100 protein-coding genes (2 of these 100 running past the window's edge) are annotated in these 112,322 nt (G+C 71.9%); 39 read left to right on the top strand and 61 right to left on the bottom strand.

Translation table 11 applies throughout. From position 1 onward, the window contains the following. The 4 genes in view from J2847_RS10170 to J2847_RS10155 are tightly spaced (at most 39 nt apart) and all read left to right on the top strand, a layout consistent with a single transcriptional unit that may run on beyond the window. On the top strand, positions 1 to 851 hold the 3' portion of the coding sequence (locus J2847_RS10170; RefSeq protein WP_209778865.1) for an IclR family transcriptional regulator. Its footprint begins 61 nt before the window's first position; 851 of the gene's 912 nt are visible here — the last part of the coding sequence; the start codon falls outside the window, past its left edge; the stop codon is at positions 849 to 851. Further along, entirely contained in the window at positions 848 to 2,611 is a 1,764-nt protein-coding gene (locus J2847_RS10165) for an FAD-dependent oxidoreductase (protein ID WP_209778864.1), read from the top strand. The genes J2847_RS10170 and J2847_RS10165 overlap by 4 nt, the downstream gene beginning before the upstream one ends. A 39-nt stretch (positions 2,612 to 2,650) precedes the next feature. Next, positions 2,651 to 3,265 carry an NIPSNAP family protein gene (locus tag J2847_RS10160; protein ID WP_209778863.1) on the top strand — a complete coding sequence of 205 codons (615 nt, stop codon included), beginning with the start codon at positions 2,651 to 2,653 and terminating at the stop codon, positions 3,263 to 3,265. Positions 3,266 to 3,295: 30 nt separating this feature from the next. Next, on the top strand, positions 3,296 to 4,171 hold the full coding sequence (locus J2847_RS10155; protein ID WP_209778862.1) for a sugar phosphate isomerase/epimerase family protein: 876 nt from the start codon (positions 3,296 to 3,298) through the stop codon (positions 4,169 to 4,171). A 15-nt stretch (positions 4,172 to 4,186) separates the two neighbouring features. Here the strand turns inward: J2847_RS10155 and J2847_RS10150 are convergent, their stop codons facing one another. From J2847_RS10150 to J2847_RS10125, 6 genes are all read right to left on the bottom strand, one after another. Continuing rightward, on the bottom strand, positions 4,187 to 7,042 hold the full coding sequence (locus tag J2847_RS10150; RefSeq protein WP_209778861.1) for a bifunctional diguanylate cyclase/phosphodiesterase: 2,856 nt from the start codon (positions 7,040 to 7,042) through the stop codon (positions 4,187 to 4,189). Then, positions 7,042 to 7,548 carry a hypothetical protein gene (locus J2847_RS10145; RefSeq protein WP_085553316.1) on the bottom strand — a complete coding sequence of 169 codons (507 nt, stop codon included), beginning with the start codon at positions 7,546 to 7,548 and terminating at the stop codon, positions 7,042 to 7,044. The genes J2847_RS10150 and J2847_RS10145 overlap by 1 nt, the downstream gene beginning before the upstream one ends. A gap of 195 nt (positions 7,549 to 7,743) precedes the next feature. Continuing rightward, a complete protein-coding gene (prs, locus tag J2847_RS10140; RefSeq protein WP_209778860.1) occupies positions 7,744 to 8,649 on the bottom strand; it encodes a ribose-phosphate diphosphokinase in 906 nt (301 codons plus the stop codon). A gap of 171 nt (positions 8,650 to 8,820) precedes the next feature. Further along, positions 8,821 to 11,331 carry a TonB-dependent siderophore receptor gene (locus J2847_RS10135; RefSeq protein WP_233474405.1) on the bottom strand — a complete coding sequence of 837 codons (2,511 nt, stop codon included), beginning with the start codon at positions 11,329 to 11,331 and terminating at the stop codon, positions 8,821 to 8,823. A 113-nt stretch (positions 11,332 to 11,444) separates the two neighbouring features. Further along, positions 11,445 to 12,404, bottom strand: coding sequence for a FecR family protein (locus J2847_RS10130; RefSeq protein ID WP_209778859.1), 960 nt, complete (start codon positions 12,402 to 12,404; stop codon positions 11,445 to 11,447). Further along, the gene (locus J2847_RS10125) at positions 12,404 to 12,910 is read right to left on the bottom strand and encodes a sigma-70 family RNA polymerase sigma factor (RefSeq protein ID WP_209778858.1); all 507 of its coding nucleotides are present in this window, start codon (positions 12,908 to 12,910) and stop codon (positions 12,404 to 12,406) included. The genes J2847_RS10130 and J2847_RS10125 overlap by 1 nt, the downstream gene beginning before the upstream one ends. Positions 12,911 to 13,204: 294 nt before the next feature. Here J2847_RS10125 and J2847_RS10120 point away from each other — a divergent pair, with 294 nt between their 5' ends. From J2847_RS10120 to J2847_RS10075, 10 genes are all read left to right on the top strand, one after another. Further along, on the top strand, positions 13,205 to 14,413 hold the full coding sequence (locus J2847_RS10120) for an efflux RND transporter periplasmic adaptor subunit (protein WP_209778857.1): 1,209 nt from the start codon (positions 13,205 to 13,207) through the stop codon (positions 14,411 to 14,413). Between the two features lie 11 nt (positions 14,414 to 14,424). Beyond that, a complete protein-coding gene (locus tag J2847_RS10115) occupies positions 14,425 to 16,356 on the top strand; it encodes a MacB family efflux pump subunit (RefSeq protein WP_209778856.1) in 1,932 nt (643 codons plus the stop codon). 134 nt (positions 16,357 to 16,490) lie between these two features. Beyond that, positions 16,491 to 17,444, top strand: coding sequence for a ChuX/HutX family heme-like substrate-binding protein (locus tag J2847_RS10110; protein ID WP_209778855.1), 954 nt, complete (start codon positions 16,491 to 16,493; stop codon positions 17,442 to 17,444). A gap of 43 nt (positions 17,445 to 17,487) precedes the next feature. After that, the gene (locus tag J2847_RS10105) at positions 17,488 to 18,345 is read left to right on the top strand and encodes a heme/hemin ABC transporter substrate-binding protein (protein WP_233474404.1); all 858 of its coding nucleotides are present in this window, start codon (positions 17,488 to 17,490) and stop codon (positions 18,343 to 18,345) included. Further along, positions 18,342 to 19,427, top strand: a complete 1,086-nt coding sequence (locus J2847_RS10100; protein WP_209778853.1) for a FecCD family ABC transporter permease — start codon at positions 18,342 to 18,344, stop codon at positions 19,425 to 19,427. The genes J2847_RS10105 and J2847_RS10100 overlap by 4 nt, the downstream gene beginning before the upstream one ends. An 11-nt stretch (positions 19,428 to 19,438) precedes the next feature. Beyond that, positions 19,439 to 20,242, top strand: coding sequence for an ATP-binding cassette domain-containing protein (locus J2847_RS10095; RefSeq protein ID WP_233474403.1), 804 nt, complete (start codon positions 19,439 to 19,441; stop codon positions 20,240 to 20,242). 102 nt (positions 20,243 to 20,344) lie between these two features. Next, a complete protein-coding gene (locus tag J2847_RS10090; RefSeq protein ID WP_209778851.1) occupies positions 20,345 to 21,013 on the top strand; it encodes a response regulator transcription factor in 669 nt (222 codons plus the stop codon). Next, entirely contained in the window at positions 21,000 to 22,499 is a 1,500-nt protein-coding gene (locus tag J2847_RS10085) for an ATP-binding protein (protein WP_209778850.1), read from the top strand. The genes J2847_RS10090 and J2847_RS10085 overlap by 14 nt, the downstream gene beginning before the upstream one ends. Before the next feature lie 116 nt (positions 22,500 to 22,615). Continuing rightward, positions 22,616 to 23,182 (top strand): heme utilization cystosolic carrier protein HutX, encoded by a 567-nt coding sequence (hutX, locus tag J2847_RS10080; protein ID WP_209778849.1) that lies wholly within the window; start codon positions 22,616 to 22,618, stop codon positions 23,180 to 23,182. 160 nt (positions 23,183 to 23,342) lie between these two features. After that, on the top strand, positions 23,343 to 25,673 hold the full coding sequence (locus J2847_RS10075; protein ID WP_209778848.1) for a TonB-dependent hemoglobin/transferrin/lactoferrin family receptor: 2,331 nt from the start codon (positions 23,343 to 23,345) through the stop codon (positions 25,671 to 25,673). A gap of 60 nt (positions 25,674 to 25,733) precedes the next feature. On the opposite strand, the gene J2847_RS10070 is transcribed toward J2847_RS10075, so the two are convergent. After that, a complete protein-coding gene (locus J2847_RS10070) occupies positions 25,734 to 26,573 on the bottom strand; it encodes a 2-keto-4-pentenoate hydratase (protein WP_209778847.1) in 840 nt (279 codons plus the stop codon). A gap of 172 nt (positions 26,574 to 26,745) precedes the next feature. On the opposite strand from J2847_RS10070, the gene J2847_RS10065 reads away from it, so the two are divergent. Further along, positions 26,746 to 28,035, top strand: a complete 1,290-nt coding sequence (locus J2847_RS10065; RefSeq protein ID WP_209778846.1) for an acetylornithine deacetylase/succinyl-diaminopimelate desuccinylase family protein — start codon at positions 26,746 to 26,748, stop codon at positions 28,033 to 28,035. A 34-nt stretch (positions 28,036 to 28,069) separates the two neighbouring features. Here J2847_RS10065 and J2847_RS10060 read toward each other — a convergent pair whose 3' ends face one another. The 11 genes from J2847_RS10060 to J2847_RS10010 form a co-directional block, all read right to left on the bottom strand. Beyond that, positions 28,070 to 28,753: a response regulator gene (locus J2847_RS10060; RefSeq protein ID WP_209778900.1), complete on the bottom strand. Its 684-nt coding sequence runs from the start codon at positions 28,751 to 28,753 to the stop codon at positions 28,070 to 28,072. An 11-nt stretch (positions 28,754 to 28,764) separates the two neighbouring features. Then, positions 28,765 to 31,566 (bottom strand): sensor histidine kinase, encoded by a 2,802-nt coding sequence (locus tag J2847_RS10055; protein ID WP_209778845.1) that lies wholly within the window; start codon positions 31,564 to 31,566, stop codon positions 28,765 to 28,767. Between the two features lie 57 nt (positions 31,567 to 31,623). After that, the gene (gene kdpC, locus J2847_RS10050) at positions 31,624 to 32,232 is read right to left on the bottom strand and encodes a potassium-transporting ATPase subunit KdpC (protein ID WP_209778844.1); all 609 of its coding nucleotides are present in this window, start codon (positions 32,230 to 32,232) and stop codon (positions 31,624 to 31,626) included. Between the two features lie 14 nt (positions 32,233 to 32,246). Further along, a complete protein-coding gene (gene kdpB / locus J2847_RS10045; RefSeq protein WP_209778843.1) occupies positions 32,247 to 34,397 on the bottom strand; it encodes a potassium-transporting ATPase subunit KdpB in 2,151 nt (716 codons plus the stop codon). A 14-nt stretch (positions 34,398 to 34,411) separates the two neighbouring features. Beyond that, positions 34,412 to 36,121, bottom strand: coding sequence for a potassium-transporting ATPase subunit KdpA (gene kdpA, locus J2847_RS10040; RefSeq protein WP_209778842.1), 1,710 nt, complete (start codon positions 36,119 to 36,121; stop codon positions 34,412 to 34,414). 12 nt (positions 36,122 to 36,133) lie between these two features. Continuing rightward, the gene (locus J2847_RS10035; protein ID WP_085553336.1) at positions 36,134 to 36,223 is read right to left on the bottom strand and encodes a K(+)-transporting ATPase subunit F; all 90 of its coding nucleotides are present in this window, start codon (positions 36,221 to 36,223) and stop codon (positions 36,134 to 36,136) included. 10 nt (positions 36,224 to 36,233) lie between these two features. Next, on the bottom strand, positions 36,234 to 36,404 hold the full coding sequence (locus tag J2847_RS10030) for a hypothetical protein (protein WP_209778841.1): 171 nt from the start codon (positions 36,402 to 36,404) through the stop codon (positions 36,234 to 36,236). Positions 36,405 to 36,622: 218 nt separating this feature from the next. Beyond that, positions 36,623 to 37,834 carry an ABC transporter substrate-binding protein gene (locus tag J2847_RS10025; protein ID WP_209778840.1) on the bottom strand — a complete coding sequence of 404 codons (1,212 nt, stop codon included), beginning with the start codon at positions 37,832 to 37,834 and terminating at the stop codon, positions 36,623 to 36,625. A 62-nt stretch (positions 37,835 to 37,896) separates the two neighbouring features. Then, the gene (locus tag J2847_RS10020) at positions 37,897 to 38,676 is read right to left on the bottom strand and encodes a 3-hydroxybutyrate dehydrogenase (protein WP_209778839.1); all 780 of its coding nucleotides are present in this window, start codon (positions 38,674 to 38,676) and stop codon (positions 37,897 to 37,899) included. Between the two features lie 49 nt (positions 38,677 to 38,725). Beyond that, the gene (locus J2847_RS10015; RefSeq protein WP_209778838.1) at positions 38,726 to 39,664 is read right to left on the bottom strand and encodes a beta-keto acid cleavage family enzyme; all 939 of its coding nucleotides are present in this window, start codon (positions 39,662 to 39,664) and stop codon (positions 38,726 to 38,728) included. 69 nt (positions 39,665 to 39,733) lie between these two features. Beyond that, on the bottom strand, positions 39,734 to 40,645 hold the full coding sequence (locus J2847_RS10010) for a 3-hydroxyacyl-CoA dehydrogenase family protein (protein ID WP_209778837.1): 912 nt from the start codon (positions 40,643 to 40,645) through the stop codon (positions 39,734 to 39,736). 240 nt (positions 40,646 to 40,885) lie between these two features. On the opposite strand from J2847_RS10010, the gene J2847_RS10005 reads away from it, so the two are divergent. Beyond that, positions 40,886 to 42,388: a sigma-54 interaction domain-containing protein gene (locus J2847_RS10005; RefSeq protein WP_209778836.1), complete on the top strand. Its 1,503-nt coding sequence runs from the start codon at positions 40,886 to 40,888 to the stop codon at positions 42,386 to 42,388. A 12-nt stretch (positions 42,389 to 42,400) separates the two neighbouring features. On the opposite strand, the gene J2847_RS10000 is transcribed toward J2847_RS10005, so the two are convergent. Genes J2847_RS10000 through J2847_RS09980 form a run of 5 tightly spaced genes read right to left on the bottom strand, consistent with a single transcriptional unit; the run spans position 42,401 to position 48,726 of the window. Then, positions 42,401 to 43,354, bottom strand: a complete 954-nt coding sequence (locus tag J2847_RS10000; RefSeq protein WP_209778835.1) for a phosphatidate cytidylyltransferase — start codon at positions 43,352 to 43,354, stop codon at positions 42,401 to 42,403. Continuing rightward, the gene (locus J2847_RS09995) at positions 43,351 to 44,007 is read right to left on the bottom strand and encodes a lysophospholipid acyltransferase family protein (RefSeq protein WP_209778834.1); all 657 of its coding nucleotides are present in this window, start codon (positions 44,005 to 44,007) and stop codon (positions 43,351 to 43,353) included. Before J2847_RS09995 ends, J2847_RS10000 begins: the two co-directional genes overlap by 4 nt. Beyond that, positions 44,004 to 44,666 carry a CDP-alcohol phosphatidyltransferase family protein gene (locus tag J2847_RS09990; RefSeq protein ID WP_209778833.1) on the bottom strand — a complete coding sequence of 221 codons (663 nt, stop codon included), beginning with the start codon at positions 44,664 to 44,666 and terminating at the stop codon, positions 44,004 to 44,006. Before J2847_RS09990 ends, J2847_RS09995 begins: the two co-directional genes overlap by 4 nt. 26 nt (positions 44,667 to 44,692) lie before the next feature. Beyond that, complete coding sequence (locus J2847_RS09985; protein WP_209778832.1) at positions 44,693 to 48,115, bottom strand: acyl-[ACP]--phospholipid O-acyltransferase; 3,423 nt, start codon at positions 48,113 to 48,115, stop codon at positions 44,693 to 44,695. Beyond that, the gene (locus J2847_RS09980) at positions 48,112 to 48,726 is read right to left on the bottom strand and encodes a TetR/AcrR family transcriptional regulator (RefSeq protein ID WP_209778831.1); all 615 of its coding nucleotides are present in this window, start codon (positions 48,724 to 48,726) and stop codon (positions 48,112 to 48,114) included. The genes J2847_RS09985 and J2847_RS09980 overlap by 4 nt, the downstream gene beginning before the upstream one ends. A gap of 219 nt (positions 48,727 to 48,945) precedes the next feature. Here J2847_RS09980 and J2847_RS09975 point away from each other — a divergent pair, with 219 nt between their 5' ends. Both J2847_RS09975 and J2847_RS09970 read left to right on the top strand, forming a co-directional pair. Further along, positions 48,946 to 49,371 (top strand): NUDIX hydrolase, encoded by a 426-nt coding sequence (locus tag J2847_RS09975; RefSeq protein ID WP_085553346.1) that lies wholly within the window; start codon positions 48,946 to 48,948, stop codon positions 49,369 to 49,371. Between the two features lie 111 nt (positions 49,372 to 49,482). Continuing rightward, entirely contained in the window at positions 49,483 to 50,496 is a 1,014-nt protein-coding gene (locus J2847_RS09970) for an aldo/keto reductase (RefSeq protein ID WP_209778830.1), read from the top strand. A 50-nt stretch (positions 50,497 to 50,546) separates the two neighbouring features. On the opposite strand, the gene J2847_RS09965 is transcribed toward J2847_RS09970, so the two are convergent. The 11 genes from J2847_RS09965 to J2847_RS09915 form a co-directional block, all read right to left on the bottom strand. Further along, entirely contained in the window at positions 50,547 to 51,431 is an 885-nt protein-coding gene (locus tag J2847_RS09965; protein WP_209778829.1) for a metal ABC transporter substrate-binding protein, read from the bottom strand. Further along, positions 51,428 to 52,318, bottom strand: a complete 891-nt coding sequence (locus J2847_RS09960) for a metal ABC transporter permease (RefSeq protein WP_209778828.1) — start codon at positions 52,316 to 52,318, stop codon at positions 51,428 to 51,430. Before J2847_RS09960 ends, J2847_RS09965 begins: the two co-directional genes overlap by 4 nt. Then, on the bottom strand, positions 52,315 to 53,082 hold the full coding sequence (locus J2847_RS09955) for a metal ABC transporter ATP-binding protein (protein WP_209778827.1): 768 nt from the start codon (positions 53,080 to 53,082) through the stop codon (positions 52,315 to 52,317). The genes J2847_RS09960 and J2847_RS09955 overlap by 4 nt, the downstream gene beginning before the upstream one ends. Beyond that, on the bottom strand, positions 53,079 to 54,017 hold the full coding sequence (locus tag J2847_RS09950) for a metal ABC transporter solute-binding protein, Zn/Mn family (RefSeq protein WP_209778826.1): 939 nt from the start codon (positions 54,015 to 54,017) through the stop codon (positions 53,079 to 53,081). Before J2847_RS09950 ends, J2847_RS09955 begins: the two co-directional genes overlap by 4 nt. Continuing rightward, a complete protein-coding gene (locus J2847_RS09945) occupies positions 54,014 to 54,565 on the bottom strand; it encodes a DUF6162 family protein (protein WP_209778825.1) in 552 nt (183 codons plus the stop codon). The genes J2847_RS09950 and J2847_RS09945 overlap by 4 nt, the downstream gene beginning before the upstream one ends. Positions 54,566 to 54,578: 13 nt before the next feature. Continuing rightward, the gene (locus J2847_RS09940; protein ID WP_233474402.1) at positions 54,579 to 54,917 is read right to left on the bottom strand and encodes a hypothetical protein; all 339 of its coding nucleotides are present in this window, start codon (positions 54,915 to 54,917) and stop codon (positions 54,579 to 54,581) included. After that, positions 54,914 to 55,369, bottom strand: coding sequence for a hypothetical protein (locus J2847_RS09935; RefSeq protein WP_209778824.1), 456 nt, complete (start codon positions 55,367 to 55,369; stop codon positions 54,914 to 54,916). The genes J2847_RS09940 and J2847_RS09935 overlap by 4 nt, the downstream gene beginning before the upstream one ends. Continuing rightward, the gene (locus tag J2847_RS09930; protein ID WP_209778823.1) at positions 55,362 to 56,498 is read right to left on the bottom strand and encodes a PepSY-associated TM helix domain-containing protein; all 1,137 of its coding nucleotides are present in this window, start codon (positions 56,496 to 56,498) and stop codon (positions 55,362 to 55,364) included. Before J2847_RS09930 ends, J2847_RS09935 begins: the two co-directional genes overlap by 8 nt. Positions 56,499 to 56,748: 250 nt before the next feature. After that, entirely contained in the window at positions 56,749 to 58,374 is a 1,626-nt protein-coding gene (locus J2847_RS09925; RefSeq protein WP_325169362.1) for a 3-(methylthio)propionyl-CoA ligase, read from the bottom strand. A gap of 70 nt (positions 58,375 to 58,444) precedes the next feature. After that, positions 58,445 to 58,846 carry a MerR family transcriptional regulator gene (locus J2847_RS09920; protein ID WP_209778822.1) on the bottom strand — a complete coding sequence of 134 codons (402 nt, stop codon included), beginning with the start codon at positions 58,844 to 58,846 and terminating at the stop codon, positions 58,445 to 58,447. 105 nt (positions 58,847 to 58,951) lie between these two features. After that, positions 58,952 to 59,257, bottom strand: coding sequence for a PsiF family protein (locus J2847_RS09915; protein WP_209778821.1), 306 nt, complete (start codon positions 59,255 to 59,257; stop codon positions 58,952 to 58,954). A gap of 404 nt (positions 59,258 to 59,661) precedes the next feature. Between J2847_RS09915 and J2847_RS09910 the strand changes: the two genes are divergently transcribed. From J2847_RS09910 to J2847_RS09900, 3 genes are all read left to right on the top strand, one after another. Further along, entirely contained in the window at positions 59,662 to 60,288 is a 627-nt protein-coding gene (locus J2847_RS09910) for a class I SAM-dependent methyltransferase (protein WP_085553359.1), read from the top strand. Between the two features lie 127 nt (positions 60,289 to 60,415). After that, positions 60,416 to 61,261, top strand: coding sequence for a uroporphyrinogen-III synthase (locus J2847_RS09905; protein WP_325169361.1), 846 nt, complete (start codon positions 60,416 to 60,418; stop codon positions 61,259 to 61,261). Between the two features lie 136 nt (positions 61,262 to 61,397). Then, a complete protein-coding gene (locus tag J2847_RS09900) occupies positions 61,398 to 62,561 on the top strand; it encodes a cytochrome-c peroxidase (protein WP_209778820.1) in 1,164 nt (387 codons plus the stop codon). 70 nt (positions 62,562 to 62,631) lie between these two features. Here J2847_RS09900 and J2847_RS09895 read toward each other — a convergent pair whose 3' ends face one another. The 4 genes from J2847_RS09895 to J2847_RS09880 form a co-directional block, all read right to left on the bottom strand. Continuing rightward, the gene (locus J2847_RS09895) at positions 62,632 to 62,796 is read right to left on the bottom strand and encodes a hypothetical protein (RefSeq protein WP_209778819.1); all 165 of its coding nucleotides are present in this window, start codon (positions 62,794 to 62,796) and stop codon (positions 62,632 to 62,634) included. 158 nt (positions 62,797 to 62,954) lie between these two features. Then, positions 62,955 to 63,512: a hypothetical protein gene (locus tag J2847_RS09890; RefSeq protein ID WP_209778818.1), complete on the bottom strand. Its 558-nt coding sequence runs from the start codon at positions 63,510 to 63,512 to the stop codon at positions 62,955 to 62,957. A gap of 244 nt (positions 63,513 to 63,756) precedes the next feature. Beyond that, complete coding sequence (gene ccoG / locus J2847_RS09885; protein ID WP_209778817.1) at positions 63,757 to 65,226, bottom strand: cytochrome c oxidase accessory protein CcoG; 1,470 nt, start codon at positions 65,224 to 65,226, stop codon at positions 63,757 to 63,759. Positions 65,227 to 65,451: 225 nt separating this feature from the next. Then, a complete protein-coding gene (locus J2847_RS09880) occupies positions 65,452 to 65,877 on the bottom strand; it encodes a YqaA family protein (protein WP_209778816.1) in 426 nt (141 codons plus the stop codon). A 253-nt stretch (positions 65,878 to 66,130) separates the two neighbouring features. Between J2847_RS09880 and J2847_RS09875 the strand changes: the two genes are divergently transcribed. After that, the gene (locus J2847_RS09875; RefSeq protein WP_209778815.1) at positions 66,131 to 68,020 is read left to right on the top strand and encodes a PAS-domain containing protein; all 1,890 of its coding nucleotides are present in this window, start codon (positions 66,131 to 66,133) and stop codon (positions 68,018 to 68,020) included. 144 nt (positions 68,021 to 68,164) lie between these two features. Here the strand turns inward: J2847_RS09875 and J2847_RS09870 are convergent, their stop codons facing one another. Then, positions 68,165 to 69,061, bottom strand: a complete 897-nt coding sequence (locus J2847_RS09870) for a helix-turn-helix domain-containing protein (RefSeq protein WP_209778814.1) — start codon at positions 69,059 to 69,061, stop codon at positions 68,165 to 68,167. Positions 69,062 to 69,475: 414 nt separating this feature from the next. Between J2847_RS09870 and J2847_RS09865 the strand changes: the two genes are divergently transcribed. From J2847_RS09865 to J2847_RS09845, 5 genes are all read left to right on the top strand, one after another. Continuing rightward, entirely contained in the window at positions 69,476 to 71,071 is a 1,596-nt protein-coding gene (locus tag J2847_RS09865; protein WP_209778813.1) for a Do family serine endopeptidase, read from the top strand. A 153-nt stretch (positions 71,072 to 71,224) separates the two neighbouring features. Then, on the top strand, positions 71,225 to 71,986 hold the full coding sequence (locus tag J2847_RS09860) for a glycosyltransferase family 2 protein (RefSeq protein WP_209778812.1): 762 nt from the start codon (positions 71,225 to 71,227) through the stop codon (positions 71,984 to 71,986). A 27-nt stretch (positions 71,987 to 72,013) separates the two neighbouring features. Then, positions 72,014 to 72,328 (top strand): lipid-A-disaccharide synthase N-terminal domain-containing protein, encoded by a 315-nt coding sequence (locus J2847_RS09855; RefSeq protein ID WP_085553369.1) that lies wholly within the window; start codon positions 72,014 to 72,016, stop codon positions 72,326 to 72,328. Beyond that, complete coding sequence (locus J2847_RS09850) at positions 72,325 to 73,986, top strand: ArnT family glycosyltransferase (RefSeq protein WP_209778811.1); 1,662 nt, start codon at positions 72,325 to 72,327, stop codon at positions 73,984 to 73,986. The genes J2847_RS09855 and J2847_RS09850 overlap by 4 nt, the downstream gene beginning before the upstream one ends. Positions 73,987 to 74,178: 192 nt before the next feature. Further along, positions 74,179 to 74,568 (top strand): hypothetical protein, encoded by a 390-nt coding sequence (locus J2847_RS09845; RefSeq protein ID WP_085553371.1) that lies wholly within the window; start codon positions 74,179 to 74,181, stop codon positions 74,566 to 74,568. A gap of 36 nt (positions 74,569 to 74,604) precedes the next feature. On the opposite strand, the gene J2847_RS09840 is transcribed toward J2847_RS09845, so the two are convergent. Then, on the bottom strand, positions 74,605 to 75,525 hold the full coding sequence (locus J2847_RS09840; protein ID WP_209778810.1) for an ROK family protein: 921 nt from the start codon (positions 75,523 to 75,525) through the stop codon (positions 74,605 to 74,607). Positions 75,526 to 75,742: 217 nt separating this feature from the next. Here J2847_RS09840 and J2847_RS09835 point away from each other — a divergent pair, with 217 nt between their 5' ends. The 7 genes from J2847_RS09835 to J2847_RS09805 all read left to right on the top strand — a co-directional run bounded on the left by J2847_RS09835 (position 75,743) and on the right by J2847_RS09805 (position 82,576). Next, positions 75,743 to 76,546 (top strand): hypothetical protein, encoded by an 804-nt coding sequence (locus J2847_RS09835; protein WP_233474401.1) that lies wholly within the window; start codon positions 75,743 to 75,745, stop codon positions 76,544 to 76,546. A gap of 354 nt (positions 76,547 to 76,900) precedes the next feature. Further along, positions 76,901 to 77,806 (top strand): ABC transporter permease subunit, encoded by a 906-nt coding sequence (locus J2847_RS09830; protein WP_085552558.1) that lies wholly within the window; start codon positions 76,901 to 76,903, stop codon positions 77,804 to 77,806. A 5-nt stretch (positions 77,807 to 77,811) separates the two neighbouring features. Beyond that, on the top strand, positions 77,812 to 79,299 hold the full coding sequence (gene livM, locus J2847_RS09825; protein ID WP_209778809.1) for a high-affinity branched-chain amino acid ABC transporter permease LivM: 1,488 nt from the start codon (positions 77,812 to 77,814) through the stop codon (positions 79,297 to 79,299). Beyond that, positions 79,296 to 80,198, top strand: coding sequence for an ABC transporter ATP-binding protein (locus tag J2847_RS09820; protein WP_209778808.1), 903 nt, complete (start codon positions 79,296 to 79,298; stop codon positions 80,196 to 80,198). Before livM ends, J2847_RS09820 begins: the two co-directional genes overlap by 4 nt. Before the next feature lie 10 nt (positions 80,199 to 80,208). Continuing rightward, positions 80,209 to 80,919 (top strand): ABC transporter ATP-binding protein, encoded by a 711-nt coding sequence (locus J2847_RS09815; protein WP_209778895.1) that lies wholly within the window; start codon positions 80,209 to 80,211, stop codon positions 80,917 to 80,919. 1 nt (position 80,920) lies between these two features. Next, entirely contained in the window at positions 80,921 to 81,280 is a 360-nt protein-coding gene (locus J2847_RS09810; RefSeq protein ID WP_209778807.1) for a DUF6867 family protein, read from the top strand. A 195-nt stretch (positions 81,281 to 81,475) separates the two neighbouring features. Beyond that, positions 81,476 to 82,576 (top strand): branched-chain amino acid ABC transporter substrate-binding protein, encoded by a 1,101-nt coding sequence (locus tag J2847_RS09805; protein ID WP_209778806.1) that lies wholly within the window; start codon positions 81,476 to 81,478, stop codon positions 82,574 to 82,576. A 91-nt stretch (positions 82,577 to 82,667) separates the two neighbouring features. On the opposite strand, the gene J2847_RS09800 is transcribed toward J2847_RS09805, so the two are convergent. Further along, positions 82,668 to 82,919: a hypothetical protein gene (locus tag J2847_RS09800; protein WP_209778805.1), complete on the bottom strand. Its 252-nt coding sequence runs from the start codon at positions 82,917 to 82,919 to the stop codon at positions 82,668 to 82,670. A 274-nt stretch (positions 82,920 to 83,193) separates the two neighbouring features. Here J2847_RS09800 and J2847_RS09795 point away from each other — a divergent pair, with 274 nt between their 5' ends. Continuing rightward, positions 83,194 to 83,403 (top strand): hypothetical protein, encoded by a 210-nt coding sequence (locus tag J2847_RS09795; protein WP_085553376.1) that lies wholly within the window; start codon positions 83,194 to 83,196, stop codon positions 83,401 to 83,403. A gap of 7 nt (positions 83,404 to 83,410) precedes the next feature. On the opposite strand, the gene J2847_RS09790 is transcribed toward J2847_RS09795, so the two are convergent. Next, complete coding sequence (locus J2847_RS09790; protein WP_209778804.1) at positions 83,411 to 84,451, bottom strand: MBL fold metallo-hydrolase; 1,041 nt, start codon at positions 84,449 to 84,451, stop codon at positions 83,411 to 83,413. A 242-nt stretch (positions 84,452 to 84,693) separates the two neighbouring features. On the opposite strand from J2847_RS09790, the gene J2847_RS09785 reads away from it, so the two are divergent. Together J2847_RS09785 and J2847_RS09780 are read left to right on the top strand one after the other, a co-directional pair. Then, positions 84,694 to 85,722 (top strand): OmpA family protein, encoded by a 1,029-nt coding sequence (locus tag J2847_RS09785; RefSeq protein ID WP_209778803.1) that lies wholly within the window; start codon positions 84,694 to 84,696, stop codon positions 85,720 to 85,722. A gap of 157 nt (positions 85,723 to 85,879) precedes the next feature. Further along, a complete protein-coding gene (locus J2847_RS09780; RefSeq protein ID WP_085553378.1) occupies positions 85,880 to 86,530 on the top strand; it encodes a response regulator transcription factor in 651 nt (216 codons plus the stop codon). Between the two features lie 183 nt (positions 86,531 to 86,713). On the opposite strand, the gene J2847_RS09775 is transcribed toward J2847_RS09780, so the two are convergent. The 7 genes from J2847_RS09775 to J2847_RS09745 form a co-directional block, all read right to left on the bottom strand. Further along, positions 86,714 to 87,835 carry a DUF2336 domain-containing protein gene (locus tag J2847_RS09775; protein ID WP_209778802.1) on the bottom strand — a complete coding sequence of 374 codons (1,122 nt, stop codon included), beginning with the start codon at positions 87,833 to 87,835 and terminating at the stop codon, positions 86,714 to 86,716. 147 nt (positions 87,836 to 87,982) lie between these two features. After that, positions 87,983 to 89,764, bottom strand: a complete 1,782-nt coding sequence (locus tag J2847_RS09770) for a serine aminopeptidase domain-containing protein (protein ID WP_209778801.1) — start codon at positions 89,762 to 89,764, stop codon at positions 87,983 to 87,985. Further along, positions 89,761 to 92,295, bottom strand: a complete 2,535-nt coding sequence (locus J2847_RS09765; protein WP_209778800.1) for a glycoside hydrolase family 2 protein — start codon at positions 92,293 to 92,295, stop codon at positions 89,761 to 89,763. The genes J2847_RS09770 and J2847_RS09765 overlap by 4 nt, the downstream gene beginning before the upstream one ends. Positions 92,296 to 92,301: 6 nt before the next feature. Next, positions 92,302 to 93,264, bottom strand: coding sequence for a DUF1839 family protein (locus J2847_RS09760; protein WP_209778799.1), 963 nt, complete (start codon positions 93,262 to 93,264; stop codon positions 92,302 to 92,304). A gap of 5 nt (positions 93,265 to 93,269) precedes the next feature. Further along, entirely contained in the window at positions 93,270 to 94,217 is a 948-nt protein-coding gene (locus tag J2847_RS09755; protein WP_209778798.1) for an amino acid--[acyl-carrier-protein] ligase, read from the bottom strand. Positions 94,218 to 94,219: 2 nt separating this feature from the next. Beyond that, on the bottom strand, positions 94,220 to 95,380 hold the full coding sequence (locus J2847_RS34820) for an acyl-CoA dehydrogenase family protein (RefSeq protein ID WP_209778797.1): 1,161 nt from the start codon (positions 95,378 to 95,380) through the stop codon (positions 94,220 to 94,222). Further along, a complete protein-coding gene (locus J2847_RS09745) occupies positions 95,377 to 95,709 on the bottom strand; it encodes an acyl carrier protein (protein WP_223677619.1) in 333 nt (110 codons plus the stop codon). Before J2847_RS09745 ends, J2847_RS34820 begins: the two co-directional genes overlap by 4 nt. 328 nt (positions 95,710 to 96,037) lie before the next feature. Between J2847_RS09745 and J2847_RS09740 the strand changes: the two genes are divergently transcribed. Continuing rightward, positions 96,038 to 98,137, top strand: a complete 2,100-nt coding sequence (locus J2847_RS09740; RefSeq protein ID WP_209778796.1) for a YgiQ family radical SAM protein — start codon at positions 96,038 to 96,040, stop codon at positions 98,135 to 98,137. Between the two features lie 203 nt (positions 98,138 to 98,340). Here J2847_RS09740 and J2847_RS09735 read toward each other — a convergent pair whose 3' ends face one another. The 7 genes from J2847_RS09735 to J2847_RS09705 all read right to left on the bottom strand — a co-directional run bounded on the left by J2847_RS09735 (position 98,341) and on the right by J2847_RS09705 (position 106,537). After that, complete coding sequence (locus J2847_RS09735; RefSeq protein ID WP_209778795.1) at positions 98,341 to 99,594, bottom strand: M20/M25/M40 family metallo-hydrolase; 1,254 nt, start codon at positions 99,592 to 99,594, stop codon at positions 98,341 to 98,343. After that, a complete protein-coding gene (locus J2847_RS09730) occupies positions 99,591 to 100,841 on the bottom strand; it encodes an allantoate amidohydrolase (protein ID WP_209778794.1) in 1,251 nt (416 codons plus the stop codon). The genes J2847_RS09735 and J2847_RS09730 overlap by 4 nt, the downstream gene beginning before the upstream one ends. A gap of 201 nt (positions 100,842 to 101,042) precedes the next feature. Continuing rightward, positions 101,043 to 101,336, bottom strand: a complete 294-nt coding sequence (locus J2847_RS09725; RefSeq protein WP_209778793.1) for a DUF3325 family protein — start codon at positions 101,334 to 101,336, stop codon at positions 101,043 to 101,045. Next, positions 101,333 to 102,970 carry a PepSY-associated TM helix domain-containing protein gene (locus J2847_RS09720; RefSeq protein WP_325169360.1) on the bottom strand — a complete coding sequence of 546 codons (1,638 nt, stop codon included), beginning with the start codon at positions 102,968 to 102,970 and terminating at the stop codon, positions 101,333 to 101,335. Before J2847_RS09720 ends, J2847_RS09725 begins: the two co-directional genes overlap by 4 nt. Before the next feature lie 14 nt (positions 102,971 to 102,984). Beyond that, positions 102,985 to 103,257, bottom strand: coding sequence for a DUF3649 domain-containing protein (locus J2847_RS09715; RefSeq protein WP_325169359.1), 273 nt, complete (start codon positions 103,255 to 103,257; stop codon positions 102,985 to 102,987). Positions 103,258 to 103,262: 5 nt separating this feature from the next. After that, positions 103,263 to 103,991 carry a DUF4198 domain-containing protein gene (locus J2847_RS09710; RefSeq protein WP_209778791.1) on the bottom strand — a complete coding sequence of 243 codons (729 nt, stop codon included), beginning with the start codon at positions 103,989 to 103,991 and terminating at the stop codon, positions 103,263 to 103,265. Positions 103,992 to 104,020: 29 nt separating this feature from the next. Beyond that, entirely contained in the window at positions 104,021 to 106,537 is a 2,517-nt protein-coding gene (locus J2847_RS09705; RefSeq protein WP_209778790.1) for a TonB-dependent receptor, read from the bottom strand. Positions 106,538 to 106,863: 326 nt separating this feature from the next. On the opposite strand from J2847_RS09705, the gene J2847_RS09700 reads away from it, so the two are divergent. After that, a complete protein-coding gene (locus J2847_RS09700) occupies positions 106,864 to 107,613 on the top strand; it encodes a sulfite exporter TauE/SafE family protein (protein WP_209778789.1) in 750 nt (249 codons plus the stop codon). 144 nt (positions 107,614 to 107,757) lie between these two features. On the opposite strand, the gene J2847_RS09695 is transcribed toward J2847_RS09700, so the two are convergent. The 5 genes in view from J2847_RS09695 to J2847_RS09675 are tightly spaced (at most 16 nt apart) and all read right to left on the bottom strand, a layout consistent with a single transcriptional unit that may run on beyond the window. Continuing rightward, the gene (locus J2847_RS09695; protein WP_209778788.1) at positions 107,758 to 109,251 is read right to left on the bottom strand and encodes a tripartite tricarboxylate transporter permease; all 1,494 of its coding nucleotides are present in this window, start codon (positions 109,249 to 109,251) and stop codon (positions 107,758 to 107,760) included. A 16-nt stretch (positions 109,252 to 109,267) separates the two neighbouring features. Next, entirely contained in the window at positions 109,268 to 109,714 is a 447-nt protein-coding gene (locus J2847_RS09690; protein WP_209778787.1) for a tripartite tricarboxylate transporter TctB family protein, read from the bottom strand. Beyond that, positions 109,711 to 110,631 (bottom strand): DUF1932 domain-containing protein, encoded by a 921-nt coding sequence (locus J2847_RS09685; RefSeq protein WP_209778786.1) that lies wholly within the window; start codon positions 110,629 to 110,631, stop codon positions 109,711 to 109,713. The genes J2847_RS09690 and J2847_RS09685 overlap by 4 nt, the downstream gene beginning before the upstream one ends. Positions 110,632 to 110,642: 11 nt before the next feature. Further along, positions 110,643 to 111,422: an RraA family protein gene (locus J2847_RS09680; protein ID WP_209778785.1), complete on the bottom strand. Its 780-nt coding sequence runs from the start codon at positions 111,420 to 111,422 to the stop codon at positions 110,643 to 110,645. A gap of 14 nt (positions 111,423 to 111,436) precedes the next feature. Continuing rightward, on the bottom strand, positions 111,437 to 112,322 hold the 3' portion of the coding sequence (locus J2847_RS09675) for a tripartite tricarboxylate transporter substrate binding protein (protein WP_209778784.1). The gene runs 104 nt beyond the window's last position; the window shows 886 of its 990 coding nt (coding positions 105–990); its start codon lies beyond the right edge, outside the window; its stop codon occupies positions 111,437 to 111,439.

Below are 112,322 nucleotides of genomic sequence, written 5' to 3'. Positions count from 1 at the left end.
CCGGCCAGCCGGCGCCCCGCGACCGCACCGGCATCCTCGACCGGGTGCTGGCGATCCTGGAGCTGCTGGCGGTCCACACCGAGGGGTTGCCGCTGCACGAGATCGCCGCGCGGCTCGACATTCCGCGCAGCGCCTCGCACCGGCTGCTGACCGACCTGATCGGCCATGGCTATGTCCGGCAGGACGGCGAGCGCGGCGGCTACATGCTGACCGCCAAGCTGGTGTCGCTCGGCTTCACCTATCTGTCGGGCAGCGGCGTCGTCGACCTCGCCCAGCCGGTGCTCGACCGGCTGGCGCTGCGGACCGGGGAACTGGTCCGCCTGTCGGTCGTCGACACCGACCGGCTGACCTGGGTCGCCAAGGCGCAGGGCGCGCGCACCGGGCTGCGCTACGACCCCGACATGGGCATGGAGGCGCCGCTCGCCTGCACCTCGGCCGGCTTCGCCTGGCTGTCCTGCCTGCGCGACGACGAGGCGCTGGCGCTGATCGCCAGGCAGCGCGCCCGCATGCCGGAGCAGCCGCTGGGACCGCAGGGGCCGCGCGGCGACGAGGAGATCCTGGAGCATATCCACCTCGCCCGCCGCCGTGGCTACAGCATCGCCATCGAGACCTTCACCGCCGGCATGGCCGCCATCGCCGCCCCGATCCGCACCCGCGAGGGGCGGCCGGTCAAGGGCTGCGTCAGCGTCGCCGGCCCCTATGTGCGCGTGACCGAGCCGCGCCTGCACGAGATGGCGCAGGATCTGCTCGCCGCCGCCGCCGAACTCGCCGCCACCGGCCTGGGTTCGCCGGCCTTCCACCGGCTCCGCCGCGACCGCGACGGGGACATCTTCAGCGGTTCGGGACCATGACGGACAGAGTTCAGGGAACATCGGGGGCAGCCGGGGCCGGGGCCGGGGCCGGAGCAGCGCCCGGAACGGCGCCCGTCTGCGACGTCCTGGTGGTCGGGTCGGGGGCCGGCGGCCTGTCGGTCGCCGTGACGGCGGCGTGGCACGGGCTGGACGTGCTGGTCGCCGAGAAGGCGCCGAAGCTGGGCGGCACCACGGCGTGGTCGGGCGGCTGGCTGTGGATCCCGCGCAACCCGCTGGCCGAGGCCGCCGGCATCCGCGAGGACGTCGAGGAACCCCGGCGCTACCTGCGCGCCATCCTCGGCAACCGGTACGACGCCGGGCGGATCGACGCCTTCCTGGAAAACGGGCCGCGCATGGTGTCCTTCTTCGAGGAGAACACCGCCGTCCGCTTCGTCGCCGGCAACGCGGTGCCCGATTTCGACGGCGACGCGCCGGGGGCGGCCACCGGCGGCCGGTCGGTCTGCGGCGCGCCCTACGACGGGCGGGAACTGGGGGAGGCGGTGGCGCTGCTGCGCCGCCCCCCGGCCGAGATGACGCTGATGGGCATGGGAATCGCGTCGGGCGCCGATCTCTGGCATTTCCTCAACGCGCGGCGCTCGCTGCGCTCGGCCCTGCACGCCGGGCGGCGGCTGGCCCGCCACGCCGTCGATCTGGTCCGCCACGGCCGCGCCATGCAGCTCGTCAACGGCGAGGCGCTGGCAGGCCGGCTGCTGAAATCGGCGCTGGATCTGAAGGTGCGCTTCCGCACCGGCTCCCCCGTCGTCCGGCTGATCGTCGAGGAGGGCGCCGTCCGCGGCGCCGTGCTGCGCACCCCCGACGGGGACGTCGCGGTGCGCGCCCGGCGCGGCGTCGTGCTGGCGGCCGGCGGCTTTCCCCACGACCCGGAGCGCCGCAGGGAGCTGTTCGGCCACGCGCCGACCGGGGCGGAGCATTGGTCGGCCGCCCCGCCGGACAACAGCGGCGACGGGCTGCGCCTGGGCGAATCGGCGGGGGCGGAGGTCGATCGCGGCCTGCGCGACGCCGGGGCCTGGGCGCCGGTGTCGCGGCTGGTCCAGCGCGACGGCTCGGTCCTGCATTTCCCGCACCTGATCGACCGGGGCAAGCCCGGACTCATCGCCGTCACCGCCGCCGGCCGGCGCTTCGCCAACGAGGCGAACTCCTACCACGCCTTCATGCGCGACCTCCTGGCCGCCGTCGGGCCGGGGGAGGAGGCCGCCGCCTGGCTGGTCTGCGACCACCGGTTCCAGCGCCGCTACGGGCTGGGCGCGTCGAAGCCCTTTCCGGTGCCGCTGGGGCGCTACCGGCGCAACGGCTATCTGGTCAGCGCGCCGACCCTGGAGGAGCTGGCCCGGCGCTGCGGCATCGACCCGGCCGGGCTGGCGGCGACGGTCGAGGCCTTCAACCGCGACGCCCGCGCCGGCCGCGACCCGGCCTTCGGGCGCGGCGGCACGCCCTACAACCGGGTGTCGGGCGATCCCGGCCACGGCCCCAACCCGACGCTCGGCCCCATCGAGCGCGGCCCCTTCCACGCGGTGAGGATCCTGCCGGGCAGCCTCGGCACCTTCGCCGGCCTGAAGACCGACGCGGCGGCCCGCGTGCTCGGCCGCGACGGCCGGCCGATCGCCGGGCTCTACGCCACCGGCAACGACATGGCCAGCGTGATGGGCGGCCATTACCCCAGCGGCGGCATCACGCTCGGCCCCGCGATGACCTTCGGCTATCTGGCCGGACTCGATCTGGCGCGAAAGGCGGCCGGCTGACCGGCCCATTCTCCTTCACGACTCATTCCGGAGACCATTATGGAACGCTACGAACTGGCGACGCTGTCCACCACGATGGGGGCGGCGGCGAAGCTGGGCGCCCGCCTGCGCGACTTCTGCGCGGCGGACGGCGCGCGCGGCCGCCTTCTCGGCGCCTGGGCGTCGGACATCGGCCCGCTGAACCGCGTCCTCGTGCTGCGCGGCTTCGACACCGCCGCCGACGCGGCGGCCGAGCGCGGGCGCACGCTGGCCAGCGCCGACCCCTTCGGCGCCGGGGAGTTCCTGACCGGCCTGTCGCTCGACACGCTGGCGCCCTTTCCCGGCCTGCCCCCGGTCGAGCCCGGCGCCTTCGGGCCGATCTACGAGATCCGCTCCTACGTGCTGAAGACCGGCGGGCTGGCCCCGACGCTGGAGGGCTGGGCGGAGGCGCTGCCCGGCCGCACGAAGCTGTCGAAGCTGCTGCTGGCGACCCACGCCGTGGACGGCCCGCCGCGCATCGTCCACATCTGGCCCTACGCCAGCCTGGAGGAACGGGCGCGCCTGCGCGCGGAATCGGTGCGTGTCGGGGTCTGGCCGCCCAGGAGCGCGGTCTGGCTGACCCCGGCCATGGAGTCGACCATCGGACTGCCGCTCGACGTCTCGCCGCTGACCTGAGTCCGCTCCCATCCTTCGAGGATCCCGATCATGGGCCACAGCTTCTCACTCGCCCATCTCACGGTGCTGGACGTGGCGCCGCCGGAGATGGTGGCGCTGGCCGCGCGCGCCGGCTACGACCACGTCGGCGTCCGCCTGCTGCCGGCCACCCCCGGCGGGCCGGCCTATCTGATGGACGACCCGCGCCTGCTGCGGGAGACCCTGGCCGCCGTCGCCGACACCGGAGTCACGGTCTTCGACCTGGAGATCATCCGGCTGGAGCCGCACACCGACCTCGCCGCCTTCACGCCCTTCCTGGAGATCGGGCAGGCGCTGGGCGCCCGGGCGATCCTGGTCGCCGGCAACGACCCCGACGAGGCCCGCCTGACCGCGCGCTTCGCCGGGCTGTGCGAGGCGGCGGCCCCCTACGGCCTGTCGGCGGATCTGGAGTTCATGCCCTGGACCGACGTGCCCGACCTGTCCAAGGCGGCGCGCGTCGTCCGCGCCGCCGCCCAGCCCAACGGCGGCGTGCTGGTGGACGCGCTGCATTTCGACCGGTCCGGCAGCCGCATCGCCGACCTGGCCGCCCTGCCGCGCGAATGGCTGCATTACGTCCAGCTCTGCGACGCCCCGGCCGAAAAGCCGGCCACCACCGAGGGGCTGATCCACGCCGCCCGCGCCGAGCGGCTGTTTCCCGGCGAGGGCGGCATCGACCTGCTCTCCATCCTGCGGCCGCTGCCGCGCGACGTGCCGGTGAGCCTGGAGATCCCGACCGACACGCTGGCCCGCAGCGTCGGCCCCGAGGAACGCGCCCGCCGCGCGCTGGCCGCCGCCAAGGCCCTGCTCGCCCGTCTGGACGAGGGGGCCGGGCAGGGGGAAGGGGAGAGGCGGGGCGCGGAGCGTCCGTTGGCGGACGCGGCGCGCTGAGCGTCCGGCGGCGCGTCACCCCGCCGGAGTCGCGTCCCGTGCCGCCAGCCCGGCCAGCAGGGCCTCCATCTGGTCGGGCGGCAGCGGGCGGCTGAACAGGTAGCCCTGGTAGCTCTCGCAGGCGAGGTCGCGCAGAAGCTGCAACTGGGCTTCGTTCTCGACCCCCTCGGCGATCACCGACAGGCCGAGGCTGCGGCCCAGACCGACGATGGCGCGCGGCACCGAGGCGTCGCTCGCCCCGCTCGACAGATCCTGGATGAAGGAACGGTCGATCTTCACCTTGTCGATCGGCAGCCGGTGCAGGTAGCTGAGCGAGGAATAGCCGGTGCCGAAATCGTCCAGCGCGATCAGCACGCCGCGTTCCTTCAGCCCGGCCAGCGTCGCGGCGGCGGTGTCGATGTCCTCGATCAGGGTGCTCTCGGTGACCTCGATCTCCAGCTCCGGCCCGGCCAGCCCGTTGGCGTCGAGCGCCTGGGCGACCTTGACCGGCAGCAGCCCGTCGCGGAACTGGGCGCCCGACAGGTTGACGGCCACCGGCACCGACAGGCCGAAGCGGTCGCGCCAGCGGCGGATCTGCGCGCAGGCCTCCGCCAGCACCCAGTCGCCCATGGCGATGACCAGACCGGTTTCCTCGGCCACCGGCAGGAAGCGGCCGGGCATGACCAGCCCGTCCTGCGGGTGGCGCCAGCGGACCAGCGCCTCCAGCCCGACGATGCGGCCGTCGGCGGTGGCGACCTGCGGCTGGTAGACCAGGAACAGCTCGCCGTCGCGGATCGCCCGGCGCAGGCTGGCCTCCAGATCCATGCGCTCGCGCGACTTGGCGCCCATCTCGCGGGTGACGAAGCGGTAGGCGTTCCGGCCGGTCTCCTTGGCGTTGTACATGGCGATGTCGGCGCAGCGGATCAGCCCCTCGACGTCGTCGGCGTCGTCGGGGTAGAGGCTGATGCCGACGCTGGGGGTGACGACGAAGCTCTGCCCGCCGACCTGGAAGGGGCTGGCGAGCTGCGCCACCACCGTCTCGGCGACCGCCGCCGCGTCGGCGGGGTCGGCCACCTGGCGGACGACGATCAGGAACTCGTCGCCGCCCAGCCGGCCGACCGTGTCGGTGTCGCGCAGCCCCGCCTGGAGCCGCCGGGCGACCGAGCGCAGCACCTCGTCGCCGAAGGAATGGCCCAGGCTGTCGTTGATCACCTTGAAACGGTCGAGGTCGATGAACAGCACGCCGACCTTGCCGCCGTCGCGCCTGGCCTCGTGCAGCGCCTGGGCGATGCGGTCGAACAGCAGCACCCGGTTGGGCAGCCCGGTCAGCGCGTCGAAATGGGCGAGATACTGGATGTGCTGCTCGGCCCGCCGCTTCTCGCCGATGTCCTCGGCGAAGGCCAGCACGAACATCAGCTCCCCGTCCGCCGTCACCGGCTGGAAATGCAGGCTGAAATGGCTGCGCCGCCCGCCGGTCAGCAGCGGCTGGTCGGTCTCCAGCTTGCCGCTCTCGCCCTGGAGGGCGGCGTCGAGCGCGAAGACGACCGCCGGGTCGCCGGCGCGCAGCCGCAGATCGACCCCGACCACCGCGTCGCGCCCGCGCCCGGCGGCCCGCGCGAAGGCCGGGTTGCACTCGACGACCAGCCCGTCGCCGCCGATCACCGCGATGCCGAGCGGCGCCTGGGTGAAGAGCTGGGTGCGTTCCGCCTCCCGGCGGCGCAGCGAGGCGGTCATCCGTTCCGCCAGCACCAGCGCGCGGGCGCGGGTGGCGGTCATCGTCCGCAGCAGCAGGAACAGCGCGGCGCTCAGCGTCAGCCCGCCGGCCAGGACCGCCGGCGGCCCCCACTCCTCGACGCCGATCCCGCCGGCGGGCCGGCTTTCGTAGCGCACCGTCCAGATCCGCCCGCCCAGCGGCAGCTCGCGGACCACCGAGATCGGCGCCGGCGCGGCGGGCAGGAGGGAGGGCGGCAGCAGGGAGAACGGCAGCAGGGACGGCGCCGCCGTCGTCGGGCCGCCGTTCCGGTAGAGCGGGAAGTCGGCCTCGCCGGCCGGCGTGTCGAAGACCTCGACCAGGACGTCGTGGCGGCCGCCGCCGAACAGCCCGTCGATCAGCGGCATGACCCGCACCGGGGTCAGCACCACGCCGGTGAAGGAGGCGCGCCGCGCCTCGGGCGTGGGCGGCGGCGGGTCGTCGCGGTAGGTGGCCTGGAACAGGATGAAGGCCGGCTGCACGCCGCCGGCCTCGTCGACCTTCAGGGTGATGGCGCGCGTCGCCGTCGGCTGGCCGCTGTCGCGCGCGCGCTCGATGGCGTCGCGGCGGATGCCCTCCGACATCAGGTCGAAGCCGAGCGCGCGGGCGCTGGTCTCGTTGGCCGGGGCGGAGAAGATGTTGATCGCCCGCTCGGCCCCGCCATGCTCGGGCCAGACGCGGAAGCCGGGGGCGTCGTCGGCGCGCATCGCGGCGGCGAGGTCGCCGGCCCGCCCGGCGCCGACGGCGCGGGCGTAGGCCACCGCCAGGATGCCGGGATAGCGTTCGGGAATGCGCAGCGCCTCGACGAAGCGGTTCCATTCGGCGCGGCGGAGCTGGGGAAAGGCGGTGACGACCGAGGCGGCGCTGCGCGCCACCTGCTCGTACACCCGCAGACGGTCGCCGAGCTGGCTGTGCAGCTCCTCCACCCGGATGGAGAAGCGGTGCTGCGCCTGTTCGTGCAGGGAGCGCGCCGAGCGGTCCCAGGCCAGCACCGACAGCAGGATCCCGCCGGCCAGCACCAGCCACGGAACGCCGCGGACGGCGGGCGCGCGCGGCGGATCGGAGGGCGGCGGATCGGAGGGCGGCGGATCGGAGGGCGGCGGATCGGGCCGGCCGGCGTCCGGTTCCGGGACCGGCTCCATCAGAATTCCTTCAGGATCTTCGGGCTGTTCACCAGAAGCCGTTCGATCATGCCCAGGATGTGCTCGATCTTGGTGCGGGTGGCGTCCAGCTCGTCGGCGGTCTTGTCGTCGATGCCGGCCTCCATCAGCATGGTGTCGAAGCTGTGCAGGGTCTCGTTGAAGGCCTTCTGCTCCGCCTCCAGCACGTCGAAGGCGCCGAGCGAGCTGGTCAGCGCCAGCGGCGGGTCGCTGATGAAGGCGTGGCTGATGTCGGTGAAGATGGCGATGGCGGTCAGCTTCTGCCGGATCACCCATTGCGGGAAGTTGGCTGGCAGCTCCTTCCCGGCCTCCGCCAGCCGCTCCTGGATGGAGAAGACCAGCCCCTGGATGTCGAGGTAGGCGTTGCGGATCTCACGGAAGCGCGGAAAGGTCTTGGGCTTTCCCGCCGCGCGCAGCCGGCCCAGCGCCACGACATCCTCCGACAGCTTGCGGGCCATCCGGAGAACGACGTCCGTCACCTTCGCCACAGTCCGCCTCCGCTCACGCCCGCCGCTCCGATCACCGATGGATTCGCGGCAGAGCCTACACCAAACCGGACGGAATCGTTAGCGTCGCGAAACCCTGAGGCGGTGTTGCGGCGTTCTGCATCAGGTCCTTGGCGCCGGGCCGGGCGGCGTCGGCCGTTGTCGGCTTGCGGCGTCGGCCGCGGCTGGCTTGCGGCGTCAGCCGCCGCCGGTCTCGAAGCCGCGGATGGCCTCGGCGATCAGCCCGGCGAGAGGCAGCGCGTTGGTCGGGTGGGGCACCCCGTCGCAGGACAGCGGCAGCCCCAGCCCCTCCGCCTCGAAGCGGGCGGCGACGGCCCCGCCGAACAGGGCGTGGACGCCGAACACCCGCAGCGACGCCGCCCCCAGCCCGCGCGCGGCGCGCGCGCAGGAGAAGATCGTCTCGCCGGAGCTGATCACGTCGTCGACGATCACCGCCGGGCGGCCGGCGAGCGGGGCGTCGGCCGGCAGGACGACCGTCACGTCGCGGTCGCCGCGCCGTTCCTTGCGCCCGACGACGCCGGCGAGGCCGAGCGGGCCGGCCACCGCCTCGACGAGCGGGGCGGCCTCCTCGTCGGGGCCGACGATCACGGCGTCGGCGGGAACGCCCTCGGCGCGCAGCCGCTCGACGATCGGGCCGGCGCCGGTCAGCGCGCGGGACGGGCGGCCGACGAAGACCTCGTCGAGCGTGTGGGTGCGGTGGAGGTGCGGCTCGACGCAGACGAAGCGGTCGAAGCAGCGCCCCAGCCAGTCGCCGATCACCGCCTGGCTGACCGGCTCGCCCGGCCTGAAGATGGCGTCCTGGCGCATGTAGGCCATGTAGGGCGCCACCAGGCACAGCTCCGTGGCGCCCTGGCGGCGCAGCACCGAGGCGGCGAGCGTCAGCTCGACCAGCTTGTCGTTCGGCTGGTCGAGCGAGCGGTAGACGATGGCGCGCTCCACCGGCTGCGGCAGCCGGACGAGGCTTTCCCCGTCGGGGAAGCGGTGCAGCTCGGCGATGTGGCAGGGGATGCCGAGCGCCTCGGCCAACTCCCGCGCCGCCCGCGCCGATTCCGGAAACCCGTAAACGCCCGTATAGCGGGCCATGCCCCGTCTCCCCGTCACCTTGTTCCGGTCAAGGTGGGGTAGCTTGGCCCAGGAGGTTGCGGGCGGTCAACCGTCACCAATGGACGAGAACGGGCGGCCGAGAACGGGCGGCCGAGAACGGGTGGCCGAGAACGGGCGGCCGCGTCGCGACGCCGCCGCCGGTTCGGACTATCACCAGTTGGCTTTCAGGGTGAACAGCACGTTGCGCGGTTCGCCGTAGTAGCCGTTGGTCTGGATGCTGGTCAGGTACTTCTTGTCGAACAGGTTGTTGAGGTTGACCGCCGCCGACACCGTCTCGGTGATCCGGTAGCGCGCCATCAGGTCGACCACCGCGTAGCCGTCCTGGTCGTAGCGGCTGCGGCCGGTGCCGTTGTAGATCGCGCCCTGCCACTTGACGTTGCCGCCGACGGTCAGGCGGTCCCAGGCGCCCGGCAGCCGGTAGGTGGTGAACAGCTTGACGCTGTCCTTGGGCACGTAGGTCATCAGCTGCTGGCCGCCGGCGTCCTTGATCGTGGTGCGGCTGTAGCCGCCGCCGACCTGCCAGCCCTCCAGCACCTCGCCGGACAGCTCCAGCTCGAAGCCCTTGCTCTTGGCGCCCTTGGCCGCCTTGTAGGCCTGCCCGCCGTCGGGGGTGAAGCGGCCGGAATCGACGACCGCCAGATTGTCCTGCTGGATCAGGAACACCGCCGCGCTGGCGTTGAGCCGGCCGCCGAGGAACTCGGCCTTGACGCCGGCCTCGTAGGCGTCGCCTTCGAGCGGGTCGAGGGTCCGGCCGGCGGCGTCCTTGCTGTCCTGCGGCTTGAAGATGCTGGTGTAGCTGCCATAGACCGACCAGATGTCGGTCAGGTCGTAGACGATGCCGGCGTAGGGCGTGAAGACGCCGTTCTCCGACCGCTTGCCGTAGGTGCCCGCCGCGCCGTTCGGGTGGCCCTCCTCGCTCTGCTCCCAGCGGCTGAGCCGGCTGCCGAGGATGACCGACAGATCGTCGGTCGGCCGCAGCCGGGTCGCGGCGTAGACGGCCGTCTGGCGCTCGTTGGTCTGCGACCAGCCGGTCGGGGTCAGCGTCGGCTGGGCGATGTTGCCGTTCCAGGTGAAGTAGTTGGGGATGTCGGTGTTGTAGCCGGTGATGTACCAGAGCGGGTAGCTGAGGCCGCTGCGCTTGGCGTAATAGCCGCTGACGCCGGCCATCAGGTCGTGGCGCCGCCCGAACAGCTCGAACGGGCCGCTGACGTCGGCGCTGACCGAGGTCTGCTGGAGGTTCGACTTCCAGCGACCGGGCCAGACGCCCATGCCGGTGCCGTCGCGGTTCAGGCTGCCGCGCACGCCATAGCCGAGCAGCCCGTCATAGTTGCGGTTGTTGTGCTCGACGTTCAGCGTCGCGGTCCAGCCGTCGGCGAAACGGTGCTTCACCTCGCTGAAGACCGTCAGGTTGTCGTGCATGAAGTACGCCCAGTTGGCGCCGCTGTTGTAGGAGCGGGAGAAGTCGGTCCTCGTCCCGTCGGCGTAGAACAGCGGAAAGCCGGCGCGCGACGCGTTGTCGGACTTGTGCTTCTGGTGCTCGACCCCGACGGTCCAGGTCGTGTCCTCGGTGACGTCGGCCTCCAGGACGCCGTAGAGCACCCTCTTGCGCTCGTGCAGGCGGTCGATGAAGGTGTCGTTGTCCTGGTAGGCGCCGACGACGCGGCCGCGCAGCCGGCCGTTCCCGACCAGCGGGCCGGACAGGTCGGCCTCGCCCCGGTAGCGGTCCCAGGAGCCGACCTGCCCCTGGAGATAGCCCTGGACGGTGGCGGTCGGCCGCTTGCGGACCAGATTGACCGCCGCCGACGGGTCGCCGACGCCGTTCAGCAGGCCGGTCGCCCCGCGCACCACCTCCACGCGGTCGAAGATCGCCATGTCGGAGATGGAATCGTCGAAACCGTAGACGGTCGAGCGCGGGATGCCGTCGACCTGGAAATTCTTCACGGCGAAGCCGCGCGAGAAGATTTCCGACCCGTCGCTGCCCAGCGCGGCGCCCTGCATCCGCGTGACGCCGACCGTCTGGTCGAGCACCTCGCGGATCTCGGTGCGCCCCTGGTCCTCGATGCGCTGGCGGGTGATGACGCTGACCGACTGCGGCGTCTCGCGCGGCGACAGCGGCAGCTTGGTGGCGGTGGCGGTCGAGCCGGTGGTGTAGGAGCCGGTGCCCTCGGTGCGGCCCCGGTCGGTCAGGCTGGCGCCCTGGACCGTCACCGGGTCGAGCACCATCGCCCCGCCGGCCCCGGCGGTGGCCTTCTCCAGCGTCACCGTCTCGGCATCGACGAAGCGCGCGGTCAGGCCGGTGCCCGACAGCAGGCGGATCAGCGCCTCGCGCGGCGACAGGCTGCCCGACACGCCCGGCGAGGAGAGCCCCTGCGCGATCCCGGTCGGGTACAGCACCTGGAAGCCGGTGGCCTGCCCGTAGGCGGCCAACACGCCCGGCAGCGGGCCGGCGGCGATGGCGAAGGTCACGGTCCGGCCCTGCTGGGCCACCTGAGGCGCGGCCGCCGCCCCAGCCGACGCCCCAGCCGCCGCCCCAGCCGACGCGCCGGTGGCCGCCAGGGCGCCGTGCAGCGCGGTCGTCGCCAGCAGCATCCCCATCGCCGCCGGCTTCCAGCCGATCCGCGCCCTTTTCTCCCGCGCCGAGCGCGCCCCAGATCCGATCATCGCCAAGACCCCCGTCATTATGCGAATGAGTTGCATTTGCCTTTTGGCGAGTCAGGACGCTGGCCGAAGGGGGGATCCTCACCTCGTTTCGAAGAAAAATTCGGACGAACCGGCTAGGCGGAACGAATGATCACCAATCCGGGTACGGGATGCAGCGTGCGCACGGGCAGGATGCGTACGATGGCGTTCAGCGCGGCGTCCGGGCGGGCGGCGTCGACGCTGCCGTCGACCCGCAGCTCGGCGAGCGGACGGTCCCACAGCAGGATGCGGGCGGGGTGGTAGCGGTTGAGGTCGGCGATCACCGCGTCGAGCGGCTGGCCCTGGAAGACCAGCCGGCCCTGCCGCCACGCGGTCTCGGCCGCCACCCCGTCCCGCACCAGCGGGCCGGGGCCGCCGGGGCCGTAGGAGCGGCAGTGCCCGGCCAGGAGCTGGACCGGCGGCGCGAGGCCGGCCGTCAGGGTGGCCGTGCCCTCCTCGACCGCCGCCACGGCGGACTCCGGCTGGCGGTGCAGGATCAGGGTGGCGCCCGCCGTCGTCAGCCGGCCGCCGGCGCAGGCGACGGTGAAGGGCCGGCCGGGGTCGCGGGCGGCGACGAAGCGCGCGCGCCCGTCGATCAGGCGGACGCGGCGCTCGGCGGGGGAGAATTCCACCGCCAGCGCGCTGCCGGCGTCGAGCTCGACGACCGAGCCGTCGTCGAGCGTCGCCGTCCGGCGCTCGCCGGTCGCGGTGCGGATGTCGCCGGCCCAGGCGGTCATCGCGACGGTGCCGCCCAGCCCGGCGGCGCAGGCCGCCGCCCCGCCGGCCACGCCGTAGGTCAGGAAGCGGCGGCGGGTCGGCGCCGCGCGCGTGACCCGGCGATGGCCCCGGCGCGGATCGGGCACGCGGTCGAGGTCGTCCCACACCCCGGCCAGCCGGTCGTATTCGCGCCGGTGGGCGGGGTCGCGCGCCAGCCAGTCGGCGAAGGCCCGGCGGTCGGCCGGATCGGCGTCGCCGGATTCCAGGCGCACGAACCACGCCAGGGCGTCCTCGCGCGGGTCGCCGGTTAACGCCGGCCGCTCGCCGTTCCCCTCCATCACAGGGCCAGCCGGTCGCGGCAGTGGGCCAGAGCCTTCATGACGTGCTTCTCCACCATGCTGCGCGAGATGCCCAGGCGCGCGGCGATCTCGGCATGGCTCAAACCGTCGAATTTGTGAAGCAGAAACACCTCGCGGCAGCGCGGCGGCAGCTCGTTCAGCGCCTGGCTCAGCCGCTCGAAGCGCTGCTTGTGCTCCAGGGTGGCCTCGGCGTCCGGTTCCTCCAGCGGGCGGTCGAGCCCGAGTTCGGCCGGGGCGAAGCGCCGCCCCCAGCGGGTTTCCGCCCGCATCCGGTCGAGCGCGATGTTGTCGGCCATGCGGAACAGGTAGGAGCGCGGGTTGTCGATCTCCGGCAGGGCGGTCAGGCTGCGCAGGCGCAGATAGGTGTCCTGCACGACGTCCTCGGCCAGGCACAGCGAGCCGAGGCGCCGGGCCAGATGGCCCGTCATCTCCTCGTAATGCACGAGCAGCAGGCCCAGCAGGGAAGAGCGGTCTCTTTCAGCCATGACCTCGGCGACACCCGTTCCAACGATCCATCAGGAGCCAGTCCTAAACCATGAATGCGAATCATTCGCAATCTATGGATCCGCCGTGGGGAAAATTTTTGCGGAACCGGGGTGAGGGGGTGGGCGCCGCCGGTCGTCCTCGTGTCAGGCCGGTCCCGCGCCCGACGCCGGATGCGTGCCGGATTCGCTTTTCCGGTGAGGCTGCGGCCTCCGTCAAACGTCCTTGGTGAGAACGATCCGCATTCTCGCGCTCCATCGCCCTTCCCATCGCCACCAGGGACTTCGACCGCCGCCATGACCAGACCATCCCCGCCCGCCCGCCGCCGGTACCGGGTCGTCCTCGCCATCGGGGTGGTTCTCGCCGGATTCGCCTCGGCCGCGCTGCTGGGGCGGAGCGATCCCGCCCAGTCCGCCGACCAGACGGCGATCGGGCGCGGCACGGTCGAGGACACGGTGACGGCGCTCGGCAAGATCCAGCCGCGCGCCTACGTCGACGTCGGCGCCCAGGTGTCGGGCCAGCTGATGCGGCTGCATGTCACGGTCGGGCAGATGGTGCGCGAGGGCGACCTGCTGGCCGAGATCGATCCGGCCCTGCAACAGGCCAAGGTCGAGGCCGGCCGCGCCGAGCGCGCCCGCCTGACCGCCCTGCTGGACGAGCTGCGGGCGCGCGCCGACTTCGCCCAGGCCCAGCTCGCCCGCCAGACGGCGCTGCGCCGGGTCGAGGCCGGGCGCGGCGAGGCCTACGACCAGGCGCGGATGGAGGCGCGCACCGCCGCCGCCCAGGTCGACGCCACGCTGGCCCAGATCCGCCAGACCGACTCGACCCTCCAGGCCGACGAGGCGCAGCTCGGCTACACCCGCATCTACGCGCCGATGAGCGGCACGCTGATCGCGGTCGACGCCCGCCAGGGCCAGACCATCAACTCGACCTACGAGGCGCCGGTCCTGATGCGCATCGCCGATTTGTCGGCGATGACCGTGTGGACCCAGGTGTCGGAGGCCGACGTCACCCGCCTGACCGACAACATGCCGCTCTACTTCACCACGCTCGGCCATCCCGGCCGGCGCTGGACGGCGCGGTTGCAGCAGATCCTGCCGGCCCCGCCCAAGCCGGCGGCGAGCGGCGGTTCCAACGGCGGCTCGTCGTCGGGCGGCGGGACGGGGGCCAGCACCGTCGTGCTCTACACCGCGCTGTTCGAGGTCGCCAACGAGCGCGGCGAGCTGCGCCCGGAGATGACCGCCCAGGTCTTCTTCGTCGCCGCCGAGGCGAGGAACGCGCTCACCGTCCCGGTCGCCGCCCTGACCGCGAAGGACGAGGCGGCCGGGCTGCACACCGTCGCGATGATCGGGCCGGACGGCGCCGTCGAGACGCGCGAGGTGCGCGTCGGCGTGCGCGACCGATTCAACGCCCAGATCCTGCACGGGCTGGCCGAGGGCGAGCGGATCGTCACCGGCTGGCGGACCGACGACGGCCGCCCGCCCCGCGTCGGGTTCCGGCTGTGACCGGGGAGGCCGTGAGCGCGCCGCTTCTCGTCCTGGAGGACATCCGCAAGACCTACGCCAGCGGCGGCGGCGTCGCGGTGGAGGTGCTGCGCGGCGTCTCGCTGACCGTCGAGGCGGGGGAGTTCGTCGCCATCGTCGGCAGCTCCGGCTCGGGCAAGTCGACGCTGATGAACATCCTCGGCGGGCTCGACCGCCCGACCTCCGGGAGCTACCGGGTCGCCGGGCGCGACGTGTCGGAGCTGGAGGGCGACGAGCGGGCGGCGCTGCGGCGCGACGGCTTCGGCTTCGTCTTCCAGCACTACCACCTGATCCCCGGCACCTCGGCGCAGGAGAATGTCGAGATGCCGGGCCGCTACGCCGGCCTGCCCGCCGCGCTGCGGGAAAGCCGCGCCGCCGCGCTGCTCGGCCGGCTCGGGCTGGGGGAGCGGCGCCACCACCGGCCGAACCAGCTGTCCGGCGGCCAGCAGCAGCGCGTCTCGATCGCGCGGGCGCTGATGAACGGCGCCCCGGTCATCCTCGCCGACGAGCCGACCGGCGCGCTCGACAGCGCCAGCGGCGCCGAGGTGGTGGCCCTGCTGCGCGAGCTGGCGGCCGAGGGCCGCACCATCGTCCTGATCACCCACGACCGCAAGGTGGCCGAGGCCGCCGACCGGGTGGTCGAGATGCGCGACGGCCGCATCGTCGCCGACAGCGGCCGGCGGTCCATTCCCGCGGCCCCGCCTCCGGCTCCGGCGGAACGCCACGGCCCCGCCTCCGTCCGGACCAGCGCCGGGGAGGCCTTCCCGGCGGCGCTGCGCTCGCTGGGGGCGAACGGCTTCCGCACGGCGCTGACCCTGCTCGGCATCGTCATCGGGGTGGCGTCGGTGATCGCGCTGCTCGCCATCGGCGAGGGCGCCAAGCGGGCGGTGATGGCGCGGGTCGGCGCGCTGGGCGTGAACCTGGTCTACGTGCTGGCCGGCAGCGGCGACCCCCGCCTGCCGACCACGCCGCTGACCGAGGCCGACGGCGAGGCCATCCTGCGGCTGCCCAACGTCGAGAGCGTCATGCCCTACCTCGACACGCCGGTGATGGTGCGTTACGGCAACATCGACCACCGCACCAGCGGGCTGGCGACCTCGGCCTCGCTGCCGCTGACCCACCGCTGGCCGGTCGCCCAGGGGGCCTTCTTCACCACCGCCGACGAGCGGGCCGGGGCGGCGGTCGCCGTGCTCGGCCACAACGTCGCGAAGAAGCTGTTTCCCAACGGGGAATCGCCGCTCGGCCGGCATGTGCAGGTCAACAACATCCCCTTCCAGATCACCGGCGTGATGGGGAGGAAGGGCGACCTCACCGGCAGCCAGGACACCGACGACTGGGTGTTCGTGCCGCTGTCCACCGGCGTGCAGCGGCTGGTCGGCAAGCCCGACCTCCAGCTCATCCTGGTGTCGGTCCACGACGTCGGGCGCATCACCCGGACCCGCGACGCGATCCGCAAGCTGCTGGGCGAACGCCACGGGCAGGAGGATTTCCAGATCCGCGACGTCACCGCGCGCATCAAGGCGGCGACCGAGACGCAGGACACCATGACGCTGCTGCTCGGCAGCGCCGCCGTGGTGACGCTGCTGGTCGGCGGCATCGGGGTGATGAACATCATGCTGGTCAGCGTGACCGAGCGGACCCGCGAGATCGGCATCCGCATGGCCGCCGGGGCGCGGGCCTCCGACATCGAGCGGCAGTTCCTGATGGAGGCGGCGCTGGTCGCCGGGCTGGGCGGGCTGGTCGGGGTGGCGCTGGGCCTGGCGAGCGGCGCGCTGGTCGGGCTGTTCGTGATGCCGGTGCTGTTCACGGCGACCGCCATCGCCGGGGCGGTGACGTCGGCCGTGGCGACGGGCCTGGTGTTCGGCCTGATCCCCGCCCGCCGCGCCGCCCGTCTCGACCCGGTGGCCGCCCTGTCCAGCGAGTAGGGCGGGGGCGATTAATGCCCGTTAATGAACCGCGGCTTGTCAATGATAATGCGTATCATGATCATTTGGGGGAGTTCACGCCGGCCCCCCGCGGCACCCGGCCGGCACCGATCCACACGCCAAGGATTCCCCCGATGCCCGATACCCGTCCGACGCCCGCCACTTCCGCAACGGATTGCGTCCGCCTCGCCGTCGACTGGAGCGAGGCCCTGCCGCGCCTGGAGGCGCTGGGGCCGGTCCGCGTGGTCACCACCAACGCCGCCATGGTGCATGAGAAGGAGGGGACGTTCGGCAACGTGTCGGTCATGGGCCACGCCGTCATCGTGCTGAACCGCGACGTCGATCTGCGCGTCTTCCCCAAGCATTGGGAGCAGACCGTCCACGACGTCGCCGCCGACGCGATCCGCGTCCATGACCGGCTGGGCCGCCCGGTCCACGCCATCCACCGCACCGCCGGGACCGACGCCGACGCCTGGAACGCCTTCCTGGCGGAGCATCGCGCGGCGGTTCCCGCTTCCGGGGCCGTCGCCGAGGCTGCCCCCGAGGCCGTCCCCGAGGCCGCTCCCGAGGCGACCGACGACGCGGCGATCGACGTGCCCGGCCTGCGCTCGGCCTGGGCGGCGATGACGGACGTCCACGAGTTCCACGGGATGCTCAGGCGCTTCGGCGCCGGCCGCCTCCAGGCGATGCGGCTGGCCGGGGGCGAGTTCGCCCGCGAGCTGCCGCTGACGGCGGTGACGGAGCTGCTGGAGGCCGCGCGCGACCGCAGGCTCGACATCATGGTCTTCGCCGGGAACGCCGGCTGCATCCAGATCCACACCGGAACCATCGGCACCCTCGTCGGCGAAGGGAGCGAGCTGCGCATCGAGGATCCGGACTTCCGCCTGCGCTGCGACCTGACGCGGCTGGCGAGCGCCTGGGTGGTCCACAAGCCGACCGACAAGGGCGGCATCACCACCGTCGAGCTGTACGACGACCGGGGCGAGAACGCCGCCATCCTGTGCGGCCAGCGCGACGAGGACAAGCCGGAGCGGGCCGAGTGGCGGGCGCTGGCGCGTTCGCTGCCCGCCGTCGCGGCGGCGGCCTGACGGGCCGGCCGTCATGACGGTGACGACAGGGCTCCTTCGCCCCTTGCGCCGCCTCGTCCTCCTGGCCGCCGTCGCCGGAGGGCTTCTCCCCGGCGCGGCGGCGGCGGAGGCGATGCGGCTGATCACCATCGGCGCGCCGGTGACGGAGCTGGCCTTCGCGCTCGGCGCCGGCGATTCGGTGGTCGGGCGGGACACGGTCAGCCGCTATCCGGCCGAGGCCGCCGCCCGGCCCGACGCCGGCTACATGCGCGCCCTGTCGGCGGAGGGGATGATCTCCCTGTCGCCGACCCATGTGGTGGCGGTCGAGGGGGCCGGGCCGCAGACCGCCTTCGACCAGCTCCGCGCGATGGGCGTGACGGTGACGATGATCCCGGAGGCGGCCGACCGCGCCGGCCTGTCCGGCAAGATCGCCGCCGTCGCCCGCGCGCTCGGCCGCGAGGCGGAGGGCGCGCGGCTGGCGGCGGCGGTCGAGGCGCGGCTCTCCGATCTCGCCGCCGTCGTCGGGACGGCGCGCGCGGAGCGGAAGGGCGCTCCCCCCCTGCGCGTGCTGTGCCTGGTCGGCGGCGGGCCGGGCGGCATGCTGGCGGCCGGTCGCGGCACCGTGCCCGACACGCTGATCGCCATGGCCGGCGCCGGCAACGCGCTGGCGGGCGAGCGCGACTATGTTCCCCTGTCGGCGGAGGGCGCCCTGGCGGCGGAGCCCGACCTGCTGCTGGTCAGCCGCTCGCTGATCGACCGGTCGGGCGGGGTGGACGGCCTGCTCGGCCTGCCGCAGCTCGCCCTGACTCCGGTGGCGAGGACGCGCCGGGTGGTGGTGGTGGATGGCGCGATCCTGGTCGGGCTCGGTCCCCGCACGGGCGACGCGGTTGCCGCGCTGGTCAGCGAGCAGGGGGTGAAATGAGCCTGAGCCTGTCGGTCGGCGTCGCCCCGGGGCCGGGACGGCGCGCGCTGATGCCCGCCCTCGCCCTGCTGGCGGTCGCGGCGGCCGTCGCGACGCTGGTGGCGCTGTCCACCGGCAGCGTCGCGCTGCCGCTCGACCGCACGCTGTCGCACCTCGCCCAGGCCGTCGGCCTGCCGGGCACGCCGCTGCCGGCCCGCGACGCGGCGGTGCTGACCACGCTGCGCCTGCCGCGCGTCCTGCTGGCGGCGGCGGTCGGCGTGACGCTCGCCGTGGCGGGGGCCTCGCTCCAGGCGATCTTCCGCAACCCGCTGGCCGATCCGGGGCTGGTCGGCGTGTCCAGCGGCGCCGCCTGCGCCGGCTCGGCGACGATGATCCTCGGGGTGTCGGGCCTCGGCCTCGCCGCCACCGGGCTGTCGCTCGCCACCCTGCTGCCGGCGATGGCCTTTCTCGGCGCGCTGGTGGCGACCCTGCTGATCCTCGGGCTGGCGCGGAGCGACGGGCGCTGCTCGGCCACCGGCATGCTGCTGGCCGGCATCGCCGTCAACGCGCTGGGCGCCACCGGCATCGGGCTGTGCAGCTATCTCGGCGACGACCAGGCGCTGCGCCAGATGACCTTCTGGATGATGGGCGGCTTCGGCGCCGCCGCCTGGGGGCAGATCGGGCCGGCGCTGGTCCTGATGGCCGGGGCGACGGCGGCGCTGATGGCCAACGCCCGGCGGCTCGACCTCTACGCGCTGGGCGAGCGCGACGCCTTCCTGCTCGGGCTGGATCCCCACCGCTTCGCCACGCGCACCGTGCTGCTGGTGGCGCTGGGCGTCGGGGCGGCGGTCGCCGTCTCCGGCCTGATCGGCTTCGTCGGTCTGGTGGTGCCGCACATGGTCCGGCTGTGGCTGGGGCCGGTCCACCGCCGGCTGCTGCCGGCCGTGGCGCTGGCCGGGGCGACGCTGCTGATCCTGGCCGACACCGCCGCGCGCAGCATCGCCGCCCCGGCCGAAGTGCCGGTCGGGCTGCTGCTGGGGGCCGTCGGCGCCCCGGTCTTCCTGTGGCTGCTGCGGTCGCGGGCCGGTCGGGCGATCCTATGAGGGAATCGGACATGCTGCACGCCGAGGAGGTTTCCGTCACCGCCGGGCGCGCCCGTCTGGTCGAGGGGCTGTCGGTCGCGCTGCGGCCGGGCCGGATGCTGGCGATCCTCGGCCCCAACGGCGCCGGCAAGTCGACGCTGCTGTCCCTGCTGTCGGGCGAGCGGCGGCCGACCCTCGGCCGGGTCCGGCTGGACGGGCGCGACCTGCACGCGCTGCCGCCCGGCCGGCTCGCCCGCCGCCGGGCGCTGGTGACGCAGCACCCGGCCGCCGGCTTCGCCTTCTCCGTCGATGAGGCGATGACGCTGGCCACCGAGATCGTCCCGGCCGGCGCGGCGGAGCGGCGGCGGCTGATCGACGAGAGCCTGCGGGCGGCCGGCGCCGAGGGGCTGCGCGACCGCCTGCTGCCCCAGCTTTCGGGCGGCGAGCGCCAGCGTGTCGCCTTCGCCCGCGCGCTCGCCCAGCTCGCCGCCGGCCGGCGGACCGTCGAGGTCGGCGGCGCGCCCTATCTGCTGCTCGACGAGCCGACCGCCAGCCTCGACCCGGCGCACCAGCATCACCTGCTGGGCGCGGCGCGGTCCTGGGTGGAGCGGGTGGGGGGCGGCTGCGCCGTCGTGCTGCACGACCTGTCGCTGGCCGCCCGCTACTGCGACGACGGCCTGCTGCTGGCCGGCGGACGGGAGGCCTGGAGCGGCGCCATGGCCGATCTGCCCGTGCCGGTGCTGGAGCGGGTGTTCGGCACGCGCTTCGCCCGGCTGCCGCTGCCGGACGCGGGCGGCTGGGTCTTCGCCGCCACCGGGCAGGGGGTGGGGGGCTGACCCGGCAAGGGTCCGGCGCCCCGCGCCAGCCGAGCGGACTGGACGGCGGGTATGCGATTAATTATCAATAGCAGTTGATTTCCCAAGGCAAGGAGAAGCGCGTTGCGCGTTCTGGTCGTCGAGGACGATGCGGCCGTCAGTTACTGGATCGGGGCGAAGCTCAACGGGTCCGGCCACGCCTGCCGCTTCGCCGGGGACGGCGAGGGTGCCCTGCGCCTGCTGGCCGAGGAGGCCTTCGACGTCGTGGTGCTCGACCGCATGCTGCCGACGCTGGACGGCATGGAGGTGCTGAAGCGCCTTCACGGCACCCGCCACCCGCCGGTGCTGGTGCTGTCGGCGCTCGACGAGACGTCCGACCGGGTGGCCGGGCTGCGCGCCGGGGCCGACGATTACCTGGGCAAGCCCTTCGACTTCGCCGAGCTGCTGGTGCGGCTGGAGCATCTGGCCCGCCGCCACGGCCGCGCGGCGGCCCCCGGCGACGTGCTGACGGTGAGCGATCTGGTGATGGACGTGCCCGAGCGGCGCGTGACCCGGCGCGGCGTGGCGATCGATCTCACCGACAAGGAGTTCAAGCTGCTCCACATCCTGATGAGCAATCCGGGGCAGACCGTCACCCGCAACATGCTGCTGGAGAAGGCCTGGGGCTATGGATTCAACCCGCAGACCAATCTGGTCGAGGTGCATGTCTTCAAGCTGCGCGGCAAGATCGACAAGGATTTCGACCCGCCGCTGCTGCGCACGATCCGGGCCATCGGCTATGCGCTGGGATAGCGGGCCGGGCGGAAGCAGGCTGGCCGGCGGCGGGCTGGCCGGCAATCGGCCGGGCCGGCGGCGGCGCTGGCGGACGCGGGTCCGCACCCTGCTCGACACCCGCAGCTTCCGCCAGACGATGACGGTCGGCGCGGTGTTCGTCGTCGTCACCGCCGGGGCGGTGCTGTGGAGCCGGACCCTGCTGGTCGATCTGGTCAAGGACCACGTCACCGAACTGCTCCAGCGCGACGTCGAGACCCAGCGCCAGTTCGGCGGCCTCGCCGCCGCCCCCGCGCTGGCCGATCAGGTCCGCTACCGCGAGCGGCTCGAACCGGAGACGCCGCGCAAGCGGCTGGTCCTCGACGGCCAGGGCCGCCTGCTGCACGGCGAGGCGGGCGAGGCCGGGCGGCTGCTCGCCGCGCTGTCCTGCGACCCGGCCCGCCTGACCGCCTGCGCGACCGGCCGGATCGACCGGCGGGGCGACGGCGGGACGCTCCAGGCGCTGGTGGTGCCGCTGGGCGACGGCGGGCGCTTCGTCAGCGCCTACGACATCCAGCCCATGCTGGAACAGGTGAAGGCGGTGCCGCTGGTGGCCGGCGTCGGCGTGCTGGTCTTCCTGCTGACCAGCGTGTCGTTCGGCGTCCATTTCAGCTCCGGCACGCTGCGGCGGGTGGACGCCATCGCCGAGGCGCTGGCCTCCTACGCCGGCGGCGACCGCAACCGGCGCATCGCCATCGGCCCGGCCGACGACGAGTTCGCCAGCCTGGGCCGCGAGATCAACCGCACGCTGGACCGCGTGAACCGGCTGGTCGAGGAGGTGTCGAGCGTGTCGAGCAGCATCGCCCACGAGCTGCGCACGCCGCTGACCCACCTGCACAACCGGCTGGCGACCATCGCCGAGGGCTGCGCCGACGAGCCCTTGCGCCGCGAGCTGGAGGAGGGGATCGAGGAGACGCGCCGCATCCAGCGCCTCTTCCGCGCCATCATGCGGCTCGGCGAGATCGAGACGGCCCGCTGCTCGATGAGCATGGAGCCGCTGGACGCGGCGGCGCTGCTGGAGGAGATCCGCGAATCCTACCTGCCGCTGGCGGAGGAGGGCGGGATCGCCCTGACCGTCGCCGCGCACCCGGCGCCGCGCCTGCGCGGCGACCGCACCCTGCTGTTCCAGGCCGTCGCCAATCTGGTGGACAACGCCCTGAAATACGCGGCCGACGGCGGGGCGGTCACGCTGAGCGCCCGGATCCGCGACGGGTGGGAGGAGCTGTGCGTCGCCGACCGGGGGCGGGGGCTGTCGCCGGGGCAGCGGGCGCTGGCCGTCCAGCGCTTCTTCCGGTTCGACCCGTCCGGCACGGTGCCGGGGCACGGGCTGGGCCTCGCCATCGTGCGCGCCATCGCCACGCTGCACGGCGGCGGGCTGCTGTTGGAGGACAACGGGCCGGGCCTGCTCGCGGTGATCCGGCTGGGGCGCCACGCCGACCGTCCGCCGCCGCTTCATGACGCAAAATGAAGCGGCCTTAAGGGAAGCGGCGTTGAAGTCAAACGCGATTGCGACTTAATCTCATAAAAGCCATGGGTGAGCCGGCCGCTCCCCTTCGCCTTCCCCCTTCCAGTCCGGACCCTCCCATGACCGACGCCCAGATCGACGCCGCTGCCGCCGCTGCCGTGACCGACGACGGGGGAGGCGACCGCCTCGCCGCCCTGCGCGCCCGCCTTGCCGCCGAGCCCGGCGGCGTGCTGGAGGCCGTGGCGGCGGACAGCGGCGTCAGCCTGCGCACCGTGGTCGCGTGCCTGCCCGAGGATTTCCGCGCCTTCGCCCCCGGCTCGCAAGCCGAGGCGGCGATGGCCGACATCGCCGACTGGGGCGTCGTCACCGTGCTGGTCCACAGCGCCGATCTGGTGCTGGAGTGCAAGGGGCCGCTGCCGCGCGGCAGCTTCGGGCGCGGCTTCTACAATCTGGCCGGCGGCAGCCCGATCGGCGGCCACATCCGGCTCGACCGCTGCGCCGCCGTCGCCTTCGTCCGCCGCCCCTTCATGGGCAGCGGCGACAGCTGCGCCGTGATCTTCCTCAACGGCGACGGCGAGGCGATGTTCAAGATCTTCGTCGGCCGCGACGGGAAGCGGCAATTGCTGGCCGATCAGGTGGAGCGCTTCGCCGCGCTGAAGTCCCGGCTGTGCGCGCCCGCCGCCTGAGGCGGTCCGGGGCTGGACGATCCGCCGGAAAGGCACGCCGTCGCGGCGCGCCTTTCCGGCCTTGAATTGCGAATAATAATCAATATCGACACTGGCGTCGTCGTGCCGGCGGCCTTCCAACGCACGGCGCGACCCAGAAAAAAAAGGCGAAGGAGAGACCATGACGACCGAATCCCTCACTCCCCCGCGCCGCCACGCCCGCGCGTCGGCGCGGACCGGCTCCGGCTGGCTGCGCCGGGCGCTGTGGCTGTCGGCGTCGGCGCTGACGCTGGCGGCGCCGCAGGCGATGGCCCAGACCGCGCCTGCCCAGACCGTGCCTGCCCAGACCGCCCAGAAGCCGGCGCCGGTGACGATCCTCGACGCGGTGACGGTCTACAGCGACCGTGGCGAGCGGCGGGTCGACGAGTCCACGGCGACGATCTCGGTCATCGGGGAGGAGGAGATCGAGAGGCGCGGCCTGCACCGTCTCCAGGATCTGCCGCGCTACGAGCCGGGCGTCACGGTCAGCAACTCCCCGGCCCGCGCCGGCGCCGGCGGCTTCGCCATCCGCGGCATCACCAACAACCGCATCCTGATGCAGGTCGACGGCACGCGCCTGCCCGAAAGCCCGGCGTCGGCCGGGCCGTCGGCGGGCTACAACCGCGACATCGTCGATTTCGACGCGCTCAAGCAGGTCGAGATCGTGCGCGGCCCGTCCTCGGCGCTGCACGGCTCCGACGCGCTGGGCGGCGTCGTCAGCTACGTCACCAAGGATCCGGCCGACTATCTGCGTCCCGGCAAGGATTACTTCGCCTCGCTGAAGGGCGCCTACGACAGCGTCGATTCGTCCTTCTCCGAGACGGGGACGGCGGCGATGCGGTCGGGCGACTTCTCGATCCTCGGCGTCTTCACCCGGCGCGACGGCAAGGAGTACAAGTCCAGGGACGGCGGCTTCCGCAACCCGCAGGATTACGAGGGCAACAACGCGCTCGCCAAGCTGGTCTGGGACCACGGCCCCGACAGGATCACGATCACCGGCGAGTATTTCCAGCGCGACACCGACACCACCCTGCGCAACGACGTCGGCGGCGCGGCCAGCTACATCTTCTCGATGGCCCCGCCGCGCATCACGCGCGGAACCATCGCGGGATCCGCCAGCGACGACGAGGCGCGGCGCTGGCGCATCAGCCTCGACCACGCCCACGACGCGCCCGTCGGCTTCATCGACCACATCGACTGGCGCGCCTACGCCACCGGCTTCGACCGCCGGGAGAACCGCACCCGCAACAGCGCCGTCGCGACCTCGACCAACACGCTGTTCCCGGCGCGCTCGACCCTGCGCGAGGAGACGCGCAACGAGTCCGAGCAGGTCATCCTGGGCGCCGCCGTGAATTTCCGGTCGGACGCGACGCTGTTCGGGCTGCCGAACCGCATCTCCTACGGGCTGAGCACCGACTACATCCAGACCGAGCGCCTGCGCGACGTCACGCTGACCAACGGCGCGACCGGCGCCACCGCCAAGAGCTACAACGGCGACAGCTACCCCAGCCGCACCTTCCCCAACACCGGCACGCTGATGGTCGGCGGCTATGTCCAGGACGAGATCACCATCGACCGGCTGCGCCTGGTGCCGGCCCTGCGGCTCGACTATTACCGGATGAACCCGGAGGTGGACGCCGCCTATCTGGCCGCCAACAGCTCGTCCGCCCCGGCCAAGCTCGACAAGCTGGCGCTGTCGCCCAAGTTCGGCGTCACCTACGAGCTGACCCGCGAATATTCGGTGTTCGGCCAGTACGCCCACGGCTTCCGCGCGCCGCCCTACGACGACGCCAACCTCGGCTTCTCGAACCCGACCTACGGCTACGAGGTGCTGCCCAACCCCAACCTCCAGCCGGAGACCAGCAACGGCGTCGAGGCGGGCGTGCGCGGCAAGTTCGGCGACCGGTCGAGCTTCCAGGTCTCGGGATACTACAACCGCTACAAGAACTTCATCGCGCAGCGGTCGGTCGGCACCAGCGGCGGCGGCCTGCTGCGCTACCAGTCGCAGAACGTCGCCAACGTCGAGATCTTCGGCGTCGAGGGCAAGGGCGAGTGGCGCTTCCGGCCGGGCTGGGCGCTGTTCGGCGCGGCGGCCTTCGCGCGCGGCTTCGACATCGACGGCGGCACCGCGATCGACGAGGTTGCGCCGCTCACCGTCAACGCCGGCCTGTCCTACAGCGCGCCGGAGGATCTGTGGGGCGCCCGGATCGTCGCCACCCACGCGATGGCGAAGAAGGACGACGACGTCAGCAGCCCGGCCTACCTGAAGGCGCCCTCCGCCACCACGGTCGATCTGGCGGCCTACGTCAACCCGACCGAGCACCTGTCGCTCGGCGCCTCGGTCAACAACCTGTTCGACAAGGAATATTACAATTACATCAACGTCGTCGGCGTGTCGCAGACCGCCGCCGACCGCCGCCGCTACCTGGAGGCCGGGCGCTCCTTCCTGGTCCACGCCACCGTGAAGTGGTGACGTGACGTGGTGACGGAACCGGCCGCCGCGTCGCCGGGGCGGCCGGGCCTTCCGTCCCGGTCAGGCCACCGCGGAGGCCGCGACGGCGGTGCCGCTCATCGGCTCCTGGCCGGTGAAGGTGACGCGGGCCTGCTGGCCGATGGCGATGGCGTGCACGCCGCTCAGCGCGCCGGTCGACACCCATTGCCCGGCCTTCAGCGGCCGGCCGAGCCGGGCCGCCATGCCGAGCGCGAAGGCGACCGCCGAGGCGACGCCGCCGGGGATGTTGGCGGCGCTGCCGACGCCGACGCTCTGGCCGTCGATCACGACCTCCGAGCGCAGGGCGTCGAGCCCGTCGACGCCGCCCGGAAGCTCGGGGCCGACGACGAGGCCGAGGTTGTTGCCGAAGGTCGAGGCGGCGGCGGTCGGCCCCAGCCTGGTGACGGTCGACAGCGGGCTGCCGGCGACCTCGATCCCGGCGTGGACGGCGGCGATGAAGGCGCCGGCCTCGGTCGCCGTGTAGTCCAGCTTGTCGGCCGGGGCGTCGGCGGCGACGCGGACGACGAACTCGGCCTCGACCGCGCCGAAGCCGCCGGGGATCAGCGCGAAGGACAGCTCGCCCTCGCCCGCGCGGGCGACCGTGCCGGCGAAGACCGGGCCGATGAAGCGGCGGGCGCCCAGCGTCTCCTCCAGCGCCGGCGGCACGAGGGCGACCTTCCAGCCGGCCAGCCGGTCGTTCCAGGCGGCGGTGGCCGCCATCTGGATGGCGTAGGCGGACGACAGATCCTCCGGCAGCGGGCCGGGGAAATCGTCGAACCCGACCGCCGAGCGGCGTCCGGCGACGAAACGGGCGGCGGCGTCGGCGATGGCCGACGCGTCGAGCGCCGGACGGTCGAGTCCGACGGGATGCGTCACGGTCATCTTGTGTGCTCCAGGAATGAGGGTCGGAGAATCATGATCGGCGGACTGTAGCGGCGCCGGCCGCCGGGCGGAAGCCTTCGCCGCCCTCCCATGACCGGAAGGATGACCGGAAGGCTGGACGAACGGGCGGGGAGGGTGGACACTTGGCGGGACCGATCGTCCGGGAGACGCCATGCCGCCCCACGCCCCTTCCGCCAGCGCCGACGCCCTGTTCCGCCGCATCGAGGACCGCCGCGACGATCTGGTGGCGCTGACCCGCGACCTCATCCGCGTGCCCACCGTCAACCCGCCGGGCGACGCCTACGCCGATTGCGCCGAGCTGATCGGCCGGCGCCTCGCCGCGCGCGGATTCGCGGTGGAGTATGTGCGGGCGGTGGGTGCCGCCGGCGACAGCGACCGCTACCCGCGCACCAACGTCGTCGCCCGCGTCGAGGGCGGGCGGCCCGGACCCTGCGTGCATTTCAACGGCCACATCGACGTGGTGCCGCCCGGCCAGGGCTGGACGGTCGATCCCTTCGAGGGGGTGGTGCGCGATGGGCGGGTCTACGGGCGCGGCGCCTGCGACATGAAGGGCGGCATCGCCGCCTCCATCGTCGCGGTCGAGGCGCTGCTCGACGAGGGGCTGCTGCCGGCGGGAGCCATCGAGATCTCCGGGACGGTGGACGAGGAGTCCGGCGGCTTCGGCGGGGTCGGGCATCTGGCGACGCTCGGCTATTTCTCCAAGCCGCGCGTCGACCACGTCATCATCCCGGAGCCGCTGAACGTCGACCGCGTCTGCGTCGGCCATCGCGGCGTCTGGTGGGCGGAGATCGAGACCAGGGGGCGCGTCGCCCACGGCTCCATGCCCTTCCTCGGCAACTGCGCGGTGCGCCACATGGGCGCCGTCCTGCACCGCATCGAGGAGGAGTTGATCCCCCGCCTCGCCGGCCGGCAAACCGCCATGCCGGTGGTGCCGGAGGGGGCGCGGCGATCGACCATCAACATCAACGCCATCCACGGCGGCCAGCGCGACGACCATGACGGGCTGCCGAGCCCGATGGTGCCCGACCGCTGCCGCATGGTGATCGACCGCCGCTATCTGATCGAGGAGGATCCCGAGGCGGTGCGTGGCGAGATCGTCGCCATCCTGGAGGATCTGCGCGCCCGCCGCCCCGGCTTCGACTACGGCCTGCGCGAGGTGCTGGCCTTCCTGCCGACGATGACCGACGCCGACGCGCCGGTGGTGCGGGCGGTGGCCGGCGCCATCGAGACGGTGCTCGGCCGCCCGGCCGAACGGGTGGTGTCGCCCGGCACCTACGACCAGAAGCATGTCGTGCGGATCGGCCATCTGAAGGACTGCATCGCCTACGGCCCCGGCATCCTCGACCTCGCGCACCAGCCCGACGAGTATGTCGGCATCGACGACATGGAGCGCTCGGCCAAGGTGATGGCGCTGGCGACGCTGGAGCTGCTGCGCGGGTAGGGGCGGGATCCGTTGGAGCGGCCGGCCGGCGCTCTCAGTCCGGCGCGCGCAGGCGGTAGCCGACCCCGGTCTCGGTCAGGATGTGGTGGGGGCGCTCGGGATCGGGCTCGATCTTCTGGCGGAGCTGGCGGATGTAGATGCGCAGATACTGGACGTCGGTGTCGGCGCCCCAGACCTCCTTGAGGATGAAGCGGTGGGTCAGCACCTTGCCGGCGTGCGCCACCAGGAGGCGCAGCAGGTCGTACTCGCGCGGCGACAGCTTCACCTCCGTCCCTTGCACCGTCACGATCCGCCGCACCAGATCGACCGCCAGGGCGCCGCTGCGGAACAGCGGCCGCTCGCCCTGCCGTTGCAGCCGGTGGCGCAGGGCGGCGCGGATGCGCGCCAGCAGCTCGTCCATCCCGAAGGGCTTGGTCACGTAGTCGTCGGCGCCGAGGTCGAGCGCCTCGACCTTGCCGGCCTCGTCCGCCCGGCTCGACAGCACGATGACCGGCAGGGAGGCGCCGCCGTCGCGCAGCCGCCGGATCACCTCCAGCCCGTCGAGGCCGGGCAGCCCGAGGTCGAGGACCAGCACGTCGGGGGGCCTCCGCCGCACCTCCTCCAGCGCCGCGCCGCCGTCCTCGGCCTCGGCGACCTCGTAGCCCTGGGCGGTCAGGCTGGTGCGCAGGAAGCGCCGGATCGGCGGCTCGTCGTCGACGACCAGGACACGCAGCGGCATGCTTTCCGACTTCACGGCTCCATCTCCCCGTCCCGGCCCGGTTCCACGCCCGACTCCAGCCCCGGCATCGCGGCGGCCTCGGGAAGGAGCAGCGTGAAGACGGCGCCCGCGCGGTCCGCGCGGTTGCCGGCGGTGACGCGTCCCCCCATCGCCTCGACGAAGCCCCGGCAGATCGACAGGCCCAGCCCGGTGCCGGCCCGCTGCCGGTCCTGGGCGTGGACACGGTAGAACTTGTCGAAGATGCGGTCGAGATCCTGTTCGGGAATCCCGTTCCCCTCGTCGAGCACCTCGATGCGCACGCGCCCCTCCCCCTCCCGCCGCGCCCGCACCGTGATCAGCGACCCGGCCGGGGCGTATTTGCCGGCGTTGTCCAGCAGGTTGAACAGCGCCTGCTCGAACAGCACGGCGTCGACCTCGACCATCGGCAGATCGGCGGCGAGATCGAGCGCCACCCGGTGCCCGGCCAGGATGCGCCGCACCCGCTCCAGCGCGCTGCCGACCAGCTCGGCGAGGTCGACCGCGCCGGCGCGCGGCCGGACCGCGCCGGATTCCAGCCGGGTCATGTCCAGCAGGTTGGCGATGAAGCGGTTCAGCCGCTCCGCCTCCTCCTGGATCGTCGCGGTCAGCTCCGTGCGGGCGGCCTCGTCCAGCATGGGGCCGTAGCTGTTGAGGCTGGTGGCCGAGCCGAGGATGGAGGCGAGCGGAGTCCGCAGATCGTGCGAGATCGAGGTCAGCAGCGCCGAGCGCAGCCGCTCGGTCTCCGCCGCCAGCCTGGCGCGGTCGACGGCCTCGGCCAGCGTCACCCGCTCGATCGCCAGGGCGGCCTGGTCGATCAGCGCGTCGAGCAGGCGGCGCTGGTCGGGGCTCAGGAGACCGCCGCCCTTCCCGCCGCCCTTTCCGTCCCCGGTGTCGATGCCGACGACGGCGACCGGGCCGCGCCCGGTGCGCATCGGCAGGAACAGCCATTGGGCGCCGGGCAGCGTGTCGGCCCCGCGCCCGGTCGCCCGGTTGTTCTCCCAGGCCCAGACCGCCGCTCCCAGATCGGCCTCCGCGAGGACGTCCTCCGGCGGGTAGCCGGCGCGCACCGCCAGGCCGCCGCCCTCCTCCGGCAGCAGCAGCACGACATGCACCTTCAGCATCGCGGCGATCTGGTAGGCGGTGGCCCACAGCAGATCGTCCATGGTGACGACGCCGGCCAGCTTGCGGCTGAACAGGTAGAGATCCTCCGTCGTCCGCGCCCGCGCCCGCGCCGTCACCGCCTGGGCGCGCACGCGGGCGGTCAGGTTGCTGGCGATGGCCGCCACCACCGCGAAGAAGAACAGCGCGACGATGTTCTCCGGATCGGAGACGTCGAGGGTGTAGAGCGGCGGCAGGAAGAAGTAGTTGAAGGCCAGCACGCTGACGACGCTGGCGTAGAGCGACGGCCCCAGCCCGCCGGTGACGGCGCTCGCCAGCACGGCGGTGAGGAAGACCAGCGCCATGTTGTTCAGCGCCATCGCCCGTTGCAGCAGCTCGCCGACCCCCAGCGCCGCCGCCACGTAGCCGGTGCTGGCGGCGTAGGGCCACCACGCGAAGGGGCGCCGCCGCGCCTCGGCGGTCCGGACGGTCTTGGGCGGAATCGGTTCGGCGGAGTCGCCGGCGATGACGTGGACGCTGATGTCGCCGGCCTTGCGGATCAGGCTGTGCGCCACCGACCCGCGCAGCCGCTCCGACCAGCGCGGGCGGTCCGATCTGGCGATGACGATGTGGGTGACGTTGTTGGCGAGCGCGTGCTCGATGACGGTGTCGGCGACGTCGCGTCCCGGCAGCGTCACCGCCTCGCCGCCCAGCCGCTCGACCAGCCGCAGCGTGTCGGCGATGCGGTCGCGCTCGGCCTCGGTCAGGCGCAGCGCGCGGCTCGTCTCGACATGGATGGCCCCCCAGCGGGCGCGCAGCCGCTCGGCCTGCCGGCGGGCGTAGCGGACCAGCGCGGCGCCGGCGGCGTCCTCGTTGACGCAGACCAGCAGCCGCTCGCCGGCCGCCCAGGGGCCGGCGATGGCGTGCGCCTGCATGTGGGTGAGCAGCTGCTCGTCGACGCGCTCGGCGGTGCGGCGCAGCGCCAGCTCGCGCAGCGCGGTGAGGTTGCCGGGGGAGAAGTAATGGCGGATCGCCCGTTCCGCCGTGCGCGGGAGATAGATCTTGCCCTGTTGCAGGCGCTGGATCAGGTCGTCGGGGGCGATGTCGACGACCTCGATGTCGTCGGCGCGGTCGAGGATCGAATCGGGCACCGTCTCGCGCACGCGGACGCGGGTGATCTTGGCGACGACGTCGTTCAGGCTTTCGACATGCTGGATGTTCAGCGTGCTGTAGACGTCGATGCCGGCGGCCAGCAGCTCCTCGACGTCGAGGTAGCGCTTGGCGTGCCGGCTGCCGGGGGCGTTGGTGTGGGCCAGCTCGTCGACCAGGGCGACCGCCGGCCGGCGGGCGAGGATGGCGTCGAGATCCATCTCGTCCAGCGCGTGGCCCCTGTGGTCGGCGCGGCGGCGCGGGATCGTCTCCAGCCCGGCGAGCAGCGCCTCGGTCTCGCGGCGCCCGTGGGTCTCGACCACGCCGATCACGATGTCGATGCCCTCGGCGGCCTTGGCGCGGGCGGTTTGCAGCATCTCGAAGGTCTTGCCGACGCCGGGGGCGGCGCCGAGGAAGATCTTGAGCCGGCCGCGCTCCTCCCGCGCCGCCTGACGCAGCAGGGCGTCCGGCGACGGCCGGCCGCCGCGCTGGCCGGGCCGGGGGGTGGCCCGGGGGGCGGGGTGGGGGGCGGGGCGGTCCCCGGTCATCGCGTCGTTCCCATCCGCGTCCTTCCATCGATGCCGGCATCCGGCTCCCACGCCCTGCTAGCGCCCCCCGGCGGCCTTGTCGAGGGCAAGGTTGAGCGCCAGGACGTTGACCGTCGGCTCGCCCAGGAAGCCGAGCGCGCGCGGCGCCGTGTTGGCGGCGACGAGACCGCGCACCGCCGCCTCGGTCATGCCGCGCGCCCGCGCGACGCGCGGCACCTGGAAGTCGGCGGCGGCGGGCGACAGGTGCGGGTCGAGGCCGCTGCCCGAGGCCGTCACCAGCTCCACCGGGACCGGAACGCCGGGATTCTCCGCCCTCAGCCGTTCGGCCTCGGCCTGGACCCGCTCGGCCAGCGCCCTGGAGGTCGGGCCGAGGTTGGAGCCGCCGGAGTTCGCGGCGTTGTAGGGCTGCGGCACGGTCCTGGACGGATCCGCCGGGTCGGGGCCGCCGGTCGCCGACGGGCGCGGCTGGAAGTAGCGCTCGCCCGTGAAGGGCTGGCCGATCAGGTCCGACCCGACCACGGCGCTGCCGCGCTCGACCGGGCTGCCGTTCGCCTGATGGGGAAACACCGCCTGGGCGACGCCGGTGACGGCCAGCGGGTAGGCGAGGCCGGTGAGGACCGTCAGGGCGGCGGTCATGACCAGGGCCGGACGCAGTTCCTTCAGCATGATGTCCGTTTTCCTTAAACGAGGCCGGCGGCGGTGACGAGCATATCGATCGCCTTGATGCCGGCGAAGGGCACCGCCAGGCCGCCCAGCCCGTAGATCAGCAGGTTGCGGCGCAGCAGGGACGCCGCCCCGACCGCGCGGTAGCGGACGCCGCGCAGCGCCAGCGGGATCAGCGCGACGATGACCAGCGCGTTGAAGATGATCGCCGACAGGATGGCGCTCTCCGGGCTGGCCAGCCCCATGACGTTCAGCGCGCCGAGCTGCGGGTAGAAGGCGAGGAACATCGCCGGGATGATGGCGAAGTACTTCGCCACGTCGTTGGCGATGGAGAAGGTGGTCAGGGCGCCGCGCGTCATCAGCAGCTGCTTGCCGATCTCGACGATCTCGATCAGCTTGGTCGGGTCGCTGTCGAGATCGACCATGTTGCCGGCCTCGCGCGCCGCCATGGTGCCGCTGTTCATCGCCACCCCGACGTCGGCCTGGGCGAGCGCGGGGGCGTCGTTGGTGCCGTCGCCGCACATGGCGACCAGCTTGCCCTTCGCCTGCTCGTCGCGGATGAGCTGGAGCTTGGCCTCCGGCGTCGCCTGCGCCAGGAAATCGTCGACCCCGGCCTCGGCGGCGATGGCGGCGGCGGTCATCGGGTTGTCGCCGGTGATCATCACCGTGCGGATGCCCATCTGGCGCAGCGCCGCGAAACGCTCGCGGATGCCGCCCTTGACGATGTCCTTCAGGTGGATGACGCCGAGCAGCCGGCCGTCCTGGGCGACCGCCAGCGGCGTGCCGCCGGCCTTGGCGACCCGCTCGGCGATGGCGAGAAGCTCGCGCTCGGCCGGGTCGGCGGCGGTCGCCGTCCGCGTCGCCGCCCCCCGGCCGGCGACGGCCAGCCGGCCGCCCTCCCCCCGGGATCGGTCGCGCGCCCCGACATGCTCCAGCACCGCGTCCACGGCGCCCTTGCGGATCACCGTCCCGTCGGTGTCGATGCCGCTGAGCCGGGTCTGGGCGGTGAAGGGGACGAAGCGCGCGTGCATCTCGGCCATGTCGCGGGCGCGGATGCCGTATTTTTCCTTGGCCAGCACGGTGATCGAGCGGCCCTCCGGCGTCTCGTCGGCCAGCGAGGCGAGCTGGGCGGAATCGGCGAGGTCGCGCTCGGTCACGCCGGCCAGCGGCAGGAACTCGGTCGCCTGCCGGTTGCCGAGCGTGATGGTGCCGGTCTTGTCGAGCAGCAGCGTGTCGACGTCGCCCGCCGCCTCCACCGCGCGGCCCGACATGGCCAGCACGTTGAAGCGGACCAGCCGGTCCATGCCGGCGATGCCGATGGCCGAGAGCAGCGCGCCGATGGTGGTCGGGATCAGCGTGACGAACAGCGCCACCAGCACCAGCACGCCGACCGAGCCGCCGGCGTAGGCCGCGAAGCTGGGGATGGTCGCCACCGCGATGACGAAGATGATCGTCATGCCGGCCAGCAGGATGTTCAGCGCGATCTCGTTCGGCGTCTTCTGGCGCCGGGCGCCCTCGACCAGCGAAATCATGCGGTCGAGGAAGGTCGAGCCGGGGGCCGCCGTGATCCGCACCTTGATGCGGTCGGAGATCACCTGGGTGCCGCCGGTGACGGCCGAGCGGTCGCCGCCGCTCTCGCGGATGACGGGCGCGGATTCGCCGGTGATGGCGGCCTCGTTGACCGAGGCGACGCCCTCCACCACCTCGCCGTCGGACGGGATGAGGTCGCCGGCCTCGACCAGCACCACGTCGCCCGGCTTCAGGCGGGTGGCGGGAACGAACTGGGCCACCGTGCCGTCGGGGCCGAGCAGGCGGGCGCTGGTCTCGGTCCGGGTCTTGCGCAGGCTGGCGGCCTGGGCCTTGCCGCGCCCCTCGGCCACCGCCTCGGCGAAGTTGGCGAAGAGCAGGGTGAACCACAGCCACAGGACGATCTGCGCGCCGAAGCCGACGGTGCCGGCCCCGGTCGCGACGTCGCGCAGCAGCAGGACGGTGGTCAGGGCGGCGACCGCCTCGACGCAGAACATCACCGGGTTGCGCACCATCAGGCGCGGGTCGAGCTTGCGGAAGGACTGGCCCACCGCCGGGCCGAGGATGGCCGGGTCGAGCAGCGTGCCCGCCTGCGTCCGGCCGGCTTTCCCGGTTCCGGTTTTCTTGGAAATGGCTTCCATGGGAATGGTCCCGATCAGAAGAGGGTGCCGGCGGCCATCGCGAGATGCTCGACGATGGGGCCGAGGGCGAGCGCCGGGAAGAAGGTGAGGCCGCCGACGATCAGGATGACGCCGACCAGCAGCCCGACGAACAGCCCGTCATGGGTGGGGAAGGTGCCGGCCGAGGCGGGGGCCCGCGTCTTGGCCGCCAGCGATCCGGCGATGGCCAGCATCGGCACGATCACCAGGAAGCGGCCGACCAGCATGCCGACGGCCAGCGTCAGGTTGTACCAGAGCGTGTCGGCGCCCAGCCCCGCGAAGGCGCTGCCGTTGTTGGCGGCGGCCGAGACGTAGGCGTAGAGCGCCTCCGAATAGCCGTGCGGGCCGGCGTTGGCCATCGAGGCGGTGCCGGTGTCGGTCGCCACCGCCAGGGCGGTGAAGCCCAGCATCATGACCGGCAGGCAGAGCACGGCGAGCATGGTCATCTTGACCTCCTTCGCCTCCAGCTTCTTGCCGAGATACTCGGGCGTGCGGCCGACCATCAGCCCGGCGACGAACAGCGCGACGATGGCGAACAGCAGCATGCCGTAGAGGCCGGCGCCGACGCCGCCGACGATGATCTCGCCCAGCATCATGTTGACCATCGGCACCATGCCGCCCAGCGGCATGAAGCTGTCGTGCATGGCGTTGACCGCGCCGCAGGAGGCCGCCGTCGTCACCACCGCGAACAGGGCGGAGGCGGCGACGCCGAAGCGGGTCTCCTTGCCCTCCATGTTGCCGGCCGAGCCATCGACGCCGAAACCGGCGAAGGCCGGGTTGCCCTGGGCCTCGGCCCAGTAGCAGACGGCGACGCCGGCGACGAACAGCAGGCCCATGGCGGCGAGGATAGCCCAGCCCTGGCGCTCGTCGCCGACCATGCGGCCGAAGACGTTGGTCAGCGCGGCGCCGATCGCGAAGATCGCCAGCGTCTGCACGAGGTTGGTCAGCGCGTTCGGATTCTCGAAGGGATGCGCCGAGTTGGCGTTGAAGAAGCCGCCGCCGTTGGTGCCCAGCATCTTGATCGCCTCCTGCGAGGCGACGGGGCCGAGGGAGATGGTCTGCCGCGCCCCTTCCAGCGTGGTGGCGTCCACGGCGCCGGCCAGCGTCTGCGGCACGCCCTGCCAGACCAGGAACAGCGCGATCGGGAGCGCCAGCGGCAGCAGGACGTGGAGGGTGGCGCGGGTCAGGTCGACCCAGAAATTGCCGACCGTGCGGGCGGACGTGCGGGCGAAGCCGCGCACCAGCGCCATGGCCAGCGCGATGCCGGTGGCGGCGGAGACGAAGTTCTGCACCGTCAGCCCGGCCATCTGCACGAGATGGCCCATGGTGCTCTCGCCGCCGTAGCTCTGCCAGTTGGTGTTGGTGGTGAAGCTGGCGGCGGTGTTGAAGGCGAGGTCGGCGGGCACCGCCGCCATGCCCTGCGGGTTCAGCGGCAGCAGCCCCTGGACCCGTTGCAGGGCGTAGAGCAGCAGCATCCCGGCCGCGCTGAACAGCAGCATGGAGACGGCGTAGGTCGTCCAATGCTGCTCGGCCTTGGCGTCGACGCCGGCCAGACGGTAGAGGCCGCGCTCGACCGGGCCGAGCAGGGGCGACAGGAACGTGCGCTCGCCGTTGAAGGTCTTGGTCATGAAGCCGCCGAGCGGGCGCGCCATGGCGGCCACCAGCGCGATGAAGACGAGGATCTGAATCCAGCCGTTGACGGTCATCGGGGTCTCTCCTCAGAACCGTTCGGGGCGGATCAGGGCGTAGACCAGATAGGCCAGCAGGCCGGCGGTCACGAGACCGGCCAGCGCGTAGTCGAGGATCATGGCCGTCTCCTCACAGCCGGTCGCAGGCGTGGACATAGGCGATCGACCCGGCGAAGAAGCCGGCGGTCAGCGCCAGGACGAGGATGTCGAGCATGGTTCGTCTCCGGTATGCGCGTTCCCACGCGGTCGCGCGCGGAATCGCGAGGCAGGCCGGACCGGCCCCCGCGCCCCGTGTGGTCACGGAGCGGGAGATCGGTCCGGCCTGCCGACGATGCGCCGGAGGTGCGTATAGATTCGAGGAGGGGCGGAAGGCCGCCGGCGTATGGATTTCATATACGCGGCTGGTGGAAGTCTATAAGGATCAAGGGCTTGTCCGGGGCCGGCCGGGTGTCTGCCCGGTCCGGCGGTCCTGGACGGGAGGCGCCCGGCGGTCACTTCACGAGGGTCACTTCACGAGGGTCACTTCACGAGGGGGCAGCCGCTGTCCTTGGGGGCGATGTAGGCCTGTTCGCCGGGGACGGTCTTGAGGATCTTGAAGTAGTCCCAGGCGTGCCCGGTCTCCGCGGGCGTCTTCACCTGCGCCAGATACATGTTGTTGAAGACGCGGCCGTTGGCGGCGATCCCGACGTCCTTCATCATCATGTCGTTGACGGGCGTGGCGCGCATCCTGGCGGCCACCTTGTCGGCGTCGTCGGTGCCGGTCTCCTGAACCGCCTTCAGGTAGTGCCTGACCGACGAATAGACGCCGGCCTGGTTCATCGACGGCTTGCGGCCGGTCCGCTCCTCGAACTTCCTCGCCCAGGCGCGGGTCTCGTCGGTCATGTCCCAGTAGAAGGAGTTCGCCAGCATCAGCCCCTGCGCGGTTTCCAGGCCGAGCGCGTGGACGTCGTTGATGTTCAGCAGCAGCCCCGCCATCGTCTGGCCGCCCTGGGGCAGGCCGAATTCGGCGGCCTGCTTGACGGCGTTGATGGTGTCGCCGCCCGCGTTGGCGAAGGCGACGACCTCGGCCCCCGACGCCTGCGCCTGCAACAGGTAGGACGAGAAGTCGGACGCCCCCAGCGGATGGCGCACGCTGCCCTTGATGGTGCCGCCGAGCTGCTTGACGGTGTTGGCCGCCTCGGCTTCCAGCGAATGGCCGAAGGCGTAGTCGGCGGTGACGAAGAACCAGCTCTTCCGCCCCTGCCCGACCAGCGCGCGGGCGGTGGCGGAGGCCACGGCGTGGTTGTCCCAGGTCCAGTGGAAGCCGTAGGGGCTGCATTCCTTGCCGGTCAGGTCGGTCGAGCCGGGGCCGGACATCAGGAAGAGGCGCTTCTTGTCGCGGGTGATGACCTGGACGGCGAGTGCTGCGGCCGAGTTCGGCACGTCGGCGACGACGTCGACCTTCTCGGTGTCGATCCACTGGCGCGCCAGATTGGCGGCGACGTCCGCCTTGTTCTGGTGGTCGCCGACGATGATCTCGATCCTCGTGCCGTTGATGGCGTTGCCGAACTCCTCGGCGGCCATCCGCGCGGCGATGGCCGAGCCCTCGCCGTTGATGTCGGCGTAGATGCCGGAACGGTCGGACAGCATGCCGATCTTGACGACGCCGTCCGACATCTGCGCCTGGGCGGCCAGCGGGGACAGGGCGGCGATCGACAGGGCGGCGGTGCCGGCGAGCAGAAGGTTGCGCATGGTTTCACTCCCTGGGGATGTTGGTTCTTGATGCCTGAAAGGCCGCCGTTGCGGCCGGCGCGTCAATGCGTGGTGTAGCCGCCGTCCACGGGCAGGGCGGTGCCGGTGATCGAGGCGGCGGCGTCGGAGCACAGGAAGGCGATGGCGGCGGCGACCTCGTCGGGCGGGATCAGCCGGCCGGTCGGCATCTTGCCGAGGAACACCGCCTTGAGCACCTGGTCTTCCGGCAGGCCGGTGACCTGGGCCTGCTGGGCGATCTGCGTCTCGATGATCGGGGTCAGCACCGTGCCGGGGCACACCGCGTTGCAGGTGATGCCGTGCTCGGCCACCTCCAGCGCCACCGCCCTGGTCAGGCCGATGATGCCGTGCTTGGCCGCGACGTAGGCCGGCTTGTGCGGGGCGCCGACCATGCCCAGCACCGAGGCGGTGTTGACGATGCGGCCCCAGCGCCGCTCGCGCATCGCCGGAAGCGCCGCCTTGATGGCGTGGAAGGCGGCGCTGAGGTTGACCGCCAGCAGCAGGTCCCACTTGTCCTCGGGGAACTCGTGCAGCGCCGCGACGTGCTGGACGCCGGCGTTGTTCACCAGGATGTCGACCGGCCCCAGCGCCTCGGCCGCCCGCGCCATCATCGCGCGCACCGCGTCGGGCCGGCTGAGGTCGGCGTCGGAATAGACGATGGTCGTGCCGCTGCGCGCCGCGATCTCCGCACAGGTCGCCTCGATCTCCGCGCGGTCGCCGAAGCCGTTCAGCATCACATGGCAGCCGCGTTCCGCCAGCGCGCGGGCGGTCGCCAGACCGATGCCGCTGGTCGAGCCGGTGACGACGGCGTTTCTGTTCCGCATCTCTTTTTGCCCCTCGAAGGTTTTTGAAAGCCCGTGTCCGCCGCGCGGCTCAGAACCCGACCTGATCGGCGCCCTTGAGGGCGAGCATGGCGCGCGCCTCGGCCGGGGTGGCGACCTCCAGCGACAGCTCCTCCAGGATGCGGCGGATCTTCGCCACCTGCTCGGCGCTGTTCCTGGCGAGCCGGCCACGGGCGAGGTACAGGCTGTCCTCCAGCCCGACCCGGACGTTGCCGCCCATGACGGCGGCCATGGTGGTGAAGGGGATCTGGTGGCGGCCGGCGGCCAGCACCGACCAGGCGTAGTCGCCGCCGAACAGGCGGTCGGCGGTCTCGCGCATGAAGGCGAGGTTGCGTTCCTCCGCGCCGATGCCGCCGAGGATCCCGAAGATGGTCTGGACGAACAGCGGCGGCTTCACCAGCCCGCGGTCGAGGAAATGCGCGAGGTTGTAGAGGTGCCCGACGTCGTAGCACTCGAACTCGAACCGGGTGCCGCAGCCCTGGCCCAGATGCTCCAGGATGTAGGCGATGTCCCGGAAGGTGTTGCGGAAGATGAAGTCGTCGGTTCCGCGCAGATAGGGTTCCTCCCAGTCGTGCTTCCAGTCCTTGTAGCGGTCGGCCAGCGGGAAGATGCCGAAATTCATCGAGCCCATGTTGAGCGAGCACATCTCCGGCCTGGCCAGGAGGGGGGCGGCGAGGCGTTCCCGCACCGTCATGTCGAGCGAGCCGCCGGTGGTGATGTTCAGCACCGCGTCGGTGGACTGCTTCAGGCGCGGCAGGAACTCCATGAAGACCGCCGGGTCGGGGGTCGGCTGCCCGGTGCGGGGATCGCGGGCGTGCAGGTGCAGGATCGCGGCCCCGGCCTCGGCGGCGTCGAGCCCCTGCTCGACGATCTCGTCCGGCGTGACCGGCAGCGCGTCGGACATGGTCGGGGTGTGGATCGATCCGGTCAGCGCGCAGCTGATGATGACTTTCTTCGCGGGTGCGGCCATGCGTGGCCCTCCTGTGTGTCCGGCGCGAGAGGCCGTGGAAGAGTGGGGGTGCGGGCGCGGTCGCGGCGTTCAGCCGTGCCCGGTCCCGTCGAAGCGTTGAAGATGGGCGGCCAGCCGGCTGTGCGCCTCGGCCCGCTGCGCCTCGGTCCAGTTCCGGAACCCGCCGCCGGCCTTCATGCCGAGCCGCCCGGACGCGACCAGCTCGCGCAGCAGGGGCGAGGGGCCCGGCCGCCGGTCGAGGTCCGGCAGGACATGCTCGTGCACCGCCAGCGTCAGGTCGGTGCCGACGAGGTCGGCGTTCTCCAGCGGCCCCAGCACGGCGAGGCGGCGGCCGAAGCTGGCCTTGACCACGGCGTCGACCGTCTCGGCGTCGCAGACGCCGGTCTCGACCAGCGCGATCGCCTCGCGCCACAGCGCGTGCTGGAGGCGGTTGCCGATGAAGCCGGGGACGTCCTTGCGGACATGCACCGGCGTCTTGCCGATGGCGGTCAGCAGGCCGATCATCGCGGCGACCGCCGCGTCGGCGGTGTCCGCCGTCTGGATGACCTCGACGAGCGGGATCAGGTGGGGCGGATTCCACCAATGGGCGCCCAGCGCGCGGGACTTGTCGCGCAGCGGTTCCATGATCCGGGTGATCGGGATCACCGAGGTGTTGCTGGCGAGCAGCGCGTGGGGCGGGGCGGCGGCCTCGACCGCCGCGAAGATCCGTTGCTTGAGCGCCAGATCCTCCGGCACCGCCTCGATGACGACGTCGGCCCGCCCGACGGCCTCCTCCAGCGCCGCGCAGGGCCGGATGCGGTCGGCGGCGGCGGCGTCCCGGCCAAGCTCCCGCAGGTTGCGGCGGACATGGTCGAGGATCCCGGCCCGGCGGGCGGGATCGGGTTCCTGGATGTCGACGCGGTGGCCGGCGGCGGCGAAGGCCTGGGCGATCCCGTGCCCCATCAACCCGGCGCCGATGATGCCGATGCGCTGCTGTGTCATGCCCGGCGCGTTTCCTTCCCTGATGTCGGAGCGGACGGCGGATCGAGGGCCGTCTGGCTGACTGTCCGTCCCGCAAGTCTTCTGGGGAACGGATTAGCAAGCGCCGCGCCACATCCGGGATGCGTGCGTTTTCAACGGTTTGTGCGGAGAGCGGAAAATCAGCGCTGGCGGTCTGTGTCGAATCTTGACAGGATATGTTCAGAATATTGACAAAAACGACCGGGAGAGGGGGAAACGGCCATGCCGACGGGTCCGGACGAGCGGTTCGCCGCCGCGCGCGCGCTGATGGTGATGATAGACGAAATGATCGAGGGCGCCATCCTGGTCGACCGGGAGGCCCGCATCGTCTGGTCCAACGACAAGCATGTCTGGTTCGACAGCCGGCTGATGGCGTCGCTGGGGCTGCGGTCGGTGGCGGACATGGTGGGCCAGCCGGTCGAGCGGGTCATCCCGCACAGCCGCATGCGCGAGGTGGTGGACAGCGGCCGCTCCCTGCCGCTCGACATCATGCGCTACGGGGAGCACACGCTGCTGGTCAGCCGCCTGCCCCTGCGCGACGAGCGGGGCGAGGTCATCGGCGCCCTCGCCTTCGCGCTGAAGAACAGCCTGACCTACCTGCGGCCGATCGCCGACCGCTTCAACAAGCTGCAATCGCGCCTCGCCCGCGTCGAGCAGGAGCTTGCCGCCAGCCGGGCGTCGAAGCACACCGTCGAGAGCCTGATCGGCTTCAGCCCCCCGATGCTGGAGGTGAAGCGGCTGGTGCGCCGCGCCGGCCAGATCGGCTCGACGGTGCTGCTGCTGGGCGAGACGGGCACCGGCAAGGAGCTGGTCGCGCACGCGATCCACGCGGCGTCGGACCGGGTGGACCGTCCCTTCGTCGGCGTCAACGTCGCGGCCATCCCGGAAAATCTGCTGGAGGCGGAGTTCTTCGGCGTCGCCCCCGGCGCCTACACCGGCGCCGGCCGCCAGCCGCGCCCCGGCAAGTTCGAGCTGGCGGACGGCGGCACCCTGTTCCTCGACGAGATCGGCGACATGCCGCTGCCCTTGCAGGCCAAGCTGCTGCGCGCGTTGCAGGAACGCGAGGTCGAGCCGCTGGGATCCAACCGCGTCGTCAGGGTCGACGTCCGCATCATCGCCGCGACCAGCCGGGCGCTGCCGGAGATGGTGCGGGCCGGCGCCTTCCGGCCCGACCTCTACTACCGGCTGAACGTCTTTCCGATCCAGCTTCCGGCGCTGCGCGACCGCAAGGAGGATCTGGAGATCCTCGCCTCGCTGTTTTCGGAGAGGACGGCGGTCAGCCTCGACCAGCCGATGCGCGACCTGACGCCCCCGGCGCTCGACCGGCTGCGCGGGTACGACTGGCCCGGCAATGTCCGGGAACTCGCCAACATCCTCGAACAGCTCTACGTGCGGACCGAGGGGGACCGCATCACGGCCGAGGATCTCGCGGGCATCCTGCCCGGAGCCGCCGCTCCGGGTACCGTCCCCTTGGGTACCGTCCCCCTGGGCGCCGTCCCCCTGGGCACCGTCCCCTTGGGCGGCGGCCCGCCCCCTTCCGCCCCGCCCGACCGCAAGCGCCCGCTCGCCGAGGCGGTCGACGAGCTGGAGCGCTCCCTCATCCTCGCCGCGCTCGACGAGGCGCGGGGCAACAAGCTGGAGGCGGCGCGGAGCCTCGGCCTGTCGCGGACCAACCTCTACGCGAAGCTGCGCAAGCACGGGCTCATGCCGGACGCGGAGGGCTGACGCCGCCGGCCGTCAGGTGAACCAGTAGCGGGTGAGGTGGAAGAACAGCGGCGCCGAGAAGACCACGGAATCGAGGCGGTCGAGGATCCCGCCATGCCCCTCGATCAGCGTTCCCCAATCCTTGACGCCGAGGTCGCGCTTCATCGCCGACAGGACGAAGCCGCCGAAGAAGCCGGCCGTCACGATGGCCAGCGACATCCCCGCCGCCTGGAGCGGCGAGAAGGGCGTGATGACGTGCAGCCCGGTGCCGACGGCGACGGCGGTCAGCCCGCCGCCCAGCAGCCCCTCGACCGTCTTCGACGGGCTGATGCCGGGCGACAGGCGGGTGCGGCCCCACAGCTTGCCGAAGACGTACTGGAAGACGTCGCTCAGCTGCGCCACCGTCATCAGGTACAAAAGCAGCAAGGCCGCGGGCAGGTCGTAACCGGGGATGTCCAGCCACAGCAGGGCCGGCGCGTGGCTGAGGCAGTAGACCGCAACCATCACCCCCCATTGCGCCTTGGCGGTGCGGGTGAGGAAGTCGGACGGATCGGCGCCCAGCACCGCCAGCGAGGGCAGCGCCATGAACACGTAGACCGGGATGAAGATCGAGAACAGCCCGTACCAGCCGAAGCCGATCAGCCAGTATTGCAGCGGTACGACCACGAAGAAGGACAGGAACAGCCCGAGATGGTCGCCGCGCCGGGTCGGCGTCAGGGTGATGAACTCGCGCAGCGCCAGATAGGAGAGCAGGGCGAACAGCACCAGCGTCACCGTGCCGCCCAGCAGCATGGCCGCCGCGAACAGCGCCACCATCACCCACCAGGAGCGGATGCGGGCGTTCAGGTTGCGCACCGTGTCCCGCCCGGCCGGGCTTCGCACCCGGTGGGCCAGGACGGCGCCGATCAGCGTGGCGACGGTCAGCAGCCCCAGGGCCGCGCCCGCCAGCCAGAGAAAGAGCGGTTGGAACAGCGGTTCGGCGGTCATTGGGCGGTCCGTTGGCTGGAATCGTGTCGGGACGGGGAGGGGGACGGGTGCGACAGGGCGACCAGCGCGTCGCGCGCCCGCTCCAGGAAGGCGGCCTTGTCCTCGCCGTCAACGGGCGGCGGCAGCGGCGCGCCGAAGCGCATGGTGCAGATCAGCGGCACCGGCAGCGGCATCCCCTTGGGCATCACGCGGTTCAGGTTCTCGATTAAGACGGGCACCAGCTCGGCCCCCGGCACCCGGCGGGCGAGGTGGTAGAGGCCGCTCTTGAACGGCTGCACGGCGCCGTCGCCGCGCGTCCCCTCGGGGAAGAGGATCAGCGAGCGCCCGTCCTCCAGCACCGCCGCCATGGCGTCCATCACCTCGGCCGTCGCCTTGCCGGTGCGGTCGACCAGCAGCGCGTTCAGGCAGCCGACCGCCACGCTCCGCCGCAGGGCGGACCCGCCCCAGTAATCGAGCGCCGCCACCGGGTGAGTCCGCGCCCGCAGCTCGCGCGGCAGCGCCGCCATCATCACCAGCGTGTCGAGATGGCTGCTGTGGTTGGCGAAGTAGATGCGCGGCACGTCGGCGGGGGCGCAGCCCTCCCAGCTCGCGCGGGCGCCGACCAGCAGGCGGGTGAGGCCCAGCAGGGCCGGACGGAGAAGGGGGATCATCATGACCGGGACTCCAGAAGACGGGCGATGCCGGCGGTGCGGGTCGCGGCGGTGAGCAGGCTTCCCATCAGGATGATCCAGCCGGCGGCGAGCAGGCTGAACCGCGTTCCCCACAGGGCGTGCTCGGCCGCCTGGGCCAGCAGGGCGGCGGTGAGGGCGGCCATGCGGCGCTGCTTGGCCATCACCCCGCCGAAATCCTGCGCCAGCCCCAGCGCCCCGCCGAAGACCCGGACATAGGCGGTCAGCATCGCCGCCAGCGCCGCCGCCCAGCCGAGCCAGGGGACGCCGACGGCGTAGCCCAGCGGCACCAGGAAGGCGGTGTCGGCGAAGCGGTCGGGGATCTCGTTGTAGAGCGCGCCGACGCGCGACCCCTTGCCGCCCTCCACCGCGACCATGCCGTCGAGCAGGTTGCAGATCAGGCGGAACTGGACGCAGAGCGCGGCGCCGATCCAGGCGGCGATCCCGCCATGCAGCAGCAGCGCCCCGCCGATCGCGGCCCAGGCGACGGACAGCAGGGAGATCTGGTTGGGCGTCACCGGCGTCGTGCTCAGCCACGCCGCCAGCCGCTGCGCCCAGCGGGCCTGGCGGGTGGCGATCGGGCGGCGGTCGGCGGCCGGGGCGGCGGATGCGTCCGGTGTGGCGGGTGTGGCGGGGTCCATCATGGGCTCTCCCATCATGCGGTTTCCCATCATGCGGTTTCCTTGGCGGCCTCGGCGGCGAAGCGCGCGACGGCCGGATAATCGGTCTTGCCGGTGCCCAGCAGCGGGATGGCGTCGAGGCGCAGGACATCGCGCGGGACGGCGATCTCCGGCGCGCCCCTGCCGCGCGCGGCGGCGGCCAACGCGTCGCGGGTCAGCGCGGCGCTGGTCGTCACCAGGACGATGCGCTCGCCGCGCCGGGCGTCGGGCAGGGCGACGGCGGCGTGGGCGGCGCCGGCGTCGGCGAGGCCGGCGATCTCCTCGACCACGCCCAGCGCGATCATCTCGCCGGCCACCTTGGCGAAGCGCTTGACCCGGCCGACGATGCGGATGAAGCCCTCGGCGTCGATGGTCACGATGTCGCCGGTGTCGTGCCAGCCGCCCTCGGGCGGCTGGATCACGCCGGGGCGGTCGGCGTGCAGGTAGCCCTTCATCACGTTCGGCCCGCGCACGCGCAGCCGTCCGCCGGTCTCCACCCCCGGCACCGGCACCAGCTCGGTCTCGATGCCGGGCAGGGCCTGCCCGACGCTGCCGGGGCGGAAGCGGGCCGGCGTGTTGACGGCGATCACCGGGGCGGTCTCGGTGGTGCCGTAGCCCTCCAGCAGATGGACGCGCAGGCGTTCGGTGTAGACGCGCCGCGTCTCGTCCTGGAGCCGCTCGGCCCCGGCGAAGACCAGGCGCAGCGAGCGGTAGTCGTACGGGTCGGCCGTCCGCGCCCAGGCGCTCAGGAAGAAGTCGGTGCCGAACAGCACGGTGGCGTTGGTCTGGTAGACCAGCTCCGGGATCAGCCGGACATGGCGCGGGTTGGGGTAGAGCACCGTCTTCACGCCGTTGAGGATCGGCAGCAGCATCCCCCCGGTCAGCCCGAAGGAGTGGAAGACGGGCAGGCAGTTGAACACCACGTCCCGCCGGGTGAAGTCGACCACCGACGCCACCTGCGTCAGGTTGGCGAGCAGGTTGCCGTGGCTGAGCGCCACGCCCTTGGGCGGCCCCTCCGACCCGGAGGTGAAGAGGATGGCGGCCACGTCGTCCGGCGTTCCCTGTTCCGGCAGCAGCCGGTCGGGCATGACCAGCGCGACCAGGGCGCGCAGCGTGTCGCCGAGCGTGAGGCCGCGCTTCACCTCCTCCAGATGGATGATCGCGTGGTCGGCGGCGAGCGCCTCGACCAGCGCGCCCAGCCGGGCCTTCTCGACGAACTGGGCCGAGGTGACGATGCGGCGCACCCCGGCGGCGCGGCAGGCGGCCTTCACCGAATCCGGCCCGGCGGTGAAGTTCAGCATGGCGGCCGGACGGCCATGGGCGGCGAGGCCGAAGAACACCGCCGCCGTCGGCGACGCCGTGGGCAGCAGCACGCCGACCGCCTCGCCGGGCTCGGTGCCGCGCGTCAGGATGCGGCCGAGCACCAGGGCGCGCGCCGCCAGCGCCCGGTAGGACACGGTCGTGAAGTCGCCGTCCTGCACCGCCGCCTCCCGCGCGCCGGTCTTGCGGCGGGCGTCGAGCAGGGCCAGCATCAGCGTGTCGGGCTGGGCGCGGGCGGCGCAGACGGTCTCCGTCATCAGCCGCGACAGCCAGGATTTCAGCGCGGCGCGGCGGGTCTTGCCGACCAGCCCGCTCACGTCCGGAGTCGGGGCCGGCGGCATGACGGTGATGGTGATGCGCGGGAACAGGCCCAGCCGCAGCCGCCCCCGCATCCGCGACAGGATCGAGCGCTGCGCCCCCTCGATGCAGACCGGCACCACCGGGCAGCGCGCCTTGTCGGCCAGCATGCCGGGGCCGCCGTTGATCTTCATCAGCGAGCCGGTGACGGTGATCCGCCCCTCGGGGAAGACGCAGACCTTGTCGCCGTCGGCCAGCGCGCGGGCCAGCGCGCGGGTGCCCAGCGGGTTGGTCGGGTCGATGGTGACGTGGTCGGCCATCGCCAGGAAGGGCCTGACCAGGGCCAGCCGGGCGATGTGGGTGTCGACCGCGAAGCGCATCCCCGGCAGGAAGGCGGCCAGCAGCGCGCCGTCCAGGAAGGACTGGTGGTTGGGCGTCACCACGGCGGCGCCCTGGAGGGTGGTCAGATGCTCCGCCCCGCGCACCTCGACGCGGAAGGCCAGCCGGAAGACGGCGCGGAAGACGGCCCGCAGCAGCCCCCGCCCATCGACGGCCAGCGCCATGACGACGGCGGCCAGCATGCTCGCCCCGCCCCAGGCGGCGACGGCCAGCGGCGACAGGCCGAGCGCCAGCATCCCCGCCGCGACGGCCGAGCCGGCGACCATGTAGAGCGCGTTGACCACGTTGGCGGCGGCGATGACGCGGGCGCGGACCGAGGGTTTGGCCCGGTGCTGGATCAGCGCGTAGAGCGGCACGGCGAAGGCGCCGCCCGCCGCCGCGATGACGAACAGGTCGGCCAGCAGCGGCAGCGCCCAGGGCTGGGCCAGCAGCGCCATCGGCGACAGCGGCTCGGCCGGGGGAACCGCCGGGGTCAGCAGCGGCAGGGCCGCGCCGGCCAGCGCCGCGACCAGCCCGGCCAGCGCCGCCTTGCCGGCGTCGGCGGTGGACGGCGCGCGGTGGCTCAGACCCGCCAGGATCGAGCCGGCGGCGACGCCGATGGCGAAGACCGCGAGCAGCAGCGTGGCGCCGTTGGCGTCCGCGCCCAGCGTCTCGCGGGCGATGGAGGGGAACTGCGCCATCACCACCGCGCCGACTCCCCAGAACACCGAGATGCCGTGGATCGCCCGCATCGACACCCGGTCCCCGGCGACCGAGCGCAGCACCCGGACCGTCACCGACAGCGGGTTCAGCCCGACGCGCACCGCCGGGTCGGCGTTGCCGGCGCGCGGGATGAACAGCGAGGCGCCCAGCCCCAGCACCGCCGAGGCGCCGAGCAGCCCCGGCACCGCCCAGGGATGCACCAGAGCCAGCGAGCCGCCGGCGATGGTGCCGAGCAGGATGGCGACGAAGGTCCCGGCCTCCACCAGCCCGTTGGCGGCGGTCAGCTCCGACGGGGCCAGCAGGTCGGGCAGCAGCCCGTACTTGACCGGCCCGAACATCGTGGAATGCGCGCCCATGCCGACCAGCGCGATGATGAGCACGGGCAGGTCGGCGGCGACGATGCCCCAGGAGGCGACGCCCATCAGCCCGATCTCCGCCAGCTTGACGGCGCGGGCGACCAGCGTGCGGTCGTGGCGGTCGGCGAGCTGCCCGGCGGTGGCCGAGAGCAGCAGGAAGGGCAGGGTGAAGGCGCCGGCCGCCAGCGTCGAGATCATCGCGCCGTTCGACATTCCGTCCGGGGAGCCGCCGGCGGCGAGGCCGTAGACCGCGATCACCGCGATGGCGCCGCGCAGCACGTTGTCGCCGAAGGCGCCGAGGAACTGGGTGAGGAACAGCGGCAGGAAGCGGCGGGAGGCGAGCAGGGCGGGGGCGCTCATGGCCTGGCTCCGGAAACGGCGATGCCATCGAGGATCGCGTCGGCGATGGTGCCGGCCAGCGTGGAGAGCGCGGCGGTCTGCCGGCCGTAGACGTGCGACTGCACGTTCAGGACGATGGCGCCGATGACGATGTGGGCCAGCGCGTCCTTGTCGGCCCGGACGACGCTGCCCTCGGCGATGCCGTCGGCGACGATGCCGCAGATCACGTCCACCGGCGTTTCCTGGCCCCGCGGCACCAGCGGCAGCGCATCGTGCTGCGACAGCAGCAGGAAGCGGGCGCGGTCGGGGGCCGCCTCGGCGAGGTCGAAGGCGTGGTGGATGACCCGCCGCAGCCGCTCGGGCGCCGGGCCGTCGCCGGCCGCCTCCCGCAGGGTCCGCGACATGGCCGTGTATTCCGTCGCGAACAGCTCGGCCGCCAGCTCCTCCTTGCTCGGCCAGTGGCGGTAGAGCGCCCCCTCCGACACCCCGGCGGCGCGGGCGATGTCCTTGACCGTCGTCGCCCTCACCCCCTTCTGGGCGAACAGCGCGATGGCGGCGTCGCCGACCTTGTGGCGGACATCGGGGGGGCGGCTGTCGGGCGGGCGGCTGTCGGGGGAGCGGGCGGCGGACACGGCGCACCTGTTCGTGAGTGAATGTTCACTCGCATGGTGGCGAAGCCATTCGCGACGCGCAACGGGATTTACCGGCCTACCTCTTCCGGACGATGCGGACGCCCCGGCCGTCAAATGGGCAGCAAGGGGGGGAGGCGCCAGGGGGGAGGCGGCCGGGAAAAACGGCCCGCCCACGCGCGGCGGGTTGAAATCGGGCGGCGAACGGGGAACATACAGTGCATGAGAACCTCGTCCCCCCGCACCCAGTATGCCGCCTTGCCGTACCGGCTCTCCGGGACGATTCCCCAGGTGCTGCTCGTCACGTCGCGCGAGACGCGGCGCTGGATCATCCCGAAGGGCTGGGCGGAGAAGGGCATCAAGCCGCGCGCGATGGCGGCCCGCGAGGCTTTCGAGGAAGCCGGGGTGACGGGCAAGGTCAGGAAGCGCCCCTACGGCTCCTACCGCTACGAGAAACGCCTGGCGGCCGGCCGCTCGGTCGAATGCGAGGTCACCGTCTTTCTGCTGGAGGTGCGCGAGGAGCTCGACGAGTGGCCCGAACGGCACGAGCGGGACCGCCGCTGGCTGAGCCCCGGACAGGCCGCCATGGCCATCAGCGACAGCGGGCTGGTCGCCATGCTGCTGGGATTGGCAACGCCGTCGAACTGAGCGTCGCCCCGGCCCGCCGGGAGCCTCACCGGACCGGGCCGGATCCCGCCAGGGCTGCCGCCGTCCGTCCGTTCCCATCCCGCGTTCCCTCCTTCCGCAAAGGACAAGGCAATGGCACTGAAGGACATCCTGCCCGGTCGCCTCGGCTTCGGCACCGCGCCGCTCGGCAACATGTTCCGCGCGATCCCCGAGGAGGAGGCGCGGGCCACCGTGGACGCCGCCTGGAACGACGGCATCCGGTACTTCGACAACGCGCCCTTCTACGGCGCCGGCCTCGCGGAGATCCGCATGGGCGAGGCGCTGGCCGGGCGGCCGCGCGGCGATTACGTCGTCAGCACCAAGGTCGGCCGCGTGATCCTCGACGAGGTCGAGGATGTCGCCGCCCGCGACCAGGGCGAGAAGGGCGACGTCTTCAAGCATGGCCGCCCCAACCGGGTCGTGAACGACTATTCGGCGGACGCGACGCTGCGCTCGATCGAGGACAGCCTGAAGCGGCTGAGGACCGACCATGTCGAGATCGTCTGGGTGCACGACGTCGCGCAGGATTTCTACGGCGACGACTGGCTCGGCGTGTTCGAGAGCGCGCGCAAGGGCGCCTTCAAGACGCTCGACCGCCTGCGCGACGAGGGCGTGATCAAGGCCTGGGGCCTGGGCGTCAACCGGGTGGAGCCGATCGAGCTGCTGCTCGGGCTGGAGGGCAACCGGCCCGACGGCTTCCTGCTGGCCGGCCGCTACACCCTGCTGGACCATGGGCGCGCCTTGCAGCGCGTGATGCCGATGGTGGCGGAGCGCGGCCTGGGCATCGTCGTGGGCGGTCCCTACAGCTCGGGCGCGCTGGTCGGCGGGCCGAACTTCGAATACGCGCCCGCCACGCCTGCGATCCTGGACAAGGTGGCACGGATCAAGGGAATCGCCGACAGCCACGGCGTCGGCATGAAGGCGGCCGGCCTGCAATTCGCGCTGGCCAACCCCGCCGTCGCGGCGGTGATCCCCGGCGCGAGCCGGCCGGACCGCATCGCCGAGGACCGCGCCGCCCTGGAGGAGACGGTCCCGGCCGATTTCTGGCGCGCGCTGCGCGCGGCCGGTCTGGTCGATCCGGCGGCCCCGCTGCCCGACGCCGCCTGAGCGGTCCGGGCTGAGGGATCTGGGCTGAGCGGTCCGGGGAGGGCGCCCGCTCAGCGCAGGCCGGCTTCCAGCTGTTCGGCGATCCGCGCCAGCGCGGCGTCGATGGCGGCGGGCGGGCCGCTTTCCAGGCTGTCCAGCACGATCAGGCGGGCGCCGCCGTCGGCGACGGCCCTGGCGATCTCCGGCGCCGGCTGGCGGTGGTGCAGCACCGCCGGGATGCGCTCGGCCTTGAGGAAGGCGGTCAGCCCGGCCAAGCGCTCCGGCGTCCAGTCGCGGTCGTCGTGGGCCCACACCCGGCGCAGGTCGAGCCCGAAATCGGCGGCGAGCATGGCGAAGCGGTCGGACAGCGCCGCCACCGACGGGTCGGGCAGCGTGGCGAAGCTCCGCGCCGTCCGCGCGGACAGCGCCAGCAGCCCGCGCTTGACCGTGGCGAGGTTGGCGTCGATGGCGGGGGCCGAGGCCGGGTAGAGGCGCCGCAGGTCGGCCGCCAGGATGTCGGCCATCCGCCCGGCGTTGGCGACGCCGAGCCAGGGGAAGGCGGCGCCCTCGCGCAGCGCGATGCCGGGCAGGGCGCCGTCCACGGGCCGGGCGGCGTCGATCTCGACCAGCCGGATGTTGGCGCGCCGCGCCAGCGGGTAGAGCGGATCGTCGGTCCAGACGGAGCGCAGCGTCAGCACCGCGTCGGCCTTGCGCGCCGCCTCGGCGAATTTGGCCTCGCCGCGCCCGCCGAGGAAGGAGAGCTGGCGGCCCATCGGGATGGCGGGCGGCACCACCGCCTCGACCGCGACGCCGGTGCCCTGGGTCAGCGCCTGGGCCAGCCCGGCGGTGACGGGGTGCCCGGCCAGCACCGTTTCGGCGAGGGCGCCCCGTGCCGCCGGCAGAGCGGCCGGAGCCGTTGCCAGCAACAGAAGTGCCGTGAGCGTGACACGCCTCATCCCTCTTCCCCTCTCGTCACGAAACGCGCCAGCAGCGCCCCCAGGAACAGCAGCCCGGCCGCCAGGATGATGGCGCCCCCCGACGGCACCGGCAGGGCGAGCTGCACCGGCAGCAGGATGCCGGCCACCGCCGCGACGCTGGCGAAGGCGACCGACAGCAGGAAGAAGCCGCGCAGCGACGTCGCGACGACGCGGGCGGCGGCGGCCGGGATCACCAGCAGGGCGCCGACCAGGATGGCGCCGATGATCTTGACCGAGGCGACGGTGACGACCGTCACCAGCACGATGAACAGATAGTCGAGCCCCTTCACCGGCACGCCGCGCACCCGCGCCAGCGCCGGGTTGAAGCTGGCCAGCAGCAGCCGGTTGAACAGCGGCAGCATCAGCGCGGTGACGCCCAGCGCGACGACCAGCAGCACCGTCAGGTCGCGGTCGTCCACCGTCAGAACCGAGCCGAACAGCACGTTCTCCAGGATGTGGATGTTGACCCGGCTCGCCAGGATCAGCAGCAGGCTGGCGCCGAGCGCCAGCGACACCGACAGGAAGACGCCGATCAGCGTGTCGGAGGTCAGGTTGCTGCGGTTGCGCGTGTAGTTGACCAGCAGCGCGAACAGCAGGCAGTAGCCGAACAGGCTGGCGTAGGGGCCGGTGTAGGGCTCCCCCACCAGGATGCCGATGGCGACCCCGGTCAGCGCCGCGTGGCCGACCGCTTCCGAGAAGAAGGCCAGCCGCTTGGTCACCACCAGCGTGCCGAGCCCGCCCAGCACCGGGCCGATGACCAGACCGGACAGCAGCGCGTTGACCAGGAAGCCGTGGGTCAGCCCGGCGGGCAGCAGCCCGGCCCCGGCCCAGCCCTGGATCAGGGCGCGCAGGGTTTCGAAGCTCATGACGCCATCCTCCGGGCGGCGGGCCGGCTTGCCTCCGCCTCCGCCTTGCGGCGGGGGACGGCGGAGAACAGGTCGAGCACCTGTTCGGGCGACAGCATGTCCGCCGGCGGGCCGTCGAACAGCACGCGCCGGTTCAGCCCCGACACCCGCGTGGCGAGGCGGCGCACCTGGGCGAGGTCGTGCTCGACCCACAGGATGGTGGTGCCGGCGGCGGTCAGCCCGGCCAGCAGCGATTCGAAGATGGCGACGCCGGCCTCGTCGAGCGCGGTCATCGGCTCGTCGAGGATGATCAGGTCGGGCGCCGGGATCAGCGCCTGGGCGAGCAGCACGCGCTGGCGCTCGCCGCCCGACAGGGCGCCGAAGCGGCGGCGGCCCTTGCCGGCCATGCCGACGCGGGCCAGCGCCTCGCCGTAGCCCAGCCGCCGGTCGGGGCCCAGGAAGGCGGGGCGGCGCTGGCACAGCACGGCCAGGAAATCCTCCACCGTCAGCGGCAGGCCGCGGTCGAACTCGACCGCCTGCGGGACATAGGCGACGGTGCCGGGGCCGTCGCCCGGCCAGTCGAGCCGGATGGTGCCCCGGTGCGGCGCCTGCCCCAGCAGGGCGCGGATCAGCGACGACTTGCCGCCGCCGTTGGGGCCGACCACGGCGTGCACGGCGCCCGGCGCGACCGACAGCGACACCCGCTCCAGGATCGCGGTGCGGCCGAGCGTCAGATCCACCCGGTCGAACAGGATGCCGGGGCCGTTTCCACTCCGGGCGCTCACGGCCTGGCCTCCAGCATCGCCTGGACCAGCGTGTCCATGTTGCGGCTCATCTCGCGCTCGAACAGGTCGGCGGCGTAGTCGCCGTGCGAGATGTGGGAGAAGGCGTAAAGCCGGATGCCGGTCTCGCGGCGGATCGTCTCGACATAGGCGCTGGGGAAGTTCAGCTCCGAGAAGATCACCTGGACGTCGAGCTTGCGCATCGTCGCGATGGTCTCGGCGAGCTGCGCCGGGCTCGGCTCGATGCCGTGGGCCGGCTCGACGACGGCGGAGACCTCCAGCCCGAACTCGCGCAGCAGATAGTCGTAGGCGCCGTGGATGGTGGCGACGCGCAGCCGGGTGTCGCCGGCGCTCGCCAGCCTGGCCAGCGCGTCGGCGCGCAGCTGGCGCAGCCTGCGGGAGTAGGCCCGCGCGTTGGCGGTGTAGGCGTCGGCGTTGGCCGGGTCGAGCTTTCCCAGCTCGCGGGCGATGGTGGCGACCTGGAGGACCGAGCCGGTGATCGACAGGAAGCTGTGCGGGTTGACCACCTTGCCCGACGCCCGCGCCGCCGACCCGGCGGCGGGCAGCAGCGGCACGTCGGCGTTGGCCTCGACCGCCGGCAGCGTGGGCCTGGACGAGGCGGCGATCATCCGCCCGGCGAAATCGTCGTGGCCGATTCCGTTCAGCACGATGGCGTCGAGGCCGCCGATGCGCTGGATGTCCTCCGGGCGCGGCTCGTAGGCGTGCGGGTTGAAGCCGGCGGGGATGATCGGCACCACCTCGGCCCGGTCGCCGGCGATGTTGGCGACGTAGGAATAATAGGGGTGCAGGGTGACGCCGAAACGCTTGCGATCGGCGGTGGGGGCGGCGGTGGGGGCGGCGGCGCGGGCGCTCGCGGGCAGGACGCCGGCCGCCAGGGTGGCGGCGAGGAACCGGCGGCGGTTCAGGAAAAAGCTCATCGGGTCACACCGGCGGTGAAGGTGGAGGTGATCCGCTTCCAGCCGGCGGCGGCCAGCGACGCCTCGTCGAGGCGGGCGGGCGGCGCCTCGGCGGCGCGCTTCAGCCAGATCCCGGGTCCATGCCCGTCCAGCAGCAGGACCAGCGAGCCGGCCGTCTCGGGCGCGGCGGACAGGCCGGCGTAGGCGAGGCTTCCCCCGCTTTCCGTCAGGGTCCAGGCATGGCCGCCGCGCGCCGTGGCGCTGGCGTCGGCGGCGAAGGGCGGCAGGGCCTGGGCGGCCAGATCGGCCGGGGCCGGCGCCCGGCCGTCGGCCTTGCGCAGGGCGGCGATCTCGTCGGCCGCCACCTTGAGGTCGGCGTGCAGCCCCTGTTCGGCGGCGGTCAGGCCGGTGCGGGAGTCGATCTGGTGGAGGGCGAGCGGCGCGTCGGTCTCCGGCGCCGGGCGCAGCCCGACCGCCGTGCCGGCGGTGGCGAGGATCAGGCCGGCGGCGAGCAGGACCCACAGGGTCTCGCGCTCGGCCCCCGCGCGGCGGACGATCTGCTGATGCATGGGGTGGAGGACCCTACTTGATGGCGGTGTGCTCGATCTCGACCGTGTGGCCGGGGCCGGCGTCGAACAGGACGTAGAAGTCCTGGGCCGGGCGCGCGAAGGACAGGGTGGAATCCTCGCCCAGCTTGCCCTTCACCAGCACCTGCTCGTCGTAGGCGATGACGTCGAGCACCACGCCCGGCGCCTTCGACCCGTCGGAGAAGCCGCCGGTGCAGACCACCGTCCGGCCGTCCGCCATCCTGCATTCGCAGATCGGGTAGTGGGCCTGGGCCGTGGAGGCCGCGCACAGGGCGGCCAGGGCGGCCAGGGCAGCGGCGGCGGCGGCCGGAATGGAAAAGCGTGCGGTCATCATGTCCCTCCCAAGAAGCCGGCCAGCGGCGTCGATGCCTGATGGACCTGCCCGTTCCAGTCCTCGACCGTCACCCACAGCTCCTCGGTCCCGGTCGGATCGGCCGGCACCGTGACCTCGGCCTCGCGCTCGTACGGGTTGCCGAAGCCGAGCGCCCCGGCGGCGCGCAGGCTGCGCGGCTTGCCGACGCGCAGGAAGACCCCGCGCACCTTGTCGATGTCGGCCGGGCGGAGGTGGATGTGGTACTCCTTCAGCCGCTCCCCCGTGACGCCCCGGTGGGGCGCCTCGTCGTGGGTGATCAGCGTGATCGGGAAGGGGCCGGCGCTGACGTCGCGCCGGATCTCGGGCGGGGCGAAGATCGGCTTCGGGCTGAAGTAGTTGGGCAGGAAGGGAAGCGGCACCAGCATCATCAGCGCGCTGAGATGGAACTTGCCGCGCTGCCAGAGCTTACGCATTGGAGGAGGCCCTCGCCGTCTTGACCGCGCGCACCACCTCCATGGTGGCGCGCGCCGTCCGCTTCATCCAGATCAGCATGCCGCTGAGGATCAGGGTGCTCATCAGCGCGCCGAAGGCGAACCAGATCAGCTTGATCGGCAGGCCGCCGAAATCGCCGGTGTGGAGCGCGCGCATGATGGTGCGGGTCAGCTCGATGCCGGACGCGCCGTCCAGCCCGCCCTCGACGACGATCACCGTGGCGTCGAAGGGGTTGATGCGGATGAAGTCGGGCAGCAGCGGCACCTGCCCGCTGGTGCCGATCACCGTCGCCGGGTCGTAGGCGGTCCCCGGCAGCCCCAGGAAGCGCAGCCGCATGTCGGGCAGGGTGGCCATGGCGGTGGCGAGGATGGCGTCGGCGTCGGGCTTGGGCCGGGCCGCCGCCACCGGGATCTGGTCGCGCGCCAGCATCACCGGCGGCTTGCTGCCGCCCAGCCCCATGCCGAGATGGATCAGCGCCATGTAGATCAGGAACCACAGGCTGGTGACGGCGATGACGGCGATGAACCAGATCGACCAGGTGCCGGCGACGCGGTGCAGGTCGCCCCACATCACGCGCGGCGCCTGTTTCCAGCGGATGCGCGGCTGGTAGAAGGATTTCCAGAATTTCTTGTAGACCACCAGCCCGGTGACCAGCGACCCGACCAGCGGGATCGCCATCGCCGACACCAGATACCAGCCGACCGGGAAGGTGATCAGCCAGCCGTGCAGCGCGCGCAGGAACTGGCGGAACGAGTTGCCGGTGGACAGTCCCTGGACGACCCCGCTGACCGGGTTGATCCAGGCGGTGGTGAAGGTGCCGTCGGGCATCGCCATGCGGGCGCCCACCGCCATGTGGGATCCGCCCCAGCTCAGCGAGGCGACCCGGCCGTCCGGCGCCGCCTTTTCGGCGGCGGCGATCAGCGCGCTGGGCGGCAGCGGCTCGCCCTCGCCCGACGCCCGCATGGAGGGATCGACCAGCCACATGATCTCGGTGCTGACCACGGCGACGGTGCCGGTCACGCAAATGAAGAACAGAAAGGCCCAGATCGGCATCGCCAGCCAGGAATGCCACAGGAACCACAGCCGCGTGCGCGACTTGCCAGCGCTCATCTCATACTCTCCGCAGGACCCACCCCGACAGGAAGCACCGCCCCCGCCCCAAAGACGAACGGGAGGCCGGCTTCCCTCACCGAAAAATGCGAGGGCTTCTCATTTTCATTCGGGGGAGGCGCGTCGCGTTGCCGGGGCCGGCGCGGAGAGCGACGAAAAAGCCCCCTTCCGGCGTGGAAGGGGGCGATGTGGAAGGGGGCGGCGTGGAAGGGGAGCGGGGAGGGGACGCCGGAGGCCGAAGCCGCCGCCCTCAGGCGGTGGCCGGATTCGTCACCATCTCGCGGATGGTGCTCTTCAGCAGCTTGCCGGTCGCGGTGTGGGGCAGGGCCTCGACGAAGCGGACGTCGTCGGGGATGCACCATTTGGCGACCTTGCCCTCGAACACCGCCAGCAGCTCCTCGCGGGTCAGGCTGGCGCCCTCCTTCACGACGACGACCAGCATCGGGCGCTCGCCCCACTTCTCGTCGGGGATGGCGACGGCGGCGGCCTCCTGCACGGCGGGATGGCCGACGGCGATGTTCTCCAGGTCGATGGAGCTGATCCACTCGCCGCCCGACTTGATGACGTCCTTGGTGCGGTCGACGATCTGGACATAGCCGTCGCCGTCCATCGTCACCACGTCGCCGGTCTCGAACCAGCCGGGCTCGGTCTCGTGGGCCGGGCTGGACTCCAGGCCGAAATAGCCGGAACAGACGGTGGGGCCGCGCACCAGCAGCCGGCCGAAGCTGCGGCCGTCGCGCGGCACGTCGGCGCCGGACTCGTCGACGACGCGGAACTGCACGCCGAAGATCGGCCGCCCCTGCTTGGAGGCCAGCGCCAGCGCCTCGTCGGCGTCGATCCCCCTGTGCTTGCTCTTGGGCGTGTTGGCGAGGCCGAGCGGGCTGGTCTCGGTCATGCCCCAGGCGTGCAGGACCTCGATCCCCATCTCCTTGAAGCGCTGGATCATCACCGGCGGGCAGGAGGAGCCGCCGATGGCGATGCGGCGCATGGTGGTCAGGGTCTTGCCGTTGGCGTGCAGCCAGTTCAGCAGGGCGAGCCAGACCGTGGGCACGCCGGCGGTGTTGGTGACGCCCTCCGCCTCGAACAGCTCGTGCAGGCTGGCGCCGTCCAGCTTGGCGCCGGGGAAGACCAGCTTGGCGCCGACCATCGGCGCGGCGTAGGGCACGCCCCAGGCGTTGACGTGGAACATCGGCACCACCGGCAGCACCACGTCGGAGGCCGACAGGCCGAAGACGTCGGGCAGGCAGGCCGCCATGGCGTGCAGCACCGACGAGCGGTGGCTGTAGAGGACGCCCTTCGGGTTGCCCGTGGTGCCCGAGGTGTAGCACATGCCGCAGGCGGTGTTCTCGTCGAGGTCAGGCCAGGCGAACTCGGCCGGCTGTTCGGCCAGCAGATCCTCGTAGCACAGCAGGTTGGGCAGGCTGGATCGCGGCATGTTGGCGGCGTCGGTCATCACCACGATGGCCCTCACGCCGGTCAGATGGTCGGCGATGCCCTCCAGCAGCGGGATGAAGGTCAGGTCGGTGAACAGCACGCGGTCCTCGGCGTGGTTCACGATGTAGGCGATCTGCTCGGGGAACAGGCGCGGGTTGATGGTGTGGCAGACCATGCCGGAGCCGCCGATGCCGTAATAGCATTCCAGATGGCGGTAGCCGTTCCAGGCCAGCGTGCCGATCCGGTCGCCGGGCTGAAGGCCGAGCGCCGCCAGGGCGTTGGCCAGCCGCTGCGACCGCGCCCAGGCGTCGGCGTAGGTGTAGCGGTGGATCGGCCCCTCGGTGGTGCGCGACACGATCTCGGTGTCGGCGTGGTACTGCGCCGCGTGGCGCAGCACCGACGTGACCAGCAGGGGAACCCCCATCATCATTCCGCGCAACATTGGTGTCACTCCCGGTTCTTTGGTTTTTGGGTGGTGGGGTTCTGTGGTGGGCGCCATGCGGCGGTGGGCGTCATTCGGCGGCCGCCGCCTCGCAGGCGGCGAGTCGCCGTTCGGCGTCCCGCTCCATCAGCTTCAGGTCGCTCATGATGTCGGCGATCTCCGCCTGCATCCGTTCCAGCGCCGACAGCCGGCCGCGGATCTTGGCCAGCCCGTCGCGGTACTGGCAGGCGCTGGGTCGGCCGGAGCGGTAGTGGGCGAGATATTCGGCGATCTGGTCGAGCGAGAAGCCGACGCGGCGGAACTTCAGGATCAGGATCAGGCGCGCCCGGTCGCGGTAGGTGAAGACCCGCCGTCCGGCCGCGCGCTGCGGCGACAGCAGCCCCTTCTCCTCGTAGAAGCGCAGGGCCTGCGGCGTCAGGTCGAACTCGGCAGCCAGTTCCGTCACGCCATAGACCCGGCTTCTGTCGGCCATGAAATGTCTCCCTTGCCGGCGATTTCGACAGGAACCGCCGGCAAAGTCAACGGCCAAGCATAAAGCGTGCTTTAGGTCCTCCGGGATGGGCGGGCAGGCGGGGGGTCAGCCCTTCAGGCAGGCGCTCATGAAGGCCTTGCGGTCGTCGCCGGTCTTGCCGGTCGCGTCCGCGTTGCACTTCTTCATCCGCTCCTGCTGCGGGGTCATCGTCTTGGCCGTGGCGGCGGCGGCCGGCTTGTTGGACAGGCAGGAGCTCATGAAGCTCTTGCGCTCGTCGCCCTTCAGGCCCTTGCCGGTCGCGTCGGCGTTGCAGGCCTGCATCTTCTCCTGCTGCGGGGTGGCGGCCATGGCCGGCGTCCCGACGGCGAGGGCCAGGACGAGGGCGGATGCGGCGATGCCAAAAGTCTTCATGGTGCGTTCCTCCCGGCCGTGGAAACCGCCGTCGTCCCGATGCGGGGCGCGTCTGTCGCGGGGTGGCCTGACGATCCGAGAATCGCACGGTCGCCCACGAACGCCAAGGGAGCGCTTGGAGGGGATGACGAGTCTTCATGCCGGGAGGCGGACGACGATGACGCCATGAACTCCGGCGCGCCAAGTCGATGGTTTTTGATTGATCGTTCAAAATAAACAGAAGATGCAAAGTCGCCGGGCCCGGGTCTCCAAGAAGACCGGGAGATCATCCTGCGGTTCCGGGCGGTTCCTCCTTTCGCATCACTTTCATTGCGGTGGGAAGCCGGTTATGGTGCGGCCGCGCCGGCCCTGTCGGTTCGTCGGCTGCAACTCTCGGGAATTCGAAAAAAGGGAGAGCAGAGGACATGGACGCCGATTCCATCCGCGCCGCCTACCGCCGCTACGCCGGTTTCTACGACCGGGTGTTCGGGGTGCTGCTGGCGTCGGGCCGCCACGCCGCGGTCGCCTGGCTGAACCGCCGGGGCGGCCGGCGCATCCTGGAGGTCGGCGTCGGCACCGGGCTGTCGCTGTCGGACTACCGCAAGGACAACCGCGTCGTCGGCATCGACCTGTCCACCGACATGCTGAAGGTGGCGCAGGAGCGGGTGGCGCGCGAGGGGCTCGACCATGTCGAGGGTCTGCTGGAGATGGACGCCGGCAAGCTGGCCTTCGCCGACGACAGCTTCGACGTGGTGGTCGCCATGTATGTGATGACGGTGGTCCCCGACCCGCAGGGCACGATGGCCGAGCTGGAGCGGGTCTGCAAGCCGGGCGGCGACATCGTGATCGTCAACCATTTCGCGGCCCCGCGCCCCGGCATCCGCCGCGCGGTCGAGGGCTGGCTGGCGCCGCTGTCGAAGAAGCTCGGCTGGCGCCCCGACTTCACCATGGAGTCGCTGATGCAGGGCTCGCGGCTGGCGGTGGAGAGCGTGCGGACCGTGCCGCCCTTCGGCCTGTTCAGCCTGCTGCACTGCCGCCGCCAGAACGTGTGAAGGCGGTCGCGCGCCGGGATGGCGGATGACGCGGCGCGGCCGCGCCTGCCATGGCTTCATGTCCGGCGATCGGATTCACGCGTCAAATCGATTCCGATTTTGCGCGATCCGATCTAGGCTCGGCGCGGTGAGACACGGCAAGCGCGGGGACGGCATGGGCGGCGATCTGGCGGGGCGGCGGATTCTGGTGCCGGAGAGCCGGGACCTCGACCTGTTCGCCGGCATGATGGAGCAGCACGGCGCGGAGACGATCCGCTGCCCGATGGTGAAGATCCTCGACCTCGACGACCCCGCCCCGGCGCGGGGCTGGCTCGACCGGCTGGTGGCCGGCGGTTTCCACGACGTCGTGCTGCTGACCGGCGAGGGGCTGCGCCGCCTGATGACGGTCGCCCGCGCCGACGGGCGGGAGGCGGAGGTCGTCGTCGCCCTCGGCCGCACCCGAATCTTCGTGCGCGGGCCGAAGCCGGTCAAGGCGCTGCGCGAGATCGGGCTGGGGCCGTACAAGCTGGCCCCGGCCCCGACGACGGACGGCGTGATCCAGGCGCTGGCCGACGAGGATCTGTCGGGGCGGACGGTCGGCGTCCAGCTCTACCCCGACAACCCCAACGCGGTCCTGCTCGACGCGGTGTGGGCGCGCGGCGGCGAGCCGGTGGCGGTGACGCCCTACCGCTACGCCTCCGATTCCGAAACCGGCGCCGTGGAAACGGCGATCCGCGAGATGGCGGCCGGGCGCATCGATTTCGTCGCCTTCACCGCCTCGCCCCAGGTGCGCCGCCTGCACGAGGTGGCGGAGGCCTGCGGCCTGTCCGACGCCTTCCGCGCGGCCTTCCGCAACACCCGCATCGCCGCCGTCGGCCCGGTGGTGGCCGAGGCGGTGGAGGCGGCCGGCGGCACCGTCGCCGTGTCGCCCGAATCGACCTTCCACATGAAGCCGCTGGTCAACGCCATCCGCGACCTGCTCGCCAGGGAGTAGGGCGGCGGCCGGACGGGACGGGGCGGGCGGCAATCTGCCTCACCCGGCTGCGAGCGATTCTCATGCTTGGTTAAGCCGGAACGCTCATAGTGGCGCCGGTCCGCGGGCTTTGCGGGCCGGTTCCCGGAGTGTCGTCATGCCGATCTTCACCTCGTCCCGTTTCCGCCGCGCCGTCCTGCCCGTCGCTCTGCTGCTGGCCCTCGCGGCGCCCCCCGCCGCGGCCGGGGATCCGCCGACCAGGGAAAAGCTGGGCGAGGCGTTGTTCTCCGACACCGCCCTGTCCTTCAACCGCACGCAATCCTGCGCGGACTGCCACAACCCGATGGCCGGTTTCGCCGACCCGCGCGACGGCGGCGTCGGCGGCGCCGCGTCGGTCGGGGCCGACGGCAGGTCGATCGGCGACCGCAACGCGCCGAGCGCCGCCTACGCGAAGTTCAGCCCGGCCTTCTCCTTCAACGCCAAGGGCCGCGCGGTCGGCGGGCAGTTCCATGACGGCCGGGCGGCGACGCTGAAGGAGCAGGCGGGTGGCCCGCCGCTCAATCCCGGCGAGATGGGCATGGCCTCCAAGGAGCAGGTGCGGCAGCGGCTGGCCGAGAATCCGTCCTACGCCCGCGCCTTCGTCGCGCTGTACGGCGCCGGGGTGCTGGACAACGCCGATCGCGCCTTCGACGCGATGAGCGACGCGATCGCCCGTTTCGAGGAGACCGACGCCTTCGCCCCCTTCGATTCGAAGTACGACCGCTATCTGCGCGGCGAGTACAAGATGTCGCCGGAGGAGGATCTGGGCATGACCCTGTTCTTCTCGACCCAGTTCACCAACTGCAACCTGTGCCACCAGTTGAAGCGGATCCCGGCCTCGCCGGGCGAGACCTTCACCAACTACGAGCACCACAACATCGGCGTGCCGGTCAACGCGGCGCTGCGCGCGGCCAACGGCAAGGGGCCGAAGCATGTCGATCACGGCCTGCGCGAGAATCCGGCGGCGGCCAGCGCGGCGCAGGACGGCAAGTTCAAGACCCCGACGCTGCGCAACGTCGCCGTCACCGGCCCCTACATGCACAACGGGGTGTTCCAGGAACTCGAAACGGTGGTCCGCTTCTACAACAGCTACAACAGCCGCACCGTCAAGGGGGCGACCAACCCGGAGACGGGCAAGCCCTGGGGCAAGCCGGAGGTGGCGGGCACCCTGTCGATGACGGAGCTGGAAACCGGTCCGGCGCTGGACGACCGCCGCATCCGGGCGCTGGTCGCCTTCCTGAAGACGCTGACCGACGCCCGTTACGAGCATCTGGTCAAGTAGGTCGGGCTGGCCGGACGGGGCCGGCGTGGAACCCGGCTTCGGCCGTGCCCCGCGTCGGCCGTGCCCCGCGTCAGCCGTGGAGGTCGTTGCGGAACAGTTCCAGGTCCAGCAGCTCCATCCGCATGGGGCGGCCCAGCGGCTTGCGGATGAAGGGGCGGTTGCGCAGGGGACGGCTGAGAACGGCGCGGGCGCGCCCGATCAGGGAGGTGCAGCGGTCGGCGAGGTTCGTGCGCATGTCCGGCTGGTCCTTGGATGGGCCTCCGGGGGGGAGGCGCTGGGGGAGGCGGATGATCGCGGGTGTGACGCTCCATGTCCGATGACCACAGAATGCCTGTGGTCTGTGACAGTTTCCATCGCTCAAAGGTCCAACACGAAGGTCGGGCCGGGGGCCGGTCAGAACAGCACGCCGGTCTGCCGCTTGAGGGCGTCGCGCGCCGCCGGGTCGAGCACCGGCACGCCGGCCCGCGCCTCGAGCATGTAGGCGCCGGGGTCCGACAGGGTGCGCAGGGCGAAGCCGACCACGGCCGGCGGTTCGCCGCGCAGCGGCGTGTCGTCGTAGACCGGGGTGAAGCTGCAACCGGACAGCAGGGCGCGCACCATCAGCGCCTCGTCCGACGAGGCGCCGGCCGCCGGGCTGTTGATGCCGAACAGCAGCCGCTCGGCCTCGGCCTCGTTGACCAGCCCGCGCTCCTGCATGATGTCGACCATGGCGGAGCTGGTCATCACCGGCGCCGCCTTGCCCTTCCAGCAGAAGCGGCCGTCGTCCCAGCCGACGTCGAGGCAGCGGAAGACCATGTGCGGCTCCACCGCGCCGGGGGCCGAGGACACGATGTAGTTGACCCGCAGCAGCCCGTTCCACACCCCCGCCGGGGCGACGATGCAGGACAGGCCGTTGCGCGTCAGGCGCAGGTAGGTGTCGTTGATGCCCGAGGGCTCGAAATCGAAGAGCATGGCTGCCTCACCTCGTTCCGGGATGTGCATCCCTCGTTCGATGAGTCAGGTGAGGCGTGCGGCGCGCTCCGCACACTGTCCATGCGTGGGGTTCTCGTTCGGGGCGGGGCGAAAAGGCGGTAGGCCGAAACGGGGGGGCACCCACCTTTTCGCGGTCGCCTTCGGGGAGGAGGGACCTCCCCGGAGCGCCGACGTCCGACGCCCGTTTGCAGGCGGGCGGTCGTCGGTGATCAGGCGCCGGCGGTCAGTTTCCGGTCGCGGGACCCAGGAACACGCTGGCGTGGCTGTCCTGGTCCTTGCTGCCGGTGTCGGTCAGGTGGAAGGTCAGCGGGGTGGAGGCCGCCTTCACGTTCGCCTTGGGGGCGGTGACGTAGACGCGGTAGGTCGCGACGCTGTCCGGCGAGGCGGAGATGGTCGCGCCGTGGGTCTCGGCCGATTCGTCCTCGCCGACCACCTTGACCTCGGCCCCGGTCAGGCCGCTGACGGTCAGGGCGTAGGAGCGCGGCTGCCGGGTCTTGTTGGCGACCTTGAAGGTGTAGGCGTTGCGCAGCCCGCCGTCCGACAGGGCGACGAACAGCGGGGCGCGGTCGCGCAGCACCGTGATGTCCAGCCGGGGACGCAGCGCGAAGCTCCAGGCCATGGCGCCGCCGATGACCAGCATCAGCAGGGCGTAGACGATGCTGCGCGGGCGGAAGAAGCGCCAGGAATAGGTCTTGCCCTGCGCCCGCGTCTCCTGCGCGGCCAGCGAATCGAAGGCGATCAGCTTGGTCGGCAGGCCCTGGGCGACCATGATGCTGTCGCAGGCGTCGACGCACAGGCCGCAGTTGATGCAGTCGGCCTGCTCGCCGGTGCGCACGTCGATGCCGACCGGGCAGACCTGCACGCACTGGCCGCAGTCGATGCAGTCGCCGAAGCCCTGCGCCCGCCGCTCGTCCCAGCTCTGCGACTTGCGCTTGGGCGCGCGGTTGTCGCCACGGTCGGCCCGGTAGGTGACGACGAGGCTGTGCTCGTCCAGCATCGCGGACTGGATGCGCGGCCACGGGCACATGTACATGCACATCTGCTCGCGGGTCCAGCCGGCCATCAGGTAGGTCATGCCGGCGAACAGCGCGAAGAAGCTGTAGGATTCGTAGGAGGCCTGGAAGGTCGCGAGGTCGCGCGCCAGGGCCGGCGCGTCGGTGAAGTAGGCGACGAAGCCGAAGCCGGTGACGAGGCTGAGCGCGATCCAGCCGGCGTGCTTGCCGGTCTTGCGCAGCAGCTTGCGCGCGGTCCAGGGCGCCTTGTCGCCGCGGATGCGCTCGGCCCGGTCGCCCTCGAAGACGCGCTCGATCCACACGAACAGGTCGGTCCAGACCGTGTGCGGGCAGGCGAAGCCGCACCAGACGCGCCCGGCCAGCGCCGTCGCCAGGAACAGCCCGAGCGCCGCGACGATCAGGATGCCGGTCAGGTAATAGATCTCCTGCGGCCAGATCTCGATCCAGAAGATGAAGAAGCGGGGCGTCGTCAGGTCGAACAGCACCGCCTGGGCCGGCGCGTCGCCGCCGCGCTCCCAGCGGATCCAGGGCGCGATGAAGAACAGCGCCAGCAGGACCGCGAAGGTCAGGGTCTTGAGACGGCGGTAAACACCCTTGACCGCCTTCGGGTGGACTTTCTTTTGGCTTTCGAACAGCGTGAGCGGGGCCTTCTCCGGCTGAACGATGCTTCCGTCTGGCATGTCGAGGGGCCTGGGTTCCGGGACTGAATGCGGAACGGACCATAGACGCCCGCCGTCCCATGGCCATTGACCTCGGTCAACCGGACACGGAATTTTAAAAAGCCTTTATTTTGTTACGGCTTTCCGGTGGTGCGTCAATCCGCGCTCCGGGCTCCGGTGATACTGCGCGCGGGGCTCCGGCTCAAGCGTCTTCTTGTGTCAAAACAGGGCGTTACGCTGATGGTATCAGAGCGCCGCAATCAGCGCGACGTAGCGTCCGGCCTTGCCCAGCGTGACCAGGAGCAGGAACAGGCGGAAATCGACGCGCAGGATTCCGGCGACCAGCGTCAGCGGATCGCCGATCACCGGAACCCAGGCCAGCAGCAGCGACCAGACGCCGAAGCGGCGGTACCAGCGGGTCGCCCGCTCCACCAGCGCCGGCGACGCCGGAAACCAGCGGCGGTCCTGGAAATGCATCAGGTAGCGGCCGAGCGCCCAGTTGACGGCCGATCCGGCGACGTTGCCGGTGGTCGCCACCAGAATCAGCGTCAGGCTGTCGTAGCGTCCGGAGGCGTGCAGGCTGGCCAGCAGCAGTTCGGACTGGGCGGGGAAAATTGTCGCGGCGATCAGGGCGACGAAAAAAAGTCCGGCGTAGGCCGCGACGTCGGACATCGGTAAAATCCTTCCCGGCCAGCGGTTTGGGGGATGGCGAAGGGCGCGCAGCGGACCATAAGAGGGTGGGGGTCGGCGATTTCAAGCGGAAAGCGATGGCCGGATGCACGCCTTCCCGCTTGCCCGGCAACCCCGGAGAGACAAGAATGGGCGGAGGGGACGCCATGCGTGTTCACTGCCGGCAAATGCCACTCTGTCGGGAATCGCCGGCAATCTCTGGACTCTGGTCCCCGCGAAGGAGGAACGAGCGCGCATGACCGAAACCGGCTTCGCCCGTCTTGACGCCGACGGACGGTTGATCTGGTCGAACGCGGCCTTCGCCGCGCTGTTCGCGGCCCAGCCGGGGGCGGCGCTCGACGCCTTCCTCGGGCCGGTGGCGGCGGCCGCCCTGCGCGCCGGGGAGACGGTGGCGCACCGGCGGCCCGGCCGGCCGGCGGCCGACCTGTCGCTGGGACGCGGCGAGGGCGGCGGATGGCTGCTGTCGGCCGCGCGGCCGGCGGGGTGGGAGGCGTCGGTGGCGCTCTCCGACCGGGGGGAGGGGCCGTGGGCGCGGACCAGCCTGATCCTGGACTGCCTCAGCCAGGGCGTCATGGCCTTCGACCGCAACCTGCGGCTGGTCGCCTGGAACCAGCGGGTGCTGGAGCTTCTGTGCATCGACCCGGCCTTTCCGCGCTACGAGCAGCCCTACGAGGAGGTCGTCCGCCACATCGCCGAGCGCGGCGGCTACGGCGACGGGGTGGTGACCGATCTGGTGGCGCAGCGGCTCGACCACATCCGCAACGCCTCCTGGCCCTTCTACAACGAACGCGTGCGGCCCGACGGGGTGATCATCGAAACGGTGACGCTGGCGCTTCCCGACGGCGGCTTCGTCACCACCTACACCGACATCACCGGGCGCAAGCGGACCGAGCGCGAGCTGGCCGCCAGCCGCGAGCTGTTCGAGCTGGCGGTCCGCGCCGCGCACGAAGGCGTCTCGCAATGGAATCCGCAGGCCGGGGAGGTCTGGTTCTCGCCGCAATGGTGGGGCCTGCTCGGCTATGACGAGACGGAGATGGACAACCGGCGCGAGCGCTGGGAGGAGCTGATCCACCCCGACGACGCGGCCGACACCCTGCGGGTGATCGGCCAGATGGCGGACGGGCTGCTGACGGAAAGCCACCTGCTCCAGCGCTACCAGCACAAGGAGGGGCACCGTGTCTATCTCGACACCCGCTCCATCGCCGTGCCGGAGCCCGACGGGCGGGGCTTCCGCGTCGTCGGTTCCCACGCCGACGTGACCGAGGCCGTGCGCTCGGCCGAGGCGGTGCGCGCCGCCAAGGAGGAGGCGGAGCGCGCGCTCTACGACCTGAAGGAGGCGCAGGTCCATCTGATCCAGGCGGAGAAGATGGCGGTGCTGGGGTCGCTGGTGGCCGGGGTGACGCACGAGGTGAACACGCCGATCGGCATCGCGCTGACCGGCGCCTCGCTGCTGGCGGAGAAGACGCGGGGCCTGCGCGGTCTGTTCGAGGCCGGCACCATGCGGCGGGCCGACTTCGCCGACTACATCGACACCGCCGACGAGGCGGCGCAGCTGATGCTGCTCAACATCGAGCGCGCCGTCCGCCTGATCCAGAGCTTCAAGCAGATCGCCGTCGACCAGGCGAGCGAGGAACGCCGGGTCTTCGAGCTGAGCCATTACATCCAGGAGGTCCTGCGCAGCCTGGGCGTGCGCATCCGCCGCTCCGGCCACGCGGTGACGGTGCTCTGCCCGGAGGAGCTGACGCTGGACAGCTACCCCGGCGCCTTCGGCCAGATCCTGACCAATCTGGTGATGAACTCGATCACCCACGGCTACGAGGCCGGGCAGCGCGGCGCGCTGCGCATCGAGGTGACCGAAAGCGCCGACGGGGTGACGCTGGTCTACGCCGACGACGGCCGGGGCATTCCGCTGGATTTGCAGGGCAAGGTGTTCGAGCCCTTCTTCACGACCTGCCGCGACAACGGCGGCAGCGGGCTCGGCCTGAACATCGTCTACACGCTGGTGACCCGGACCCTGCGCGGCCACATCCGGCTCGACAGCCGGCCGGGCGAGGGCGTGACCTTCACCCTGCGCTTTCCGCGCGTGGCCCCGCAACCCATCCAGGCCGAGGCCGCGCGGGCCTGAGCGTGGACGGAGCCGCCGGCTGGGCGGTGGCCGGGCGGGAATGGAAAGCCGGTAGAAAAAAGACCCCGAACCGCACAAGCGGAACGGGGTCTTTTAAAGAAACGGGCGACAAATCCGCCCGCCTTGACTTTGAACGCGACGCCTTTACTGCGGGCGGCGCGAGGCGCGGTGGGCGGGGATGGGGATCGGGCGGATCGCCTGTTCCTCGCGCCGGCTGGCCGACATGTCGATCTCGATGCGGGCGAGCGCCTTGCGAAGCTCGTGCACCGTGTCCGACAGGGACTGGATGGTCCCCTCGTTGGGCTGCTGACGCCAGCCGCGATAGGCCGTGATGCAGGCCTTGGCGGTGTCGCGCAGGCGTCCCTCCACCGCGTCCACCGGCGGGGTCGGCTGGCCGCCGGCCGTGCGCGGCGCGGTGTCCGCCGGAGCGCCGGCAGCGCCCGCCGCCGGTGCGGCGACCGGCTGCGGAGCGGGCTGCGGCGCCGGCTGGGGAGCCGGTTCCGGACGGTTGAGACGCAGGGTTTCCGTGGGCGCCGGAGCGGAAGCCGCGGCCGGGGCGGGCGATTCGGCCGGCTGGGGCTCCGCCGCCGCTTCCGTGCGCGGCGCGCGGGTGAGCGTGGCGCGGCCGGCGCGGGCGGCCGGACGCGGACGGGCCTCGGCGGCGGCTGGAGCCGGGGCGGCCGGCGTTTCGGCGGGAGTCACCGAGGCGGGAGTCACCGAGGCGGCGGTCGGCGCGTCGGCGACGGCCGGAGCGGAAAGGGCCGGAGCGGAAACATCCGAAGCGGCGGCGGGCGTTTCGGCAGCGGGCGTCTCGGCGGCTTCGCCGGCCGGCTCGCCATCGACCGGCAGTTCACCCTGGCCGGCGGCCTCGGCCTTCTTGATGATGTAGGAGATCGCGCTCGGCGTGCATTCGAACTCGCGCGCGATCGCCGACAGGGTTGCGCCGCCGTGGTAGCGCTCAAGGATTTGAGGCCACGCCGATTGCGGAATGCGCCCGCGCTTCTTGGGAGACTCCGGTTCGCTCCCGGTTTCTGCGTTCATTATATCGCTCGGTTGCCAAAGTGAATTTTGAGTCATTCGTCAGCATGTTGGGCCGGATCGCACGCTTCCGACGCAGAACCACGCGGGCGCGTGCATCGGCATCATCAGGCTTCACGCTGGCGGGCGATGTTTTCGGTACGGATGACTATCGGAAACTCTTCTCGAAAATACCAGCATAACTTTGCAAGGAATCACGAATTTGTGGTCACGCTGCCGCTCGCGGCAATGGCGCCGCCACTCGCGGTAATCGTGATGATCCGCGCGATCCGGTTCCGGATTTTAAAAACTCGTTGAAGGCGTGTGGGGCGTGTGGGCGATTTCAAAAGGCGGAGGGACCCGAACGGCGCTCTGGCGTGTTTGGCAGGGTGAACGGGTCCCTGCCGGGCCCCGAAGTCCGTCAGGCGGAGACCGTCCATGCCGCATTCGTCCGTTCTCTTCCGGCGCCTGCCGGCGCTGGCGCTCTCCACCGCGCTGGCCGGCGCGGTGGCCGTGCCGCTGGTTGCGTTCCCGGCCGCCGCCCAGGACGCGGCCCCGGCTCCGGTCCAGGCACCGGCCCAATCCCCCCTGGTTCCCGCTCCGGGCGCCAGCCAGAATTACGCGCCGCCCTCCTTCGCGGCGCTCGCCCGCAGCCAGGTCGACACCGTCGTCAACATCTCGACCACCCAGGGGGGGCCGGCGGGGGCGGGGCCGGAGGCACGGCCGGACGTGCCGCCCGGCTCGCCGCTGGAAGAGTTCTTCCGCGAATTCCGCAACCGGCAGCGGGGCGGCGGCGGTGGCGGCGGCGGTGGCGACGGCGGCCCGCCGTCGGGCCCGCACGGGATGGCGCTCGGCTCCGGCTTCATCATCGACCCGTCGGGCCTCGTCGTCACCAACCACCATGTGGTGGCCGAGGCCGCGGAGATTTCCGTCACCCTGCACGACGGCACCAAGCTGGCCGCCAAGCTGGTCGGCAGCGACGCGCCGACCGATCTCGCGCTGTTGAAGGTCGAAAGCTCCAAGCCGCTGACCGCCGCCCGCTGGGGCGACAGCGACGCGGTGCAGGTCGGCGACTGGGTGGTGGCCATCGGCAACCCGTTCGGGCTCGGCGGCTCGGTCACCGCCGGCATCCTGTCGGCCCGCGCCCGCGACATCCAGCAGGGCCCCTACGACGACTATCTCCAGACCGACGCCTCGATCAACCGGGGCAATTCCGGCGGGCCGCTCTACAGCACCGACGGCGGCGTCATCGGCATCAACACCGCCATCTATTCGCCGACCGGCGGGTCGGTGGGAATCGGCTTCGCGATTCCCTCGTCGATCGCCAAGCCGGTCATCGACCAGTTGAAGGACGGCGGCAAGGTGCGGCGCGGCTGGCTCGGCGTGCAGGTCCAGCGGGTGACGCCGGACATCGCCGAGAGCCTGGGCATGGCCGACACCAACGGCGCGCTGGTCACCAGCGTCGCCCCCGACGGCCCGGCGGCGGCGGCCGGCATCCGCCAGGGCGACGTCATCACCCGCTTCGGCGACAAGCCGGTCGAGCAGATGCGCCAGCTTCCGCGCGTCGTCGCCTCGGCCGCGATCGGCAGCACGGTGCCGCTGGGGATCGTGCGCGGCGGCAGCCCGAACTCGGTGCCGGTGACGGTCGGCGAGCTGCGCAACGAGCCGCAGCAGCTGGCGCTCGCCGGGTCGAGCGGTCCGCCGCGCTCGGCCCAGCCGGACGGGGGCAGGACCGTGCTGGGGCTGAAGCTGGCGCCGCTGACGCCCGGCCTGCGCGAGACCTTCTCCATCGCCGCCGACGTCGAAGGGCTGGTGGTGACCGAGGTCGGCGACAACAGCCCGGCGTCGGAGCGCGGCCTCGACCTCGGCGACGTCATCGTCGAGGCCGGGCAGGAGCCGGTCAACAGCCCGGCCGATCTCGACGCCCGCATCGACCAGGCGCGCAGCCAGGGCCGCAAGACCCTGCTGATGCTGGTCAGCCGGGGCGGCGACCTGCGCTACGTTCCGCTGCCGCTGGAGGAGAAGAAGGGCTGATTCCGCTCCGCCGCCTTCGCGTCGGATGAACTTGCGGACGGAGCGGGGCAGGACCCCGCCCCGTCCCATCCTTTTCGCTACCGTTCCCAGGACGGCGGGAGTATTTTGCCGCCCGTTCGATGAATGGCCCCTTCGGGGCGTGGGATGGCAGCAGTGAGCAATCTTCCGGAGAGCCGACAGCCGGTGCGGCTCTCGGTCGTGGTTCCGGTTTTCAACGAGGCCGACAACGTGCTGCCGCTGCTCGACGAGATCGAGCGGGCGCTGGCCCCGTCGGGGGCCTCCGGGCCGGGCGGCTTCGAAATCATCTTCGTCGACGACCAGTCCGACGACGACACCCAGGCGCGCCTCGCCCCGGCGGTCCGGGCCGGCCGCCTGCGCGTGCTGCGCCATCGCCGCCGCTCCGGCCAGAGCGCCGCCGTGCGCAGCGGCGTCAAGGCCGCCCGTGGCGAATGGGTGGTGACGCTGGACGGCGACGGCCAGAACGACCCGGCCGACATCCCCGCCCTGTTCGCCCTGGTGGCGAAGGGCGAGGCCGGCTCGCCGATCCTGGTCGGCGGCCTGCGGAAGAAGCGCCAGGACACGCTGTCGAAGCGCTGGGCCTCGAGGATCGCCAACGCCGTGCGCCAGTCCTTCCTCCAGGACGGCTGCACCGACAGCGGCTGCGGGCTGAAGCTGTTCCGCCGCGACGCCTTCCTCGACCTTCCCTTCTTCGGCGCCATGCACCGCTTCCTGCCGGCGCTGTTCCGCGCCCACGGCCACGCCGTGGCCTACGTGCCGGTCAACCACCGCCCGCGCGGGCGCGGCGTGTCGAAATACACCAACTGGCGGCGCGGCCTGATCGGCGTCGTCGATCTGCTGGGCGTCTATTGGCTGAAGCGGCGGACCAACCTGTCGCCCGTCACCGAAGATCTGTGAACCACGCCGGCCCCGGAATCCTCTCCCATGCTCGAACACGTCATCGCCTGGTTCCATGACCAGAGCACGACCGACCTGATCTGGATCGGCCTCGGCTTCTTCGCCCAGTTCCTGTTCATGATGCGCTTCGTCGTCCAGTGGATCGCCAGCGAACGCGCCAAGCGCAGCGTCATGCCGGAGCTTTTCTGGTACTTCTCGATCGGCGGCGGCACGCTGCTGTTCGCCTATTCGATCTACCGGGTCGATCCCGTCTACATGTTCGGGCAGGGGCTGGGCCTGCTCATCTACATGCGCAACATGTATTTCGTCTGGAACAACAAGCAGACCGGCGGGGCGGCGTGACCGGCCGGCTGCCGCTCTACGGCTACGCGCTGCTGGCGCTGCTGAGCGCGGCGCTGTTCCTGCCGGGCTTCCAGGGCCTGCCGCCCTTCGACCGCGACGAGGCGCGCTTCGCGCAGGCGTCGTCGCAGATGCTCGACAGCGGCAACTACGTCGACATCCGCTTCCAGGACGAGACCCGCTACAAGAAGCCGGTCGGCATCTACTGGCTTCAGAGCGCGGCGACCGCGCTGGCGACCGACCTCACCGGAACGCCCAAGGCGATCTGGACCTACCGGATTCCCTCCTTCCTCGGCGCCATCCTGGCGGTGCTGGCCAGCGCCTGGACCGGGGCGCGGCTGTTCGGCGGCGCCGCCGGCTTCCTGGCCGGGCTGATGATGGCGTCCTGCGTCGTGCTCGGCGTCGAGGCGCGCATGGCCAAGACCGACGCCGTGCTGCTCGCCACCGTGGTGCTCGGGCAGGCGGCGCTGGCGCATCTCTACCTGACGCGCGACCGCGAGGCTCCGGCCGGCCGCGCCGCCTGGACGGCGCCGCTGGTCTTCTGGATCGCCGCCGGCGTCGGCATCCTGGTCAAGGGGCCGATCGTCCTGCTGGTGTCGGGCACCACGGCGCTGGCGCTCGCCCTGTGGGACCGCAGGGCCGGCTGGCTGAAGCGGCTGAAGCCGCTGCCGGGCCTCGCCATCGTCGCCGCCATCGCCGCGCCCTGGCTGATCGCCATCGCCATCAAGACCAAGGGCGCCTTCTTCGCCGAATCGGTCGGCCACGACATGATGGGCAAGGTCGCCGGCGGGCAGGAGGGCAAGGGCCTGCCGCCCGGCTACTACCTCGGCAGCTTCTGGGTCACCTTCGCCCCCTGGTCCTTCCTGGCCCTGCTGGCGGTTCCCTGGGCGTGGGCGCGGCGCCGGATCGACGCCGTGCGCTTCTGCGTCGCCTGGATCGTCCCGAGCTGGCTGGTGTTCGAGGCGGTGCCGACCAAGCTGCTGCACTACACCCTGCCGGTCTTCCCCGCCATCGCCGCGCTGGCGGCGGCGGCCCTGCTGGAGAATTTCGGCCGCACCCAGGAGCGTCCGCGCCGCCTCCTGACCGCCGTCGCGGTGGCGCTGGGCTGCCTCGGCTTCGGGGCGCTGACGCTGGCGGTGGCGCTGATCCCCTATCTGGTCGACCGGCGGATCGATCCGGTCGGGCTGGCGCTGGTGCCGGCGGTGGCCGGAATCTTCGCCGTCTTCGTCCGGCTGATCCTGCAAGGCCACCACCGCTCCGGCATGGCGGCCGGCGTGGCGGCGGCGGCGATCCTCTACGCCGGCACCTACGGCGCGGTGCTGCCGGCCATCGAGGGCGTCTGGGTCAGCCGGCAGGTCGCCCGCGCCGTCGCCGCGACGCGGCCCTGCCCGGACAGCGTCGTCGCCTCCGCCGGCTATTCGGAGCCGAGCCTCGTCTTCCTGGTGGGAACCCCGACCAGGCTGGTCCATGGCGCGGCGGCGGCCGAGCATCTCGCCGGCGGCGGGGCCTGCGCGCTGGCCCTGGTCGACGACCGCGAGGAGGCCGCCTTCCAGGCCGCCGCCGGTTCCGCGACGCCGGTCCGGCTGGCCGAGGTGTCGGGCTTCAACTACAACACCGGCAAGCGCGTCCACCTGACGCTCTACGGCCGCCCGGCCTCCTGAGTCTTCCGTGGCGGGGCGTGCGAACGGCCTCCCCCAGGCTGGGTAACGCGCCTCCGCCCTGGACGCCGGACCGCCTCTGCGGCGCAATGTCCGTCCCGACCCGCCATGCGCCGGACCCGCCCTCCTGGGCGTCGTTCCGGCCGTGGCGCCCGGATCAAACCGGGATCACAACGGACGAAAGGCGCCCGTTCGATGCAACGCACCCTCGCCGCAACCTTTCTGGCCCCGGCCCTGCTGACGCTGTCGGTGCTCGCCGCCGGCCCGGCCCACGCGCAGAAGCAGGAATACCAGCCCTGGACCTACGACGAGATGGTCCCGACCGGCCCCTACATGCGCAACATGGAGCAGGCCCAGCCGGTGCCCGGCGCGCGTCCCTCGCACTGGGGCTCGATGAAGCAGCAGCCCGGACAGGGCCGCGCCGGCATGACCCGCTACGGCACCGACGTGAAGTCGACGACCCGCTCCTATTCGGCGACCCAGTCGCTGACGCCGCCCAGGGTCGACCCGAGCCGGCCGATCCTCGCCGCCCCGCCGCGCAGCGCCGATCCGCCGGCGACCCCGCGCACGGCGCGGCGCGACTAGGCCCCGTCTCCAGACGCGACGGTCAAGCCGCCGCCATCAGCCGGCGTCCGGAGGCTCGTCCGGGCCCCACAGCCACGCCGCCCCGCGCACGCCGCTGGAATCGCCGTGCACGGCGCGGCGCACCGGCGTGTCCAGCCGGTCGGTGAAGGCCCAGCGGGCGATGGCCTCCGGCAGCCGGTCGTAGAGCGGCTCCGCGTTGGACAGCCCGCCGCCCAGCACGATCACGTCGGGGTCGAGCAGGTTGACCACTCCGGCCAGCCCGCGTCCCAGCCGGCCGACCAGCCGCTCGACGGTGGCGGCGCAGGCACTGTCCCCGCCGGCGGCGCGCGCGACGATGGTGTCGGCGGGCAGGGTCTCGCCGGTCGCGGCGGCGTGGTCGCGGGTCACGCCCGGACCCGAGACGAAGCTCTCCAGACAGCCGTGCTTCCCGCAATAGCAGGCGGGTCCCGGCCGTTCGCCGTCGGCCGGCCAGGGCAGGGGGTTGTGCCCCCACTCGCCGCCGATGGCGTTGCGGCCGGCCAGCGGGCGCCCATGCACGACGATCCCGGCGCCGCAGCCGGTGCCGAGGATGGCGGCGAAGACCACGCCGCAGCCGGCCCCGGCGCCGTCCGCCGCCTCCGACACCGCCAGGCAGTTGGCGTCGTTCTCGACCCGCACCGGCCGGCCGAGCGCCCGGGCGAGGTCGCGGTCGAACGGGCGGCCGATCATCCAGGTGGAGTTGGCGTTCTTCACCAGCCCGGTGGCCGGGGAGATCGCCCCCGGAATCCCGATGCCGACGCTGCATCGCCGGCCGGTCTCGCTTTCGAGCGCCGCGACCAGCCCGGCGATGGTGGCGAGCGTGCCGGCGTAATCGTCGCGGGCCGACGGAACCCGGCGCCGGGCGAGCGTGTTGCCCTGACGGTCGAGGACGATGCCCTCGGTCTTGGTGCCGCCGAGATCGATGCCGATGCGTGTCATGGGTGCAGCAATAGCCCCGAACCGCCCGACACTCAAGATGGCCGGCCGGGCCGGCCCCGTGGAACTATGGCAGTCCGGCATCGGTCTGGGACAAAGAGCGACGGGCCGGCCAAATCCGGTTGACCGGTTCCGGCGTTCCAGTAGAAAGACCGGACGGCCGGGGGAAGCCCATTCGTCCCCCCACCTCGATTCCAAACGAACCGCGCCACCGGAGCACATGATGAGTCGCCAGCGCGCCGCCCTTCGCCCCTCGTCCCGCGTTCTTGGCCGCGTTCTTGGCCGCGTTTTCGGCAGCACCGCCCTGCTGGGCGCGCTGCTGGCCGCGCCGCTCGCCCTGTCGGCTCCGGCCGGCGCCGCGACGCCAGCCAAGACGTCGGCCGCCGCCAAGCCAGTGGCGTCCAAGCCGGCCGCCGCCAAGGCCTCCGCGTCCAAGCCCGGCGCCTGCTACAGCCGCAGCGAGCACGCGGCCGAGCAGCTCATGCGCATGCACACCGAGATGATGGTGGTCGGGCTGACCTGCAAATCGGTCGTGCCGGAAAAGAACCCCTTCGGCACCTACCAGGATTTCTCGGTCAAGAACCGCGCGCTGCTGTCGAGCTCGGAAGCCACGCTGATCGGTCACTACAAGAAGACCGGCGGCAACGGCACCGCGAAGTTCGACACCTTCCGCACCGAGCTGGCCAACGAGATCAGCCGGCGCGCCGCGACCATCGGCATCCCGCAATACTGCCAGACCTTCGTCGACCGCTCGAAGGCGGCGCAGGATCTGAACGCCGACGATCTGCGCACCCTGACCTCCGACGAGAAGAACGCCGGCCTGATGCACCTCGCCAGCAAGCCGCTGTGCGACGTGCAGGTGGTCAGCGGCCCCGACAGCGGCTACGCCGTCGCCCAGGCGGCGCCCAGCCGCGCGCCGGCCAAGGCGGCCCCCGCCAAGGCCAAGGCGAAGGCCCCGGCCAAGGCTCCGGCGAAGCCCAAGGTCGCCGCCGCCCCGGCCAAGCAGACCGTCGCCGCCCGCTGACGCGCACGCCTCCGGCGCCGTGAACGAGGAAGGCCCCATCCGCTCCGGCGGGTGGGGCCTTCGGCGTTTCCGGACCGGGAATCCGGGAGGCGGCCATCCCGGACACATGCGAACAACACAAATCTGTCTTGCAAAAATCCACGGGGCTGATACTACCGGAACAGCCGGCCTTGCCGGGCTCCCATCCCGCCGGAACGGGGTGGGGTCGCCTTCCGGCATCACAAAAAATGTTGGTCCATCAATCCGATAGATGGGCCGGGTCAGATCAGGGGGCTGCTGTTGCGTGATCGGTGTGCCGTGTGTGCCCGCGTCGCCGCGCCCCGCCTCGCGACACGCTGAAGGTGGGGTGACGCCATGGACTATTTTGTACAGCAATTGATCAACGGGTTGTCGCTCGGGGCGATCTACGGGTTGATCGCGATCGGCTACACGATGGTGTACGGCATCATCGGAATGATCAACTTCGCGCACGGCGAGATCTACATGATCGGTGCGTTCGTGGCGCTGATCACGTTCCTGGCGATCGGCGCGCTGGGGATCACCTGGGTGCCGCTGGCGCTGCTGCTGATGCTGGCGGCGTCGATGCTGTTCACCAGCGTCTACGGCTGGACGGTGGAACGCATCGCCTACCGGCCGCTGCGCTCCTCGCCGCGGCTGGCGCCGCTGATCTCGGCCATCGGCATGTCGATCTTCCTCCAGAACTACATGCAGATCCTCCAGGGCGCGCGCTCCAAGCCGTTGCAGCCGATCCTGCCCGGCAACCTCACCCTGATGGACGGCGCCGTCTCGGTCAGCTACGTGCGGCTCGCCACCATCGTGCTCACCCTGCTGCTGATGGTCGGCTTCACCATCCTGATCAACCGCACCTCGCTCGGCCGCGCCCAGCGCGCCTGCGAGCAGGACAAGAAGATGGCCGGCCTGCTCGGCGTCAACGTCGACCGCATCATCTCGCTGACCTTCGTCATGGGCGCCGCGCTGGCCGCCGTCGCCGGCATGATGGTGCTGCTGATCTACGGCGTCATCGACTTCTACATCGGCTTCCTGGCCGGGGTGAAGAGCTTCACCGCCGCCGTGCTCGGCGGGGTCGGCTCGCTGCCCGGCGCCATGCTCGGCGGCGTCGTCATCGGCCTGATCGAGGCCTTCTGGTCGGGCTATGTCGGCTCCGAGTGGAAGGACGTCGCCACCTTCACCCTGCTCGTCCTCGTGCTGATCTTCCGCCCCACCGGCCTGCTCGGCCGGCCCGAGATCGAGAAGGTGTGAGCCCCATGACCATGCCGTCCCACACCGCCTCGGCCGCCGCCCCCACCAATCGCGCCGTCGACTGGCCGGGCACGCTGCGCGACGCCGGGCTCGCCGCCTTCGTGGCGCTGCTGCTCACCCTGCCGCTGGTCGGCCTGCGCACCATCGACCGCCCGACCGGGCTGGGCATCGAGGCGCGGCCCGACGAGGTGATCGCCTCCATCGTCCTGGTGTTCCTCGGCCGTCTCGGGCTCGGGCTGATCCGCCAGAACCTGGCCCTGCCGGTGCTGGTCCTGGCGCTGGCCTGCGCCGGGGTCGGGCTGGTGCTGCCGATGCCGACCCAGGTGCTGCGCCTGGTGCTGGTCGCCGGCGGCGGCATCATCGCGCTGCGCGCCGCCATCACGCTGACCACCGGGCGCTCCAAGCTGTCCCAGGCCGAGCGCGACCGCCGCATGGACCGCGTCGCCGTCCAGGTCCAGCACGCCACCAAATACATCGCCCCGGTCGCCATCATCGGCGCCGCCATCCTGCCGCTGACGCCGATCGCCGACCGCCAGATCCTCGACATCGGCATCCTGCTGCTGACCTACATCATGCTCGGCTGGGGGCTGAACATCGTGGTCGGGCTGGCCGGCCTGCTCGACCTCGGCTACGTCGCCTTCTACGCGGTGGGCGCCTACAGCTACGCGCTGCTGGCGCATTACTTCGGGCTCAGCTTCTGGGTCTGCCTGCCGCTGGCGGGGATGCTGGCGGCGCTGTCGGGGGTGCTGCTGGGCTTCCCGGTGCTGCGGCTGCGCGGCGACTATTTCGCCATCGTGACGCTGGGCTTCGGCGAGATCATCCGCATCATCCTGGTCAACTGGTACCAGTTCACCGGCGGCCCCAACGGCATCTCCGGCATCCCGCGCCCGAGCTTCTTCGGCATCGCCGACTTCACCCGCACGCCGACCGAGGGCATGGCCGCCTTCCACGAGCTGTTCGGGCTGGAGTTCTCCTCGCTGCACCGCATCGTCTTCATGTACTACCTGATCCTGGCGCTGGCGCTGGTGGTCAACCTGTTCACGCTCAGGGTCCGCAAGCTGCCGCTGGGCCGCGCCTGGGAGGCGCTGCGCGAGGACGAGATCGCCAGCGCGTCGCTCGGCATCAACCGCACCAACATGAAGCTGGCGGCCTTCGCCATCGCGGCGATGTTCGGCGGCTTCGCCGGCTCCTTCTTCGCCACCCGCCAGGGCTTCATCAGCCCGGAGAGCTTCACCTTCATCGAATCGGCGATCATCCTGGCGATCGTCGTGCTCGGCGGCATGGGCTCGCAGATCGGCGTGGTGGTGGCGACGCTGCTGGTGATCGGCCTGCCGGAAGCCTTCCGCGAGCTGGCCGACTACCGCATGCTGGCCTTCGGCATGGGCATGGTGGTGATCATGCTGTGGCGGCCGCGCGGCCTGCTGGCCCACCGCGACCCGACCATCCTGCTGCATGGCGGCCGCAAACCCCAGAGCGCCGGAGCCGCCCGATGAACGCCGTGACGACGAACGAGAAGCCGCTGCTGACGGTCGAGCACCTGACCATGCGCTTCGGCGGCCTGGTCGCCAACAACGACGTCTCCTTCGAGGCGCGGGCCGGCGAGATCACCGCGCTGATCGGGCCGAACGGGGCCGGCAAGACGACGCTGTTCAACTGCGTCACCGGCTTCTACACGCCGACCGTGGGGCGGCTGACGCTGCGCCACGCCGACGGGCGGGAGTTCCTGCTGGAGCGCATGGCCGGCTACCGCATCGCCCAGCAGGCCGGCGTGGCGCGCACCTTCCAGAACATCCGGCTGTTCGGCGGGATGAGCGTGCTGGAGAACCTGATCGTCGCCCAGCACAACAAGCTGATGGACGCCTCGGGCTTCGCGATCGCCGGGCTGCTGGGCTTGCCCGGCTACCGGGCGGCGGAGCGCGAGGCGCTGGATCTGGCGAAATACTGGCTGGAGCGGGTGCGGCTGACCGAGTTCGCCGACTGGGAGGCGGGCAACCTGCCCTACGGGGCGCAGCGCCGGCTGGAGATCGCGCGCGCCATGTGCACCGAGCCGGTGCTGCTGTGCCTGGACGAGCCGGCGGCGGGCCTGAACCCGCGCGAGTCGGCGGAGCTGGCGGAAATCCTGACCTTCATCCGCGACACCCGGACGCCGGGCGGGCACCGGATGGGGGTGCTGCTGATCGAGCATGACATGAGCGTGGTGATGCGCATCTCCGACCATGTGGTGGTGCTGGATTATGGGCGGAAGATCTCCGACGGCGACCCGGCCTTCGTGAGGAACGACCCGGCGGTGATCCGCGCCTATCTGGGCGAGGACGAGGATTCCGATCTGCCGCCGGAGGTGGCGGCCGACCTGCCCGACGCGGTGGCCAACCCCGTCCAGAAGGGGGCGTGAGGCGATGAGCATGCTGAAAGTGTCGGGGGTGCACACCTTCTACGGGGCCATCGAGGCGCTGAAGGGCATCGACCTGGAGATCGGGTCGGGCGAGATCGTCTCGCTGATCGGGGCGAACGGGGCGGGCAAGTCGACGCTGCTGATGACCTTGTGCGGCAGCCCGCGGGCGCGCCAGGGCCGGGTGATCTTCGAGGGCGAGGACATCACCGACCTGCCGACGCACGAGATCGTGCGGCGCGGCATCGCCCAGTCGCCCGAAGGGAGACGGATTTTCCCGCGGATGAGCGTGCTGGAGAATCTCCAGATGGGCTCGATCGTGGCGAAGCCGGGCAGCTTCGAGACGGAGCTGGAGCGGGTGCTGACGCTGTTCCCGCGGCTGAAGGAGCGCATCCACCAGCGGGCGGGCACGATGTCGGGGGGCGAGCAGCAGATGCTGGCGATCGGCCGGGCGCTGATGAGCCAGCCGCGTCTGCTGCTGCTGGACGAGCCGTCGCTGGGTCTGGCGCCGCTGATCGTCAAGCAGATCTTCCAGGTGATCAAGGCGATCAACGAAGAGCAGAAGATGACGGTGTTCATGGTGGAGCAGAACGCGTTCCACGCGCTGAAGCTGGCGCACCGGGGCTATGTGATGGTGAACGGCAGGATCACGATGACCGGGTCGGGGGCGCAGCTTCTGGCCGACCCGGAGGTGCGGGCGGCCTATCTGGAAGGGGGGCACTGAGATGGAGCACCTGCTTGGCGCGTCGCTTCCGGTGTTCCTCGGGCTGACGGTGGTGGTGTTCGGCGGCTTCGGGGTGCTGACCGGGCAGACGCTGGCGGAGGGGTGGAAGCCGGCGTCGGCGGCGGTGGCCTATTCGCTGCTGCTCGGGCTGGGCGACCGCTTCCTGGCCTGGGGGCTGTTCGGCGAGCCGCTGCTCTCGGTGTGGGGTTTCCTGGTCCACACGGCCGTCATCGGCGCCATCACGCTCACCGCCCACCGCATCGCCATCGCACGCCGCATGGTCAACCAGTACCCCTGGCTCTACGAGCGCGCAGGGCCCTTCGCCTGGAGAGAGCGGGCCGGCGGGGATCTGGGGGAATAGGATAGGCCGAACGGCTGGGGGCGCCGACGAAACTGTCGCATCGGCCCCCGGCCGGAGTATGGTAAAATGAACACCGCCGGAGGGGACCCGGCGGCCGTGCCCGGACCGGAGCGCCAAGCCGAGCGCCACGCTCCGACGGGCCGGGGGAAAACGACTCAACAGGGATCACTCTTCGAACAGGGAGTAAGAATACCCATGAAACTCAAGCTGTCCCTTCTCGCCGCCGTTGCGGCGACCGCGCTCTCCGCGACGGCGGCCAAGGCCGACATCGCGGTGGCCACCGCCGGTCCGATCACCGGCCAGTACGCCACCTTCGGCGAGCAGATGAAGAAGGGCATAGAGCAGGCCGTCGCGGACATCAACGCCGCCGGCGGTGTTCTGGGTCAGAAGCTGAAGCTGGAGGTCGGCGACGACGCCTGCGATCCGAAGCAGGCCGTGGCCGTGGCCAACCAGCTCGCCAAGGCCGGCGTGAAGTTCGTGGCCGGTCACTTCTGCTCGGGTTCCTCGATCCCGGCCAGCCAGGTCTACGCCGAGGAGGGCATCCTCCAGATCTCCCCGGCCTCGACCAACCCGAAGCTGACCGAGCAGAACCTGAAGAACGTCTTCCGCGTCTGCGGCCGCGACGACCAGCAGGGCCTGATCGCCGGCAAGTATCTGCTGGAGAAGTACAAGGGCAAGAACATCGCCATCCTGCACGACAAGTCGGCCTACGGTAAGGGCCTCGCCGACGAGACGCAGAAGGCGCTGAACGCCGGCGGCCAGAAGGAAACCATCTACGAAGCCTACACGGCCGGCGAGAAGGACTATTCCGCCCTGGTGTCGAAGCTGAAGCAGGCGGCCGTCGAGGCCATCTACATCGGCGGCTACCACACCGAGGCGGGCCTGATCGCCCGTCAGATGAAGGACCAGGGCCTGAACGCCGTCATCATCTCCGGCGACGCGCTGGTGACGAACGAGTACTGGGCCATCACCGGCGCCGCCGGCGAGAACACCATGATGACCTTCGGCCCGGATCCGCGCGAGAAGCCGGACGCCAAGGCGGTCGTCGAAAAGTTCCGCAAGGCCGGCTACGAGCCGGAAGGCTACACGCTGTACACCTACGCCGCGCTCCAGATCTGGGCCGACGCGGTGAAGACGGCCAACTCGACCGACGCGGCCAAGGTCGCCGAGGTGCTGCGCAAGGGCAACTACGACACCGTCATCGGCAAGATCGGCTTCGACGCCAAGGGCGACGTCACCTCGCCGGCCTATGTCTGGTACAAGTGGAGCAACGGCCAGTACGCCGAGGTCAAGTGATCGCCATCCGGCCGATCGCCTAGAGGAAAGGGTCCGGCAAGCGATTGCCGGACCCTTTTTCCGTCGGGTGGGTTTTCGACGGACGGTTCCGTCAGGGAATGGGCCGGTCGACCCGCACGGCGCCGGTCTGCGCCGCCGCCAGCGCGGCCGGCATTCGGCCGCCGCATCGTTCGCTCAGCAGCCGTTCGGCCACGCGCATCACGTCGCGCCAGAAGGCGGCGGCGTGGATGTGGTTGGCAGCCGTGAGTTCGACAAGGCGAACCCGGCTGATTCGGACCGCGGCCTCGCCCAGTTCATCCACCAGGCGGGTCGCGAAGACAAGCACGTCGAGGTCGGTCTTCATAACCTCCATGAACCCACGTCGGCGGGTTTTGTTCCAGCCTTGAGACGGGGTGCGACATCGGGTCATCGGGGGTGCCCCGGCCGATGCTGCGCTGCGGCATGATCCGCCGCCGGACCGGCCACACTGTCACCGAACGGACACTCGCCACGCCGGGGGTGTTTTGTGCTTCAATGGCCGCCAGGGAGCGGCGGCCCGGACACGCCCGTGCCGGACGCCCCCTATTTTTTTTGATGGTCCCCGGGATGGCCCGGGGGTCGGTTGGGGAGAGGTGGATATGCGCAGGAAGCGCGAGGTCGTCGAAGGTCAGGTTTACCGCAAGCTGGGACCCAGCGGCGGTTTCTGGGAGGTGATCGCCATCCGCAAGGACGGCATGGGCACGCAGCACGCCCAGTTGAAGCGGTCGGACGATCCCAAGACGCTGAAGACGCTGTCGGTTTCCGCCCTGCTCGACGCCCAGCAGTTCGAGATCGTCACCGAATCGTGACCTCGCCTCAGCGCCGCCGGTAGAGGTCGATCCCGTCCGGGCCGGCCTCCCGCGCCAGATCGCCGCGCCGGATCAGGTGGTTCAGGTGGGCGATCGCCTCGCCGATCGCGAAGACCATCTGGTGCGGGTCGAGCGGGCGGTCGAACAGCCGCCGGGTCACCGCCGCCGCCGTTCGCGGCGCGCCACAGAACTCCAGGATTTCCTCGAGTCGCGCCCGATGGTGGCCGGCCAGTTCGGCCGCCCGCGCGTGCAGGCCCCGGAAGGGCAGCCCGTGCGAGGGCAGCACCAGCGTGTCGGCGGGCAGCGCCGACCACGCCTCCAGGCTGGCGAGATAGTCGGCCAGCGGGTCGGCGTCGGGCTCGGTCGGCCAGACGCTGATGTTCGGGCTGATGCGCGGCAGGATCTGGTCGCCGGAAATCAGCAGCCCGCCCGCCTCGTCGTGCAGGCTGACCGGCTCGGCGGTGTGGCCGCCGCCGCCGATCACCGTCCAGCGGGTGGAGCCCACCGCCAGCCGGTCGCCGGCCCGCAGCCGGGTCAGCACCGCCGGCACGCCGGGCACGCCGCGCGCGTAGGCGCCCTGGCGGCCCAGCACGGCGGCCAGCGGGTCGGCGTCGAGCCCGCTGCGGCGGTAGAAGCGCTCGGCCGCCGCGTCGAAGGCCGGGCTGGGGCCGGCCGCCAGCATCTGGGCGATCAGCCATTCGGTCAGGGAGGCGGCGAACTCCGCCCCGGTGCGCCGCACCAGCCAGTCGGCCGCGCCGATGTGGTCGGGGTGGAAATGGGTGACGACGACGCGCCGTACCGGCTTGTCCGCCAGGACCGTCGTCAGCAGCCTTTCCCAGCTTTCGCGGGTGCGCCGGTCGCCCAGCCCGGTGTCGACCAGGGTCCAGCCGGCCTCGCCGCCGTCCAGCGCCCACAGATTGATGTGGTCGAGCTGGAAGGGGAGGGAAAGGCGGATCCACAGGACCCCCGGTGCCACGGCAAGGGCTTCGCCCGGTTCCGGGGCGGAGCAGAAGGGGTGGGTGACGTCACCGTTCGGGGTAGAGGGCATGGGGCTGCGCTTCCAGTCGATTGTTTTTCAAGAAGAATTCCGAAACGCCGAGCTGTTGCGAATATGCGACAGGAACCTCGTCGTCGCCGGGCGGGGGATTGAGGGGGCGGGTGCGGTCTTTATCTCCGGTGCAGGACAGCCGGCATAGCTTGACCGCCGCCGCGCTGGATTACGCTTACGTCATCCGTCCAAGCGTTCAAGTGTTCCGTTTCGCGAACGCCGTCAACCATGGGAAGAAGAAAATGAAGATGCGTGGAGCTCTGTTGGGCGCGGCCTTCGCCCTTGCCCTGCCGACCGCGGCCATGGCCCAGACCGAAGGCTTCTATGTCGGTGCCGGCGCCGGCGTGAACTGGACCCGCGACGCCGATGTGCGCGACTACCCGACCACCAACTTCGGTCTGAAGGAATCCTTCGACCTCGGCGGCGTCGGCAGCGTCTCCGCCGGCTACGCCACCGATTTCGGCATGCGCGCCGAGCTGGAGTTCGCCTGGCGCTGGCGCAACGGAATCGACGACACGGAAAGCGCCACCCCGGCCCTGCGGGGGCTGAGCGGCAAGACCAGCTCGATCGCCTTCATGGGCAACGCGCTGTACGACGTGAAGACCGGCACGCCCTTCACCCCCTACATCGGCCTCGGCGCCGGCGTGGCGCAGGTGCGGCAGAAGCTGAACGGGGTGAGCGACAAGGACTGGGTGTTCGCCTACCAGGGCATCGTCGGCGCCTCCTACGCCCTCACCGACAATCTGGCGGTGACGCTGGACTACCGCTACTTCGCCACGCTCGATCCCGAGTTCGACCTGGGGCCGGTGACGTCGAAGGGCGAGTACCGCAACCACACCATCCTCGCCGGCCTGCGCTACAGCTTCGGCGGCCCGGCCCGGCCGACCCCGGCGGTGGCCGCGGCCCCGGCCGCCCCGATGGCCCAGCAGCAGCCGCAGACCGAGTACCAGGTGTTCTTCGACTGGGACAAGGCGACCATCACCCCGGTGTCCGACAAGATCATCGGCGACGCGGCGGCGGCCGCCGGCCGGGTGCGGGCGGTCAGCATCCACGTCGTCGGCCACACCGACACCTCGGGCTCGCCGGCCTACAACCAGCGGCTCTCGCTGCGCCGCGCCGAGGCGGTGCGGCGCGCCCTGGTCGCCAAGGGCACGCCGGCCAACCTGATCTCGATCGAGGGCAAGGGCGAGCAGCAGCTCATGGTCTCGACCGGCCCCAACGTGCGCGAGCCGTCCAACCGCCGCGCGCAGATCATGATCCGCGTGCAGTGATCCGGCGGGCGCAAGCCTTCGGTGGAAGGGGCGTCGCCACGCGGCGCCCCTTTTTCCGCGCCGCCGCCCCGCCACCGCGCCAATGAGGTAGCGCGGACCGTTGCGTCAGCGTATGACAGTACGGGGAATCACTCGCATTTTCGGTCCGGGACGTTTCATGCAGGTTCTGATCGCCGACGATCATTCCATCGTCCGCAGCGGCTTGACCCATCTGGTGGGGGAGTTGGATGAACAGGCCACGGTGGTCGCCGCCACCAGCTTCGGCCAGTTGATCGGGATTCTCGACCAGGGAAGCGTCTTCGACCTGATCGTGATGGATCTGCGGATGCCCGGCCTGGGCGGACTCGACGAGGTCGAGGCGCTGGTCCGCCGGGTCGCGCCGGTGCCGGTGGCGATCTTCTCGATGATCGAATCGCCGGACGAGATGCGCGCGGTGCTGTCGCGCGGCGTCCGCGCCTTCATTCCGAAATCGACCGACGACGTGCTGGTGGTCAACATCCTGCGGCTGGTGATGGCCGGCGGCTCCTACGTGCCGCCGGTGCTCGGCATGCCGGGGACCGGGCCGGCGCTGCCGGCCGGCGGGCGCGCCGCGCCGCCCAGCCTGTTCGACGGGCTGACCCGCCGCCAGCTGGAGGTTCTGGATCTGCTGGCGCAGGGCCTGTCGAACCAGGACATCGGCGAGCGGCTGGGCCTGAACCTGTCGACCGTGAAGACCCATGTGACCGGCGTGCTGAAGGCGCTGGGCGTCGGCAGCCGGACACAGGCGGTGCTGCTGGTCAAGGAATCCGGGCGCGACCGGCTGGTGTGAGAGGCCGTCCCGGGAGAGCGCCTTTTCCCCCTCACCCCACCCTCTCTCCCTAAGGGAGAGGGGCTTAGGAGCGCCGAACAGAATTCCGTTTTCACCATCGGTGCCCAATGGGGCCGTCATTCCCGCCTTCGCGGGGATGACGGGTCGAGAGACGACTCAAGCTTCTGTCAGGCGCTCTAACTGTTACGCCGCGCGGTCGCCGGTGTGCATGATGTCGCCCAGCTTCGCCAGCAGGAAGTCGAGATCCTCGGGCGTCAGATCCTCGTACTGGGTCAGGATGCGCTCGATCAGCCGGCGGCGGTGGCGCTCGCGGTCGCCCGGCTCGCCGTCGTAGGGGGTCTCTTTCAGGACGTCGATGGCGATGCGGCAGGCCGGCAGCAGGGCCGGCGGCAGCTTCGCCTTGTCGTAGAGCGACTTCAGCCCCAGCCGCCCGGCGTCGTGGATCAGCAGGCGCGTGTTGGTCATCGGCACGTTGGCCAGCAGCGACATCGCCGTCTCGAAGAAGGCGATGTCGCCGGTGCACAGCGCGCGCAGCAGCAGCGACGGGGTCAGGCGCCCGGTGCGGGACAGCTGGGCCACCAGCCGTTCCAGGGCGCCCTCGTCGCTCTCGCCGCTGAACAGGGCGACGGTCGCCCGCTCGCGGCTTTGCAGGATCACCTCCGAGGCGAGCTTGGCCGGCAGCTCGTGATGGGCGACGAGATGCTGGCGCAGCTTCTCCGACACCACGGCGACCAGCCGCTCGGCGATTGTGATCGGCAGCCTGGAGCGGTGGACCAGCGGATCCTGCACCGCCTCGCTGGCGCCGAAACGGTCGATGACGCGGTCCAGGCTGCCTTTGCCGAGTTCGGCCCCCTCGTTGGCGACCAGGGCGGCGACGGCGTTCTCGGACGCGGTTTCGATCAGCGCGTCGGCGACGTCGGCCGGCACGCTGGGCCGCCGGGCGATGGCGGCGTGCTTGGCGTCGGTGCCCGAGCGCACGATCTCCACCAGATCGGCGCTGGTCAGCACGGTGGAGACGCTGAGCACGGGGATGGCCACCGCCTCGACGTCGCGGGCGAGGCTGAGCGCCACGTCGCGCGGCAGCGACGGGCTGGATTTCAGATTCTCGGCCAGGGTCTGGCGCACGCGCACGACGGTGTCGGCGACCATCACGCGGATGATGTCCTCGGCCAGCTTGCGCTCGGTGGCGGACAGGGCGGGGCTGTCGAACTGGTGCGCGATCTTCGCGGCGAGATCGGTCCGGCTGCTCGGCGACGGATCCGACAGAAGCCGGGCGACGTCGTCTTTCGTCAAATGGTCGGTCATGGGTCCCGGACCCTTCCTTCCCTGGTCTGCCCCTTATCAGATGGGGGCATTTCCTCAAGGATTCAGCATGGGATGAAACGGTTTAACCTTCATTAACGGCCGAGGGGCCTCCTCTCCAGCGCGATTCCGTGCAGGCCGCCGGCGCCGTCAGCACATCGACACCCGCACCGAGACGCCCGTGGGAACCGGCGCGTCGACGTCCGCCCGGTCGAGCGATTCCAGGTGCCGGTCGATCAGCCGGTCGAGCCGCTCGCGGGCCGACCAGTCGGTCAGGCTGTGGTCGGCGCGCTCCAGATACTCGACCCGGATGCCGGGCAGACCGTTCAGGCAGCGGCCGGCGAGGCCGAGATGCAGCTCGAACTCGGCGTAGGTCATGTCGCCGACGCTGTAGACCAGCAGCACCCGCCGCCCTTCCGCCGACAGGCGGCGGAAGACCCGCAGCACGCGGCTGTCCAGCCCCGACTTGATCAGCGCCTTGCGGGCCAGCCGCGCCGCCAGCCGCCGCCCCAGCCCGCCGATCCGCCCCCGGTTGCGCAGCAGCGCGCGCAGCTTGGCCGGCTTGAACGCCTCGCGCAGGTAGCCGCCGGTCGAGCGATGGGCGACCGAGCGCAGGACCTCGGTGACGGGGATGCCCCTGCCCAGCTCGAACCGTCCCGGATTGAGCAGGATCTGCCCGGCGACGCGCTCGTCGCCCAGCCCGGCCAGCAGGGCGGGGGCGCCGCCCGCGCACAGGCCGACGATGACGCAGCGCTCGTGGCCCTGCTCCTCCAGCCAGTCGAGCGCGGCGCGGACGTCGGCCATGACGTCGCGGTTGTAGAGCAGGTTGTCCGGCTGGCCGGGCCGCGCCGGGCTGTCGCCGAGGCCGGCCGCGTCGATGCGCAGCGAGGCGTGGCCGAGCGCCGCCAGCCGCCGGGCCTGGAGGACGGTGGCCCGGCCGGAGCCGACATGGTGCGTCGCCCCGCTGTTGAGGAACAGGATCGCCGGCCGGCGGCTCGACGGATCGGCCAGCACCGGCGCGCAGAAGACGCCGAACAGCGGCGGGGAGCCGTCCAGCACCACCGGCCGTTCCACCGCGTTGGGCATCATCAGCCCGGCCGGGCGCTCCGGCGGGGCGGAGGCGCCGCGAGGGACGCCGCCCGCCGTCAGCCACGCCGCCAGCGGCGCGAAGGCGGCGGCGGCCTCCAGCCGCTGCGGCTGCTGGACCAGATCGGCGGGGCCGGCGAAGACCGCGCGCTCCACCGCCACGCCCAGCCCGCCCAGGGTCGCGGCGAGCTGGGCCGCCACCCGCGAGTCCGCCTTGTCGAGCAGCAGGACGCGCCGCGCCGGCACGCGCCCGGCCGGCCGGGCGTCGAGCGCCGCCAGCTCCAGCGCGGTTTCCGGGGTCAGGGCGAAGCCGACCACGTTCACCTGCCCGGCGCGGTCGGGCAGCGCCGGTTCCGGTCCCGGCAGGGCGACGATCCGCGACAGCGCCTGCATCTCGCGCACCGCCATGCGGCCGCTGGCGGTCGGCGCCACCAGCGCCAGGAGATCGACGCCGGCCATCTCCCCCCCCGCCTCTCCCGCCATCTCCCCGGCCATCTCCTCCGCCGCGACCAGGGCGAGCAGACCGCCCAGCCGGTAGCCGACCAGCGCCACCTCGGTGACGCCGGTGTCCTCGCGCAGGCGGCGCACCGCCGCCCGCACGCTGTCCAGCCACGCCCGCACCCGGCCGGGGTCGCTGTCCTCGCCCGCCGAATCGCCCAGCCCGTGATAGTCGAAGCGCAGCGCCGGCAGGCCGGCCGCCGCCAGCGTCTGGGCGAGCCCCATCCAGGCGCGGTGGACGCACAGCTCCTCGTGCCCGTGCGGGCCGCACAGCACCACGCCGCGCCGTCCGTCCGCCGGATGCAGCCAGCCGAAACAGCCCTCGAACACCACCGGCGTCGGCGTCATGCGGTTCCCCTGTAGCGGACCGGGGCCAGCGCGTTCAGCGCGTGGACCTCGCCGTCCGGTGCTTTCGTCATCGTTGCGGGCGCCGTGGCGGAACGGGGAAGCAGGCGGACCGTCCGCTCGGCGCCGGGTGGGAGATGGAACCACGCCTCCTCGGCGCGGTAGGCGTCATCCTCCACATGCACCGAACAGGCGAAACGGCTGGTGGCGAGCGTCAGCCCCCACCCCTCGTCCCGCCGCGCCAGCCGGGCGGTCAGGCCCAGCTCCGCGCGCGGCAGGGCGCGTCCCCTGGGGAAATGAAAGGACTGGGCGATTGGTTCCACGGCGCCGATTGTTTCCCCCGAACGTGTCAGCGTCGCCACCACCACGTCGTGCGCCGCCGGCCCGAAGCGGTAGGCGTGGTTCAGGTCGAAGAAGCGGTCGGCGAGCTCGGCCGCCGAAATCTCCCGCGCCGAGCGCGGCGGCAGGGTGAGGGCGCGCTCGGCCCGGAAGACCGGCAGGGCGCCGTCGCGCAGCGCCGTCAGGGTGACGCTCGCGGGAATGGCCATGGCGGTCTCGTTGATCAGATGGACGGCCAGACCGTTCACCCCCTCGTCGCTCAGCAGGATCTGGACCGGGCGGAAGGCGCGCCGCATCGCGTGCCACGCCGCCTTCGGCGTGCCGTCGGCGGCGACCACGCCCCAGCCGGCGCCCGGCCACGGGTCGCGCCACAGCCAGACCAGCCCGCCGGCGCAGGTCGAGGCGCCGCGCCGCCACTCGCCGAACACCGCCTCGATCACCTCGCCGGTCACGGCGCGCGACAGGCGCAGGTAGCGGTCGGGATCCTCGTAGCGCAAGCGGCGCGGATCGACGGCGTGGAGCCGTTCCAGATAATGGTCGCGGACGTCCTCGAAGTCCCAGGACGCGCCGCTGTCGCGCGGCACCCGCTCCTTCCAGCGCGGGTGGTGGACGGCGGGAACGCCGAGCGCGCCGTCGGGAACATGGGAGAAGGCGAGGCATTCGGAGGCGAAGCGCACATTGGCCCGGCGGGCGTCCTCCAGCGGGCGCTGGTAGGCGCCGACGCCGTAATAGTGCGACACGCCGCTGTCGGCGGCGAAGGGCAGGGGGCCGGCGGTCGGCGAATTGGGAACGAAGGCCACGTCCGGGCGGCGGGCGGCCAGCTCGGCCTGGAGGATCTCGGTCAGGGCCGGCTGGCTCCAGGCGGCGCGCGGCAGGCCGAGCATCGCGGCCTGCTGCTCCATCTCGCTGCCGCCGCACAGCACCGCCAGCGCCGGGGACGCCTGGCTGCGGTCGAGGAGCTGGGCGATCTCGACGCGGACGCTGGCGAGGAAGGCCGGGTCGGTCGGGTAGTCGAAATTGGCCAGCATGGCGTCCTGCCAGACCAGGATGCCGAGTTCGTCGCACAGCTCGAAGAAGGCGTCGGCCTCGTACAGCATGGTGCCGCCGACGCGGACCATGTTGGCGCCGGCGTCGCGCAGCAGCGTCAGGCCCGGCTCGTAGGCATCGCGGCCGCCGGGCAGGGCGGCGAGATCGGGCGGGGTCCAGCAGGCGCCCCGGCAGAAGATCCGCTCGCCGTTGACCAGCAGGGCGAAGCCCCGGCCGTCGGCGCCGCGATCCACCGCGAGGGACCGGAAGCCGGTGCGGCCGAGATCGACGCGGGTGTCGCCGATGCGGGCGGTGACGGCGTGCAGGGCGGGGTGCCCGTGGGTGTGCGGCCACCAGGGTTCGACGCCGGGGATGGTCAGGTCTGCGCGCAGCGTGGCGGCGCCGGGGCCGGTGCCGGTCCAGGCCAGGGGGACGGTGAGTCCGGCGACCGCGACCGTGGCGGCGGGACGGACGCCGTCCGGCGCCTCGACGGTCAGGGTCAGCGCCAGCCGGCCGTCGCGGCCGTCATGGGCGGTGCGCAGGTCGGCGGAGCGGACGCGCACGGGGCCGGTCTCGGCGACCAGCTCGACCGGGCGGTAGGGGCCGACCGCGTGGACCGGCGGGCACCAGCCGGGCATGTGGCCGAGCGGGGTGGTGCGGACGAAGCGCAGGCTGGCCGGCTCGATCAGGCGGGGGCGCCAGCGGGCGCGGCCCTTGCGCGTCGCCAGATGCGGGTGCAGGGCGTGGAAACGGATGGTCAGGACGGCCTCGCCCGTCAGCGTGACGGGGATCTCGTGGGCCAGCACCATGCTGTCGGAGGCGAGGATGCGCTCGTCGTCCAGCCAGACCTCGGCCAGCGTGGCGAGCCCGTGGAAACGCAGGGTGTGGGGGCCGTGCCCGGCGATGCGGGTGCGGTAGACGACGTCGCGGTCGTGCAGCGGGGCGGGGGATTCCAGCGACCACAGCCCGGCCTCGCGCAGGGCCTGCGCGGCGGTGCCGGGGACAGGAGCGGGGATCGTGCCATAACTCGGACTCCGTCCCCTCTCCCCGGGGGGGAGAGGGGGATGGTCGTCGGGTTGGAGAGGGCGAGAGGGGGAAAGCACCGTCATCTCCCACCCGTCGGTGACGGGTGTGACCGTCCGGCCGGTGACGGAATGGATGCGCGCCACCGCCGCTCACCCGTACCGGCGGACCAGCGCGCCGAGCGCCGTGTCGTAAGCCCGTTCCAGCCGGTCGAAACTCTCGCCCAGTTCCACCGGCTTCTTGCGCGCCACCGCGCGGGCGAGCTGGAACTGCATCGCCTTGGCCCCCTCGGCGATGACGCCGCAGGCCTCCGCCGCCTCGGCCGGGCCGTCGAGCCAGCGGACGTAGGCGCCGAGCAGCTCGAAATTCGCGCCGAGCTGCCGCAGCACGTTGAAGGCGTTGAGGTGGAAGTACGCCATCGGCCGCGCCAGCAGCGCGTCGAGATGCCGGGGGAAGGCGGCGCGGTAGGCGGCCACCGGGTTGCCGTCCGGCCGGCGCGCCAGATGCCGGCGCAGCAGCCCCAGCGAGGCCGTCACCAGCGCCCCGCCGCTCAGGGCCGGGCCACCCGGCTTGACGAACTCGACATAGGGGAACAGCGGGCCGGCCGCCGCCGCGAACAGGGCGTCGTAATCGGCGCCGTCGAGCGCGAAGAAACCGGCGTTGTGGAAATACTCCATGCGCCGCGCCGCCGGGTCGAGCCGGGTGATCCCCACCGTCGTCTTGACGTGGGTGACGCCGTAGGAGGTGCCGCGCGTGTCCGGCAGGTGGAAGCCGTCCACCTCGACCAGCACCAGCCCGCCCTCCGGTCCATCCCCCGGCCGGCGCGCGAGCTGCTCGGCGACATGCGCCTCGACGCTGTCGTAGATCGCCAGCTCCTGCACCCGCAGGCCGTAGAGCGTCTCCAGATCCTCCAGCGGCGGCTTGAAGAAGGTGAACTGGTCGCCCTCGAAATCCTGGGTGACGGTGAATCCCAGCAGCGCCAGCGGTTCCAGCCCACGGGCGTGCAGCGCGCCGATCCACAGGTCGACGTAGCAGTTGGTCTCCGGCCACACCCGTTCGCCCGAGCGGAGCGGGTGCGGGCGGCGGGTGGCCGGATCGGGGGGATGCGCCGTCACGCCGCTCACCCCCAGAGGACCGCGCGCACCGGCGCCGGCCAGCGCGCCGTGTCGAAGCCGTGGTGGCGGAACAGCGCCAGCGCCACCCGCTCCATGCCGAAGCCGACGCAGGCGGTGTGGGCGACGCCGCCGTCGGCGGTCCGGATGTCCCACAGATGCCCGAAATGGTCCTGGTGGTAGTTGAAGCTGAGGCAGGCGGTCGGCCGGCTCTCGCTGGTGATCGGGATCAGCAGCTCGAACTTCAGCTTCTGCTCGCGCTGGCTGTTGGACAGCACCGCCCCGCCGCGCCCGAAGAAGGGGTCGTTGGCGACGTCGATCTCGAGCGGCACGCCGAGCGAGGCCATCATCTCGCGCCCGCGCCGCAGCCAGACTTCGCGGAACTCCATCACCTGCTCCGGCGTGCCGACGCGGATGTACTCGCGCATCCGGAACATCTGCATCCGCGCCGGGTCGAGCGACGGCTCGTGCCGGAAGCAGTAGGAGAAGACGTCGATAAGCCGCCCATCCTCCGGCAACGCGCCGCGCGCCGCGACGGTCGGGTAGACCGGGTAGCAGGCGGCCGGGGTCATCACCACGTCGGTGGCCGCCTGCTCCTCCGTCCAGTCCTGCCCCTCCTCCAGCCGGCGCAGCAGCGTGCGGTGGGCGCGCTCGTCGCCCTTGAAGCTGTGGATGGTGCCGGCGAGGTGCGGGAAGCTCTTCAGATACTCGCTCTCCTCGAAATGCCTGCGGTTCAGCGCGGGCGGGAAGCGCATCACCTCCGCCCCGTCGGTGCCGCCCCAGACGGTGACCAGCGCGTCGAAGCGCTCCACCACGTCCTCGAAGACGCCGCTTCGGCCGTAGAGCCCGTCGACCCCGGTGGGGATCAGCAGCCCCGCCTTGACCAGCTCGTCGCGATAGGCGGCCTGTGAATCGATTTGGGGGGCGTCGGCCTGGGTGCCGGCGCTGTCGGTCATGCTCATTCGAACGGCCCCGATCCGTCGCGCTGGACGAGAAGCTGGTTGGCGGTGTGCGCCATGATCCGGTCGTTGCCGATCATCAGCGCGGCGGACTGGGCGTCGCGCAGGTGGCGGCCCAGGCTGTAGGGGGTGTCGTTGCGGTAGCCGGCGAGGCCGCAGGTACGCATCGCCCGGTCCACCACCTCCATCGCCAGTTCGGAGGTCGTGACCTTCAGCGTTCCCATCGCGGTGGCGAAGGACAGCGAGCCGAGCAGGTCGGGCGTCTCGCGCGCCAGCTCGTACTGGCGGATCGCCGTCAGCACGACGGCCTTCATCTGCTGGAGCCTCGCCGTCGCCTCGGCCAGCCGCAGGGCGCTGGGCGGGGTGGCGCCGGGCTTGCGCCTGGCCTCGGCGCGGACATGGGCGCGGGCGCGGCCGACCGCGTCGGCGGCGATGCCCAGCCACACGCTGCTCCACAGGATGTGCGTCACCGGCAGCATGGTCCGCGCCGACAGGTCGGCGTAGGGCAGCGGCATGACCTGCCCCAATTCCCCCGCCGCCTCCAGCCGGTAGCCGTCGCTGCATGTCCCGCGCATGCCGAGCGCGTCCCAGCGGCTGGTCTTCTCCAGCCGGCAATCCTCCTTGGCGACGACGACCAGCACCTGGTCGGAGGAGGGCGAGTCCGGCGTCCGCCGCGCCGTCACCAGGATGGCGTCGGACTGGTCGCCGTAGGAGATCACCGAGGCGTTCTTCGCGAGCGTGAAGCGGTCGCCGTCGGCCCGCACCGCGCAGACGCTGTTGCGGATGTCGCCGCCGGTCTCGGCCTCCGTCGTCGCCGAGCCGAGCAGAAGCTGCCCGTCGGCCAGCCGGGCCAGGAAGGCGCGGTGCCACGCGTCGTCGCGCCCGTGATGGACCAGGCAGGCGACCTGGATCTGGTGCATGGCGAAGATCATGCCGGTCGAGCCGCAATGGCGGGCCAGCGCGTGGCAGGCCGCCGCCACCTCGAACAGCGAGGCGCCCGCCCCGCCGAACTCGGCTGGGACGTAGGCGCTCAGCAGGCGCCGTTCCCTCAGGGCCGCGAAGGCCTCGGCGGGGAAGCGCGCGTCGCGGTCCACGCTGTCGGCGTGGGCGGCGGCGACCCCGGCACCGACGGCGCGGGCCTGGGCCGAGGGGCCGTTCACGCGGCGGACCTGACGAGCAGGCCGCGCACGGCGTCGCGGATCGCCGCGATGCTCTCGAAGGTGCGGCGGTTCAGCAGGGTTTCGGGAAACTCCACCTCGAAGCGCTCCTCCAGCCCCAGCATCAGCCCGACGCAGCCGTGCGAGGTCAGCCCGGCGGCGTAGAGGTCGTCCTCGGGAGCGAGGCGCCCGGGATCCACCGCCAGCCCGCCGCACTCGGCCAGAACGGCGCGGATGTCCTCGGCCAGGGACTCGTCCGAAGGAAGGGGGATGGTCATCGCCAGCCCTGCGTTGGTCGTCCCGGCGTCCGTCGGCCAAACATCGCGCTGCATGGTCATGCCTTTTGAAAAGTCCGATGCCGTGAAATTAATCGCGGTCTTTGCCTCAATCCAGGCGCCATCGGTATTGCCGCATCCTTACACCTGCGATGATCTGTTCGCGCCGGACGTGTTACCCACAAGGATGGGGTGTTCGTTTCCACCAACGGTACGGGACGGGAACGGAAGCTTCGGCGTGGCGGCGATCCCTTCCGCCTTGCCTTCAATAACCAATCGCTGCGCTGTGATTTGCGCAGTGGGAATTCCCGGCCGGACACGGTATGACTGGCCGCTTGCCAGACCCATATCCCGTCCTTCCCGTCGTCAAGCACCGGACCGCCTCATGCACGCAGCGCCCAACCTGTTCGCCCACCGTCCCGACCGGAGCCGGCGCGCCAAGCCGGCGCCGTTCCTGCCGATGTCGCGCGCGGAGATGGACCGGCTGGGCTGGGACCAGTGCGACGTCATCGTGGTGACCGGCGACGCCTACATCGACCATCCCAGCTTCGGCATGGCGATCATCGGCCGGCTGCTGGAATCGCAGGGGCTGCGCGTCGGCATCATCGCCCAGCCCGACTGGACCAGCGCCGAGGCGTTCAAGGTGCTGGGGCCGCCGCGCCTGTTCTGGGGCGTGACCGGCGGCAACATGGACAGCATGGTCAACCACTACACGGCCGACCGCCGGCTGCGCCACAACGACAGCTACACCCCCAACGACGAGGGCGGAAAGCGGCCCGACCGCGCCGTGACCGTCTACGCCCAGCGCTGCCGCGAGGCGTTCAAGGGAATCCCCGTCGTGCTCGGCGGCATCGAGGCGAGCCTGCGCCGCATCGCCCAGTACGATCATTGGAGCGAGAAGATCCGCCGCTCCGTCCTGGTCGATTCCAAGGCCGACATGCTGGTCTACGGCAACGCCGAGCGCGCCATCGTCGAGATCGCGCAGCGGGCGCTGGCCGGCGAATCGCCGCGCGCGATGACCGACATCCGCGGCACCGCGATCATGCGCTCCAGCATCCCGGAGGGTTGGACCGTCATCGACAGCAGCTCCATCGACGACCCGGCGGCCACCGTGTCGCCGCGCGCCGCCGGCGCCGACCGCATGGCGGTGCGCCTGCCCTCCTACGAGCAGGTGAGCGAGGACAAGGTGCTCTACGCCCACGCCAGCCGCGTGCTGCACCAGGAGAGCAACCCCGGCAACGCCCGCGCGCTGGTGCAGCGCCACGGCGACCGCGACGTCTGGCTGAACCCGCCGCCGATCCCGCTGGAGACGCCGGAGATGGACGGGGTGTTCGACCTCGCCTACGCCCGCGCGCCGCACCCGTCCTACGGCGACGCGCGCATCCCGGCCTGGGACATGATCCGCTTCTCGGTCAACATCATGCGCGGCTGCTTCGGCGGCTGTTCCTTCTGCTCGATCACCGAGCATGAGGGGCGCATCATCCAGAGCCGGTCGGAGGGCTCGATCCTGCGCGAGATCGAGCAGATCCGCGACAAGACCAAGGGCTTCACCGGCACCATCTCCGACATGGGCGGGCCGACCGCCAACATGTACCGGCTGGCCTGCAAGGACAAGGAGACGGAATCGGTCTGCCGCCGCCCGTCCTGCGTCTTCCCCGACATCTGCAAGAACCTGAACACCGACCATTCCTCGCTGGTGCAGCTCTACCGCAAGGCCCGCGCGGTGCCCGGCGTGAAGAAGATCCACATCGCGTCGGGCCTGCGCTACGACCTCGCCGTGCGCAACCCGGAGTATGTGAAGGAGCTGGTGACCCACCATGTCGGCGGCTATCTGAAGATCGCGCCCGAGCACACCGAGCCGGGGCCGCTCGCCAAGATGATGAAGCCCGGCATGGGGGCCTACGACGAGTTCAAGCGGATGTTCGACAAGGCGGCGAAGGAGGCGGGGAAGAAGCTCTACCTGATTCCCTACTTCATCGCCGCGCATCCCGGCACCACGGACGAGGACATGATGAACCTCGCTTTGTGGCTGAAGCGGAACGGCTTCAAGGCCGATCAGGTGCAGACCTTCCTGCCCTCGCCGATGTCGCTGGCGACCGCCATGTACCACAGCGAGCGCAACCCGCTGCGCCCGATCCGCCGCATCGGCTCGGAAGTGGTGTCCTCGGCCAAGGGGCTGCGCCAGCGCCGCCTGCACAAGGCGTTCCTGCGCTACCACGACCCGGAGAACTGGCCGATCCTGCGCGAGTCGCTGAAGGCGATGGGCCGCGCCGACCTGATCGGGCCGGGCGAGGACCAGCTGATTCCGGCGTGGCAGCCGGTCGGCGCCACCGCCAACCCGCGCGAGAAGGGGCCGGGGGGGAAGGGGAGCGCGAAGGGGCCGAAGGGGCAGACCTTCCTGACCCAGCAGAGCGGCAAGGGCCGGCGGATGCTGCCGGGCGGCAAGGCGGGCGCCAAGCCGGGGCCGGGCCGTCGGGCGGGGTGAACGCTAAAAGCCCTCTCCCCCCTGGGGAGAGGGTTGGGTGAGGGGGTTAGCGTGGGCGAAAGCCCGCGCCAGGGGATGGCGAAGGGGCAGTATGCCCCTTCGTGGCGCGCGTCACGCGCGCCGGCCCCCTCACCCTCCCCATGCTCCGCATGGGTCCCCTCCCTCTCCCCGGGGGGGAGAGGGCGAAGGGAGCGGGCTCCCGTTCAGCCCAGCAGCTCGGCCAGAACCCGCGCCACGACCAGCGTCGCCTTGCGCAGATCCTCCAGCACCAGCTTCTCGTCGGCGCGGTGGCCGTTGGCCTCCAGCAGGTCGCGCGGGCCGGCGCCGTAAAGCACGGTCGGGATGCCGGCCTCCGAATAATGCCGGGCGTCGGTGTAGAGCGGGATGCCGTTCCGCGCCACCGGCACGCCCAGCACCGCCTCGGCGTGGCGGGCGAACAGGGCGGCCAGACGCGGCGCGTCGCCGACCGAGGTGAAGGGGCGGGCCAGCAGGATGCGGCGCACCGTCGCCCGGATGCCGGGATAGGCACCGGCGGCGGTCTCGATCAGGGCGCGCAGTTCCGCCTCGACCTCGGCCGGGTTCTCCTCCGGGATCATGCGGCGGTCGAGCCGGAAGGTCACGCGGTCGGGCACCACGTTGGTGTTGATGCCGCCCTGGATCAGCCCGACCGTCAGCGACGGGTGGGTGATGCCGGGAACCTCGGACCGCCGCTCGGCCAGCTCCGGCCGGTGGGCGTAGAGCGCCGACAACACCCCGTTGGCCGCCTCCAGCGCGTCGAAGCCGGTGTCCGGCCGGGCGGCGTGGGCGGACTTGCCGTCGATCCGCACCTCCAGATGCAGGCAGCCGTTGTGAGCCGTCACCACCGAATAGGCGAAGCTGGCCGACACCGCGTAGTCGGGTTTGGAAATCCCCTGGTCGAGCAGCCATTTCGGCCCGATCTCGCCGCCGGCCTCCTCGTCGTAGGTCAGGTGCAGTTCCACCGTGCCCTTCAGCGGGGCGCCCGTGGCCATCAGCGCCTTGAGCGCGAAGGCGTAGGTGGCGAAGTCGGACTTCGACACCGCCACGCCGCGGCCGTACATCACCCCGTCGCGAATCTCGGCGCCGTAGGGATCGGCCGACCAGCCCTCGCCGGGCGGCACCACGTCGCCGTGGGCGTTCAGCGCCACCACCGGCCCCTCGCCGGACCGGTCGCCGCCGAAGCGCTGGCGGATCACGAGGTTGGTGGCGCTGACCATGCCGTTGGCCCGCGCCAGTTCGGCCGGGACCGGGTGGCGCTCGACCGTGAAGCCCAGCGCCTCCAGCAGTTCCGCCGCGCGGGCGGCGTGGGGCGCGCAGTCGCCGGGCGGGTTGTCGGACGGCACCTTGACCAGCTCCGCCAGGAAGCGGGTCTCGGCGTCGAAGGCTTCGTCGACGGCGGCGGCCAGGGCGTGGTCAAGCGCGGAGAAAGGCTCGGTCATGGGGCGCGGTCCGATGCGGGCTGGAAATGGTCGACGAAACGGGCGAGCACGCGGGCGCCGGCCTCGGCGTCGGCGGCGGTGATGCTCTCGGCCGGGTTGTGCGAGATGCCGCGCTCGCAGCGCACGAACAGCATGGCGATGTCGGTCAGCGCGGCGACCGCCATGGCGTCGTGGCCGGCGCCGCTCGGCAGCTCCGGCGCGTCGAGCCCGAGCGAGGCGGCGGCGGCGGCGAGCTGCGCCATCAGATCGGGGTGGCAGGCGACCGCCGGGCTCTCGTGCAAAGTCTCGAAGGCGATGCCGACCTCGCGGCGGTCGGCGATCTCCTCCAGCCGGGCGCGCACGGCGGCGACGCGCTCCAGCCGCAGGGGGTCGCGGTCGGCCCGCAGGTCGATGGTGAAGCGGACCCGGCCGGGGATGACGTTGGTGGCGCCGGGCGCCGCCTCGACGCGGCCGACCGTGCCGACCAGCCGGTCCTGGCCGGAGCACAGGCTTTCCACCGCCAGGATCATCTCGGCCGACGCCGCCAGCGCGTCGCGGCGCAGCGTCATCGGCACCGTCCCGGCATGGCCGGCGAAGCCCTCCACCGTCACGGCCAGCCGGGTCGCCCCGGCGATGGCGGTGACGATTCCGACCGCGCGGCCCAGCGCCTCCAGAACCGGCCCCTGCTCGATGTGGAGTTCGGCGTAGGCGAGCACGTCGGCGGGGCGGCGGGCGGCGGTCGCCCAGGCGGCGGGGTCGAGGCCGAAGGCCGCCATGGCGTCGCCGAGCCGGACTCCGCCGGCGTCGCGCTTGTCGAGCACCGACGGGTCGAAGGTCCCGGCGATGGCGCGGCTGCCGATGAGGGTGGACTGGAAGCGGGTGCCCTCCTCGTCGCCGAAGCCGATGACCTCGATGGCGAAGGGCATGCGGCGGCCCTGCGCGTGCAATTCGGCGACGACGGCGATGCCGGACAGCACGCCCAGCATGCCGTCATACTTGCCGGCGTCGCGCACGGTGTCGAGGTGCGAGCCGATCAGCAGCGCCGGCAGGCCCGGCCGGTCGCCCTCGTAGCGGCCGACGATGTTGCCGACGGCATCCTCGCGCACGCCCATGCCGGCCTCGCGCATCCAGCCGGCCACGAGGTCGTTGGCGCGGCGGTGCTCCGGCGTCAGGTAGAGGCGCGACAGGGCCCCCGTGTCGGCGCTGATCGCCGCCAGCGCCTCGATGCGCGCGAGAAGGGCCGGGCCGGAAAGCGGGGAGTCGGGCATGGGCGGGCTCTCGTGGACGGACTCTCGGGGACGGACTCTGGGCGGACGGACTCTGGGCGGACGGGCGGACCGACAGGCCGCCGATCATAGGCGCGGCGGCGGCGGCGGCCCTAGCCCCCGTTGCGTGAAGACAGTTTCAAAGAATCCCGAAGCCTCGCGCGCCGTCCTCCGGCGCGGGCGGGAGGACGCCAGCGCGATCCGTCAGCGCTTCGGCGCGCGCGCGGCGGCCCTTGCGCGCAGGATGAGCGCGCCGAGCACGACGCCGGCGGCCAGGCTCGCGTGGCCGCTGAACATCACGAGGCCGAGGCCCCAGCCTTTCCACGCGACCAGGGCGCCGAGCGCCAGCAGCAGGGCGGCGGCGCCGGCGATGCGCAGGGCGCGGGTGGCGGACGGCGGCAGCGGCCGTCCGAGCAGGTCGTGCTGCTGGCGGTCCGTCGCGAAGGCCAGCGCCGTGAAGCCCGCCAGGGCCAGCAGGAGGGGCGGCAGATGGCTCATGCTTCCCCCTTGCGCAGCGCGGCGCCGGCCATGGGGTCCCGGTCGGGCTTGCGCGCGGGCCGGAGACGGGGTTGGTGTCTGGCCGTGCGGATCGCCAGGACCGCGTGGAGTCCGGCCAGCCCCCAGCACAGGAGGTCGGTGCCGGCGAAGACCCAGTCGCCCTCGGCGAGGCTGTGCCACAGCGGCCGCCGGGTGGTGGCCGCGTTCAGCACGGGCAGCAGCGCCAGCAGCGCGGCCGCCGTCCAGAGCTGCTCGATCCACGCGGTCCTGGCCGGACGCAGCGCGGCGTGCGCCAGCGTCAGCGCCCAGACGATGAAGAAGCCGTGGATTTCCCAGCTGGCGCGGTCGGCCATCCCCTGCGGCAGCAGACGGTTGGCCCACAGGAACGCCGCCATGGCGATCGACAGGCCGGCGATGCCCGCGATGTTCAACCGCTCCACGAGCCGGAAACCGACATGGGGCCGCTCCGGATCGGCCAGCTTCTGCCGCCGCTTCACGGTCCACATCACCAGCCCCGTGCCGACCATCGCCGTGCCGGCGAGGCTGACGAGGAAATACAGCCAGCGTGTCACGCTGTCGCTGAAGCGCCCGAGATGCAGCGCGTAGAGGACGCCGCGCGTCTCGGCCGCGGCGCCCACCCCCTCGTGGACCGCCAGCAGTCTGCCGGTGGGGCCCTCGAATTCCATGTATTGCGGGCTCATGGAGACTCGGCCGGCCTCGCCGCGCGCCACCGCCACCCGCGCCGCCGCGTCGCCGGCATGGGTGACGGTGACGCGGCCGACGTTGTCGCGGCCCCAGCGCTCCTGTGCGTGGCGCACCATGTCCTCGATGGACGCCAGCGGCGCCGTCTCCCCGCTGGGCTTGCCCGGCTGGATGAAGGCGCTGAGTTCGGCGGTGAGCTGCTGGCGCTCGGCCGGCGTCCGGATGGCGGCCTGCTCGCCCCAGGGCATGTAGAGCGCCATCAGCGTGACCAACCCGCTGTAGGTGATCATGGCGTGGAACGGCAGCCCGAACACCGACAGCGCGTTGTGCGCGTCGAGCCAGGAGCGCTGTCCCTTGCCCCAGCGGAAGGTGAAGAAATCGACGAAGATCTTCTTGTGCGTGATGACGCCGCTGACGATGGCGACCAGCATGAACATGGCGGCCACGCCCGCGATCCAGCGCCCCCAGATCACCGGCATGTAGTGGAACTGGAAGTGGAAGCGGTAGAAGAAGTCGCCGCCCATCGTTTCGCGCGACGTCACCTTCCGGCCGGTGGCGGGGTCGAAGCTGGCCTCGCCGAAGCCGCGCTGGCCGGGCGCGGCGGCCGTGCGCCAGAAGGCGTAGACGCTGTTGTTGCGCGCGTCGGGCAGGCGCAGGCTCCATTGCGGGCTGCCGGGCGCGATGGCGACGAGTGCGTCGGCGACGCGCTGGGCGACCAGGGCCTGGTCGGGGACCTCGGTCTGGTGCGGCAGCTCGGGCCGCATCCATTGCGACAGCTCGTCCTTGAAATAGGCCACCGTCCCGGTGAGGAACATGGCGTAGAGGACCCAGCCGAGCAGCAGTCCGACCCATGTGTGCAGGCCGGACATGCTCTGGCGGATGCCCGGAGCGGCGGGGCGGCCGGCGGGCGGCGGCTTCCGGTCGGTTTTCACGCGGGGGTTCCCCATCACCAGACGGACCACGCCGCCAGAAGCAGCGGCGCGGCGACCACGAGAAGGCCCGTCCAGGCCCGCCGGGCGCTGCGCGCCGCGAAGACCCAGATCACGGCGCCGGCATAGACCGCGAAGCTCGCCAGCATCCCGGTGAGCACGGCCTGCGGCTTGCTCATGGGAAGGGCGAGCACGGCGACGCTGGCGAGCGCGGCCAGCGCATAGCCGCCGAACAGGGCGGCGACGATGCGCGAGACGAGCGGGCCGATGCCGCGGATCCAGCCGGCCACGGCGGTCACTTGCCGGGCGCCGCCGCCGGTCCGGCGGGGATCGGCGCAAGGCCGTCGGCGTGGACGTAGGTCACCGTGGTGACGTAGCTGACGCCGTCGTACTTCTCCGCGCCGCCGGCGCCCGGACGCTCGCCGGGGCTGCGCTCGTTGAGGCTGACCTCGGCGACGTAGGTGCCCTTCCAGGGCAGGTCGAATTCGACGAGCCCCTGCTCGTCGGTGTGGCCCTCCTTGGCCCAGCCCGACTGGGTGACCAGCGCCACCTTGGTCTTGGGTTTGGGCTGGCCCTTGAAGAACAGCTTGAACTGGCCCGGCTTGCCGGCCGGCACCAGATCCAGCGCCAGTTTGGGCGGCTGCTCGGCGAAGCCGGTGATCAGGCGGGCGGCGGGGTGGAACCAGTTGACGGTCTCCCTGTCCGCCTGCTTCCACGTGTAGAGCGGGTACTGCGCGTCCTCGGCGACGATGCTGTCACCGGCCGCCGCCGTGAAGGGCAGGGTGAAGCCGTCCGCCGTCCTGGCGGCGTCGGCCTTCCGCTCGCCCTTGGCGGAAACCAGCGTGCCGGCCGGCTTGACGAACTTGTCGAGCAGGCCGGGCGACGCCTCGCGGAGATTCTCGCCGAACTCACCGAAACGGATCGTCGCGTTGCCGCCGTCCGGCTGCTCGATCCAGATCTGGTGGGCCTGCGCGGGCAGGGCGAAGCCCAGGGCGGCGAGGAGGGCGATGGAAAGCTTGGTCATGGCGAATCCGTCGGCAGGAGTATGGAGGATCAGAAATCGACCGTGGCGGACAGCACCACCGTGCGCGGCGCGCCGACGGTCACGTAGGTGCCGGTCGTCAGCCAGTAGTTCTTGTCGAACAGGTTCTCGACGTTGGCGCGCAGGGTGACGGGCTTGCCCCCGATGTCGGCGCTGTAGCGGGCGCCGACGTCGACGCGGGTCCAGCCGTCGAAGCGCAGGGTGTTGGCGGCGGTCAGGTAGGAGCCCGAGGTGTGGATGACGCGCCCGTTCAGCGACAGCTCGGGCACCCAGGGGGTGGTCCAGTCGAGGCTGCCGGAGAAGGTCTTGTCCGGCACGCCGGCGGCGTCGTTGCCCTGCTCGGCGGCGACGGCGGTGCGGGTCAGCTCCGGCTTCAGGAAGGTCGCGCTGGCCATGGCGCGCAGGCCGGGCAGGATCTCGCCGTAGGCGGAGAGCTCCAGGCCGCGGTTGCGCTGCTCGCCGTCGTAGGCGAGGTCGTTTGAGGCGGTGCGGATCGAGTTCGGCTTGGCGATCTGGAAGACCGCCGCCGTCGTGGTGACGGTGCCCCAGTCGACCTTGACGCCGGCCTCGTACTGCTTGGACTTGAACGGGGCGAGCACCGCGCCGGTGTTGGCGTAGCCGGCGCCGACGATGGTGCCGCGGCTCAGCCCCTCGGCGTAGTTGGCGTAGAGCGAGACGTTCTCCAGCGGCTTGACGACCAGGCCGGCCAGCGGCGTCGTCGCGCTGGCGTCGTACTTGCTGGTCATCGCGCCGGTGGCGGTGCTGTAGCTCTTCAAGGTGACCTGCTGGTCGCGCACGCCCAGCGTCAGCAGCAGGCGGTCGTCCAGGAAGGACATCGTGTCGGCCACCGCGACGCTGGTCAGCGTCGTCTCGGACGCCTTCGTCGGGTCGGTGCGCGCGGCCGTGATGGCGGGAAGCCGCGAGGGCCGGTAGATGTTCGTCGCGGCCGAGCCGGCCGACTGGATGTAGGCGTTGCCGGCCTCCTGCTGGAAGCCGGTGAAGCCGACGTTGACGGCGTGGCGGACGGGACCCGTGTCGAAGCGCAGGCGCGTGCCGGCCATGCCGCTGGTCGTCCGGGTGTAGGAGTCGTAGTAGGAGTTGCGGACCGTGAAGTTGCCGAGCGCGTTGACGGCCGGGCTGGAGGACGGGAAGACCTGATCGTTCGAGCCGTCGCGGTAGCCGAGGCCGGCGTACACGGTCAGCCAGTCGGTCAGGTCGAACTCGATGTTCGAGGCGACGGTCGTGTCCTTCTGGACCAGCGTCGTGCCGGGATACCAGTTGCCGCGCGCGTCCGGCGGCGACGGGATGGCGGTCGTGGTCGACAGGATGCTGACCTGCGGGCGGAAATTGTCCGTGCTGTCGCGCTGCACGATGCCGTCGAGCGACCAGCGCAGCCGCTCGCCCCGGTAATCCACCGCCAGCGTGCCGAGGCCGGTCCGCACGTCGCCGCCGTCGACCGAGCCCTCGCCGCCGCGCAGCAGGCCGTTGAAGCGGACGCCCCACTCCTTGTTCGCCCCGAAGCGGCGGCCGACGTCGGCGCTCAGGCCGAAGTTGGCGTCGCTCTGGTAGGTGGTGGTCAGGCGGGTGAGCGGCTCGTCGCCGGCGCGCTTGCTGACGATGTTGATGCCGCCGCCGATGCTGTTGCCGGGGGCGATGCCGTTGGCGAGCGCGCCGGGGCCCTTCAGCAGCTCGATGCGCTCGATGATCTGCGCCGGCACGCGGTTCTGCGACACCAGGCCGTACATGCCGTTGAAGCCGACGTCGGTGGCGGACACGGCGAAGCCGCGAATCTGGAAGGTGTCGTCGAAGCCGTTGCTGCCGGTGGTGGTGCGCACCGACGAATCGTTGATCAGCGTGTCGGCCGCCGTGCGCGCCTGCTGGTCCTCGATGAGCTGGGAGGTGTAGTTGGTCACGCTGAACGGCGTGTCCATGACGTTGCGGGAGCCGAGCAGGCCCAGCGATCCGCCCTGCGCCACCTGTCCGCCGGCGTAGGGCCGCTGGAGCTCGCCGGGAAGCGGAGCGGTGTTGGCCGTGACCTGGAGGGCCGGCAGCACCGTGCCGCCCGCCGCAGCCGTGCCGCCCGCCGCAGCCGTGCCGGCCGCCGGGGCGGCGCCTTGCGCGACCAGCCTGTAGCCCGACGGGCCGCGTCCGATCTGGTAGCCGCTCCCCGCCAGCAGCCGGCGGAAGCCGTCCTCCACCGTCGTCGTGCCGTTCAGCGCCGGAGCGGTCCTGCCGCGGATCTGCTCCGCGTCCATCGCGATGGAGACGCCCGCCTGCGCCGCGAAGCGGTTCAGCGAATCGGCGAGCGGACCGGCGGGCACGCTGGCGTTGACCGTGCCGGCCGTGGCCGCCGTCTGGGCATGGGCGGCCGGCGCGAGGGCAAGCCCGCCAGCCAGCACGGCGCCGGCCAGCTGGACGGCCATGGCGACCGGGCGCAGGCCCGGAGCGGAGGCGTCGGGCGCAACGGACGGGCGTTTGCGATGGGGAACGGTTTGGCGCGGAGCAGCCTTGCCGCGGACACGATTCATGGGGCCGATTCCTCTACCAGGCGGCGGTCTCTGTGACGCAACTTCAGCGGCCGGCACGGCGTCCTCCCGGTGGAGGCGAACGTCGGTGCGGATCGGCAAAAATGCGAATGATTATCATTGTATTCAGCGGGCGGCGGCTCTGGCAAGAATTGTGTGACTACCTACGATTTTGCTGACGCGCCGCCGCTGGTGTGTTGCCGATCTGCCACGGTCGGGGCGGTCGCGGCCTCCGTGCCCCGGCCGGGCCGCTGCCTTCGTCCACGCCTGAGGCACGCTGCGGATCATCCGCATTGTCCCGTGCCCGGATCGGCGTCTAGATCGGCTCCATGCCGAGCCACTCCCTCCCCATCATCGCCGCCGTAGCCCTGACATTCCTGCTCGCCGGCGGCGTGAAGGGGATGATCGGGCTGGGTCTTCCCACCGTCGCCATGGGGCTGCTGGGTCTCGTCATGCCGCCGGCGGAGGCGGCCTCGCTGCTGATCGTGCCTTCGTTCGTGACGAATGTCTGGCAGTTGGCGAGCGGCCCCGGATTCGGCCCTCTTCTGGAAAGGCTGTGGCCGATGATGGCGGGTGTGTGCCTGGGAACCTGGGTGGGCGCCGGCTTCCTGGCCAGCGACGCGTCGGGGGTCGCGACCATGGCGCTGGGGATCGCCCTGGTGCTGTACGCGATCCTCGGCCTGTCCTCGGCGCGGCTGCGCGTGCCGGCCGGGAGCGAGCGGTGGATGGGGCCGCTGGTCGGGCTGGCGACCGGGCTGGTGACCGCCGCCACCGGCGTCTTCGTGATCCCGGCCGTCCCCTACCTCCAGGCGCTGGCCCTGGAGAGGGAGGAGCTGGTGCAGGCCCTGGGGCTGTCCTTCACCGTCTCCACGGTGGCGCTGGCCGCCGGTCTGGCCCAGCACGGCGTGTTCGCCGGCGCGCTGGTGGGGATGTCCCTGCTGGCCCTGCTTCCGTCCCTGGCCGGCATGCTGCTCGGCCAATGGCTGCGCCTTCGCGTGCGTCAGGACACCTTCCGGCGCTGCTTCTTCCTGGGCCTGCTGGCGCTGGGTGCCCATCTCGCCCTGCGGCCCCTGTTCTGAGCGGGCCGTCGGCGAGCCTGAAACATTTCAGGCCATCACTCATAAACCCCTGCCGACATCATCGGCCCATGTCGGCGTCCGGCTTCATGCGCGCTTTCCAGGAACCGACGGCGCCGGCGGACGGACGGTCCCGGCAACCGGCGCTCATTCGACGAAGACCTCGCGGCGGCCGCGCTTGACGGCCGGCAGCAGCGTGGCGGCCAGAAGGAGGAGGGCGAGCAGCAGCAGGCCCAGGCTGACCGGCTCGCGCAGGAAGACTGCGGCGTCGCCGCGCGACATGGTCATGGCCCGGCGCAGATTCTCCTCCATCAGCGGGCCGAGGATGAATCCCAGCAGCAGCGGCGCCGGCTCGAAGGCGGCCTTGACCAGGATGTAGCCGAGCAGCCCGAAGGCGGCGGCGAGGCCGACGTCGAAGGCGCTGTTGCTGACGCTGTAGATGCCGATGCAGGCGAACAGCAGGATGGCCGGGTAGAGCAGCCGGTAGGGAATGCGCAGCAGCCGCACCCACAGCCCGATCATCGGCATGTTGAGCAGCACCAGCATCAGATTGCCGATCCACATGCTGGCGATCATGCCCCAGAACAGGTCGGGCCGGGCGGTCATGATCTGCGGCCCCGGCGTGATGCCGTGGATCATCATGGCGCCGACCATCAGCGCCATCACCGCGTTGGACGGTAGCCCCAGCGTCAGCAGCGGGATGAAGGAGGTCTGCGCCGCCGCGTTGTTGGCCGATTCCGGGGCGGCGACCCCCTCGATGGCGCCCTTGCCGAAGCGTCCGGGCGTGGGCGACAGCTTCTTCTCCAGCGCGTAGGCGGCGAAGGAGGCGAGCGCGGTGCCGCCGCCCGGCAGCAGCCCCAGCAGCGAACCCAGCGCGGTGCCGCGCAGCACCGGCTTCCAGGAGCGGCGGGTGTCGTCCAGGCTGGGCCAGACCCGGCCGTGCGGGATGACGGTCCCCTCCTCGTCCTTGCGGCGTTCCAGCGTGACGATGATCTCGCCGATGCCGAACAGACCCATCGCCAGCACGACGAAGTTGATGCCGTCGGCCAGCTCCGGCAGGCCGAAGTCGAAGCGCGACACCGCCGAGTTGACATCCGTCCCGACCAGCCCGAGCAGAAGGCCGAGCACGATCATCGCCACCGCCTTCAGAAGCGAGCCCTGCGCCAGCACGACCGCCCCGACCAGCCCGACGACCATCAGCGAGAAATAGTCGGCCGGACCGAAGCGCACGGCGATGGCGCCCAGCAGCGGCGAGAACAGCGCGATCAGCAGGGTGGCGACGCAGCCGGCGAAGAAGGAACCGAGCGCCGACACCGCCAGCGCCGGCCCCGCGCGCCCCTGGCGGGCCATGGCGTGGCCGTCGAGGCAGGTCACCACCGACGAGGTTTCGCCCGGCAGGTTCAGCAGGATCGAGGTGGTCGAGCCGCCATACTGGGCGCCGTAATAGATGCCGGCCAGCATGATCAGCGCGCTGGTCGGCTCCAGCGCGAAGGTGGCCGGCAGCAGCACCGCGATGGTCACCACCGGCCCCACGCCGGGCAGCACGCCGACCAGCGTGCCGAACAGCGATCCCATCAGGCAGTAGAAGAGGTTGACCGGCGTCGCCGCCACCGAGAATCCGAGGATCAGGTCGTTCAGCATCGTCTCTGTTTCCCGCTCAGACCGGCCAGATCTTGAAGGGCAGGCCGAGCCCGTAGACGAAGACGACCAGCGAGAAGGCGCTGAGCCCCGCCGACAGCACCGGCACTTCCCAATGGCGGACGTCGTGCGTCGCCAGCGCCGAGACGGCGAGCGCCAGCAGGCTGGCCAGCACCAGCCCGAGCGCGCTCAGCAGCAGGGCGAAGGACAAGACCCCGCCGAGCACCAGCAGGACCGGGCGCCACGCGACGCCGCCCATCCGGTTGCCCTCGTCGATCCACAGCGCCCGCAGGCTGATGGCGGCGCCGAGCAGGGCCAGCAGGCCGCCGAGCAGCACCGGGAAATAGCCCGGCCCCATGCGGAAGGCGGTGCCCATGGCGTAGTCGCGGGCGGCGAGGATCGCGGCCGCGCCGGTGGCGACCAGGACCAGCCCGGACACGAAGTCGCTTGTGTTTCGGATGCTCATGCGGGGGTCTCCGCGGGGGTGTCGAGGTGGCGGTCGAAGAGGGCGACGGCGTCGTCGGTGCCGGCGGGAAGCCGTCCGTTCGCGGCGGCGGCCAGCCCCCCGCCGGCGGTGCGGCGCAGGCGGGCGGCGACGGCGGCGGTGACCAGCGGGTCGAGTCCGGCGGCGGCCAGCGTGTCGGCGCACATGGCGACCTCCAGCGACCGGCGGCGGGCGTGCACGGCGTGGGTGCGGATCAGGAAGTCGAGGACCGCGCGGCTCTGCGGGCCGAACAGCCCGACGAGGCTGTCCAGCACCGCGTGGTCGAGGCCGTGGCGGCGGGCCGCCGTCAGGCTTTCGACCAGCAGGCATTCCAGCCCCTTGGTCACCACGCTGCGCAGGATCTTGACGCCGGCCGCGTCGCCGGGCCGCGTGCCGGTCACCTGGATGCGCATGCCGATGCGGTTGCCCAGATCGGCGAAGCGCTGCGCCGCCTCGCCCGAGGCCAGCACCGGGACGCGGTGGAGGTCGTTGATCGGCATGCCCATGATCGCCGCGTCGACGAAGGTCCCGCCCAGCGCGGCGACCCGTTCGGCCACGGCGATCTTGTCGGGCGGCCCCAGCGAGTTCACGTCGGCGTAGAGCGCGTCGGGCGCGAGGGCACCGGCGCAGCGTTCGGCCGCCGCCATCGCCCGATCCTGCGGAACGCAGCAGACGACGAGATCGCGGTCGGCGAGTCCCGCCGGGTCGTCGAGCAGGGGAACGCCCAATTCCTCGGCGCGCTGGCGGGCGAGGTCGCGCTGGGCGTCGCTCTGCGGCTCGTCGTAGGCGACGAGCCCGGTCAGGCCATCGGCGAGGAAGCCGCAGGCGAAGCTCGACCCGACCTCGCCGAAGCCGATCAGGCCGATGCGCGGGGGGCCGATGCGCGGGGTGGTGGGCATGGTGTCTTCCCTCACCACTTCTCGGGCGGCAGCACGGCCATGCTGTCGCGCGGGGCGTCGCCGCGCTGGACGCTGTCGATCAGCGCCTTCTCGCCGGCCGTCGCCGCCTGGGCGCGCCGCAGCACCTCCTCGGCCAACTCGGCGGGCACGGCGATCAGGCCGTCGCGGTCGCCGAGCAGCAGGTCGCCGGCCAGCACCTGCGTGCCGCCGATCTCGACCACGCCGTTGAACTCGACGATCTCCAGCCGGTGCTTGCCGGTGCGCGGGGTCAGGCCGCGCGACCACACCGACAGCCCCATGCGGCGCATGCTCTCGGCGTCGCGCACGCAGCCGTCGACCACCACCCCGGCCAGCCCGCGGCTGTGCACCGCCGTCGCCATCAGCCCGCCGAAGCTCGATGCGTCGTCGGCGCCGCCGGCGTCGATCACCAGCACGTCGCCCGGCCGGCTCAGCGTCACCTGATCGAGCCCGCCGAGGCGCGGCACCAGACGGTGCGCGATGCCGTGGCCGGCCGGCCGGCGCACGCGGGCCTGCCTGACCGTGACGGCCGGGCCGACGATGCGCTGCTCCGGGGCGAGCGGCGCCAGCCGGCCGCCGGGGATCGCGGTGTCGAAGCCCAGCTCGTCGAGGATGTCGGCGACCACCGAGGTCAGGTCGGGCAGCGCCTTGTAGCCGGCGATGACGTCGGCGGAGGGACGGGGGAGGGCAACCCGGCGGATCATCCCCGGCGGCAGCAGCCCGAGCAGGTCGCCGGCGAAGGGAGCCAGTTCGGCTTCGACTTGCGGATCCATCGAATGGTCTCCCCTTACTTGGCCTCGATGCCGGCGTCGGCGACGACCTTGGTCCACAGCGCCAGATCCCTCGCCAGCGTCCGGCCGAACTCGGCCGGGCCGGAGCCCACCCAGTCGATGCCGGCGGCGGCCAGCTTGGCGCGGAAGGCGGTGTCCTGGCCGAGCGCGAGGATCTCGCGGTTGAGCAGGCCGACGATGTCGGGCGGCGTTCCGGCCGGGGCCAGAGCCCCCAGCCACCATTGCACGGCGTAGCCGGGGACGCCGGCCTCGGCGATGGTCGGCAGGTTGGGGGCGGCGGGGGTGCGCCTGGCGCCGCCGGTGGCCAGCGCCTTCAGCGAACCCTTGGCGAAATAGGGCTGGGCGGTGCTGAACACGCCGATCATCAGCTGCACGCGCCCGCCCAGCATCTCGGTCAGCATCTGACCCTGGCCTTGCAGGGGGATGTGGACGATGTCGGCGCCGGTCGCCGATTTCAGATACTCGGTGGAGAGGTGCTGCGGCGCGCCGATGCCGGCCGAGGCGTAGTTCAGCTTGCCGGGGTTGGCCTTGATGTGGGCCAGCGCCTCGGCCAGCGTCGTCCCCGGCACGTCGGGCGTCACCGCCAGCACGGTCGGCAGCTCGGCGATCAGCGCGATCGGCGCGAAGTCCTTCACCGCGTCGAAGCGGAGCTGGCGGTTGAGCGCCGGGGCGGTGACGAGGCTGTTGGACACCACCAGGATGGTGTAGCCGTCGGCCGGCGCCTTGGCGACCGCCTCGATGCCGATGGCGCCGCCGGCGCCGCCCTTGTTCTCGACGACGAAGGGGGCCTTCAGGCGCTGGGCCAGCGCGTCGGCGATCTCGCGGGCCAGCAGGTCGTTCGACCCGCCGGGCGGGAAGGGCACGACCAGCCTGACCGGCCGT

It is taken from the genome of Azospirillum agricola (assembly GCF_017876095.1).
Taxonomy (GTDB): Bacteria; Pseudomonadota; Alphaproteobacteria; order Azospirillales; family Azospirillaceae; genus Azospirillum; species Azospirillum agricola.
The sequence above is the reverse complement of the archived record's forward strand: the minus strand, read 5'-3'. Positions and strand labels throughout refer to the sequence as shown.

Excerpts from the sequence above, each read along its gene's own strand:
- J2847_RS09705 (WP_209778790.1), bottom strand. The coding sequence starts at position 106,537 with ATGAATCGTGTCCGCGGCAAGGCTGCTCCGCGCCAAACCGTTCCCCAT.
- J2847_RS09840 (WP_209778810.1), bottom strand. The coding sequence starts at position 75,525 with ATGACACGCATCGGCATCGATCTCGGCGGCACCAAGACCGAGGGCATC.
- J2847_RS10060 (WP_209778900.1), bottom strand. The coding sequence starts at position 28,753 with ATGCCGCTGCGTGTCCTGGTCGTCGACGACGAGCCGCCGATCCGGCGC.
- hutX (WP_209778849.1), top strand. The coding sequence starts at position 22,616 with ATGACCGACGCCCAGATCGACGCCGCTGCCGCCGCTGCCGTGACCGAC.
- J2847_RS09795 (WP_085553376.1), top strand. The coding sequence starts at position 83,194 with ATGCGCAGGAAGCGCGAGGTCGTCGAAGGTCAGGTTTACCGCAAGCTG.
- J2847_RS09785 (WP_209778803.1), top strand. The coding sequence starts at position 84,694 with ATGAAGATGCGTGGAGCTCTGTTGGGCGCGGCCTTCGCCCTTGCCCTG.
- J2847_RS09920 (WP_209778822.1), bottom strand. The coding sequence starts at position 58,846 with ATGGCCGACAGAAGCCGGGTCTATGGCGTGACGGAACTGGCTGCCGAG.
- J2847_RS10160 (WP_209778863.1), top strand. The coding sequence starts at position 2,651 with ATGGAACGCTACGAACTGGCGACGCTGTCCACCACGATGGGGGCGGCG.
- J2847_RS09830 (WP_085552558.1), top strand. The coding sequence starts at position 76,901 with ATGGACTATTTTGTACAGCAATTGATCAACGGGTTGTCGCTCGGGGCG.
- J2847_RS09910 (WP_085553359.1), top strand. The coding sequence starts at position 59,662 with ATGGACGCCGATTCCATCCGCGCCGCCTACCGCCGCTACGCCGGTTTC.
- J2847_RS09960 (WP_209778828.1), bottom strand. The coding sequence starts at position 52,318 with ATGAGCTTCGAAACCCTGCGCGCCCTGATCCAGGGCTGGGCCGGGGCC.
- J2847_RS10075 (WP_209778848.1), top strand. The coding sequence starts at position 23,343 with ATGACGACCGAATCCCTCACTCCCCCGCGCCGCCACGCCCGCGCGTCG.
- J2847_RS09810 (WP_209778807.1), top strand. The coding sequence starts at position 80,921 with ATGGAGCACCTGCTTGGCGCGTCGCTTCCGGTGTTCCTCGGGCTGACG.
- J2847_RS10065 (WP_209778846.1), top strand. The coding sequence starts at position 26,746 with ATGCCGCCCCACGCCCCTTCCGCCAGCGCCGACGCCCTGTTCCGCCGC.
- J2847_RS09730 (WP_209778794.1), bottom strand. The coding sequence starts at position 100,841 with ATGCCCGACTCCCCGCTTTCCGGCCCGGCCCTTCTCGCGCGCATCGAG.
- J2847_RS10035 (WP_085553336.1), bottom strand. The coding sequence starts at position 36,223 with ATGATCCTCGACTACGCGCTGGCCGGTCTCGTGACCGCCGGCCTGCTG.
- J2847_RS09805 (WP_209778806.1), top strand. The coding sequence starts at position 81,476 with ATGAAACTCAAGCTGTCCCTTCTCGCCGCCGTTGCGGCGACCGCGCTC.
- J2847_RS09790 (WP_209778804.1), bottom strand. The coding sequence starts at position 84,451 with ATGCCCTCTACCCCGAACGGTGACGTCACCCACCCCTTCTGCTCCGCC.
- J2847_RS09890 (WP_209778818.1), bottom strand. The coding sequence starts at position 63,512 with ATGCTCTTCGATTTCGAGCCCTCGGGCATCAACGACACCTACCTGCGC.
- J2847_RS09950 (WP_209778826.1), bottom strand. The coding sequence starts at position 54,017 with ATGAGCTTTTTCCTGAACCGCCGCCGGTTCCTCGCCGCCACCCTGGCG.
- J2847_RS09680 (WP_209778785.1), bottom strand. The coding sequence starts at position 111,422 with ATGGATCCGCAAGTCGAAGCCGAACTGGCTCCCTTCGCCGGCGACCTG.
- J2847_RS10025 (WP_209778840.1), bottom strand. The coding sequence starts at position 37,834 with ATGCGCAACCTTCTGCTCGCCGGCACCGCCGCCCTGTCGATCGCCGCC.
- J2847_RS10070 (WP_209778847.1), bottom strand. The coding sequence starts at position 26,573 with ATGACCGTGACGCATCCCGTCGGACTCGACCGTCCGGCGCTCGACGCG.
- J2847_RS09855 (WP_085553369.1), top strand. The coding sequence starts at position 72,014 with ATGCTCGAACACGTCATCGCCTGGTTCCATGACCAGAGCACGACCGAC.
- J2847_RS09935 (WP_209778824.1), bottom strand. The coding sequence starts at position 55,369 with ATGCGTAAGCTCTGGCAGCGCGGCAAGTTCCATCTCAGCGCGCTGATG.
- J2847_RS09940 (WP_233474402.1), bottom strand. The coding sequence starts at position 54,917 with ATGATGACCGCACGCTTTTCCATTCCGGCCGCCGCCGCCGCTGCCCTG.
- livM (WP_209778809.1), top strand. The coding sequence starts at position 77,812 with ATGACCATGCCGTCCCACACCGCCTCGGCCGCCGCCCCCACCAATCGC.
- J2847_RS09685 (WP_209778786.1), bottom strand. The coding sequence starts at position 110,631 with ATGCCCACCACCCCGCGCATCGGCCCCCCGCGCATCGGCCTGATCGGC.
- J2847_RS09985 (WP_209778832.1), bottom strand. The coding sequence starts at position 48,115 with ATGAGCGCCCCCGCCCTGCTCGCCTCCCGCCGCTTCCTGCCGCTGTTC.
- J2847_RS09735 (WP_209778795.1), bottom strand. The coding sequence starts at position 99,594 with ATGACCGAGCCTTTCTCCGCGCTTGACCACGCCCTGGCCGCCGCCGTC.
- J2847_RS09875 (WP_209778815.1), top strand. The coding sequence starts at position 66,131 with ATGACCGAAACCGGCTTCGCCCGTCTTGACGCCGACGGACGGTTGATC.
- J2847_RS10010 (WP_209778837.1), bottom strand. The coding sequence starts at position 40,645 with ATGACACAGCAGCGCATCGGCATCATCGGCGCCGGGTTGATGGGGCAC.
- J2847_RS09915 (WP_209778821.1), bottom strand. The coding sequence starts at position 59,257 with ATGAAGACTTTTGGCATCGCCGCATCCGCCCTCGTCCTGGCCCTCGCC.
- J2847_RS09975 (WP_085553346.1), top strand. The coding sequence starts at position 48,946 with ATGAGAACCTCGTCCCCCCGCACCCAGTATGCCGCCTTGCCGTACCGG.
- J2847_RS10095 (WP_233474403.1), top strand. The coding sequence starts at position 19,439 with ATGCTGCACGCCGAGGAGGTTTCCGTCACCGCCGGGCGCGCCCGTCTG.
- J2847_RS09780 (WP_085553378.1), top strand. The coding sequence starts at position 85,880 with ATGCAGGTTCTGATCGCCGACGATCATTCCATCGTCCGCAGCGGCTTG.
- J2847_RS09835 (WP_233474401.1), top strand. The coding sequence starts at position 75,743 with ATGATGAGTCGCCAGCGCGCCGCCCTTCGCCCCTCGTCCCGCGTTCTT.
- J2847_RS09710 (WP_209778791.1), bottom strand. The coding sequence starts at position 103,991 with ATGACCAAGCTTTCCATCGCCCTCCTCGCCGCCCTGGGCTTCGCCCTG.
- J2847_RS09870 (WP_209778814.1), bottom strand. The coding sequence starts at position 69,061 with ATGAACGCAGAAACCGGGAGCGAACCGGAGTCTCCCAAGAAGCGCGGG.
- kdpA (WP_209778842.1), bottom strand. The coding sequence starts at position 36,121 with ATGACCGTCAACGGCTGGATTCAGATCCTCGTCTTCATCGCGCTGGTG.
- J2847_RS09800 (WP_209778805.1), bottom strand. The coding sequence starts at position 82,919 with ATGAAGACCGACCTCGACGTGCTTGTCTTCGCGACCCGCCTGGTGGAT.
- J2847_RS10055 (WP_209778845.1), bottom strand. The coding sequence starts at position 31,566 with ATGACCGGGGACCGCCCCGCCCCCCACCCCGCCCCCCGGGCCACCCCC.
- J2847_RS09700 (WP_209778789.1), top strand. The coding sequence starts at position 106,864 with ATGCCGAGCCACTCCCTCCCCATCATCGCCGCCGTAGCCCTGACATTC.
- J2847_RS09995 (WP_209778834.1), bottom strand. The coding sequence starts at position 44,007 with ATGATGATCCCCCTTCTCCGTCCGGCCCTGCTGGGCCTCACCCGCCTG.
- J2847_RS10005 (WP_209778836.1), top strand. The coding sequence starts at position 40,886 with ATGCCGACGGGTCCGGACGAGCGGTTCGCCGCCGCGCGCGCGCTGATG.
- J2847_RS09900 (WP_209778820.1), top strand. The coding sequence starts at position 61,398 with ATGCCGATCTTCACCTCGTCCCGTTTCCGCCGCGCCGTCCTGCCCGTC.
- J2847_RS10120 (WP_209778857.1), top strand. The coding sequence starts at position 13,205 with ATGACCAGACCATCCCCGCCCGCCCGCCGCCGGTACCGGGTCGTCCTC.
- ccoG (WP_209778817.1), bottom strand. The coding sequence starts at position 65,226 with ATGCCAGACGGAAGCATCGTTCAGCCGGAGAAGGCCCCGCTCACGCTG.
- J2847_RS09770 (WP_209778801.1), bottom strand. The coding sequence starts at position 89,764 with ATGACGCCGACGCCGGTGGTGTTCGAGGGCTGTTTCGGCTGGCTGCAT.
- J2847_RS10015 (WP_209778838.1), bottom strand. The coding sequence starts at position 39,664 with ATGGCCGCACCCGCGAAGAAAGTCATCATCAGCTGCGCGCTGACCGGA.
- J2847_RS09945 (WP_209778825.1), bottom strand. The coding sequence starts at position 54,565 with ATGCATCAGCAGATCGTCCGCCGCGCGGGGGCCGAGCGCGAGACCCTG.
- prs (WP_209778860.1), bottom strand. The coding sequence starts at position 8,649 with ATGGCCCGCTATACGGGCGTTTACGGGTTTCCGGAATCGGCGCGGGCG.
- J2847_RS09690 (WP_209778787.1), bottom strand. The coding sequence starts at position 109,714 with ATGAGCATCCGAAACACAAGCGACTTCGTGTCCGGGCTGGTCCTGGTC.
- J2847_RS10165 (WP_209778864.1), top strand. The coding sequence starts at position 848 with ATGACGGACAGAGTTCAGGGAACATCGGGGGCAGCCGGGGCCGGGGCC.
- J2847_RS10130 (WP_209778859.1), bottom strand. The coding sequence starts at position 12,404 with ATGGAGGGGAACGGCGAGCGGCCGGCGTTAACCGGCGACCCGCGCGAG.
- J2847_RS10110 (WP_209778855.1), top strand. The coding sequence starts at position 16,491 with ATGCCCGATACCCGTCCGACGCCCGCCACTTCCGCAACGGATTGCGTC.
- J2847_RS10135 (WP_233474405.1), bottom strand. The coding sequence starts at position 11,331 with ATGATCGGATCTGGGGCGCGCTCGGCGCGGGAGAAAAGGGCGCGGATC.
- J2847_RS10100 (WP_209778853.1), top strand. The coding sequence starts at position 18,342 with ATGAGCCTGAGCCTGTCGGTCGGCGTCGCCCCGGGGCCGGGACGGCGC.
- J2847_RS10150 (WP_209778861.1), bottom strand. The coding sequence starts at position 7,042 with ATGGAGCCGGTCCCGGAACCGGACGCCGGCCGGCCCGATCCGCCGCCC.
- J2847_RS09925 (WP_325169362.1), bottom strand. The coding sequence starts at position 58,374 with ATGTTGCGCGGAATGATGATGGGGGTTCCCCTGCTGGTCACGTCGGTG.
- J2847_RS09725 (WP_209778793.1), bottom strand. The coding sequence starts at position 101,336 with ATGAGCCATCTGCCGCCCCTCCTGCTGGCCCTGGCGGGCTTCACGGCG.
- J2847_RS09755 (WP_209778798.1), bottom strand. The coding sequence starts at position 94,217 with ATGACCGACAGCGCCGGCACCCAGGCCGACGCCCCCCAAATCGATTCA.
- J2847_RS09895 (WP_209778819.1), bottom strand. The coding sequence starts at position 62,796 with ATGCGCACGAACCTCGCCGACCGCTGCACCTCCCTGATCGGGCGCGCC.
- J2847_RS09845 (WP_085553371.1), top strand. The coding sequence starts at position 74,179 with ATGCAACGCACCCTCGCCGCAACCTTTCTGGCCCCGGCCCTGCTGACG.
- J2847_RS10000 (WP_209778835.1), bottom strand. The coding sequence starts at position 43,354 with ATGACCGCCGAACCGCTGTTCCAACCGCTCTTTCTCTGGCTGGCGGGC.
- J2847_RS09880 (WP_209778816.1), bottom strand. The coding sequence starts at position 65,877 with ATGTCCGACGTCGCGGCCTACGCCGGACTTTTTTTCGTCGCCCTGATC.
- J2847_RS09930 (WP_209778823.1), bottom strand. The coding sequence starts at position 56,498 with ATGAGCGCTGGCAAGTCGCGCACGCGGCTGTGGTTCCTGTGGCATTCC.
- kdpC (WP_209778844.1), bottom strand. The coding sequence starts at position 32,232 with ATGCTGAAGGAACTGCGTCCGGCCCTGGTCATGACCGCCGCCCTGACG.
- J2847_RS10020 (WP_209778839.1), bottom strand. The coding sequence starts at position 38,676 with ATGCGGAACAGAAACGCCGTCGTCACCGGCTCGACCAGCGGCATCGGT.
- J2847_RS09740 (WP_209778796.1), top strand. The coding sequence starts at position 96,038 with ATGCACGCAGCGCCCAACCTGTTCGCCCACCGTCCCGACCGGAGCCGG.
- J2847_RS09695 (WP_209778788.1), bottom strand. The coding sequence starts at position 109,251 with ATGCTGAACGACCTGATCCTCGGATTCTCGGTGGCGGCGACGCCGGTC.
- J2847_RS10155 (WP_209778862.1), top strand. The coding sequence starts at position 3,296 with ATGGGCCACAGCTTCTCACTCGCCCATCTCACGGTGCTGGACGTGGCG.
- J2847_RS09970 (WP_209778830.1), top strand. The coding sequence starts at position 49,483 with ATGGCACTGAAGGACATCCTGCCCGGTCGCCTCGGCTTCGGCACCGCG.
- kdpB (WP_209778843.1), bottom strand. The coding sequence starts at position 34,397 with ATGGAAGCCATTTCCAAGAAAACCGGAACCGGGAAAGCCGGCCGGACG.
- J2847_RS09745 (WP_223677619.1), bottom strand. The coding sequence starts at position 95,709 with ATGCAGCGCGATGTTTGGCCGACGGACGCCGGGACGACCAACGCAGGG.
- J2847_RS09865 (WP_209778813.1), top strand. The coding sequence starts at position 69,476 with ATGCCGCATTCGTCCGTTCTCTTCCGGCGCCTGCCGGCGCTGGCGCTC.
- J2847_RS10085 (WP_209778850.1), top strand. The coding sequence starts at position 21,000 with ATGCGCTGGGATAGCGGGCCGGGCGGAAGCAGGCTGGCCGGCGGCGGG.
- J2847_RS09820 (WP_209778808.1), top strand. The coding sequence starts at position 79,296 with ATGAACGCCGTGACGACGAACGAGAAGCCGCTGCTGACGGTCGAGCAC.
- J2847_RS09815 (WP_209778895.1), top strand. The coding sequence starts at position 80,209 with ATGCTGAAAGTGTCGGGGGTGCACACCTTCTACGGGGCCATCGAGGCG.
- J2847_RS10125 (WP_209778858.1), bottom strand. The coding sequence starts at position 12,910 with ATGGCTGAAAGAGACCGCTCTTCCCTGCTGGGCCTGCTGCTCGTGCAT.
- J2847_RS09775 (WP_209778802.1), bottom strand. The coding sequence starts at position 87,835 with ATGACCGACCATTTGACGAAAGACGACGTCGCCCGGCTTCTGTCGGAT.
- J2847_RS09990 (WP_209778833.1), bottom strand. The coding sequence starts at position 44,666 with ATGATGGACCCCGCCACACCCGCCACACCGGACGCATCCGCCGCCCCG.
- J2847_RS09965 (WP_209778829.1), bottom strand. The coding sequence starts at position 51,431 with ATGAGGCGTGTCACGCTCACGGCACTTCTGTTGCTGGCAACGGCTCCG.